We start from the raw sequence: 113,835 nt of genomic DNA, 5'->3' as shown, positions 1-113,835 counted from the left end.
ACTCCGGATGGGAGAACGTCGTCGTAACAAACGTCCAGTCTGAGGCCAACGCGGACTGCGAGGGGGAGAACATCGCCGCGATCGCCCGCGAGCGCGACACCGAACCTATCCTCGCGGTCTGCGACCTACTGGCTGAGGAAGAACTTGGCGTGAGCATCCTCAACCATTTCATCGACGAGGATGATGTCCAGAAAATCCTCGCAGACCCGCGTGTGAACGTCATCACCGACGGGCTGTTCGGCGGCAAGCCTCACCCGCGCGTCTATGGGGCGTTCCCGAAGGTTCTCGGCACCTATGCCCGTGACGAAAATGTGCTCAATCTGGTGGAAGCGATCCGCAAGATGACATCCCAGCCGGCGCGAGCGATGGGGCTCCAGCGGAAGGGGATCGTTCGCCCTGGCATGGACGCCGACCTCGTCGTCTTCGACCCGGAGGCCGTCGAGTCGCCGGCGACCTACGAGCGTCCGAAGCAACACCCGAAGGGGATCTACCACGTCCTTGTCAACGGCGAGTTCGCGGTGAGAGACGGGGAGACAACCGGTGCGATGCCCGGTGAAGTGCTACGTGCTTAAATCCGGTTTGATTGAACGATTCTGAGGCCCTATATAATACCTCGAAAGAGCCGCGTTTAGACGCGAGAGTTCGTGCGAACGAGCGCCGATAGTGGTGAAGTAGCTGATCGGTATCGGAAAATGAATTCGTGTTTGAAAACACCGTTCGGACGATTCCGATGATCCAGCCGTTCTACCCCGGCATATACACCTTCAGCGTCTCGAGTCTCGACCAGGATTCTCACCGAGTTTCCGAATGTGGCACTCTAAACCCTGCTGAGACATGCTCTCGCTAGCGTCTAAACAAGCCCCCTCGAAAGGTAACGGAGATAGACTGCGGTGTTCCTACAAGCCATCGTTTTTCAGGTCCTGGACAGTCTGAAACGACTGCTACATATCGATGCATATCCCTCGATATATGGAACAATCTCGACATTTACGAAAACAGTCGATGTCAATGGTAACTCGGGGGCGATAGTGACTGTATTTCGTCAATCTTGCCGTCTCGCACTCGGCTCTTGATCGTAGTCAGGGAAGAGTAACGCGATATTGACGAGCCGATCGGTACCTACAGAAATACTTCCAACGAATCAGGGCTCGTCTTGTTTCCGTGCCACGGTGAACTTGGAACCGCTCAGTTGCGAACGAAAGACGGCATCGCGACATCAGCCATCGTCGCCAGTCCGGCGTCAGCCTCGTGGACCCGCGGCGCAACGTTGGTGACGACGGCCGAGGTCGAGACGTCGCCGTGGAACCCGCCGTCGACGGTGATCGTGACGTCCGGGTCACCTTCGAAGTCGACGACGTCTCTCGGTTCGTCAGCTCCGACGTACATCTGGAGGTCGAGCGTGACGACGTCCTCGTCGTCGACTTGTCCGTATGCGATCTGTCTGACTCCTGCGACATCCCCTTCCTCGGCGACCACGTGGTCGGTCTCGATGTGTTCGTCGGCGATCACCGGTTCGATCTCCTCGTCGATCGAGTCAAGTTCCCACCCCAGCGCATCGGCCAGCATAGCGACGGACTCGGTGCTTCCGACGTGGCCCGCACCGGTGGCGATTTCAGTTTTGAACGTCTCGACGTCGATGCCCGCACCAACTTTCTCCTGGAGGGGCCCACGCCGCACGCTCGCGTCTTGGATCCGCTTGACGTGGACCGACTCGACCTCGGCCATCGGCGTTGAGCAGACCACTGGGAACGCGTCCATCACAAAGCCGGGGTTGATGCCGGCCCCGAGGCAGGTAACTCCGTTCTCTCTTGCCGCTGCGTCGAGTTCCTTCGCGACGCCCGGGTTGCTCCAGTGTGGATATGTGAGTTCCTCGGTTGTCGAGACTACGTTTGCGCCGGACGCCATTGCGGTCTCGAGCTGGGGCGCTGCGCGTTCAACCGACGAGACCGTCGAGTGGAAGACGACGTCAGGCTCAGACGCGAGTGCCTCCTCAGGATCCTCGACGACCTCGACGCCGATTGGCCCGCCAAGACCGGCGACGTCTCCGAGGTCTTCGCCGACCTTCTCCGGATCCACATCGATCGCGCCGGTGAACTCAACGCCGCGCTCGCGCGCCGCACGGACAATTCTACTGCCTATCGGTCCGACTCCGTACTGTACCGCCGTGAGTGCGTTCGTGCTCATGGTTGGACTGTGGTCTGGGAGTGAGTGCGAACCGCCGTCGTCACCGGTATCTCGCTGACCGGATCGATATGGCGCTCCGCCGTTACGTGCGACCTGTTCGCACGACTCTCTCAACGACAACGTTGGCTGTTAGCGAGGGTATCGATACCGGCTCCACGTGCAGGGTGGTTTAAGTACCGTCTTGACCCTCCAACGTGGCAAAAGTATTTGGGAACCTGCGTCCGTCTATTTCTCATGTTTGTTGTCACTACGATCGGTCCGGAGAACACGACCAAGACGGTCGAACCGTTCATGGTCGGTATCGGCGTGAAGGAACGGGGCAACGAGACGGACCTATTCCTGATGCAGGAAGCCGCCTACCTCGGAAGCGACCAGCACGTCGACCTCTCGACGCTATCGGCTCCCGGAATGCCGACGGTTGAAGAAGCACTCGAAGAACTACTCGACGCCGGTAGCCTCGGTGAATGTATCGTCTGCGAGCCCTGTGCGATCGCTCGAAATATCGGCGAAGACGACCTCCGTGAGTGGGCGACGTTTGGTGGGCCTGAGGACCTCGCGCGGTTGGCCGAGGAGAACGAAACGACGATGACATTCTGAGTCCGGGAGCGGTCGTCAGACCCCTTCGATAGGACTCAGATTGCCGGCACCACGTACGATTCAGATCGGACGGTCGATGTGTGTACCGAACCCTGGTTCGGCGACGACCTCTCCGTTCTCGTAGGCGACCTCGCCACGCACGATCGTGTGAGTAGGCCAGCCTGTCACGTCCCTGTCGGTATACATCGAGTAGTCCGCGGCACTCTGGAGCAGTTCGGGCGTGACGGTTCTAGTCTCGTTGAGGTCAACGATGACGAGGTCGGCATCGGTCCCCGGACGCAGCGACCCCTTCTTCGGGTAGAGGTCCCAGGCCTTTGCCACGTTAGTGCTCGTCACTGCAGCGGCCCGCTCAATCGAGATGCGGTCCTCGTTGACGCCTTCCGAGAGGATAAGCGGCAGGAGCGTCGCGCTGGAGGGGGATCCCCACATGGAGTCCCATATGTCTTCCCCGACCTTCTCTGTGAAGCGATTGGCGATATGGTCGGTTCCGACGCAGTCGATGGTTCCATCGGCGAGACGTTCCCAGAGGACTTCGCGGTCCTTGGCGGAGCGAACTGGTGGGTTGATCTTCATTCGCTCGTCGCACTCCTCGGCAGTCAGCGTAAGGTAGTGCGTGCACGTCTCGCCGGTCACCTCGTAGCCCATCTCGTGGAGTTCGGCCAACTCGTCGGCGGTCTCTCGCGCACTGATGTGGACGACATAGAACTGGTCGTCGTAGCCGTGATGACGGGCGAGGTTCGCTCCCGAGACCATGCTCTGTGCCTCGGCGTAGCCCGGGAACTTCTCGACTAACGCACCGTAGTCGTCTCGCTCGGACCGCTTCACTTCCTCGGTCAGGCGGGCGGTGATCTCTGAGTTCTCTGAGTGGTACGCTAGCGTCGTCGGGGCGTTCAGATCGGCGAGTTCGCGGATGAATGCGTCGGCGACGTCGTCTAACAGGTTGCGCTCTAATCCGAACATCTCTGCGACGTCGAGCTTGTAGTTCATGTACCATTTGAACGATGTGATTCCAAGTTCCTCGACAATCGCAGGTACCTCTGCGGTGTGGTCGTGCGAGAGTAGTCCGAGCGTGAAGAAGTAGTCGTGACGGTAGTTGGCCTCGCTTGCCGAGAATTGCTCGTCCATTCCCTCGATATATGAGCCGCCGTGGCGGTAGATGTTCCCAATGGTGGTCACGCCTCCGACGAGCCCCGATCGGGACTCCGTGCGTGCGTCGTCGGCGAGGTCCCGGAACAGACCGTGGTGTGTGTGGGGATCAATAACCCCTGGTAGGACGTACCGGTCACTTGCATCGATAACGCGCTCGCTCTTGAGTGTGCCTGAAGACGCGACGGCGGCGATCCGATCGCCTGTGACGCCGATGTCTCCTTTGAAGACGCCATGCTCTGGGTCGACGACCGTCCCGTTCGCGACGACGAGATCGTAGTCAGTCATGTTGATCACTCCGTCTCGTAGTCCAGCGGTCCGGTCTCGCGCATCGGGACATGGACATCCGACTCGCGGGCCTCCTCGATCGCCTCCTCGTAGCCCGCGTCGGCGTGGCGTAACACGGCTGTCGAGGGATCGGCGTCAAGCACGGTTCGGGCCTTCTCGGCGGCAAGATCGGAACCGTCGAGCACGACGTGATTGTTTGAACTCGTCGCCAACCCGAACGACCCTGCGCTACCGTGGACACTGACGATGTCAGCGCCAGCTGCGCAGTTAGTTAGTGCGTTGAGGATCGGCCAGTCTGCCACCGCATCCGAGCCATCCTTCATGTCCTCGGTGGCCCGCGTCGGGCTCGCGACGCTGCCGCCGTCGAGTTGGTCGCGGGTGACGACGACTGGTGCGGAGAGTTCGCCCTTCCCGACGAGTTCGTTGACTCGCAGGGCAAAGCGGGCGCGCTCGCTGAGCGGTTCGTCAGATTTGTCGTCCTCTGCGCGCTGGCCTAACCAGCAGATCCGCGCGGGAAGGCCCTGGAACTCGACCTGTTCCTGGGCGAGGTCGATCCAGCGGTGGAGCGACTCGTCGTCAGGGAACATTTCTCGGACAAGCTCATCTGTGCGGTAGATGTCTTCTTCCTTGCCAGAAAGTGCCACCCACCTGAAGGGCCCCTTCCCGCGGCAGAAAAGCGGACGAACGTATGCGGGGACGAAGCCGGGGAAGTCGAAGGGATCGCGCTCGTCGGCAGGGGTGCCCGAGAGTGGCCACGGCTCGTCGCCGTCGCGGTGGTCCGCGACCTGCCCTCGAATATTGTTTCCGTATGCGAATGCGACGGTGCCTCGGTCCTGCAGTTCGATGATGGCGTCGACGTGACGCTCCATCGTGTCGAGGGCCTCCTCGACGTAGCGGTCGGGGTCCTCCTCGCGGAACTGGTCGGCCTCTTCGGTCGTATACCCGAGCGGGTAGTAGCCATTGAGCTCATCATGGGCGGTCGTCATATCAGTAAGCACGTCCGGGAAGATCCCGCGGTCAAGCATCGATTCGAGCATCTTGACCGCATTGACGGGCACGGCGACAGAGTAGGGCTTACCGCGCTCGGCGTGCTCGCGGGCACGCTCGATAGCCTCGTCGAGGTTATCGGCCTTCTCCTGGCAGTAGCCCGTTTCAATGCGGCGGTCGATGCGCTCCTCGCTGACCTCCGCGACGATACAGACGCCCTGGTTCATCGTTACCGCCAGCGGCTGGTTCCCGCCCATCCCACCGAGGCCGGCCGTGGCGACTATCTTGCCGCGCAACCCCTCAATCTCAGGGAAGTGCTGCCGACCGACCTCCGCAAGCGTCTCGTAGGTGCCCTGCAGGACACCCTGCGTGCCAATGTATCCCCACGAACCCGCGGTGTAGTTAGCCATCATCATCAGTCCCTTCTCGTCTAGATCGCGGAAATGCTCCCAGGTGTCGTACTTGCTGACCAGGTTCGTGTTCGCGATCAGTACTCGTGGCGCGCGTTCGTGCGTCTGAAGTCTGCCCACCGGTTTGCCGGACTGTACGAGCAGGGTCTGGTCGTCGGCGAGCGACCGGAGTTCCTCGACGATGGTCTCGTAGGCGTCCCACGAGCGGGCCGCCTGTCCGATCCCACCGTAGACGACGAGATTTTCGGGATCTTCGGCGACGTCGGGATCAAGGTTGTTGTTGAGCATGCGGAGGGCAGCCTCCTGGCGCCAGCCCTCGCACTCGATGTCGGTCCCCGTCCGCGCGCCCTGATACTCCTCCCAGACTGGACTCGGCCCCGTGGACGATCCGTCCGTCATTGTTCGGTCACTCGTTGCTGTTGGCGGTCGTTCTGGCGGTTCGGCGATCGCGGTTCGAACGGCGTCGGCCCTACTCGGTTCTCGACTCCCGTCGAACGTATTCTCTCTTTCTGAGTGATAGACATTCGCATAGTGATTATCGATTCCGCCCTGACACCCGAGAACGCTGCTCCCCCACACGGAGGGGATTTTATTTATCAGCGGTCGATACACCAACAGTATGTACGAGGTTACGTTCCGTGTTGAGGGGGACGACGCTTATTCTGCCCCAACGCGAGAGACGGGGGCAACGATCGAACTCTGGTGCAACGACCATTGCGACCTCCTGCACGTCTCGGACGGCGACGGCGGTGCGGCCGACGCCGTTCGCTCGCACGTCGCCGACCTCGTCGGCATCAGAGACGAGGTTCGGAACGACAGTGAACTGATACTCGTCACGGCCGATTGCCTCCGAAAGCACGAGTACGACAATATCAAGCAGGACGTCGTGGCGCATGACTGTCTGCTTCTGCAACCGATCCGGTACAAGCGCGGTGAGAAGTTCTGTCGCGTCCTCTCGCTAACTGCGGAGAACCTCGCTGACCTCTACGAGACGCTTCGCGAGCAGTCCACTGTGAGCGTCGAGTCGAAACGTGAGATCGAGACGGTCTCCCAGGATCGACCGCTGATGACGCTTGAGACGGTGCTAACACCGCTGTCGACTCGTCAGCGAGAGGCAGTCGTGATTGCTTGCGAACGGGGATACTACTCAATTCCCCGCGAAACCACGACACAGGCACTCGCGGAGGAACTCGGTGTCGACCGGCGGACCTACGAGGAGTTCCTCCGCCGAGCGGAGCAGAAACTCGTAGAGTCGATGGTTGAGTACATGTATCACTGACTAGTTCATTCTTCGTAGGGGAGGTACGATGGCGGTTGTTCCCCCTTGTCGCCGAGACGAACGTCGAGTGCGTGAGTGAGTGTTACCGCGGTGTCGGCCGCGTTGATCAACATGAGGAACTCGACAATCGCCTCGTCGTCGAATCCAATCTCGCGCAGGTGCTCGTAATGTTCTGACGTGAGATCGGTAGGATCCTCAATAATACGCCGGGTAAATTTGACGAGGAATCGGTCTCGGTCGTTAAGTTCGTCGTACTCGCTTCGTATAATTGCCGCAACAGTTTCAGGGTCTGTGCCGTAGTCCTCGACGAGATAGCGACCGTGGGTCGAAGCGGGGTAGACACAGTCAGTTAGGGTCGCGACAGTGAAGTACGCCAGCTCCTTGTCACGCTGATCAACGATACCTTCAGTCATGAGCGCACGGAAGTACGCGACGCGCTCCTCGAAAATCGACGGCGCATTTGCGAGCACCTCATAGAACAGATGGCGGTCCTCCTCGTCGGCGTAAGCCGAGTGGTCGATAGACGATCGAACCTCCTCGGGTGCGTCTCCGAGTCTAACATAGTCGACGTGGGGCATCGTATAGGCGGTCCCGCGCCTGGTACATACGCTTTCCGCCGCCGTTGATCTGGGGTATCCGTCCGTACTCAAACCCAGATGATCCCGTGATCAGGCCTCGATACTTAAACCCGACAGCATACGGTTGGGCGAGTGCTTTGGGTCTTTCCGTACCATGTTTGGCTGAAGTATGATTCCAGGACCGACCGCGACTATGGCGTCTGCCGGGCGAGCGGCTGTCGCGAAGGGAGCAGACATGTGGTCCGACCTCGACCGCGGGTGGCGAGCAACGTTGCTCGGCCTGCTACTCGTCATCGGCCACGCTGCGTCCATACTCCTGTAGATGGCCAAACGCCAGTCCGTCCTTCCGGGTCTCGCGCTGCTCGCAGCGGTCGCCATCGCTGCTTCAGCTATTGCTGCGGCAGTTCCGCGTATCGACTCCCTCATCCTCGCGATCGCAATCGGAGCGATCCTCGGAAACGCCGTCGGCGTACCAGCGTGGGCAGGTAGCGGGATCCAGACCTACAGCGTCGTTCTTGAGACGGCGATCGTGCTTCTCGGTGCCAGGATCGCGCTCGATCAGATCGCGACAGCTGGACCGGTCGTCGTCGCTCTAGTGGTTGGCGTCATCGCCTTCGGCGTCCTGTTCGTCGAACTCCTCTCGCGACGGGTCTTTGATCTGTCGCCAACGAGCGGATCGCTACTCGCGGCAGGATCGAGTGTCTGCGGCGTCTCTGCGGTCGTCGCGGTCGGAAGTAGCATCCGTGCCAACGAGGATCAACTGGCTTACGCCGCGGCAACTGTACTACTGTTCGATGCCGTCACGCTGTTCGCGTTTCCACTGGCCGGGAGCCTATTGGACCTCGGACCGCGCACGTTTGGCGTCTGGGCTGGACTGAGCATGTTTAGTACCGGTCCAGTGGCCGCGGCCGGCTTCGCCCACTCGGGAGTGGCCGGCGAGTGGGCAACGATTACGAAACTCGTTCGCAACTCGTTTATCGGCGTGCTTGCGGTGGGCTACGCTGCTATTTATCTCCGATCCTCGGCGGACGACTCCGTCGTCAATCTCCGGCAACTCTGGACGTCATTCCCGAAGTTTCTCGTCGGTTTCCTGCTGGTCGCCACCGTCGCGAACTCGGGTGTGCTGCCGGCGGGATCGATCGAATCTATCTCCACCACCGCCGACTGGCTGTTCCTCGTCGCCTTCGCCGGACTGGGGTTCGACGTTCGGCTCTCGAAGATGCGTGACGCAGGTGCCCGCCCTGCGCTCGTCGTCTTGGTGTATCTGGTGACGGTGAGTGTGCTTGCCCTCGTCGCGGTCACGATGCTCCTCTAACCCTTCCGCACATGTACAGAACGGAGAACCAACCAAACGACTACACGACCCCAATCGAAACAGATACGTATCATGATCGAAATCGACGGAACGCTCACGATCGAGGAGGTGACCGCCGTCGCTCGCGACGGCGAACGAGTCGAACTCGCAGATGACGCCCGTGATAGGCTTGCGGCGAGTCGCAAGACGGTCGAGGATATTGTTGCCAGCAAGAAACGGGTGTACGGCGTCAACACAGGCTATGGAAACCTGAAAGACATCGCGGTTGACGCCGATGCACTTGAACAACAACAGCGGAATCTCCTGCGCAGTCACGCAGTCGCCGTTGGCGATCCCTACTCGACCGACACTGTCCGCGCGATGCTGGTCGTCCGCGCGAACGCACTCGCGCTTGGACGCTCTGGGGTTCGACCACTTCTCGTTGACCGACTTATTGATATGCTCAACGAAGGCGTCCACCCGGTTATCCGTTCGCGGGGAAACACCGACAACGCCTGTGCACTGGCCCCAGTCGGCCTCGTATTGATCGGAGAGGGCGAGGCGACAGTTGACGGCGAACGAGTCTCCGGTGATGAGGCGCTGGCCGCTGCGGGCCTCGATCCGATCGAGATCGCCCCCCGCGAGGGGCTCGCGATCATCAGTGGTACGACCGAGATGACCGCACTATCGGCGCTTTCAATCGACGATCTCCGGTCGCTCGTCATCGCCGCAGACATCGCGGGTGCGTGGACGATGTCCCTCGTCGGAAAAGAGCCAGGGGCGTTCGACGAGCGCGTCACCGACGCCCGCCCGTTCGGCGGCCACGCTGAGAGCGCTGCGACGGTCCGGTCGCTTCTTCCCGAGAGCGTAGGATCTGGTGAAGACATGTCCCAGGACCCGCTCTCGATCCGGTGTCTCCCGCAGGTCCACGGAACGCTTCGCGAGTACCTTGACACGGCCCGCGACATCGTCGAAACCGAACTCACGAGCGCAACAGGGAACCCACTGATCTTCCCTGACGGAACGACGCTCTCCTGTGGCAACTTCAACGGGCAACACGTCGCTGGGATCGCTGATCTGCTGTCGCTGACTGCGGCCAAGGTCGCTCACGCCTGCGAGCGCCGTGCAGGAGTGTTGCTCGACGCATGGGAGAAACTCCCCGCACACCTTGCGACCGACCCTGGACTCGAATCAGGGATGTCCCGCGTCCACTACGCGGCGGCGTCGCTTGCGACTGACGCAGCGTCGGTCGGTACTGCCAGCGAACGTTCATTCGTCGCCTCCTCGGGGCAAGAAGATCTCCACGCGTCAGGCGTGATCGCCGCAAACAAGCTTACGGAGGTAGTAATACTCGTCTCCCGGGTCGTCGCCGCCGAGTTGCTTTGTGCCGCCCGGGCAAGCCAACTGGGTTCGTCTAATCTCTCTGAGCCGCTGCTTGCGGTACTCAACCTTCTAGAAACTCGCGTTGGCCTCCCCCTAGAGGACGCCGTCTGGGATCACCGGCTGGAGTCGGTGGGTGACCTTCTTCTTGATGGAGAGATCGAGGCAACAGTCGCCGACGCTGGTGCTGATCTGTAGGCTGTCTGGCGAATGGCTAACAGCCTGTCGGTTAGCCGTATACACTGATCTAGTCGTATTGATCTGCCAATTGATCAATAGGGTTCCAGTCTGATTGATTCCTCGCTCGAGTCGACCGTTTGCTCTCGATAGAAACGCGTTCCGTGACTACCGATCAGGCGGTGATATCGTCCGTCTGTTGCTGGACGGCGACGCCCTCTGGTGTCACGTATGATTCGAGGTATTTGAAGAACTGATCGAAGAACAGCACTAGAAGTGCGCCTGGAATCGCCCCCGCCAGCATCAGGCTCGTGTCGACGGTCGAGAGCCCGCGAGTCACGAGGTCACCGAGCCCGCCGGCACCGATGAACGCGCCGAGGTAGGCGACGCCAACACAGAGCACCGTCGACGTCCGGATACCCGCGAAGATAACCGGGAGAGCGAGGGGGAGCTCAATGCGGCGAAGACGTTCCCACATCGTCATTCCCATCCCTCGCCCGGCGCGGACCTTGGATTCGTCGATGTTCTCAATGCCCGCAACCGTGTTCTTGAGCATCGGCAACAGCGCGTAAATCGTCATCGCAAGGATCGCCGGGCGCATCCCAATCCCTAGGTACGCGAACGAGAGAGCGATCACACCGAGCGCGGGCAGTGTCTGGGCAATCGCACCCGTGTTCATTACGATCGTGCTGATTGTCGGATTCCGCGTTGCGGCGATCCCTGCCGGCACGGCAACCGCGATGGCGATGAACTCGGCGATGAACACCATCGTGACGTGGCTGCGGAGCATCGTCGCGAAGTCACCAGGGTTGGCGAGGATGTAGTCGAGCCAGCCGGTCAGTGCCGATAGCGGAATGAGCGCAAGATCAGGCATGGTCACCCTCGATCACTGTCGTCGGATCCGCGTCGATTGCCGCCCTAATGTCGTTCTGATTCACCACCCCGATCGTCTCGCTGTCGCTGACGACCCGGAGTCCGCCGTCGACGGTGAGCAATCGCTGTAACGCCAATTTCAGCGAGGCGTCGGGTGCGACACTCGAACTGTTGCCGACTTCGGACGCCTCGTCGGGCGATCGCATCACGTCACGCACCGTGATAGCTTGAAGCTGTTTGAGCAGTCGGTCCTCGCCGATGAAGTCCTCAACGAACTGGTTTACGGGATTTCTAAGCAGTTCCTTGGGCGTGTCGTACTGGACCAGCTCGCCATTGCGTAGTACCGCGACACGATCACCCATCTTGATCGCCTCGTCGATGTCGTGGGTGACGAACACGATGGTAACGTCCAAGCCCTTCTGGATCTCGAGAAACTCGTCTTGGAGTTCCTCGCGAGTAATCGGGTCGAGCGCCCCGAACGGTTCGTCCATCAGGATCACCTCGGGATTGGCCGCAAGCGCGCGAGCGACGCCGACGCGCTGGCGTTGGCCGCCCGAGAGTTCGCCGGGATAGTTATTGCGTACCTCGGGAGGCAGTCGAATGAGTTCGAGCAACTCGGACACTCGCTCGTCGATCCGCTCTTCGTCCCAGCCGATCAGGTCAGGGACGATTCCGATGTTGTCCTCGACGGTCATATGATCGAACAGACCGATCTCCTGGATGACGTACCCGACGTTCCTGCGGAGTTCAATCGGGTCGACCTCGAGGATTGAGTCGCCATCAACGTAGATGTCGCCCTCGGACACTGATGTCAGACGATTAATCATCGTCATCGTCGTCGTCTTCCCGCAGCCAGAGGGACCCACGAGCGAGGCCGTCTCGCCGTGGGGAACCTCGAAGCTGATGCCGTCGACAGCCACTGTTCCATCCGGATACTCCTTTGTCACGTCGCTCAGTTCGATCATATTTAGTGTCCTCCCTGTTTCCCGCCGGGTAGTTGTCGTTGAATTCCGTATAGTCCGTAGTCGATACAAATGGCGATCAGTGCGACCACGATTGTCGCGCCAATGACCTGGTCGGTGTTGTATAATTCGATGCCGCGGAAGATCGACCGTCCTAGCCCGCCGGCCCCGAAGAATGCCGCGACAGTCGTGATACCGACGACGAGGATCGCCGCGTGACGGACCCCGGCGAAGATGACTGGAAGCGCCTTGGGAAGTTTCACCCGAAGCATGAGCTGGCGGTCGGTCATTCCAAGCCCCTTTCCGGCGCGGAGCATCGCGCTGTCGATGTCCCGGAGACCGATATACGTGTTGCGCGTCATCGGAAGCGCTGAGTAAAGCACGAGAGCCGTGATGGCCGGTAGCTCGCCGATACCGAGGACCGGGATCAGCAAGGGGAACATCGCCAGGCTGGGGATCGTCAGAACCATCCCCGCGCCGCCAAGCACCGCCCGAGCCACCTGATCATTATAATGCAGGAAGATTCCGAGCGGGATCCAGACGACGGTCGCGAACATGATTGCCGTAAGCGAGACGTTCAGGTGTTGGATCGTCTGCCGAATTAGGAGATCCGTGTTTTCTGTCATCCAGCCGATAAAGCTGATGCCGAGCATATGTGTTACTTAGGATTTACAGCAGTCCTTCCGACTTAAGCCAGTCTTCGGCAACCGCACGCGGGTCCTGCTCGTCGACGGCGACTTCGGCGTTGAGCTGTTGCATCGTCTCGGTGTCCAGATGTTCGGTGGGCGCATTGAGCGCTTCGCGAACATCGTCGTCGAGCGCTTCCTCCCTGACCAGTGGTGCCGGGTAATAAATGACAAACCAGGTCTCGTCGTCCTCGACGGTGCCAACGTCGAATTGCTGGAGTTGTGGGTCGGTCTGGAAGCCAACACCGAGGTCGACCTCGCCCTCCTCGACCGCTCGGTAGTTGATGGTGCCGATCGCCATCTCCTCGTAGGTGACGTTGTCCATACTGTCTTCGTACCCGTAGAACTCCGGCATGTCGCCCAGCGCCGTCGGATTTTCGAGGTATTGGTTCGACACGCCCCATGTGACCTCGTTGCCGTCGTTGATGTGCTCGGCCAGTCCGGTGATCGTCTCAACGCCGGTTTCCGCTTGCCATTCTTGATTGGCCGTCACGACGTAGGTATTGTTAAACGGAGCCATATCCAACCAGACGATTCCGTGTTCGTCTTCGTACTCTCCAGCGACCCGCTGGTACTGCTCATCCGGGTCCGTGATTTTCTCGTCTTCGAGCCCGAGGTGGTAATTTAGTCCCGTCCCGGTGTATTCCCAGTAGTGGTCGGTTTCGCCCTGGACGAGCGCCTCATGATTGGCCGTGTTGCCACCGAGCCCCGAGGAGTCGTCAACGCCGTACCCGGCGTCTTCCAGCATATGGATACTGATGTAGCTCAGGATGAGCTGTTCGGTAAACTCCTTGCCGCCCACGGTGATGTCGTCGCCGCCGCCGCCGTCTAAAAGAGCTAGACATCCCGCTGTCGATCCGAGCGCGCCAGCACCGGTCGCTTTGAGCAGTCGCCTTCGATTGACACTTGTTGTCATGTGCTGTGCTACACTCTCTACTCCAGATAAGAGTATCACTATTGACCGATAGGAGGGTGTTTTAAATACGACACACGCATTCTAAGCGTACGTGTACTCTGTGGCGTTTCCTCAGAAAGTGAGTAGCTAGTGACGACTCACAAGAGTCCTTCCGATTCGAGCCAGTCTTCGGCGACCGCACGCGGGTCACGCTCATCGACGGCAACTTCCGCATTGAGCTGTTGCATCGTTTCGGTATCCAGATGTTCGGTGGGTACATTGAGCGCTTTGCGGACATCGTCGTCGAGGGCTTCCTCCCTGACTAGTGGTGCTGGGTAGTAGACCACGAACCAGGTCTCGTCGTCCTCAACGATACCAACGTCGAACTGCTGAAGTTGTGGGTCGGTTTCGAAGCCGACACCGAGATCGACCTCGCCCTCTTCGACCGCTCGATAATTGATGGTGCCGATCGACATCTCCTCGTAGGAGACGTTGTCCATACTGTCTTCGTACCCGTAGAACTCCGGCATATCCCCCAGTGCCGTCGGGTTGTCGAGGTACTGAGTCGACACGCCCCACGTAACCTCGTTGCCGTCGTTGATATGCTCGGCCAGCCCAGTGAGTGTCTCAACGCCAGTTTCCGCTTGCCATTCTTGGTTGGCCGTCACGACGTAGGTGTTGTTAAACGGAGCCATGTCCAGCCAGACAATTCCGTGTTCGTCCTCGTACTCTTCGGCGACCCGCTGGTACTGCTCGTCCGGATCCGTGATCTTTTCGTCCTCGTATCCGAGGTGATGGTTCAGTGCAGTTCCAGTGTATTCCCAGTAGTGGTCAATCTCTCCCTGGACGATCCCCTCGTGGTTGGGGGTACTCCCCCCAAGGCCCGAGGAATCTTCGACGCCGTTTCCAGCGTTTTCCAGCATGTGGATGCTGATGTAGCTTAGGATGAGCTGCTCAGTGAACTCTTTTCCACCGACTGTTACGTCCCCGCCACTGTCCATAAGGCTGAGACAGCCGGCTGTTGATGCGATAGCTCCCGTCCCAGTAACTTTCAGCAGCTTCCTCCGTCCGGATTGTGTTAACATGTAACTCGATCCACGGGTATCGAAGTAATACTGCCATCCACCAAGCGGAGGGTATTTTAAGACTGTTCCGCGAATCGAAGGGCATGTACGAAGCGACGTTTCGTATCACGGGGGGCGTCGCCTACGAAGAAGCGACGCGGGGGACAGGCGCAACCGTCGAACTCTGGTGTAATGATCACTGCGACCTCTTATACGTGAGCAAGAGTGCTAGCGATCTGGTCAGACGCCATATCGAGGACCAAGTCGGAATCACTCACGTTGTTGAGGACGGCGAGGAAACAATCATCGTCACGAGTGAGTGTCTTAAATCGCGCTCACCGGACCACATCGAGTCGTTCCTCGCACGCCACAACTGCCTCCTCATGCCACCGATCCGGTATGAGAACGGGGGGAAGGTCTGCCGCGTGATCGCAGTCGACTCGAAACACCTGACGCGGTTCTACCGCGATGTTCAGTCGGAATTTACGGTCACGGTCGAGTCCAAACGCGAGATCAACAACCATGCTCAGACGCAACCCCTCGTGGCTCTAGGATCGTCGATTCCCGAACTCTCATCTCAGCAACACACCGCGCTTCTCACTGCCCACGAACGGGGGTACTACCGGATCCCGAGAGACGCCACGACCGCCGAACTGGCCGACGAGATGGACATCGACCGCCGAACCTTCGAGGAACACCTCCGTAGAGCGGAGAATAAGTTGATTGAGGCACTGATCGAATATCTCTTTAAGTGAGTACCTGCGATGCGTCGCTCGCGATTCGATCGCGTGATTGGTCTTAAAACATCCAGCATTAGCTGATGTGTAAACCTTCCCCAGTCGATCCGTATCGCCATGCATGGCAATGCAAGACAACGACCAAGAGACTTCGGAGACTGGTGAACCCAGTCCAGTCTGGGAGGAGTATCGAGGCGCGCAGACGGGGACTGACATCGAGTGCGAGGGCTGGCGCCAGGAGGCTGCCCTCCGCATGCTCAACAACAACCTCGATCCCGACGTCGCCGAAGATCCCGAAAATCTCGTCGTCTACGGTGGGACCGGACAGGCTGCCCGCTCGTGGGACGCCTACGAGACCATCGTCGAGGAACTCCGGTCGCTCGCCGACGATCAGACCCTGCTCGTACAGTCCGGCAAACCGGTCGGCGTCTTCGAGACTGGTGAGGACGCGCCTCGCGTGCTGATCGCCAACTCCAACCTCGTCGGCAATTGGGATTCCTGGGAGCACTTCCACGAGTTGGAGGCGAAGGGACTGATCATGTATGGACAGATGACTGCGGGCTCGTGGGCGTACATCGGCACGCAAGGGATCATCCAAGGTACCTACGAGACGCTCGCGGAGGCAGGTCGACAGCACTACGACGGCGATCTCGAGGGGAAGATCGTTGCGACTGCCGGCCTTGGCGGGATGGGAGGCGCACAGCCGCTGGCGGTGACGATGAATCAGGGCGTCTGTATCGCCGCGGAGGTTAGCGAGGAGCGCATCGATCGCCGCATTGAAACGGGCTACTGCCAGGAGAAGGCCGATAACCTCGATGAGGCTATCGAGCGCGCCCGCCAGCACGCCGAGCGCGGCGAGCCCTATTCCGTGGGCGTCCACATGAACGCTGTCGACCTGTTCGAAGGTTTACTTGAACGCGATGTCGTCCCGGACGTCGTCACGGACCAAACCAGCGCGCACGACGCCCTAGAGGGCTACTATCCGTCGGGATACACCGTCAAGGATGCCGACCAACTCCGCGAGGAGGACCCCGACCGCTACGTCGAGGAGGCCCTCGACACGATGGAGCGTCACGTCGATGCCATCATCGAACTGCAGGACCGAGGATCGATCGCCGTCGAGTACGGGAATAATATCCGGGGCCAGGTCGCGGACCACCGCGACGGCGACGAGCCGTGGCCACTCTCGGGCACCCCTGCCGATGAGCGCGATCCCTTCGACTTCCCCGGCTTCGTCCCCGCGTACATCCGTCCACAGTTCTGTCGCGGCCGTGGACCGTTCCGCTGGGTCGCGCTCTCGGGTGAGGAAGAGGACATCTACCGTACCGACAAGGCGGTTAAGAATCTGTTTCCCGAAAAGGAATCGCTTCACCGCTGGATCGACCTCGCCCAGGAGCAGGTCGAGTTCCAAGGGCTCCCGAGCAGGGTCTGCTGGCTCGGCTACCAGACTGGAGGCGATGACCTGACCGAGCGCGCCCGCTTTGCCCTCCGGATCAACGAACTCGTCTCGACAGGTGAGATTTCTGCACCGGTCGTCGTGACTCGCGACCACCTTGACGCCGGCTCTGTCGCGAGCCCGAACCGGGAAACTGAGTCGATGCAAGACGGATCGGACGCAGTCGCGGACTGGCCAATCCTCAACGCGCTGGTCAACTGTGCAGCTGGCGCTGACATCGTCAGCGTCCACGACGGCGGTGGCGTCGGAATCGGAAACTCCCTCCACGCGAACAACCACGTCATACTCGACGGCACCGACCGCGCCGCCGAAACAGCCCGGCGGGTATTCACAACTGATCCCGGGATGGGAGTGATCCGCCACGCCGACGCAGGGTACGAGGAGGCGATCGAGGAGGCATCGGCGTCGAACGTCGCCGTCCCGATGCGAGAGAACAAATGAGCTTCGTCGACGTCCGGACGTGGACGGCACCCTCTTCGGATCCGCACGATGAGCAGTTCGGCGACGTCATCGAGGCAACCCGCCCAGAGAATGCGGACAGCTATGATGCGGTGCTTGTCGGAGAACCCTACGACGGAGCAGTCATCGGCCGGCCAGGAGCACGAGAAGGGCCGACAGCACTCCGAACTGCACTGGCGGCAACGAAAACTTACTACCTCAATGGAAGGCCGGTTGGGGCTATCGGTGACCTCGGTGACATCGACATCCCATCAAACGAGAGCGTTCGCACCGCGCAGTCGGCGGTCCAAGAGGCAACAACTACGGCTCATGAACTCGACACTGTCCCTGTGTTTCTCGGGGGCGACAACTCGCTAACCTACCCGAACGTTGTGCCGTTGCTCAACGACGGCTCGGTCGGTGCGATCAGCTTCGACGCCCACTTCGACTGTCGTGCGGTCCGTGGTCAGCCCTCCAGCGGGACGCCGTACCGACAGCTGTACGAAGACGGCCTCGACGCCTTCGCGGTCGTCGGTGCGCGCCACTTCGAGAATTCGACGGAGTACGCCGAGTATGTCGACGAGTGCGGCGGCGCTATCGTCTCCGCGGACGATGTTGCCGACGATCCGATCGCCGCGGTCGACCGCGCGCTGGCGGCGATGACTAATGTCGACGCCGTCTACGTCAGCGTCGACCTGGACGTGCTCAACGCGCCGGAAGTTCCCGGTGTTAGCGCCCCCACACCCGGTGGAATCTCCACTCGCGAGTTGTTTCGGATGGTTCGCCGGGCGACGAGTATCGACAGGCTCGCCGGATTCGAGGTCGTCGAGTGCGCCCCGCCGCTCGAAGACGGCGATCGGACGGCCCGGGCGGGCGCTCGTGCGGTGGCCTACGCTCTGAGCGGAATCGCAGAGTCAGCGACGGACGACTCTCCCGCAGGCCGAGTACCGGGAGACGGAGGTGACTGCCATTGACAGACCTCGACGCCGTCGTCTACGGCGCAAATGAACTTGTCGTCGGTCCGGGCGACCCACTCGAGACGATCGAAGACGGGGCGATCGCGGTCATCGACGGTAACGTCGCCGCGGTCGGCCCGACTATGGACATACTCCGGGAGTATCCGACAGAGAACGCCGCCGAGTCGATCGATGCGACCGGTCGCGCGGTGCTTCCGGGCTTTGTCGATCCGCACACGCATGCGGTGTTCGCGGGCGACCGCTCCGGTGAGTTTGCAGCTAAACTCCGCGGGAAGACCTATCAAGAGATCATGGCCGAGGGTGGCGGTATTCTCTCGACAGTGCACTCGGTTCGCGAGGCCGATACCGAGCACTTGGTCGCGAACCTGCTCGATCATCTTGACGTGATGCTCGCTCACGGGACGACTACTGCTGAGGTAAAATCGGGCTACGGACTCGACACCGAGACTGAACTCCGGATGCTTGAGGCAATCGACCGGGCCAACGAGGTCCACCCGATTGACGTCGTCCCGACGTTTATGGGCGCGCACGCGGTACCCGACAACGCCGAGAGTACCGATGAGTATGTCAACTGCGTCGTCGACGAACAAATTCCCGCGGTCGCTGAGCAGGGTATCGCGGAATTCTGCGACGTGTTTTGCGAGGAGGATGTCTTTTCCGTTGATCAGTCTCGGGTTGTGCTTGAGGCCGGCGCGGCGGCAGGACTGACACCGAAGGTCCACGCCGAGGAGTTTACCCGACTCGGGGGCGCGCAGTTGGCCGCCGATCTCGGAGCAGCGAGTGCGGACCACCTCCTGCATGCGTCCGGCAACGATGCCGAAATGCTCGCTGAAGCCGGCGTCACGCCGGTGTGTCTCCCGGGTACCGCGTTTTCGCTTGGCGAGGACTACGCCGACGTCGATGCGTTCCGATCCGCCAATGCGCCGGTCGCGCTGGCAACGGACTTCAATCCGAACTGCTTCTCCCAGAGCATGCAGTTCGCGGTCGCGCTAGGCTGCATCGGGATGCGCATGACGCCAGCGGAGGCGACGGTCGCCGCGACGGTCAACGCAGCGAGCGCTATCGACCGCAACGACGGCACCGGGTCGCTCGAAGCGGGCGCGCCGGGCGATCTCGTTATCGCTGACGTTCCTTCGCACGTCCACGTCCCCTACAACTTCGCCGTGAACAACGCCGAGACGGTGATCAAAGGAGGGCGCCGCGTCTACGATCGCGACGACGGGATCAGGGACGACGACGGACACCGCCCGCAAGCGGGGTCAGAGTGATCACCGCCGTCGAACCGACCGAACCGTGACCGTCTCGCCGATCGGATCGACGGGGGGCGGTGACTTCCTCGGAGTCACGCTCGCTGCCTTCGCTGCCGCCCTAGTCGCGACCCAGGCAATCTGCATTCGCCAAGGTTCCCGAGAGGGGCGAACAACGAACGCGCTCGTAGTCGTTCTGGCGGTGAACGTCGCGGTACTGACGCCTGCGGCCGCCGTTACGTACTTCCCGGCGTATTCGCTCACTCCGCTGTCAGTCGCCGCGTTCGCCGCGACTGGTGTCGTGGGCACGATCCTTGGGCGGGCGTGTTACTATGCCAGCATCAACCGAATCGGCGCGAGTCGGACGGAGCCGATTAAGGCGTCACAGCCCCTCCACGCGACGCTGATTGCTGTCCTGCTCCTTGGCGAATCCGTATCCCTCGGACACCTGGCTGGGATCGTCTGTATCGTCCTCGGGGTCGCCTGGATCACCCGCGAAACTACGCGAGACCGGCCAGCTGGTGGGAGTGAGCGAAAATGGTTGTGGCTGATGTTCCCACTCGGGGCGGCTTTCCTTTACGGCGTCGAACCAACGCTTGCGAAGGTCGGATTTAGAGAGGGAACGCCTCTACTCGTCGGTCTCTCACTGAAGACGATCACGGCGATTGCGGGAGCCATCGCGTATCTCCAGTGGCGGGGGGTCGATATCAACCGGCCTTCGCTCAACAGTCCGTCGACGTTGTGGTTCACTGCCGCGGGTATCGCGAACACGCTATTCCTGCTCACCTACTATGCCGCCCTGGAGTTGACAGACGTGGTCGTCGTCGTTCCAATCATCCAAACCAGCCCACTCGTCATCGCAGTGTTGTCGTGGCTATTTCTCCCACGACTTGAGCGGGTCACCTGGCAGGTCGTAGCCGCCGCAAGCGTCGTGGTTCTTGGGGCTGGCACAGTAACGATCTACGGTTGAACCGGCACGATCTCAACGCCAAGCGCCGATCGTTCAGTCGTTGACGACCCCGCTGCCACAGAGCGGGCACCATATCACCGCGATCAGAACCGTTTCATCGCCGCGATCGAGCACGTCGTTGACGATTTTGTGATAATCGAGGATGCAAACCGGGTGCGACTTCGTTGGCGTTGTCTTGACGTCGATAACGTCGTCGTTGCCGTCGCCGAAATACGCCGTTCCGAACGCGGGGTCGTCGACGCTTGGAATCGCATCTTTCGGCACCACCTGACGGATGTTCACAGGCCCACCGACAAAGTGAGGTTTAATCGTCGTTCGACACAGTGGGCCGATACATTCCATAGACCGACCAGACTCTGATGGATCACTCGAACTCTCACCCGGCCTGATTCTATATCGGTTCAAAGATCGACGCGAAAATTATCAACGCAATAAGCCGCTCGTCTTTGACTAACTCAACCGCGTCGATATCAACAAAGCGTTCGAGCAACTCTTTACCGTCCTCTCAGGGCAAACTACTGTATACGCGTAACGGGATCGAAATCGAACTCGTTCCAACTACTGCCACAAACGGGATTCCCGGATCACACGAGTACATGATCCCCGAATGAACCTACAATAAGACCTCGCACTACGAGACAAGCTACGTGTTAGTTCGACGATATGCATTTATTTGTGTGCCCGCTCCATCGTGGTTACGAGGCCCTCAAAGAGATCATGACGGAATATGCCCGTGTCTGGGATCCCTCCCCTGACACCAACTTGTTACGTGCTGTCGGACAGGTCTGGCGAGCAACGAACAATGCTGTGGACGACCATATAATCGGCCCCGCAGTTGTGAAGGACATTTTCACGCATGTTGAGGTGTACATCGTCGAAAACCGTCAAACACGACTATCCGGGTGTATTCACGCAAGAATAGATACTGTCAAGCGGGAGTCTGTTGCCACAATTTCGTCGTAACAAACGAGTCAAGTACAAGGAGTGGGTGTTTATCAGCGTCGTCTTCCTGGAATCATCAACTATCTCGATAGAGTTGTTCAGCAAACTCCGTCAATACTGGCGCTTAGACGGTATAACTCCCCTCACACCGCCAGTTGGATCCTCGATATCCCCTTCGTATCTCGGAATGACGTGCCAGTGTAGGTGTTGGATTGTTTGACCGGCCTCAGGACCATTGTTCAGACCTATGTTGGTCGCGTCAGGATCGAATCGTCCCAGAATATATTCGTGTGCTTCCTCCAGGAATTCATACATTGTTTCATCATCAATTTCCTCTAAGCGCTCAATGTGGTCACGTGGAATCACGAGACTATGTCCCTCATTGACGGGAAATTGATCCAATATACAAAGGTACCGCTCATTCTCCAGCACGACCTCAGCGGGCTCTTTGCCTCGAATGATGTCACAGAATGTGCAAGAAGCCATTAAGACATCTATCTCAGTAACCCACCTTAGAATTAGTGGATAGTAACCGATGATCTGCGAGGGCAGTAGGGAAAGTTTTGTGTTCTAATCTTCATCTGTGAAGATAATGAATGATACTTCCCCGATGAATCGCGTGTGGGCTCATACTCGATGGGCATTCAAACGCAGCGTCTCGATTAGTCGCATCCCACTCTTTGGGGTCGCAGTCATGCAGACACTCAGAACCGTACTCACACGGCCGGGTGGGCCGATAGTAGTAGCCCCGTAGCGTGATCCGGTGTGCTTGACCTTAGCGTGAAGCGAGTGGCGGCTTTCATCCGTGATCGTCGGTCGTGTCAGGGCGCTTGTTGGCGATCCAGTCATCAAGGAGTTCACAGAGTTGGTCAGACAATGTCACAAGCCGCTCCCCGTCTTTCTTGTTTTTGATCGGCGTTCCTCAATCCGATCGGTGGTACACTTCGAAATGTGGTTCGTCTGAATGGTAGTCATCGAAATCCAGCGCATGTGCGGCCCCGGCGCGCATCATCGTGGGCCATAGCAGTCGAAACCGCTCTGTTGAAACCCTAAGTAGGTGACAAATTCTGACTCAGCTGCGGACTATACAGGTGATTCACTGACCGCGAGTGTAGAAGAATTGTGAGATGGATGGGACCTACACCGGCGTTGTGGACCGGATCGAGGACGGCGAGATCGGCGTGATCTTGCTCGAGGAGGACGAGGAGGTGATCGAGCAAGTCGACGTCCCCGCCGATCGACTGCCAGAGCCCGCTCAAACGGATGGAGGCGTGCTCTCGGTGACGCTCGAGAACGACGAGGTGGTGGCGATGGAGTACCGACCGGACGCAACGCGAGACCGTCGTGAGTCTGCTCGTGAGAAACTGAATCGGTTGTCGGAAAAGTTGTCCGATCGCGAGGAGTGAATTGAATCTGGAGGTGACGACAGGTAACTCTCAAGGAATGGATCGTCAGTACCATAGAGATCCAATAAGCTACCGAGTGGTTGTCAGAAGGCCCTATTGAATTCCACATCACGAGCAGTGAACGGTCAACAGCCTCTCCTTAGATATTGATCAGGCTGAGAGCTTCACCTGTTACTGACCTTCAATTCTAGTCGGCAAAGAAGCCAAATACCGTATCGTTGAAGATTCACGTAGAATGTACGACCTCACGGGATTTCAACGCGACCTGCTGTACGTGATCACAGGTGCCGACCAGCCGTCAGGCCAGGACGTCAAGGACGAAGTAGAGACTTACTACAACGCCGGGATTAATCACGGCCGGCTCTATCCGAATCTCGATACGCTCGTCAACAAAGAACTTGTCGAGAAGGGGCAACTCGACCGCCGGACGAACTACTATGCGATCACCGACGCAGGAGAGGAAACAATCCAGGACCGTCAAGAGTGGGAGCGGCAGTTCGTCGATTTCTAAGTCATGAATGTCTCTCACCGATCGGCAGTTCGTCGACGGCCTCTTTCGGCGTGACGTTCCACGAAACGAGCCGATCGGCAGCCAACTGTCACGCGTAGTGGGCAAGTTCGGGGTCCACGTCCTCGGTTTCGTAACTGAATTCGGCGAGTGCGATCGCGATCAGGAGGTCTTCCTGTCTATCGGAAAGCATCGCTGACCTTGGCCGCGGCTTCCGATAAAAAGTCTCGGTGGCTTATAGAAAACGCCGGCAGAAAGCTGGAAAATCACCCCCTATGGTGTGCCAACTGGAAAGACAACCCAGCTCCCAAAGCCAACGTTGGAACGTTTCCTGTTGATAGCGAGAGAGTCACGTGGTAGGTCGGACGTCTGCCGTCGGAGGGACAGAGATCCTATCTCCCGCCACTTGACTGATATCACTGCCCGGAATTAGCTCTATTGGCCAGCCCTGATCTATTTGACACTCTATATGGTTTGAAGGAGTAACCGCAGTGAATCTATAAGCCAATTACTCACGTGCGCATAGAGCACTACTCATGCTTGGGGGATGAGAAAGAGGTCTTTGTGCATTGCAGGTTGTAAACAGTCACCAACAAGTCGGAATATCGATGCTACCGCACAGTGCCGAGACTCTGGGCGGCGACGGTACTGATCGTGATATGCTTCTCGCTCGACGTTACGCGATCGCCTGCTCAAAGTCCCTCGAATAGCCGCGACTGATCACCTGTGTCAGGCCTTTACTCGCGCCCTGTACTGACCCTATGTGGTGATCCTCGACAAGGCTGATCAGATCGGAGACCAGGTCGCTTGTACAAACTTTCAAACCAACCTCTATGACTCACTTGCAAATCGCCAACGACGATGAGGAGTTCCTCGACCAACTCGAAGAGTCAGTACATACGCCTTCTCTACAGTGAACTGATCGCTAGTTCGTGACAAAATTGTAATTAATCTGGACCATAAGGATGAAACCAGTTCGACAAGAACCCTATTCTATGTGTCCCGACTCAAATCAAGAGTTGACGCCTGAGGAGTTGTTTTACGGCCACCTACCAGACCAAACGATGTACAAAGTCCAGACAAATCGGGCAGAAGACGTAGACGCCGAGGGTGTTCAAAGTACTCCGATAGTAATCAGAACAAACGAATTCCGGTTGCTCTATTTCGAAATGGAACCAGACGCAAAGATTGACTGGCACACGCATACTCCTGGTCTCGACGAAGTAAATATGTGTCTTGAGGGGCGGGCAAAGTACAGTCTCGAACGTGAAGACGGAAGTTATCAGACCATTGAGGTCGGTCCCATGGAATTTGTCTACGTACCGGGGGGTGCCAGACACAAAATTGAAACGGTAGGTGACCAAGTTCACGTGTCACTCTCTGCTGCGAAATTCGATACGATCGCACGGCTTGAATCACTTGAAGACGAGGATGCAGACGGTGCGGAAACGGACGAAACTGGATGGAACGATGTCCTCTTTGTTGACCGCAAGCGAGACGAGGTCGTCGCTATGGACAAAGAGTTCGTGTCGAAGTGAACTGCTCCTGTATGGAGTGGCTCGAGACACTCTGTGTCTCGGTATCTCGGAAACCACAGATATCCGTACGACACTGAGATACCTGGTGAGTCTACAGACGGTCAAGGCGAATGGTCTGGGGCTTGATCTTGAGACAGTTCACGAAACTTATTCTCCCAGGTCCCCTCGATCGTACGCTGCTACGAATCGGACAGCAACTCGTCCACGTACTGATTCTCCCATTCCCGCCGAGCTTCGATTTCGCGACGGCCGCGGCGGGTGAGCGTATAATAGTTCGTTCGGCGATCTTCCCGGCCCTTTTCGACGAGACCTTTGTCTACGAGTGTATCGAGATTCGGGTACAACCGGCCGTGATGGATTTCTCCCTCGTAGTACTTCTCGAGTTCTTCTTTGATCGCGAGCCCGTGCGGCTCGTGCTGGCCCGCAATCGTGTATAGTAGGTCTCGTTGGAAACCGGTCAGATCGTACATATACGTACTCTGTTCTATCAGTCTTTAATTGTAGCGAAATAGAAAATTATGGCCGAACAATAATGACTATCTATTCTAACATTACGCTGATCTTCAGGAGAGTCTCCAGCTGTTGGCTGTGATATCGGAAAAGCCGCCAATTCGATTTTAGAGATAGTATTATTATAAGTAATATACTTCGATATCTAATTAGACGAGTTTAATAAACTGCGTCTCTGAATAACAAGTTTCCCGGGACAGGAACCACCACTCCACCACCTATCGGTATCCCGGGCGTTTAAGACATGTCGGTGGGAGATATAATAGTTGGTCATCGAGGATAGCAGTGTGTCCGTTCCCACGATAATAGGAAGTTCTCTGGAATCGGATGGAGTTAGTTCTGGGAACGACAATCTACTGTGGTGGGGTTCGAAGTTTTACCAACGATTCAGCATTCGAAATCATGCTGACCTTCATATGGACTCGGAATGAACAACCGTTGTCCGGGTTCATCCCCCATATTCGTACTGGGTTGCCAGAGTTCTTCCCCCACACTCCACCCGGACATCCGTTGCTGTGAACTACCCTACCCTACTCGCTCACGGGTGACGCCGTTCGGTCCTTGAGGGTAGGGCTTCCTGTTTCCACGACGCGCTTTGCAGATACAGACGCATCCACAGGGAGCGCAGACTCCACAGGCGTTGATTCGGAGTATCCCACTCCTACGTCTTCGAGGCCGCGAGAAAGAATGTCCCACGCCGCGTTCGCGTCCCTGTCTGCCTCAAACCCGCAGGCGGGACAGGAGTGTTCACGGACCCACAACGGCTTCTCCGTCGAAACGCCGCAGGACGCGCACTCCTTGGTCGTCCCTCTCGGGTTGACCGCCACGAAGTGTGTCCCCTCGCGCTCGCACTTGTATTCGAGCAACGAGAGGAACGTTCGCCACGCGGCAGACGCTGTATTGCGGCTGTTCGACGGCGATTCCATCATCCCCTTCACGTTCAGGTCTTCGACTGCCACGAGGTCGTACTCCCGAGCGTAGTACGCCGAGAGCTTGTGCAAAAAGTCGCGGCGCTTCCGTCGGAGGTTGGCGTGACACTCCGCGACGCGCCGCCGTTGTTTCTCCCAGTTGTTCGAGCCGTGTTGCTTCCGCGAGAGCTTCCGTTGCTCGCGCTCCAAGCGTTCATGTTCGTTCGAAAGGTCGAGCGACCCGACCGCCGTGCCGTCCGTATCGTGTGCGTACTTGAGAATCCCTACGTCGATTCCGACGCACTTCTCAGGATTCTCGGGCGGTTCGGGCGGTTCGCGGTCCATTTGGACCCCGAACGTAGCGAACCACTCGCCCGTCGGTTCCTTCTTGACCGTGACCTGCTTGAGTTTGGCGTCGTCGGGGATGGCGCGGTGGAGCCGAATCGGTATCTCCGCGAGTTTCGAGAGTGACAGCACAGTTTGACCGCCCTTCTTGTCGAGCTTGAAGCCAGACTGACTGTACGTAAAACTTCGAAACTCCCGTGGCGGCTTCCACTTGAGGTGACCGACGCCGTAGCCGTTCTCCTTGAGTTTGGAGAGAGCTTTGAGGTTGTCGAACAGACGTTCTACGACGGTTTGGAGAACCTTCGAGTACACGTCCGAGAGGTCGTCCCACCACTTTTTGAGATCGGGTAGCTCCGACCGTAGCGTGGTCATGGACGGCAGTTCGCCGTATTCGTCTTGGTACTCGTTGAGGCGGTAGAGCGTGTGGTTGTACAACTGCCTACAAATGTCTCGGTGGCGGTCCAACTCCTCTCGGTGGGCGTCGGACAGCTTGAGACGGTACTTGTAGGCGTAGTACATGGCGCTACTCGCGTTGGTTCTCGACGTACTGCATCAGCACATCCAACGACACCTGCCCCGTCGAGATGAGGCAGTACGAGTCGTTCCAAAACGAGTCACCCCACAGATCAGTCTTGAGTTCGTCCGCGTACTCGTTGCGGATACGGCGGGCGGTTGCGCCCTTGACCGTATTGATGAACTTCGCGAGGTCGGTGGTTGGTTTCGCTCTGAATAGGATGTGTACGTGGTCGTCCTCGCCGTCGAGGTTCGTCAGTTCGACACCGTAGTTGTCCGTGAACCCGCTGATGACCTCGTGGATGAATTGGGTTCGCTCCTCGGTTAGCACTCCGCGCCGATACTTCGTCGTGAGTATTAGGTGATAGTGCAGGGAATACGTCGAGTGCGCTCCCGACTCGAGGTCATACTCCATTGGGTTCAGCAAATACTATGCTACCCCACTGCAAAAATGCTGCGGTTGCGTGGGTCTGTGGGCCTGCCACCGAATCATATATGAGAATCGTGCGGCGCTGTATCCCCTCCCTGCTCGCGCCTTCCCTTCGGTCGGCGCTCGCTGAGAAAGGGGGCTTAGCGCCTCAATTCAGCTAAACGGGCTGAGATAAGTTTTCTGTGATTCATTGATAAGTAAAACCCCGTATAAGAAACCCCACATCACATAATAATCCCGAATACGAGTGGAGACTGGTCTATTCGCATGCGTAGTGAATGGATAGTTCATCCCAAATAGTGTAAAAGAAACGCTATGCGAATTGTTCTATGACATTTGCTGTCTCGTGTAACGCCATGGTGTGTTGCGGCAACTGTTGACATTCACCTAGGAGTTTATAAAATTCGCAATTGAATACACACCTGCACTGGAATGATGGCGTATCCTGCCAGAGATACTCGCTAATTCCAGTGTTCGCACCGCTCACCTTCATCATAGGGGCCCAGAACAGTTACCCACCGACCAAGATTTGGAGTTCGGCACCCTGCCAGGGGATTCATCCCCGGCTTTCGAGCATCAGTTCATTGGCCTGCTTCAGTGCCAGGCTCGTCTCTTGACCGCCGCCTATGTCGGGGTGTACTTCCTCGCACGTCGCCCGATAAGCGGCCTCAACGACGTCACCGGAACCATCCGGTGCGACGTCCAACATTTCATGGGGTTCATTGTCGAGGCCGTCGTCACTCTGCACCGCGGGTGGCGCAATCGCCTCTCCTCGGACCTGGCCCTGATCATTGAGGCTCGCGAAAAGTACGCCCGCGGGGAGATCGACAAGACGGAGTTTGAGCGCCGCGTTGCGTTCCACGTCGACGATCGGAACGCACAGATCCGCGCCGACGTTGAGTCCGTCCCCGGGATCGGCTCGGAGCGATCGCCCATGAGTACGAGTTGTTGGACGAGCTGCGGGACGGCGATCGAGCGCGCCTGGAGTCGGTACCGTGCGTGGGTGAAAAGTGGACGAAGGCCGTACTCGAGTGGGCTCGAGAGTAGGTGAGGAAAACGTCACGAGGGTAAGATGGTACGGTGGCGGTGGGGCTGAACCCTCGGCGTCACGGTGCCGCGGTGGGAAGGGTGCTGAATTGGTGTTGTGAGCTACGATGCGTTTCTCCTCATCGCGTGCTGGGGTGCACACGACATCCGAGTGTGTGACCGTGTTGCACATCAATCGTCGAACACGCTCCCAGCAAGTGAGAATTAGGCTGCCGATACAAATGTGCTATAGTGACGCACGACCGGAGGCGCCTGGAGTCGGTTTCCAGCGTGAGGGAACAGCATGCGTCGGCCGTGCTCGATCGGGTAGAATATGCCTCGGGAGTTCGCTACCGATCGTTCTGGATTCGAATAGTGGCAGTGATGTACTTGCGCAGGACGTTCGACGGCCACAGAATCGCTTCTGATTGCGACACGGTTGGGATGAACCGCCACGCGATCGTCCCTTCGCCCGCGATCGCGGCCGGCGTCACGGTGACACGGCAGAGCTTCTGATCGCGCTTTATAGCGATTGTGGTGGCGATCCGGCCGCCAAGAGACTGGCAGCCGCGATCTGACGGGGATTATGAAGAAGCGGGACGAGTGTACCGACCCTATCCGATCGCCACTACCCACAAGTCCAACTGCATCTGTGGACTTACAGCGGGCGAGAATAGCAGTCACCCCTACACACGTTAGTGGGGACACCTCGTTTCGAGTGAAAACAGCCACGATCGGCAGTGTTCGCCCGCACAGCGGCAGGTACCGAAGTACTCCATGTCACGCTAACCGTGGCCGGCGAAGCCGCCACAGTACTGGCACCGAAGTTCGCGCGGTTCCGGGTGATCGTCCTCGATCGGCTCGATATGCTCGCTCAGACAGAACTAGCATTTTGTCTGGTCCGATGGAATCGATGCACCACACGAGCGACAGCGCGACTCCGATTCGAGTTCTTCGATTTCTCTGCTTCCATACCTCACCCGCCTGGTACGGAAATTACGGTCTCGTTTTTCCTCGAGGGCGGGATCCACACCGGGAAATGCCTCTCCGAGCGGCCGAAGTTCGTGGCGATCGTGCTCTCTTTGATCCATCGTCGTACTCTTCGTTGGCCGCGTTTTCCTATTTAAATCCGAGACCGGTCAACGAATTCTGAGGCGGTTGTCTTGCTTTGTGTATGGGTTACCCCACACCGCCTTCTCTTTCGACCTCGTGGGGTAACTATTCCTGGTCCTCGAGGACCTCGCGCAAACGGTCACGATGGGCTCGAATCGTCGCCGTCGACGTGTCTGCACAGTCTGCAACCTCTTGCTGTGAGAGCCCGTAGCCGAACTCGTGGCTGGCTCGGTACAGACAGGTTGCAACGAAGCCTCGGGGACGACGTCCACTTGTAATCCCAGCATCTTCTGCGAGCGTTGCCAACTCGAGTGCTCGGTGTCGAACCTCATCTGGAACCCCGAGTGTGGCAGCGAGTTGCGGGAGGGAATTCTGTGGCCGTGGAATCGTCGTTGGAAGCTCAAGTTCGGTGTCCATCGCCGAGTACGCACACTCGAGGTCTAACCGTGAGCACGTCGCCAGCTGACTGATCTCCTCGAGGGTCCGTCCGAGTCCATTGCATCGACACACTGCGTATACGCTCGCTGCTGCAACCCCCTCGAGTGACCGTCCCTGACAGAGGTCTTCTCCTTGGGCACGCCGAAAGAGCATACACGCCTGTTCGCACAGTGAGTCCGGTAACTCGAGCGCACTTACGATCCGACGGACTTCGCCGAGACTGTATCCAAGATTTCGTTCACGCTTCGTTCGCCACTGGCTGCGGCGATGCTCCCGCCGAAGGCGGTTGAGTTGACTCCGTTTTCGACCGGGGATTGTGTTCCCTTGCCCATCTTTCTGCCATCCGATCACAGTCGACAGTCCGCGGTCGTGTCGGCCTGCTGTGAGCGGAGTACCAGTTCGGCGCCGGCTCGAGTTCTCAGGTGAGTCGAACCACTCGGGTCCGTAATCGAGGTGGTCTTCATCAACGATCAAGCCACACTCTCGACAGCATGTTTCGTGGTTTGCTGGGAGTAGGTCTCCACCGCACTCAGGGCACGACGTCGTCGATCGCGTTGTTTGCTCTGTCTCCTGACTGAAACGACTGCTGAATATCTCGTTTGTAGCCATCTTGCTCCGACGAGGCAACTGTCTGTTTGCCCCGTTACCCCTTTCGGGGTCATAAACCGTCTCGAGCGAGTATTCCAGGAGTCTTAGTTATCGAATGAAGGTCCCGTCTGGAGCCGAGATGAGTCCTGTGCGGATCTCGAGGTCGACACGTCGGAGATGCTTGCAGCCACCATCTGGTTGGCGCTGTTCGAAATCAGGACAGGTGCACGTCTCTTTTTCGACGTCGACTACGTACGTACTCCCGCTTTCACTGAAAACGTCGTAGACAGGTCCTCGTTGGCCGAATCGAACGTCCATATTTTCGGTGAGTGCACGACGGGTCCGTGGCTCGTCGATCGAGTATTTACCTGCCTCGAGTGCAGTGGGTGGCTGTGGTTCTTCACAGAGGGTAGAGAATTCGTTGCGGCGGTTGCGCTCTTGTCCGCACTTTCTGCAACGCCAGTAGCGTGTACGGTATTCGTAGCCATCGGTGAGATCGATATCGTACGGTGTTGGGGCTTTCCCTGGCAGCCACTCGTCAATGGCCACGAGTTCATGCCCGTGTAGGCGGGCAACATCACCTGGATAGCTGCGGTCCCGGTCGCTCGTGTCCTTCTGCTTGAGTTGGTATTCTCGATGCGTCTCGTTCTGGAGTGGGTGATCTGTACTCATCAGTGATCTCAAGGCACGTTGAGTTGCGCCTCACGCCTGCTGGCGCACAAAAAAGGACTTGTAGCGTCTGCTGTTGAGGTCCAGTTTCGAAAGGAGCGGAGTTTTTCTGAGCGAGTTAAGAGTTACCCCACGAAACCTATTCTACCAAATACGTGGGGTAACGACATTGAAAGTCACTGCTAGCCTGCGCAAGAAACGTTTGAACAGGTGGTGTGTGGGCCGACCTCTGATCAACCCAGTAGGTTACAGAAAGTCCTGGTCTTCAGCGTTCTGGCGAAGCGATTCCAGATCCAGCTCACCACTCATATGTAAATTCTCAAGCGTCGAAAGAGCCGCATCGATCGGTACGTCAATTTCGTATTCGTAATAGATCCCACCACCTCTGCCTTCGTTTCGCTTCGTTCGATCGAGGATACCGAGCATTGAGAGTTCAGCGAGATGATTATGGAAGGCTCTTCCACCGAGAGGGTCGCGGTTGGTTGCAACTGCGAGGTCATGATACTGCTCATAGAGCTGTTGTTTCTGGAACGGGGCTTGCGAGGAATCGGCAATCGTAGAGGTAACCACAGCTAGGAGTGTGAGGTGTCCGTGGGAGGTCAGCTCCTTCATGCTCTCTTCAATTCGTTGCTTCTCGAGCAGTTGCTTTGCTTCGCGAACGTGATCTTCGGTAACGACTGGATCGTTTCGCCGGCGGGCTAGGTCCCCTGCCTCGAGAAGCAGATCAAGCCCTTGGCGGGCACTGCCCTTATCCTGTGCAGCAAACGCTGCACACAGTGGGACGACATCACCCTCGAGAATCTCGTCTTTGAACGCTAGCGCTGCTCGCTTTTCAAGGATATTCTGGAGCTCGTTTGCGTCGTATGGTGGAAAGTGGAGTTCGCGTTCGCAGAGGGTATCCTCGACGCGTGGATCGAGCTTCTCACGATATTTGAAGTCGTTGCTGATACCGATGATCCCGATACGAGCGTGTTCGATTTTTTCGTTACTACGTGCACGTGGAAGCTGATAGAGAATCGAGTCGTCATCGCCGATGTAGTCGACTTCGTCCAGGACGATCAGGACTGTTCCACCGATCTGATCGAGTTCTGCCCACAGCTTTTCATAGACGGCATTCAGCGGATAGCCAGTGCGACTGATTTGCTCGGATGGGTCACGAAGTGTATTGACGAGTTCAACAGCAACCCGGTAACTACTGGTCAGATCTTCACAGTTGAGATAGACCGTCGTCACTGTGAGGTCATCGTACTGTTTAGCATCTTCCTCGAGATGGTGAAGGAGATACTTCGTGACGGCTGTTTTCCCGACACCCGTCTTCCCATAGAGGAAGATGTTTCGAGGCTGTGAACCGTTGATGACGGGTTGGAGATATGCAGTATATTGTTCGAGTTCCTCGTCTCGTTCCTCGAGCGATTCGGGCTGATAGTCGTCGTGGAGGATGTTTTCATCCTCAAAGATCGCCTCAGATCGCTCGAATAGTGTCATGAGTTGTTAACTCTCTACCTCTTCAATAAAACCACCGGTGCGAACGTTACGAACGATTCGTTCGTTTCGATCGATAGTAGAGGAGAGAGACACCACTGATTCAATCGTTTTATGGCGAGAGAGAACCTCACTACTGGCATTTCGTCGAATGAGGGTCTAGTGACTGGGCTAGATTTATTATAGATCGGTGATAACCAAATCCGCACTGCTAGTACCCTAGTAACGATTGAATGGGTGGTGTGTTCTATCTAATATCCTTTTTTGAGGATGGATTTAAATGAGAACCGTTACGAAAGCGCGCCTATCTACTCCAAACGTTTGAATAGGTGGTGGGTGTCGGACTGACATCCAGAGTGTTTTTCCGGTGAAAACGTTTGAATGGGTGGTGTCTCTCTGTGTCTCTTGCTATGCTTCTGTGTAGTCTCGTGTGGCGGAGGAATCACTAATTTCGTTACGATTGAATCGGTGGTGTCTGATCGCAAATTGCGAAAAACAAGTCGATAGGGGTGCGTTTTCTAGGGGATGTTCCAGGAACAAATTGGTAGAGATCTGCTTATAGTCTCCCTCCAGTGGTTCAAATTGCGCATGAGGTCTATTCAATCGATGTGATTAACCAACATACGCTGGGCGAACTGTCTTTCGTTGGTTAACTATAGCTAATTCGTCGATAGTTAGCGGCAAAACCAGTACAGACAAGCGATAGGATTCCAATGGAGACAATCTTGGTGTGGGTTGCCCCACAAATGAAATTTCAATCTCATGTGGGGTAACTCGAGTACCACCAAGAGGCACCACTGTTTCCAGTATTTCCGCTATTAGCACCCCGAGGCAGTGAGACTACCTTCTCGTTCTGAGTTGGTAGTTGCGACCGTTCATCCGTTGATGCTCCCGGAGCACACTTTTGAGGTGACGACGAGCATCTTTCGCTCGACGAACAAGTTCATACTCTCGAGTTCTTTGCAGGGATTGAGCGTACCATTCACAGGCGTCAGCAGCAAGAGCCAGCCATGCAGCTCGAGTGTGGACACGCCCATGCCGACGTCCGACCATCCAGATCGTTGCGATTGCATCGAGTCGATTGCCGATCTCGTTGTCACCGTGTGTTTCAAACCACTCTCCTCGAAGCTCACAGGCCGAGACAACTGTCTCGCAGAACTCTTCGTCGACGCCGAGTACAACGTGGTGTCCTCGAGTCTGCTGGACCTCGAGAATCATGATTGGACCTTCTTGATCTCGAGTCGAACCTGATCCTGGTGGGAAATCGCACAGGCTGGCGAGCAGTACACTGTCGATGTTAGGTTTTCGCATGCTGGATTCAAACACGCTGTCTTTCGATGTTTTGGAGTAGGTGTCGTTCGCTGTTTCATTGAGTTTTCACGCAGGCAGCTTCTCTGACGTGCCTGCACCCTGTTCAGGTGCACAAAACACAACGCGAACACCTTCGTACATCTGCTGATAGAGCTTATAGGCAGATCATTCAGCTATTCCGAGATTGCTAGCGATCTGTTCTACAACGCCATGCTTGCTATTACTATGTATGGCGCAACAACGTCACGTCCTACCCGCTTTTAAATATAAAGACAGTTCATTATCAGGTATGGGAAACCTTGCCGTCCTCCAGCAGTTCTTTATAATACAGGGCCTTGTTTAGATGCCCCTGAATGGACGAGTCAGGAGTCCCTTCGTCTAACCAGAATACGGTGATAACCACCTCACGGTCCAGTTTCGTATGTAGAGAACAACGCGTGAGAGCCGATTGTTTCTGCGTCTAAACACGGCCTAATACAGTGAAGAGTGATTTATTACAATTCACTCGAGAATACATATTATATCGGAATCAACGACCTGAATATCATATTCGACAATTGAGACTGTGACCTCGACCTCGTTTGACTCCATCACGTTATCGAGTGCGTCTGGATTGAGATAGTCGTAGAGTCTGAGATCGAGTTCTGTCGAATCGACGCCTTCCTGTTCAGCGATCGTCTTTATAATCGTAATGCTGGGTGGATTCTCTGGATCGTAGACTGTGGTCTGGTTCTTGGCCATTGCTCCCGTGCCCCTTTGGGTAGTCTGTGTCATGATTAGCCATACGAAACTAACCCTCATATTTACTATACTTTGGGTAACCGCAGTCGTTTGTGCTATTATCAGGTTGCGATACCCACTTTCTGTTTTTGATCTCTCACTAACAAGCAGACAGATGTGGGTCAGAACGGAAGCGACTCTATCTCACTTGACGAGCCTACCAAGTTCCATAACTACTTGACTATTGGTTAGAAATGCAGAAGTTATGGTTGGTGAATTTGAGAATGAAGACCACATGACAACGAAGGTGTTCGGGGGTACGCTTCGGCACTTACCGACCGAACACGTTAATCACATCTTCAAGGACATCGGGATTGTTCTCACTGGCGAGTTAGAATACACACTTCACGAAACGTTTCCAACCGGATCGAAGGAGCCAGATGTCCTCATTGACGATGCTGATGGCCAGACTGTGCTTATAGAAGCAAAACGCAGACAGCAAGAGCCAACAGAGCAACTCAAAAACGAGTACAACGAACTCGAACAACATCGAGAGGGAGAAAACTACATCGTTCTTCTGACGGCACATCCGTCTCGTCCATCATACTTGGATGATCTCAATATCGATGTTTACTGGATATCGTGGAAACACATCCAACGATCACTGTCGCAACAACTCAGTGAAGATCAATTCAGTTCAATCGGTGAAAGTCTAGTCTCCGAGACGGTTGAGATGCTTCGTCAAGAAGGAAACGCTCATTTTCGGGGGTTCGAGACAACATCAGAAGAGTGTATCGAGGGATATCAAGAGACAGATCGACTCTATGAAAATTTCTCACGGCTTGTCAAAGACGTTTGTTCTCATATATCTAACTCATTAGAATTTGATGACCTACACCATTACGGTGGTCAATCTGACAACCTCCTCAGCAAGACGTGGAAGTACAACAAGCCCTCACTGTGGTATGCCTTCAATCTAGAGGGACAACCGACTGGACGAGAGAAACCCCACCTGTTTGTTCTACTTCGTCGTCCGAAAGGTCTGATCCGAGTCGGATACCAGATCCGCCCATCCAAAAACCCAGATCACAGGGACTCCTTCGAGCGTCACAGCGATGAGATCGCCGAATTGTGGTCTGAAGAGGAGTTTGAGATACTGGAGGGCACAGGAACACTTCGGGAACGATATCGGTTGAAAAGCGCTGAAGAAGTTCGTGAATACCTAGGAGACATTGATGAGTTCGAGAGAATGTTGACTCGGGAAACAGACGCGAGGGGACTCTCACGGATAATATTGACGAGAGAGTTCAAACTGGACACACTCAACCAGCAAGACGCAGTCGAGACAATAGCTGATGAATTAAACTACTTCCACCGAATCACGTTTCTATCCGATGACAAGCAAGGCCTGGGGCAAAGTCGCCAGCACATTTTCTATCCGAACTACCAACCCAACTTCGATTAGTATCTATTCAGATATGGATTCTGTGGGTCTCAAGAATCGATACGTCCCGTATAACCTCAAGACACTTCTTGTAGTCGGTATTGACTGTACGATTTTCATTACCTTACCACTAACAGACTTATTAGAATAGGGTACATATTGTCTGTATGGCTGCCCCCTCACTCTTCGATGGAATCTCACGAGCGATCGAAGAATTCGCCATCCCGTCCGTTGCGCTCTTGGTACTCGTTGGGGTGATGAGAGTGGTCTATGGTGGACAAGAAGCAGGGATGATCTATGTTGGCCTAACTGGGGTCATTCTTCTTGGAATCTATACGAAAGCAAAGTACTGGAACGTCAAGTACACCTTCGGAGTTGTTGTCGTCGGGTTTGTGCTCTGGTTCGGCGTCCCCGGGATTATTTCCCATCTTATCCCGGCTCCGTTCGCCGAACTCGGCTCATTTCTGACGTTGATGTTTCTGATCGGGCTAGCGATGATGTTTACCGATAAATTGTGAGGACTGCCTAACTAGATCGGTTGAGTTTGACGGACCACAGGACAAGGAAGCTTCCTTATCAGATGATCAGCTAAATTTGCCCGCTCGGCATTGATATCGCTCAATTGATCCCGTGGAATAAACGTCACCGCTTAAGATGACCCAGCATCGTCGAACGGTACATAGAACACCCTACCTGGTTCAGGTGCATATCCAACAAATACTCTAATTCCTCAAAGCGCCTCCATACTAGGGAATACGGGCGCCAAGGATTTGCCACTAGTTGCAGGGGCTCAGGGTTGGTAATTGCTCGCGAAGTTGTCGATCGAATCCTCCAGTGCCACAAAGGCACCTAGACCGTTCTTCAGTCCTTCTACTGTATGATTTGGCCTATCGAAGTCGATTTTGACAATCTTGGAGAACATATGGAACCTGTTGTAGGACGCCTCTGACCCCAGCTCTTCCAACCACTCGCCGATATGTCTAAACCCGGCATTTTCCAACGCGTCCCTCTCTTCTTCGCCGAGATAATCGAGATACTGTGTTCGGCGTGTTTGGTCTTCTGAGTCGTCATTTAGTGCGACCGTCATCTCAAAGTGGGGGGCGGTTGGACGGTATTCTCCCTCAGGACCATAGCCATCGTACCAACTCAATCGGTTCTCAGTCCCCTGGATTTCCAGAGTGATTTCCGGTCGACCACTGTTCTCTTCGCTCAGATGCCAACTGTCCTTGTAGAGCCGGACGTATCGTGTGTTCTTGCTGAACTTACGAGATCGGTTGAATTGCCCATTCCATGTCTCGTAGTTCTCAGTGTACCAGTTCCAAAGGTGGTTGTAGATTTCCTTACGATCGTTTCTGAAACTGTCCGGGCCGACATCGATCTCGAAGTCCTTCAGATAGTCCTTATACTTCAGATAGAACTCTGTCTTCTTGGAAAAGGATACGTTCTTCTTGATTACGTGGTCTTCGATGTTCGTCCTGAAGTCGTCAAATAACGCGATCTCATGAGGCGTTTTCAACTCACCTCGGTGGTCATTGAGGGCGGCAAGAACCGCACCCCAGGTGGCAACACGATCAGCAAATTCGGCTTTCCGCTTCTCTGACTCGAGATGAGGGAGATAGAGCATCTCTACTATCCCCTTCTCGTTTTCATGTCCATATTCTTCGAGTGTTGCGGCCTCCTCCTCGAACTTTCTCCGGTGTTCGGTGTGAGTAGTCTTGATCTCGACTCCAATCACTTGGATCTCAGTCTCGATAACTATATCAACTTCCTTCTGGCCGTAATCAGCAGTATCGAACGTCTCCAAATACCGAATATCGACGTTTTGGCCATTCAGCTCGAGTTCAAAACAGGCCAAGAATGATTCCAGAAAGATGGTGTCTGCATCGTGGCTCGCGTCAGGATTCAAGAGCCACGCCAGATATCGGGTTAATCGCTTCTCGTGATCCTCAAGGTCCAATATCTCGAAAATATTCGTACTGTTGTCTCGCACTTCCCGAAGCAGTCCCAGCATCTCCGGCGAGCTCCGGTCATCTTCCGACATAATATATCGATGGTATGATTGCGACTTAGTAACATCGGCGAAGATGAAATATTGTATCCTTATCCATAGTTCGACTATACATCTTCGGGAGACCAGACCTATTCACTGGACAGATCGTCTCCGTGGATCAGTTTCAAGTAGGACAGACACTCGAGGACGCGGCCTTGCGCGAACCCTCTCTTCTGTAGGATCGATAGCGGGTCGTCTGCCTCATAGACCTTGATCGCGTAGTAGACCACGTCTGATGAGTATTTCTTGCAGATAAACAGATGGATTTCGTTGGGGTAGCCGTGGTACCAAATTTGGTTCAGCGAAACCGCCCCCGAGAGTCTGTCAAGACTTTTCGTCGGGAGAGACCCGTCTTGCCCACCAGACCCATCTGCCCCGAGATTGGCCGTGTGATGGGGGCGATCGAGTGGAGAGCGGGCTCTCAGTCTGTCTGACTTGATACCGATAGGTCAGCTATTTATTGAACAGATCTGAATAGGTCTACTATGGATGAGTTCACTAGACGGATGCTGAGGATGGAGGACGTCATGGAGCGGACAATGGAGATCGACAAACGAGTAGCAGAAGAAGTAGGTGCCGATAGGGCGCAAATTGTCGAAGGCCGGTGTACGTCATGCGAGAGGCTCTATCCACCAACGTATCTCCAAAAGGGCGACTGCATTCCGTGTTGGCGGAAGAAGAACGATCTTCCGAAGATCGACGCTGAGATCGACTTCTGAACAGATCGAGATGGATACGAGAGAGTATGAGCTTCTCGGATATCTTCTTCTTATTATTTATTTGGCTATTGTGGTGAATCAGGCGGTAACACTATATCATATAGCGACTCCCAGTTGGCATGTCCTTGATTGGATTACTGTCTTGGTTGCACTGTCACTCATGCCGGGGCTTCCTGGTCTGCTGCTAATCATCCCGGCAAAGTCATTGGAGTCATGGATAGCCATGATATGCCAATTACTCGGCTTGGTGGGTATACTAGCCTCTTTTGCATGGGGATTTGCTTTTGGTCCAGAATGGTGGATCGTTGCGTCATTAGCAATCGCTCTCAATCTAGTTAGCCACAAGGCGTACAACCAGAAGACGATATAGAAGGCCTCTCAAGCAAAGTCCTCGAGAGAAGAACGATCTCTTACAGATAGCTCGTGAAGTCAATCTCGGGAGGTAGAAGTCAATAGAGAGGGTTCACTTGGTCGAGATAATGATGGCGTAGTGGACCTACTCTTCGAGATCACGTTGCCTCCAGACAATTCCAATCTGGTGCACCTGCCCACTTCGATCGATCTCGTAGGTTGCCGGTGTATCTGTCTCGTGAGGAAAGACCTCTCATCCTTGTCGACGGAAGCCGACTACAGATGACCTACAGCTGTGTTTGTGTGCTAATCGCTGGGGGATACGGTCGATATCCTCGAGGTAGTCGTGGAGGACAGCTTGGGGTTCCTCTGGCGACATACGAGATCCGTCGGACGAAAGCGATATAGACTTCGTTGGGTCGTTTCCGAAATTCCGATCTAATCCATATGATCGTGAATGAGTCCGTGACACGTTGAGCAAAGCGTTGAGAGGTTACTAAGAGCGTTGGTTCCGCCACACGAAAGAGGAACAATATGGTGCGCATGTAACTCAACATTGCCATGGGGCCCTCCACCGGCCCCGCAGTTTCGACACCGGTATTCGTCGCGTTTGTATGCTTGTCGGCGTAAAATATCCCAGTTTTCCGGGTACCTGTTTTCTGTCTGGGATTGACAATTCGACTGGACAGCAGTGGAGACATCTATCTCGGATTCTCTACCCGTCTCGGCAGGCCAAGCCTGTGGTTGATGAGAATCCCAAGTTTCCGAACTCTGATCAGACAGATACTCTTCACTACCTTCGATGAAATTTGAAAGTCCTGCGGCGGCCGGCATTTGTACATCTGGAAATTGCGACTACAGACATTAAAAATATCTCCCCAACTTCCCAAGAATGTAGGGATAAATTATATTATCCGAAATTAAGAGAAGTCCCCAAGGGTATCCTGTGCATGATCCCAGGGCAAAAAACGTCGTCGGGACTCGCCATGGTCTTTGATACCGACAAATTTCTGGTAATCTCCTGCTGATCGACTCCCCGACCACGCTCGATGGTTCCTGGTCCGACATTCGCGATACCCTATACATTCTGGCCATCCCGTTCGGCGTTCCGGAACTCCCGAAGGTAACGCTGTACGGCGTCTGGCGAGGAAAAGGCGGACAGGATTGGCACGACAAGCGGCTGAAGTGCGACTGTTGGAGCCCCACGATTGAGCCGCTCTTGGAGCGGGGTCTTGCGATCCTCGATAAATACGAAGAGATAGCAGAGTAATCAGCTGGAATCGCGTACGGGTGTGCGAACAGATCGGTTCTCTGGCGATTCTACGACAACCGCTGGATCGCCCACGAAGCGCGATCTTTGACCGTCTCATCGAGATCGTCCTCCCGTAGTTCACGCAACTTTTCGATAGGCACCGGCGCTTCGGAGCTCGCAACGAGCGCACAGACGTTCGCCCGGACTTCGGGGCTGGCATCGTCCAGTGCCTGCTGGAGCCGATCGGACTGCGCACGGATAGCGTCTGGATCTGCCTCCCCAGCACGGAGGAGCGCGATCGACGCGGCTCTCCAGCCGCAGATCGACCTCGAGCAACTCGTTGCTCAGGAGCCATAACGAGAGGTCGATGCCGCGTTTGCGTTTGCCTTCGCCGCGGAGCAGCCGGTAGAAGAAGTCGTTCGGATCGTAGTTCACGTCCTGGCGGAGGTGATCGATCTCGTCCAAGAGCAGGACGGTCCAGGCGGGGTAGTCGGCCAGGGCGGCCCAGATCGCGGCGAAGACGCCGTCGAGCCCGGCGTAGGCTTTCTTGCGCTCGCCCGTGAGTTCGAAGAGGATCTCGTTGGCCGCCGAAAAGAGCGTCCGGCACTCCTTCATGTTGACGTACTCGACGGCCACGGCGTCGTGGCGCGCCGCGAACTCCCGGCAGACCCGCCGCGTCGTGAGCGTCTTCCCGGTACCGGGCGGGCCGTAGATCGACACCGTCGGCGGCAGATACCCCTCGTGGACGCCGTTCAGGATGGTCGCCAATTCGCGTTCCTGGCTCTCGCGGGCGTAGATTTCGGCGGGCTCGGCCAGTGGGTCGAGGACGGCTTTGTCGGCGAAGACGCTCTCGTCCGGTGCCGTCGCGGCGAACAGATCGTCGTACTTGCTCATGCGATCGCGGTTGCCAGCGGTAGTGGCGTGTCAGCAAAGAACGTATCGGATCGCTGCTCCCAGGAGCCTGTGACGCGATGCGGGACACACCAGGACCCACCCCCGCGCTCACTCGACAGCGGGAGCGGCCACAATCCAGACCACAGCCGCGGTACCGGGACCGCGACACCGCTCGTCTCCCGACCACACTGGGAGCCGCCGATCCCTGTAGCCGGATGACGCACTCCCCACAGTGCGTGTAACTGGAATCGTTGGCGGTCCCACAGTTAGGGTACTGGCCAGGGTCGCACGGCACCCTCGTTGCGTCCCCGTCGTCTCGCTCGGCTCCGTCGGGTATGGCCGGTGGCGGCACTTTCCCGGCGTCGGGCGGCGGTTCCTCCCTCCTCATCCGCATCGCGATCGTTTGTGTCACCGGTCGCTCTCAAGAGAGCACCCAGAACCAGGAGAAGGCCCAGAACGGAAGCCTGTGCCTCGCGTCGGTCCCGCCGAACTGCCGCTCGTCGTGCTCGCCTCAAATGCGGTGATCTATGGTCAGCCCGGGCAGGTGCCGACCGCCGAAAGCAACCCGAAGACGCCGACTCACCCTACGCGCTGGACGAACTATCGATCGATCACGACGCCCGCCAGTACCACGACGACTGCGACGTACCGACCCCAACACACAATAGTGTCAGCCACATAAATTGATTCTATATCAGAAAGGTTTGCTATCAAGCGACTCAAGCCCACGGATGCGTCCGGACAAACGGTTCGGTACAGACGACATCGAAGTCGAAGCGATTTCCGTTCGAGAACCAGTACTGAACGGAACGTTGCTATTACACTTTGAACTACAGATTCTCATCACAACGCGTCTCTTCGGGGTGATACTGCCGAAATACGCTGATTTTTGTTTGGGTCGCACTCCAAATCACGGCACCAGAATCGCCCTCTTTCTCGTTTCCGATGCGCCCGATCACCACTGTCGCTCCAGTGGCACGGGTTTCAACTTCGGCAGGTCTCTGCTGCCATCGCTTTCAGCAAGTGTGCCGGAGCGACCTTCGAATACGGCCCGACTAATATCAATTTGAGCATATATGGGACAAGATACTATATTTCATAGATGAAATATATTTGGTAGAATAGTAGAGGAGGGAGTTACATGTGTACAGTTGTAAAAGATGGGGCCCTCTCTCTGAACTACCCAACCTTTCGGGAAAACATCGCAGGTTCTCCAGTCCAGCCTTTTTGAATGGGTATTTCCCCTCCGTATGATTTGACAGCGTCAAAGAGGAGGGAACCGATGATCGTGCTCTCACGACACATCCAATATCAGATGATAATATATTAAATACCCGTGCACCGAAAGCTAGTCCTGACCTCGAAATCTTTGACACCATCAAATAAACGTTCTGTGCACTGCAAACGGTTTCCTGAGGCCGTGATATTTTATTGGGTCTGAAATTCAACCTCGATAATATTAGCAGTCTTCGCCACGACCTCCGGGATCGTCTGGGCGAAGCGCTCTCCCTCGAACCGTCTCGTTGGTGCGGAGAGGCTGATCGCTCCGAGAACCTCGTCGCTGTGACGAATCGGACATCCCACTGCCCGAACTCCTTCGATTTGTTCTTCGTCGTTTCGAGCGATGTTCTCTTCACGGATCTGTTGCAATTCGTCACGGAGGGCGTCTTCGTCAGTGATCGTATTCGGCGTTTGTGGCGTGAAGTCGTACCCGTCGAGAATCGTCTCCCGCTTTTTTTCGTCCATATGGGCCAGTATCGCCTTCCCAGCTGCCGAGCAGTGAAGATTCCGTCCCGGAGATCCCTTGTTTCGGAGGTATAAGCCCTCTCCCACGGCGTTCTGGCCGAATTCCTCGTAGAGGAGGACTTCACGGCCGAGGGTTTCGACGACGAGGTGTACTGATTCGCCAGTTTCCGCCGCGAGGTCGTCGACTTCGGTTTTTCCAGCCCTGAACAGTCGAGAATTACTCCGAACGTTTTCCCCAAACGGAATCATGTACGTCCCGAGCTGGTACTTCCCGTCAGTCTTCTGAACGACGCCGTGAGCCTGCATCGTCGTGAGATGCGTGTGGACCGTGCCGGGTGTGAGGCCGACCGCGTTCGCTATCTCCGAGACCGTCATACCGTCGTGATCGCGCAGTAACCCCAAAATCTCGAAGGCGTGATCGACGGCTTGAATCCGGCGCGGATTCCGGTTCTTTCCCATAGCGGAAGGTCCGGGTCCGATACCAAAAGGTTTGGCATCGTCAAACCAGTGGTAACCACCGACGTGGCATGGCTGGTGACGGCCACGTCGTCACGAACCTTTATAATGTATCGATAGTACTGTGTGTGTACGCAACAATGAGCAAGGTGCGACTGTCAGATGTGACAAAAAAATATGACGACGTGGTAGCCGTCGAAGGCGTCGATTTAGAGGTCGACGACGGTGAGTTTCTCGTCATGGTCGGGCCATCCGGCTGTGGAAAGTCCACGACGCTCCGGATGATCGCCGGTCTCGAACAGATTTCAGAGGGGGTGATCGAGATCGAGGACACGGTTGTCAACGGCGTTCGGCCGCAAGACCGTAATATCGCGATGGTGTTCCAGAATTATGCGCTGTATCCGCACATGACCGTCCGCGAGAACATGTCGTTCAGTCTTGATCTCGCCGACGAATGGAGTCAGGATGACATCGACGACCGAGTCGAAGAGGTCGCCGAACTCCTCGAAATCGCCGAACTCCTCGACCAGTATCCCAAACAGCTGTCGGGAGGGCAGCAGCAGCGCGTTGCGCTCGGACGTTCGATCGTGCGCGATCCGGACGTCTTTCTGATGGACGAACCGCTCTCGAACCTGGACGCGAAGCTTCGGACCCAGATGCGGACAGAACTCCAACGCATCCAGGAGGAGTTGGACGTCACGACGATCTACGTCACGCACGACCAGACGGAAGCGATGACCATGGGCGATCGGATCGTCATCCTCAACGATGGTGAACTCCAGCAGGTGTCACCACCCGAGGAGTGTTACCACCGCCCGAACAACAAGTTCGTCGCCGGGTTCATCGGTTCGCCGAGCATGAACTTTTTCGACGTCACCGTCGGAACCACCGACGGCGGCTGTACGATCGACGCGGAGGGGTTTTCTACGACACTTTCCCTCGACGTTGCCGACGGAGAGTACACGCTCGGCGTGCGACCGGAAGACCTCACGCTCACGCAAGACGAGGGCCATATCGAGGCCGTCGTCGACGTCGTCGAGCCAATGGGGTCCGACAATTACCTCTATCTGCAACTCGAGGAACGGGATACCGAGATTATCGCCCGCGTCGACGACGAGATACGACCAGATCGAGGTGATCGTGTCACGCTCGATTTCGATGCGGCCGATGTCCATTTCTTCGATACGACTGGACAGCGCGTACCTATTGAAAGCGAATCGACCACTCTACCGGACGCTGCGTGAGGATCACCAATGCTATACGAAACACTCGGGGCCACGACCTGTGAATGGGCTGGAAAACCATACGCGGAAATTCAAGCCATCGGAGACAGCGACGGATCGATACTCGTCGTTCCTGTCGGGAGTATCGAACAGCACGGCCACCACTTGCCCGTCTCGACCGATACCCTCCTCGTCGACGCGATCACACACGGCGGCGCCGAACAGGTCGTCGACGAGATTCCGATTCTGGTGACGCCGCCCGTCTGGAGCGGCTACTCGCCACACCATCTCTCGCTCGGCGGGACGCTCTCGCTCGATTTCGACCAGTTACGGACTGTCCTGGAGGATATCGCGCACACGGGGATCGAAAACGGGTTCGACGCCGTCATGTTCGTGAACGGTCACGGCGGGAATATGCCGTTGATCGACGCGGTCGTAAGTACTGTCGGGTGTAGAACCGATATCGAAGTGCTCGGCGGGACATACTTTCAGTTATCGACCGACGAAATCGAGAGCCTACGCGAGAGCGAAACCGGTGGGATGGCCCACGGTGGAGAGTTCGAAACGTCACTCATGCTGTACCTGCGGTCGGACCTCGTCGCCGCGCCCAGCGAGTACGACGCTGAACTCTGGGACGAACCGTACGAATGGGGCGGGAGCGACCTCCTCGAAGGCGGCCCGTTGTCCGTCTACCGTCCCTTCGAAGCGTACTCCGACTCCGGGGCGATCGGTGCGCCAAAATACGCGAGCACGGAGAAAGGCGAGCAGATCTATCACATCATCACCAACGAGCTCGCGGCGCTGTTCACGGCAATCCACGAAGAGAATGCGTAGTCCGTCTGCGCCGGGGGACACCAGTCCCGACACGAGAGGTAGGGGCGATCACCGGCGCAGCTTGAGGTGCCGATCTCCCGTCAACAGACGAGTATGACCCGGGCGAAATCCCGGGTATGGACACACTCACGGTGATCTTCCAAGAGCGGTCGCCGTTTCGTGGCTCGCTGACCTCCTGTCGTTCCGTCCTATCGCAGTACCGTATCTATCGGTGATATTATCCGCTGGAAGGGGAAATCAAATTAATAGTTAAAATTATATGGGTGGACTGGTTCGTTAGGTGTGATGACGCATAACAACCCAGGCGATGGGGACGGTAGAATCAATCGTCGGCAGATGATGTCGCTATTTGGTGCTGGTGGGGCTGTCGCTATTGCTGGTTGTATCGGCGGCGACGATCCGCGGAGTAGTGACGGGGATATTCAATTTCTCACGATGGGTGTCGGCGATAATATCGAAGAGTTCTTCGAAGAGAACAACGCCGCCTTTGAGGAGGAATACGACGTCGAACTGGACTTTACCAGTGTCACGTGGGACAACGCTCAGTCGACGCTCAATACCCGAGTCGACGGCGGTGAAGCGCCTGACGTGAGTCGACTCCCCGCTCGCTGGATTCCGGAGTTTGCTGGGAAAGAGGCTCTCGTTCCGCTCGACGAGATGATGGAAGGCGAGTTCGGGGACCGATTCTACGAGGGCCTCGTCGAATCGAATTACTACGATGGCCACTACTACGGAGCCCCGTGGGCGCAATCGAACAAATGTCTCTACTACAATAAAGACGTCTTCGAAGAAGCGGGTCTTGACCCCGAAGATCCCGGCCTCGATACGTGGGACGACATGCTCGAAGCGGCGATCGAGATCCGGGACAACGCGAGTACATCCGCCTACGGCCTTCCGGCAAATGCGGCGCTGGAAACGGGCTCGCAGTACTACCACTATCACTGGTCGTTCGGGGCCGATCTGGTCGACGACGGCAGCCCCGTGGTGAACTCCGACGAAGGCGTCGAGGCGCTTTCGTTCTACAGCGATCTCGTCCAGGACCACGAGATCACGCAGCCATCACCGCTCTCCTCGTCCCGGCAAGACGTTCGACGCCTGTTCGAGAACGGCGACCTTGGAATGGTCATTGCTCACGTCTATGCCGGCCTCAACATCGAAGACAGCGACCAGGACTTCGATTACGGGATCGTCCAAGTACCAGAGGGGCCCGCAGGGCGGTACAATCTCAGCACGGTCGACAGTCTGGTTATCTACACCCAGACGGAGAACGAGGATCTCGCGAGAGACCTGTTCAGGTTCTACTACGACGAAGAACGGCGCTTCGAGTACTCGCAAAGCAAGGGGTTCCTGCCGGTCCTCGAATCGGTCGCCGATCGCGACTTCTTCACTGAAGACGAGAACTGGGCGCCGTTCGTGGAGGCCTCGGAGTACGCGCGAAGCCGCCCGAAGATCCCGAGTTTCAACGAGTTTAATAACAGAGTCGTTACGGCGATTCAAGAGGCTGTGGGCGGGGAGAAATCCGCTCAAGACGCCCTCGATGACGCCCAGGCTGATCTCGAAGAGATCCTCGAGTGACGATCGCATTCTATGAGTTCTGTCAAACAGGAATATAACGACCGGCCGACCGACTCACGAATCGAGTGGCTTCGGACGGAAGTGTGGGAAAGCTACGCGCCGTACCTGCTGATCGCCCCAGCGATAGTGTTCCTGCTCTCGGTGGTCGCCTACCCCATCTTGGAGACGTTCAGGCTGTCGTTGTACCAGTCTCCGACCAACTCGCCCGTCGAAACGTACGTCGGGGTAGAACACTACGTGACGATCCTCCAGAGCGAAATATTCTATCAGCTGCTCTGGCAGACGGGCCGGTGGGTGGCTGTCTCAGTGATGTTGAAGACCGTCCTCGGCTTGCTCATCGCGGTGCACCTGAATCAGGAGATAGCTGGGCGAAAATTCTTCCGGACGGCGTTTCTCATCCCGTGGGGGATCCCCTATGCGATTTCAGCCGTCGTCTTCCGGTGGATCCACCATCCCCAGTACGGCTCTCTCAACGCGATTCTTCTAGAACTCGGACTCATCTCGAGTCCGATCGGTGTTCTGGGTAATCCGTCGACCGCGTGGTTCGGTGCCGTCTTGGCGGACGTCTGGATCGGGACGCCCTTTATGGCGATCATTTTCCTCGCCGGATTGCAATCCATCCCCGACGATCTCTATGAAGCAGCCGCGATCGACGGCGCAGAGTGGTGGCACCAGTTCCGCTACATCACCCTCCCACAGTTGAAGAGCGTCATCTTGATCGCAACGCTGCTAGCCACGATCTGGACGTTCGTTAGCTTCGACGTGATCTGGACGATGACCCGGGGTGGCCCGATGAACTCGAGTGCGACGCTCGTCATCTGGATCTACCGGGTCGCGTTCGACCAAGGGAGCCTCGGCGAAGCTGCTGCGTACAGCGTGATCGGATTCGCCTTCTTGCTCGTGTTCGCAGTTCTCTACTTGCGCCTGTACACGCGCGGAGGTGAGAGCCTATGACGATGGCCGGTCACGACCGAACGGGGCTTCGAAAAGTCCGGATCTACGGGGGACTACTGGCGCTGCTCGGGCTAATGATGTTTCCGTTCTACACGATGATCGCGAGCACGTTCAAGCCGGAACCGGAAATCTTCTCCACGCCGGCGACGCTGGTGCCGGAGGAGTTTACCGTCGAGGCGTATCTCGCTGTGTGGGGACAGACCGACGTCCTGCTGTGGATCGGGAACAGCTTCCTGATCTCCATCGCAACGGTCGCACTGGCGCTCGTACTGGCGATTCCGGCTGCGTACTCGTGCGCTCGAAACGATTTCGTTGGCAAGAAGACGTTCTTGCTGTCCGTCCTTGTCGTCCAGATGTTCGCCCCGGTCGTCCTCATCGTCGGCCTCTTCGATGTGATGGTGAGTTTCGGCCTGTACAACACCTACTTGGCCGTCATTATTCCCGCAGCCGCGTTTACACTGCCGTTCAATATCTGGATGTTGTACGGCTACTTCAAAACCATCCCGATTGAGTTGGAAGAGTCGGCACGGATCGACGGTGCGAGCCAGTTCGAGATTCTCTGGAAGATCATCCTCCCGCTGGCGAAGCCCGCGCTCGTGGCCAGCATCACGTACACGTTTCTCTATGCGTGGAACAGACTCCTCTTCGTCCTTACCTTCCTCACGGACGACAGCAAGTTCAACATTCCCCGGGGTGTCTTCTCAATGGTCGGTGCGCTGCAGGCCGACTGGCGAATGATGCTCACGGTCTCGGTGATCGGGATCATCCCGATCCTGATCCTGTTCGCGTTCCTCGAGGAGTACATCGTTGCGGGAATGACGAGCGGTGCGGTGAAAGAGTAGGCTCCCCTTCCGCTTTCCGTACTCTTTTACTATCCAGTGAACCTGTACCACCATGGACTTCGCGACGTGGATGTACCCGTGGGATTTCCTCGAGGAAGGATCCGACCGTATCACCGAGAATCTCGCTTCCGCCGGAATCGACGAAATAAATCTCGCGACGAACTACCACACCGTACAGGCGTTTACACCGCATAACCCGGACCGGCGGACGTTCTTCGCGCGAGCCAGTTCATACTTCTATCCGGACGACCAGTACGGGCAACTCGAACCAGTACCATACGATGGCATGGATCGCGACTGGATCGACACAATCGCCGACGCAGTGCCCGACCCGATCTCACTCACCTCGTGGACCGTTGGGTGCCATAACTCCCGTCTCGGGATGGATCACCGAGAGTTAACGATCGAAAACGCTCACGGTGATGACCTGGTCTTCGGTCTTTGTCCGTCGAAGCCGCCAGTCCAGTCGTACCTCACAAATATCGTTCGGGACCTCGCCGACCGGGATCACTTCGACCGAATCGAACTCGAGACGTTCGATTATTTCTATGGGACGGGGTTCGGGTGGCATCATCAGAAGATCCACGTTCGATTAGGGGCACTCGGAGAGTTCCTATTCGGCCTGTGCTTCTGTGAGGAGTGTTGCGCAAACGCTCGAATGGCTGATGCTGATCTCGATGTCGAGCGCGCCCGTCAGACAGTAGCGGAGACACTCGACGACATTGTCGCTAACCGACTCTCCCACGAGACGGATCCTGGAGCGTGGCTGGACGAGCATCGTGATGTGGCCGCGTACGCTGACGTCCGCACGCGAACGCTCGAAGGACTCTTTTCGGCTCTGGCAGATGTTGCTGGCGACGCCAAGCTCGGATACTATGCCGGAATGCCGTCACCCGGGCGGGAGTGGATGGTCGGGGCCGACCTCTCGAAGCTCGCGACTCACGTCGACTACTACTGCGTGCCGGCGTACGAATCGTCACGGGAGGCCGTCTTGGACGCGTATCACACGGTTGAAGCGGGAGTCGACATCCCAGTTCACGTCGGTATTCTGCCAGGCCATCCGGCCCTTCATGATCGAGAAACCGTCGGCGAGATCATTGACGGGCTCCGTACGAGCGGCGTTCCTCGAGTCTCGATCTATAACTACGGGTTGCTTCCGGAGCGGTCACTCGAGTGGATCGGTTCGACGATACGCTCGTAACACAGCGCGCCCCAGCCGATGGATTTTTTATACCTCCCCCTGACTTCAAACCATGAAAATCACTGGTGTGTCGGCGTTCACTGTAGATGTCCCGTTAACGCCACTCGAAGAGGAGTTGGGAATCGGTCCGTACGTGACCAATCACGGTCAGGTCGATTCCATGGAGCGCGTACTCGTCCGGGTTGACACCGATGAAGGGCTCTCCGGTTGGGGAGAGATGCGCGTCTTCCTCTCGCCTGCAGCGACCGAATCCGTCATCGAGGACGGGATCGCGCCGCTCGTCGAGGGACAGTCACCGTTCGAGATCGAACGACTGCGCCGCCAGCTTTTCATCGAGTACACAAACGTCGAACTGTTCTTTTCTGCGGTCGAAACGGCGTGTTGGGATATCGTCGGCAAGTCCACTGGAAAACCCATCTACGAGCTTTTGGGTGGCTGGACTGCCCCCGAACCGACGAATGCGAGGTACCGCGACGCCGACGACACCGCCCTTGTCGGGGATCGGACCGTCGAAGTCGCGTTCTGTCTCGGGATTCTCCCGCCGGAAGAGTCTCGCGTCAAGGCTCGTGAAGCGCTCGAAGCGGGGTTCTCCGTGCTCAAAACCAAAGCCGGGCGAAACTGGAAGGAGGATATCGCTCGCATCGAGGCCATGCATGACGAAGTAGATGGCCAACTCGAATTCCGGCTCGATCCGAATCAGGGGTGGACGCTCGATCAGGCGGTACGGGTTGGGGCGACCCTCGAAGATACGGGGATCTATCTCCAATACATGGAACAACCCATTCGGACGAACGCTCACCGATCGCTGGCGACGCTTCGACGACGACTGCGCCAACCGATCGCCCCGAACGAGGACACATACATTCCAAACAACCTCCGTTCCCTGATCGAAGCGGGTGCAATGGACGTCGGCGTGCTGGATCTCACCCCCGCCGGCGGGATTGCCGGGCTTCGGCAGCAGGCGGCAATCGCCGAGGACGCTGGCGTTCCGTTCACACACCACTGTGCGTTCGACCTGGGTATTCGGACCGCAGCAATTTTGCATGCAGTCACTGGAATCCCCGGGTTCACCCTCCCACCGGATTCGACCTACTACGCATGGGAAGACGACGTCATCGAGTCACCGTTCGAAGTTGATGAGGGAACACTGAGCGTACCGACTGGACCTGGCCTCGGCGTCAATATCGACATGGCAACTGTCGAAGAGTACCGAATATAGGGCGAGTCGATCTTTGTCGTATGCGAAACCTTGATAATAGTAAGGAGTAACGGATAACATCATGGTCGAACTCTCGTTAGCAGCCAGACCAGCAATCGTCACCGGCGCATCGAAAGGGATCGGACGAGAAATCGCCGCGACGTTTGCGGAGGCAGGCGGAAAAGTAGTTATCTGTTCGCGATCGTACGACCGAGTCGACCCGGTTGCCGAAGAGCTAACTGCCGCTCACGAGGGACGGGTCGTTCCCGTCGAGTGTGACGTAACTGATAGCGATGCGGTGCGAAAGCTCGTCGACACGGCAATAGATGAGTTCGGTGCGATCCGTGTTCTCGTGAATAACGCGGGTGGAGCTGACGAGTCGGCGAATCTACTTCACCGGTGTGACGAGGAGACGTTCGAGCACATGCTCAACTTGAATCTGAAAAGTCAGTTCTTGCTCTCAAAAGAGACGCTCCCGGCGATGGTCGCAGCGGGTGGTGGCTCGATGGTCCACCTCGGCTCGGTGAATGGACTGTCCGGCATCGGACTCACGGGATACTCCGAGGCGAAAAGTGGGTTGCTTGCACTCTCGCGGAATATCGCGACTCACTACGGCAAACATGGAATCCGGTCGAACGTCATTTCAGCAGGAACGATCGAAACGGAGGCTCGAAAAGCCGAAATGGAGAACACTGAAGAACGCGCCGAGGAAGCCAGCGCCAGGGAGCGCTGGCTGGATCAATACCCGATCGGCCGGTTCGGAACGCCGGAAGAGATCGCTGATATCGCACTGTTCCTCGCCTCGGATCGTGCGAGTTTCATCACGGGATCCAATATTGTTGCTGATGGAGGGCTTACCAGTGGTCTTCCGACATCGTTCCTGAACGAAATCTATCATGCAGATGAATCTCCGGCCGACGAATAAGGCCGCGACAACGGTTCGCCACTACTGAACGTCAGTCGGAATGATTTTACCGACGAACGCGGTATAATCACATGCCGGAATAGATGGGAACGGAAGCCATCACCGGCCATTACGACCCATGAAAGAGATCGAAACTGACGATGCACCCGCCAGTATTGGCCCCTACTCGCAAGCAATCCTCGACGGAGACCGCATTTACGTTTCCGGACAGGGTCCAGTTGATCCGGAATCGGGTGACGTCGTTTCTGAGGATATTGCGGAACAGACCGCACAGACGATAGCGAATATCGAAGCGATTCTCGAAGCGGAAGGGACGGCGCTTGATGACGTGGTGAAATCGACGGTTTTCGTTCGAGATATGGACAACTATGACGAGATCAATGAGGTCTACGAGGAACACTTCAGCCCGCCGTATCCCGCTCGAAGCGCCGTCGAGGTTGTCCGGTTACCAATAGACATCGGTGTCGAAATCGAGGTCGTTGCTACCGTCTGAAGCCCCCGCAGTAGCACTTTTGCGAACTGAACGGGCTGTGTTGGATAGCTCCACGGCTACCGTTGCCCGGTAACGGACGCGGTGTGTCCGAGAGTCGATGCCGAGCCAACACGCTCGCTCGTTCTCACTATCCAGTGTACTGCGCGTACTTTTCGACTACCGGCAGCTGAACCCACTGTTCTGCCATTACCCCGGGCATCCGATCTCGTACCGGATCAACCAGAACGTTCTGGATCCATGACCCTAAGAAAATTTTAAATATGCATGTGGTATAAGTTGGCACGCACTATGCAACGACGAAAGTACCTAGAAGGACTCGCTGGTGCGACTGGAATAGTCACCGTGACACCGACAGGCAAAACCCAGGGGCCCGATGATCGAGAAGAGGGGAGTTCAGCGAAGAGTGCTACTCAGGGTTCAGACGGCCCGCCTGGGCTGGAGAGGAAAGGAGACACCACGCCCGAGTGGGTGCAGTTCCTCGTCGAGAAGGCGATGCCCCAAGAGGGTCTCAATACGTGGGTACCAACTGGCTCCTTCGGCACGTCCTCGTCTGCGCGGGTTGACCGGTTCCCGCAAGACTTCGGTGTCACCGACCAGCGTAACCTTTCGCTGATTGCGGCGCGAAACGAACAAGTGTCGGGACAAGTAGCAGTCCTGAGTAACGACCCGATCGACGAACTCTCGTGTTCGGTCAGCGACCTTGAGTCCGGAACGAGCGGCCGGATCCCGGCGGACGATATCCAGGTCCGGTACGTCGGGTACGTCCCGATCGAAAACGCACACAGTGAGCACGTCTGGTCGGCGACATTCGAGGAGGTAGCTGACGACCCGGTAGGAACACGGAGCCCAGACTTCGTCGGCGATCCCCTGCTCGAAGTCAACAGCATCCCCGTACCGGCGTACGCGGCCCAACCAATCTGGTTCACAATCAACGTCCCGAAAACGGCACCACCTGGCACGTACAAAGGGGCGATCACGGTCGACGCGGGCGATCAGGGCACAGTCCACTACGCGCTCGATCTCGACGTCTACGACGTCGCACTCCCCGACCCGGCAGACTACGAGTTTTATCTGGACATTTGGATGAACGCGAATGCTATCGCAGCCGAGCACTCGGTCAATCGACGATCCGCCGACGTCCAGCCGTGGTCCACCCGTCACTGGGAGCTGATCGAGGCGTATATGCGCGACATGGCGAAGCGGGGACAGAAGTCGATCACGGCGACTATCATCCACGAGCCTTGGCAACGCGAATGGCTAGAGGGGGCGTGGCGGTCGCAGACGGAGATCGGGTACGAGAGCATGGTCGAGTGGCGGTATGACGGCCAGAACTGGTCGTTCGACTTTTCGATTTTCGACCAGTTTGTCGAGACCGGCCTCGAACAGGGAATGGGGCCGGACATCGCCGCGTACTCGATGCTGGTGTTCCGGGGTTCCCAACGGATCACGTACGTAGACGAGCGCGAGGGCGAGCGCGCCATCTGGAACGGCGAAGCCGGCGACCCGTTCTGGCAGGAAGCCTGGACGGCCTTCCTTGAGGCGTTCCAGCCACACCTCGAAGAGAAAGGATGGCTCGAGCGGACGTACATCGCCTTCGATGAGCGGCCCGAGGAACTGATGCAGGAAGTGATCGAATTGCTCGAGGCCGTTGCACCGGTGTTCGTTGACAGGCTCCACATCGCCGGATCGATGGACGTCGAAGATATCGCCCACAACGTAGCCGCACATTACGGCCACCTCCCGATCGATCAGGATATCGTGGACCGGCGCCGTGAGGACGAGAAGATCACGACGTTCTACACCGCCGGCGGGCAATCGCACCCGAACACCTTTTCGTTCTCCCCACCCGTGGAAGCGAGGATGCTCCCCTGGATATCGGCACTGAACGACTTGGACGGCTACCTTCGGTGGGCGTACAACAGCTGGCCCACTGACGTCTACGAGAACCCGGTATTCCGGTACGTACAGGGTGACGAGTACTTCGTCTACCCGGGCGAGGACGGACCGATCTCCAGCTTGTCTTGGGAGCAGTTAACCGAAGGGATTGAGGAGTACGAACTCGTCCGGATGCTGCGGGAGCGGGAGGGCGGGGACACTGCGGTCCTCAAGAACGCCCTCGAACTCGCCACCCGAGACAGGGACGCCCGGGAGAAGGACCTGCGGGATGTCGTGGAGGCCAAAGAGATCGTCCTCAAGGAACTCGCAGGTAACTGACCGTACAGCACGACGGCTGGCCCATCGCGACGAACAACCGGACGTCGGTGATGGGGAGCGGGCTCACGCGTCGTCTCCCACTTGCTATCGTCGACGTCGAACGTGTTGAGCGACGCTCCTGACTCCTCAATCTCGTAGTACTCGTTGACGACAGGGCGAAGCGCCTGAATGACGATCTCCGCGGTCAGCGACGAGACCTCGACCATCAAGCCAGTAGGTCATCTTGCCCCCGTTCACGGGCGACCGTGTGGCTGAGTGCCGTCGGGAGGCCGGCGACACTGTGGCGATCGATATGGGTGCCGATGTCGTCGTTCGTCTCGCGGTGGCCGACCGTGTCGATCATCGCCGACGGGAATAGCTCTCTTGATCAATCTCTAATGTTTCCCGACGCTTGTAGAGAGTGTTCGATATTGGGCCTGCGGAAAAATCTTATTCTTAGCTGAGTAGTTCTGATCTCTGTCTTGATGACCTCGTATTTAGGTGAACTACCTCGCCCTACTCGTCGCCTTCGGCGACTCCTCGAGGGCGGGGCTTCCTGCTTCAACGACGCGACTTGCAGATATCACAACGGAATCCACAGCGGTCACAGTCCCACAGGCGTAGATTCAGAGTGATCCACTCATAGCTGCTCCAGGCCGCGAGAAAGAACGCTCAACGCCGCATTCCAATCCCTGTCCAACTCGAAACCACACGACTGACACGAGTGGTCACGAACCAACAACGGCTTCTCAGTCTCCACGCCACACGACGCGCACTTCTACGTTGTCCCACGCGGTTAAACCTCGATGATCTGGCGGCTGTTTTTCCGACTGTGGTGGTTGAGGATGGTGATGAAGTCACGCCAGCCGATTTCGGCCTTGGTTCGAGCGTGCCAGCGGCTTCGAGCATCGACGTCACGTTTAAATCCTCGACAAACACGGCGTCATACGCTGTCGTGTGGAAATGGGCAAGCCTGTGCTTGTAGTCACGCTTCTTGTTCAACATACGAGCGTGAACCGCAGCGACTCGACAGCGTTGGGACTCCCAGTTGTTCGACTCGTGTTGTTTGCGAGAGAGTGAACGTTGCTCACGTTCGAGCGGTCTCGCTCGTCGGACAACTCGAGGCGGCCGATGGACCGTCCATCCGAGTCGTGGATGAAGTTGCGAACACCGAGGTCAAGGCCAACCGCGTCTGCTGGGTCGATGGCCACTGGTTCTGGATACAGTTTTAGCAAACTATCCAGACCAGTTTGCGTAGTCTTGTGGAAAGGAAATAGGCCGCACTTGGCACAAGGAATAATATTACAATTCAATAGTATAGGAATTTATTAGATACTCATATACGTGATGGTGTTGGGCGTTAACATGCACTATGCGACGAAGAGAGTACATGACAGGGCTAGCGGGCGTTACAGGAATGGTAACAGTCACTCCAACAGGAAAAGCAATACAGGACAACACTGGACAAGGACCACCGGAAAACACGCCTGGACAAGGTCCACCGGAAAACACACCACCGAGGCAAGGTGACTCCGTATTCGAACTCGCGGATCAGATCGATAACGTTCGTTGTGGCGTCGTTGGGCTCGGTAATCGCGGTTCGGGTATGGTGTCGCACTATGATTCAATGTATCCGGAGAAGGGTGAGATCAAGGCCATCTGTGACCTCCGGAAAGAAGCTGTCGATGACACGATGGACTGGTTCGATGAAAACTCGGAACAGGATCCTGATACCTACTATGGTTCGGAGAACGCCTATCAGGACTTGTGCGAGCGTGATGATATCGATGTAGTCTTCATCCATACTCATCCCCAAAAACATGCTGAGATTGCTGTTTACGCCATGGAACAGGGATCACATGCAGGGGTTGAGGTTCCTGCAGCGATAACTATCGAGGAGTGCTGGGACCTCGTTGACACTGCTGAAAAAACCCAACAGCAGTGCATCATGCTTGAGAATGTCAACTACTTCCATGAGGAGATGTGGCTCCTTAATATGGCACAGCAAGGGGTGTTCGGCGATGAACTGACCTATGCAAAGGGTGGATATATCCACCATCTCATCGGTCATTACTTCTTCCATGCCTACTGGAACAACTGGCGTGCCCGATATCACTACAACCGGAAGGGTGACCTCTACCCAACGCACGGTCTCGGGCCCATTGCCCACTACATGGATATTCTGAGGGGAGATCGGATGGAGTACATCGTGGCTCACGACAGCCCCGAAACTCGTATGACTCAAGCCGCAGCAGAGTTATCAGATGATCACGAGTTCGCTGGCGCAACAGACTGGGCAAACGGTGACATGGCTACGTCAATCATCGCTACGAACGAAGGGAAACAAATCACCCTTCAGCATGACGTGAAAACAACTCGCCCGTATAACCGTCATAACGAACTCGCAGGAAATAAAGCGTTCCATACGGGATATCCGAGCGAACTTACCATCGATGGTGAATTCACTGGGCAGAAGAGTGGAGATGACGGCTACGACCAATACGCCGATGAATACGAACATCCTCTCTGGGAAGTCGCAGGCGACCTCGCCGAAGAACACGGTGGCCATGGGGGTGGCGACTGGCTTATGGTCTATCGACTGTTCGACGCCTTCAACGACGGTCGACCGCAGGACATGAACGTCTACGAAGCGGCCACTTGGAGTTCAGTCATCCCCCTCTCGGAAATCTCTGTAGAACACGGTAGTGCCCCTGTCAAGTTCCCCAACTTCACACGAGGAGAGTGGAAGAAAGAGCGAGACTTGCAGACGATGCAGTTCGAAACAATAGAAGAACCTGGAGTATAGTCGCACTTATGTAGAACTGCGGAAAGCCCCGATAACGAGACAATCAATGATTGACTCGGTCGGCGAGAAAGCGATCGACCGCGTCTCTCGACCGCGGTCGATCGAAGCCACAGTTGAGCCAGACAACTATAGTAGTCGTTAGAACTTTCCGCTCGGAAGGTGTTGCCATATGTAATGGACCATCTCGACGAGTTCTCCATCGAAGAACTTCAAGACGCCCTCGACAATGTTGAGGGAAACAAGCCGACACAACGGTTGTTAGCCGCGATTGCGTACAAGAACGGCGTAACGCAGACCGAACTTGCCGAGTGGCACGATACCGGGCGAAGAACAATCTATAGTTGGCTGATGCGACTTGATACGGACGAACCACTTGAGCAAGCCGTCTCTGATGCTCATCGATCGGGGAGAAAACGAAAGCTCTCAGAATCACAGCAAGAAGAATTCGAGCAAACCGTTCACGAACCGCCCGAGGAAGCCGGGATCGACGCGCCGGCGTGGACGCCGGCGCTCGTCCAGGAGTTTCTCGAAGAAACCTACGGCGTCGAGTACTCTTATCCGAGTTGTCGGCGGTTGTTGAAAGAAGCTGGACTCAGCTATCAAAAACCACGCCGTACAGCCGCCGAAGCTGACGAAGACGATCAAGAAGCGTTCCACGACGAGATCAAAAAAAGCGAGCGGAGATGGACGCCACAATAGTCTGCATCGACCAAACCAAGAAATCCGTGCAGGTCGAGCCGCGTGCCGCGTGGTTCCCGCGCGGCACGCGGCCCTCCGTCGAACTCTCCGGGCAACGCGATTGGACGTGTTTGCTCGGCGCGATCACCGAAGATGGTGATCGCTTTTTCTCCCGATTCACCGAGTACGTCACGGCCGAGCACGCAAAACATTTCATTTTAGCATTATGCAAAGAATTTGAGGAAGACTTGATCGTCGTCCTCGATGGAGCGCCGTATTTTCAGGCGTCGGCCGTCACGGACCTGGCGGCCCGTGACGACCTCGCCTTCGTGACATTGCCGGCGTATTCACCTGAACTAAACCCGGTCGAAGAGTGCTGGAGACAACTTCAATCAGCACTTAGCAACCGGTTCTTCGACTCACTATCTGAACTTACAACAGCGATCGATACCGCTCTTAATCAACTCTCGCTTCCAAAGGTGAGCAATTATTTCTAACGACTACTATATGTTCTGAAGCTCTCGTTCAACGGGGCGGATCTCATAGATGTCTTTGTAGTAACAATGGAGGAAGCCACGCACCAGCTGTGGTGACTTATGGTCTCGTGTTCGCCCTGTCTCTGCCGGGGCGAACACGTCGAATTCTTCGAGAAATTCGAAGGAGAGGTGCTCAAACAATGCTATAGTAGTCGTTAGAAGTAATTACTCACTTTTGGAACCGAGAGCTGATCAAGAGCGGTATCGATCGCTGTTGTAAGTTCAGGAAGTGAGTCGAAGAACCAGTTGCTAAGTGCTGGATGGTGTTGTCTCCAGCAGTCTTCGACCGGATTTAGTCCAGGTGAATACGCCGGTAACTTCACAAAGGCGAGGTCGTACGGGCCGCCAAGTCCGTGACGGCCGACGCCTGAAAATACGGCACACCATCCAGTACAGTGATCAGATTACATTCGAAATCTGATATAAATTGAGAATGAAATGTTTCGCGTGTTCGGCAGTCACGTACTCTTCGAATCGAGAGAAAAAGCGATCATCGTCCTCGTGATTGCGCTCAAGAGACACGTCCAGTCGCGTTGCCCAGACAATTCGACGGACGGCCGCGTGCAGCGCGGAAACCACGCGGCACGCGGCTCAACTTGGACGGATTTCTTGGTTTGATCGATACAGACTAGTGTGGCGTCCATCTCCCGCCGCTTTTTTTGAGTTCTTTGCGGAACGTTTCTTGGTCCTCAGCATCTGATTCGGCGGCTGTAGGGCGTGGCTTTTGATAGCTCAATCCCGCTTCGTTGAGCAACCGCCGGCAACTCGGGATTGAGTACTCGACATCGTACGTTTCGTCAAGATACTGCTGGACGAGCGCCGGCGTCCACGCCGGTGCGTCGAGCCCAACTTCCTCAGGAGATTCATGGACAGTTGCTTCAAACTGCTCTTGCTCTTTTTCCGATAGCTTCCGATTTCTCCCAGATCGGTGAGCATCAGACACAGCCTGCTCAAGCGACTCATCAGTATCGAGTCGGTTGAGCCAACTATAGATCGTCCGTCGCTCCACGCCGTACCACTCGGCTAGTTCAGTCTGATTGACGCCATTTTTGTACGCTATTGCGGCTAAGAGGCGTTGTGTCGGCTTCTTTCCGTCCACGTTGTCGAGAGCATCTTGCAACTCTTCGACTGAGATATCGTCGAGGTGATTCACTGTCTGTTGCGACACTCTACGAGCAAATAATTCTAACGACTACTATAGAGGAAGGAAGAAAAATCCTGCGACTGCCGGCGTAAGAATACCGATAAGTGATTGACGCATGCCAATCCGATCATACGCTGCTCCTGCAACTGGCTTCACAACGACACCAACAGCAAAAAAGAAGCCAAACAAGATTCCTGCTACTGACGCAGACACTCCTTTTATACTCGTGAGGTAGGTCGGATAGAACGTCGTAAACGATTGCCAGATGAACATATAGAGAAACAAAATGCCAGTCATAAAGCCAATTGTCGGGTTCCGAAGTTCCGTAACTACATCTAATGTATCCCGTATTGATTGGGCACTGGTTGATCGCTCCCTCGAACGCTGAGTACGGGACGTAGCAAAGATAGCAACTCCAGCTAATACAAGAATCGGTACTATGAACCCAAGACCGATCTGCCACGCGATCACTGCTGCGAGGACAGTTGCAACCGGCGGAAGTACTGTCTGGCCGATATCGCCTGTTGCCATTGTCACACCAAGAGCGCTTCCAAGCCGATCAGAGTATATATTTGAGAGGAACGTGATTCTCGCGATTGGATACAGCGAATGACCTAATCCCCAAACCGCCGTTGCAGCAAACAAGATAATTGGGGATGAAGAGGAAATAACAAGGCCGAGTGCTACTGCTACAATAGCCGTACTCACGATCATAAGTGAGCGTTCATTGTATCGGTCAGCGAGCATACCGCCTGGGAACTGACCAATCGCTGCAAAGAACCACAGAACAGACACTAATGAGCCAGCAACCGTTAGACTCAGGTCAAAATCGGTCTGCAGATAGGGAATAATAACTGGATAGACCATCCGTGCTCCATTGAGCAACCCCCAAGCAATAGCGACCGCAGCAAGTGATGTACCTTTTCCATCACCCCAGAGGCCTTGTATCTCCTGTCGAAGAATCGTTCGAACATCCATTATGTGCTGTGAGAGTAGAACATCTATCTAAGCATCATAGTAACTGGTTTTCACCACCTATATCTCCGGGTTTTGTCTCTTCTAAGGGGTAATATGATGCCGGCAAGTGAACCGCCTCGGGGTCAAGCCCCGAGGCTTCCCGTGGATTAGTCGGACACTCCCATTCGACCATCGGCCTGATAGCCTCAAATGGCGTTGTGGGTCACGGTCGGGGCGTCCACGGCCCCCGATGCCTGCCGTCGCACCTTCCGAACAACGGGAAGGCTGTTGAGAGCAGACACATTCCAATCTTGATGCTTCTTGATGCCTTTCACGGCAATGTTGACGCTTGCACCACGGTCGCTGTGGTCTTGATGCGAACAGTCCTTGCACTTGAACCGCTTCTTGTTTCGGTTCGCACGCTCTGTGTGTCCGCACATCGGACACCGCTGGCTGGTGTACTCGGGGTCAATCCATCCAGTCGGAATCCCCTCGAACGACGCCTTGTACGACGTATAGAACTGAAGAGCGCGGAACGGGAGGTGGTGCAAGCGTCGGTTCATCCGCGTGCCGTAGTCGATACTGTCGCGCATCTCTTTGAGGTCTTCAAAGACAATGCACGGCTTCTCGAACCGCTGACTCCACTCCACGATGTGCCGAGACACCTTGTGGAGTCGGTCGCGGACAAACCGTTCCTCACGTCCTTCCAGCGTGTCGTGGATGCTGTCTTTCCCCGCGTTCTGCACGCGCTTTCGCATCGTGAAGTAGCGGTGACGCTCGAACTTGATTTCGGGAAAGTCGATAACGAGCGTGTCCTCGACGCCATCCTTGGAGAGTGCGGTGAGAGCCACGTTATCCTCGTTCACGTCCACACCAACGACCGTCCGTGAATCCTGCTTGTCTCGAACAGTCTGCTCGGTGTTAGTGACGTTGACGTGTAACTCGGCGGTGTCGTCTTGGAACAGGACCTCTGCCGTCCCAATCTTCCACTCGTCGCTCGTGAGCGCAGTCTTAAGAATGTCGAGGTGAGCGTCACTCCCTTTGAGAACACCCTTGACGTGTTTGTACGGCTTCGCGCTGATGCGGAACGCAACGTCGCCGTCGTCGGTGAGTGACAGGTTGTACCCTTCCTCGTAGTTCGCACGAAGCGGGTACGCGCCGTCCTTGGTGTGACTGGGTTGGCCGAAGTCGTCGTACTCGTAGTAGTTCTCCATCGCGCCGAGAGCCTTGGCGACGACGCGCTGAGTTGTATTCTTCACGAGGTTGGCGTCGTCAGCCACGCGGTCGGGAATCGTGTCCCAGTCCACGCCTTGCTTGGCGAGGCGGATGGTTTCGTTGTACACCGAGCGAGCTTCGAGGGTGGCGTCGTACAGCAGGCTCTCGTTGTCGCTCTGGATGTTGAGTTGGAAGTCCAGCGTCTTGACGAGAGCCTGTGCGTCGGTCATTCTTCGTCTTGTTCGGTGGGTTCTGAGATGCGGACGACTTTCACGTCTGCGCCACGCCAGCGTTTGGGGACGGTGACGTGGGCGCTGTTCCCGAACGGTTTGACCTCGCCGTCGAGAACTTCTTCGCCCTCGATTTCAAAGCGGTTCGCCATACTGGTGTATATCCTTTGGATATACTTAGCTGTGTCGGTCACGTGCCTCCAATATGGGTGAGAAGCGGTCGAACCACACGGTGTACAACGTCAACTACCACTTCGTGTGGTGTCCGAAATACCGCCACGCGATTCTCGAACCAATCGAGGCCTCGCTGGAAGTGAGTTTCCGCGACGTGTGCGACGAGTACGGCTACGAGATACTGTTGTCGTCCGAAAATCAGAGATTTTCGTGATCACGAGAGACTTCGTCTCTCGAACGACTCCACATTTCGCCCGACCACGTACACCTGTTCCTGTCAGCCCATCCGAAGAACGCGCCGAGCGAGATTGTACGAACGGTCAAGAGTATCACGGCACGGGAGATGTGGGAACAACACGAACCGTTCTTGGCGGAGTATCTGTGGGGTGGTGGGTTTTGGGAGGAATCGTACTATGGGGGGACGGCAGGCGACGTTTCGACCGACACGATTGAGCAATATATCGAGCGAACGAAACACGTTTAGCGGGGCTTACGGCCTTCACCCTCGGGGTCAAGCACCGAGGCACTCGGCCTGCTCTGCCTGTAGATTTCGCTAAAGCGTTAGACTTCCCACCACAACTTCAGTCTTTAAGTGCTCAATCGTGATATCTAGGTTATCGGATGCCCCGCACCCATCTCGGGGGTCGAAAACCATTCCCAGCTGTTACCTCCGGCGTTACTGGTCGGTTCCATTCTCGAGAACGGCGACAATATCGGATAGATCGAAGAGACGAAGATCATCACGCTCGTCTGCAGCTTCCTCGACCGAGCGTTTGAACCCAGAACGGCTGAACAAGGCGAATTCATACGTCGGCTCACCACCTCCGGTGGGTGTCCAGTCGATGTGCTCCACGTCGTCTTCGAGATCTGAAAGCACATCATAGCCGAGGGGGGCACTGGTAAATTTCGCTTCGCCAGCGATCAGCGTTGACTCGTCAGTTGGTGCGACGACATCTACTTCCCGGCCCTTGTACCACCACTGGCTTGGTACCTGTGTAAGCTGGTAGTCTGCATAAAGCGCCGGCACCGCCTGGTGACAGAGCGATTCGAACGTTTCGCTGACGAAGTCGGGCAATTCCGGTTCGATGAGATCCGCGTAGGCGTTCTCGCCGTAGAGTTCGTACTGTCCCCCGCGGCCGTAGAGATAGCGGAAGTAAAACCGGAACACGGAATCCTGGATCTGGTATCGCGTCCGCTTGCTGCGTGCCGGGTCGGCGAGTGCTGGATGGTGTTTCTCGATGATCTGGAGCGTTTCCAGCCGGTCGAAGTAGTACGACGTGTTGGTGCTCTCGATGCCGGCTCCCTGGGCGATCTCGTTTCGACTGCGGTTCCCGCTAGCCATCGATTCCAGTACGGAGAAATACGTATTCACCTCATTGAGCTCCATCTGGAGGACGGTTTCGGGCTCGTCGTGGAGTGGGCCATCCGGGTCGCACAACAGCCGCGTGATGTTCTCTCCGAGGCTCTGTGATGGATCGAGAGGGCTGAGATATCGGGGTGTGCCGCCGAAGACGCCATAGACGAACACCCGTTCTTCGGGATCGTACGTCGGCACGAACTCTTGGATGGAAGGAAACGACAGCTGGGTGAGTTCGAGGCGGCCATTCGGTGTCTGGGAGACCCGGCCGTAGAGTGGCGCACCGCCATCGAGGACGTGGGTATGAATCATGCCGATTGCAGAGCCTGTGAGTACGAGCGTCGCCTGACTCTCGTCGACAGCTGTATCCCACAGGTGCTGAATGACCGACGGAAGCCCCTCGTTCGATTCAATGAGGTACGGGAATTCGTCGATGACGATGATGGCGTCTCTGTCGGTGAGGTACGTTAAGAGCGGTTCCCATTCTTCTTTGACCGTCGTGATGTCTGGATAGGTCGTCGCTGCTGCCTCGACGAATCGCCTGAGCTGTGTCGTCGCTGTTCCTTGGACTGCCTGATAGTACACGGCATCGTCGCGGTCGGCAATCGATTGGCGGACGAGTTCGCTCTTGCCGATCTGGCGGCGCCCATAGATAATTGCGAGTTCTGCAGCGTCACTCTCATAGAGGGCCTGCAACCGATCGAGTTCATCGATACGATTGACGAACTGGTCCATACTCCTAGTCGTGGTGGGAGATACATACGTGTTCCGAAGTTAGGGGAAGAACTATAATAGTCTGAACTATAATAGCCTGGGCTCTAATTCGGTGGGCCAATTATACGCGGAACAGGCGCAATACCACGTCGTTTACGACGTGGATACGCGCCGTCACTTGGGAGTTAGTCCACGTGATGCAGCCGACTGAGATTACAACATGGACTTTTAACTAGGTAGACAGCATACCGAAAGGATGGGAATCAGGCTGAGAACGGAGCGATTCCCACCAGTCCTACGATGGCGGTCTACCCGCCCCAAGCAATGAGATAGTAATCGGAACCAGTCAGGTGAACGGTCGGTTCCTATAATAGCGTTTACATTGATGCAGTGTGAGAGAATACAAGTAGCGAGCCTTGAGAGGTAACTCAATACAGCGATTCACTCCAAGAGATCACGTCCGGATCGATATCCACAACAAAGGCGATCTTTAAAAGAGATTGAAAGAATGTCGCATAGGGATTTGGCTAGTAGTAGTGGTGACAAGTTATATTATAGATAAGCAGCAAACAACGAGGAAATGGCCGCTCGCCCAATGCAGGACGACCTGCAGAACGAGTTTGAAGGAAATCAAGAAGATATTCTCGACTATTACGAAAACTGGTTCTCCCGACCCGGCGTTGAAAAGCTAGCCAACCTCAACTCTGTCGACTTAGATGAAAACACGATTCGAGACGACGTAGAAACCCTGTACGAAGAAGACGTTTTAGAAGACTTCCACCGCTACGTAGCCGCACTCGATGGCATCGGACCTAACACGATCATAGAAGGCATCAAAACCGTCAATCGAGACAAAATAGGGGTTCTCTCCACAGACGAAATGGAGAGCAAATCCGCTCTACTCCTCTACCTCTATGAATGGGAATGGGAAGACCACCTGGACGGCTCTGTTGAAATCCTTAATCAGTGATAGGATTTAGCGACCGTGCTGAATAGAGAGCGCGTATCTCACATGGACGAGTTCTGGAATGTGTTGTGCGAGAGCGCATGTGATGTCGTCAGAGGCTTAATAGTGATTCACCTAGTTAGGCAGAGCCAGAAGTAATACATTCGATTCGGTTATTTCAAAAACTTGTATGTTGAAGATACTGCCATGATTACCGAATCACCGACCGCAACGGGTGCGTTATTCGTGTTTGGATTGGCGGCACTTGTGGTCGTGACCTACCGATACCGTCGCCATTCCCGGGAGTACGACGATCAGGACGTACCCTCTGACGCTACTGACGTAACGGGCGTATTTGCTCTAACCGCGCTGGCGTTGCTGTGGTTTCTCGATGCACTTGATATGACGACTTCACCAATAGCCACAATACTACTGATGGCGGCCGGTGTTGGAGTGCTTACCACTATCGCTCTTAGCGTTGCCAGGATTCGGACTCAGCACGACTGAGCAGTATGGAAACGAACGCTGAGCGATTGCTGAATCGATGCTCTATATTCAGCAGCCGACTTTTGACATGTTTCGGACAAATCAATAGCTGCCTCGGTAACTGCTTTCCCTGAACTGGTCGTTAGATTGCTTGGTCAAGATTGTGGACGAGACACGCAAGAGCGAGTTCACGGAACTGCTTCCACCAGCGTCGTGAACGGACGAACGCGCCGTACTTCCGCTTGAGCGTTGAGTTGACTGTCTCTGATTGACTCCGTTGGCCGTAGAGGTCGGCGTCTAAACGTGCGTTCCATGCCTTGTGAAGCGGTGTGAACTCACGGTGTTTGATTAGTGGACGAATCTCGTGTTGACGGGCAAGCCGTCTGATTTTCTGGTCGTCGTAGCCTTTGTCCCCGAGCAAGATGTCGATAGTCTCGGGGTTGCGTTTGATCAGCGACGGAGCGATCTGGCTATCGTGTTTGCGTGTCGTCGTCACGTGTAAATCAAGGACTGCGTTCACTTTGGAATCGACCAGCAGTGTTACTTTGAGTTGCTGAATCGTGAGTTTGGCTCGTTTCGTGTAGTGTTTTGAGGCGTGACTGCGGTCGAATCCCGAAGCATCGATTCCCGCAACGCCGTTGGTCGGGAGCAGTGAAACAGAGAGATTGAGCAGCACTCGCCAGACAGCCATATCGAGTCTATCGAACGCTTTGCACAGTGTTGATGGGGAAGGCAGTTCAGTGAGATTGATCGCGTTCCGAATACAGGGCATTTCGATGAGTTCGTCGAGGAGTGTTCGATAGGTCGTGTTCTTCCGAACCTTGAGACAGAGGAGAACGATGTGCTGATGGAGCGTATAGCGTTGTTTCGAGAACTTCGAGGAGTATCGAGCTACAGCACGTTGCGCTAACTGAAATGCTTCCTCGACAAATCGAAGCAACCGAGATTTTGGGAGGGTCTGCATCTACTCAAACTACCGACTGAACCTGTAACTCACTAAGGATTTCAACAGAGCCACCTGGACCTAATTCAGGCGCTGAAAACCTTCAAGAACAAACGTACATACCGGCGAGAAGAAATCTCGGGCGAAAAGAAATTCGATGAATTAGGTGAGGATGAGGTAGAGCAGTTGCGGCGAACCCTACAAGAGAATATCGAAGAGGCGAATAACCGGCGAAAGTACAAAGCTGAATTGAAAAGCGTTCACCTGATCGGTGAGAACGAAGTGATGGCGGAGAATTACGTTGAGTACAAATCCGGGCACTTCCGCCAATTCAAATTCCGGGAAGAAGACGACAAGGACTACGACTCTGAAGATGGGTGCGAAGTCGAACCTCGAAAGTATTGGCCGATCACCACCCGATACATCCACGTCGACTATGACAATGACGAGTACGACCACGATATCCAACGGTCAGAAGAGGACTTCCTGAACCCGGTGATGACCACGCTCTACGATGATGTTGAGTACGGGGATGACGTGAGATTTGTTGACCCAGTCGACTACCCTGAAAAGTCTCCTGCTGAGTTCGTCGAGGACAGGGTTGAAGAACAGAAGGAGAAGATCAAGGATGACGATTCGTTAGATGACAACGAAAAAGAAGATTATATTGACGTTTTAGATGATCTCACTGCTGCTGAACAGACTGCACTGACCTTGGAGAACGTGAACGTTGCAGGTGATCCGATCCGAATAGAGATTGAGACTGGAGAGCCGATCGAGTCCTTTGCTGAGGGTAACAACTTGGAAAGCCAGTTATCCAAGTTCAACGAGGAGAGCCAACGCCGTGAGTATACGCTGACGATTGGTGATCAGGAGATTCAGGTGAAGGGTGTGAAGATCGAAATTTTGGGTGACGTCACTAAGGAAGAGGAAGAGATGATCACCGAGGTTCTCCGCGAAGAAACCGAGGAAGAGGAAGAACTGGAGGAGTCTGCATGAGTTCTGAGTCTTTCAAAGCGCTCAGGTACGATTTTGAGGATAGACTACGACCTGATGAAGTACCAGACGAACTTCGTGAGAACCCGTTCTGTGTCCGGTCTGAACGCCGGAAGATAAACTGTCCAGAACCGGGATGTAACAAGCCTTGTAACGTAGTGGAGATTGGTGGTGAGAAAAAGTTTCTGTGCCGGGATAAGCATCAGAAACCGTACGATGAGTCGCATCACGTCTACTGGAAGGTTGAGACAGTAGATGCTGTTGAGGAACTGTTAACCGATCTGGGTTTTGAGGCGTCGGTGGAGCAAAACGGATCAATGCTCTCGTTTGAATCAGGGGAGAAGTCGTTTCTCGTAGTTCCTGGCGGGTACAGCGACGACTTGTTACAGCCGATCGCCTCTCAGTTGAAGGACCACCGTAATTTCTGCGTCCTAGCTTTCCAAGACGACACGAAGCGGGGGATCAAACCGCTGATTGACCGGGCTGGCGGTGTTTCCATGGTTGCGACTCCGCCCGGTCTTGAACGCAAGATCGAGAGTTTTGAGTCAATGATTGAGGTTCGGAACGAGTTTGAAGCAGAGTATGAACCTCAGAGAGAAGCTGTTCCAGAAGACCTGGTGGAAAAGATCAATGATAACCCGCAGTTCCTAGTAGGCGAATTAACCGATTTTGAGAAGATTGAGGCCAGCAGTGAGAAGCGAGACAAGATGGAGAAACTGTGTACCCTATCCTTCTCTCAAGTGTTGGACTGCCCCTTGCATCCGATGGGGATGGAAGATACAGGTAATCGGGTTCCCGACGGATTCGGGTTCATTTTCGATGAAGAGAACGGAAACCATCCAACGCTGCTACTGGACTCTAAGAGCGTGAGCAGTGAATACCGTGATTATCCAAAGATCACTGAGAAGCACGGACCACAGTATCGAAAATACCTGGAAATTGTAGACGATGTCTGCTATAGACGACAATGGGAAGAGAAAGTAATCGTCTTCATTTCTCCTGAGTTTAACATCAGTAAGATAGAGGACTTCTTGGACGAGTTAAACCGTACCAAGTTCGATGATTTTCAGGCCGTGTTCATGGATTTGAAGGCTTTGGCTACGTTGATTCTGCATCGTACCAGTCATACTTCGGAGCGTTCGGTGCGGTTGACCCGTGGTGGTTGGACATCGATATTGTACGATTTGTTTTTAGATCCTGATTTTGACCGGAGTGAGCAAGATTATGAACTGGGACGGAACAACGGTCTCTGTCTTACTGAGTCGGCGGTGCAGCAGCACTTTGCTAATAATATTCCAGATCAGAAAAGCCGTGAGAGAACGTTAGAGTATGTAGAGGAGGAGATTCGAGAGTTCTCTCCTGAGTAAGAATATAGATTTAGCTGACTGAGTTCTTGTTGACCCAATGACCATATGTGGTCAGGTCCATAGTTAAAGGCAAAAATCATGAATATTGGCAATCATCTACAATAATAGCTTCTCCTTAGTGGAGTCAGCTATGGGATTGAGAGTTGGAAAAGAAAGAAAAGAGAAAAAGTGGTGGTTAGACGCGCTTATTCTGCTGCAACTTCGAATGCGAGTTCAAGCAGTCCGTCTTCGCCTGTTGGGAACAGTAGTTCGGCTCTGGTGAATCGCTATACTGCGTCGGGATAGGTCGTCAGTTCATAGGTGTTGAAGCGGGAGACTGCCGATGCCTATGTCGAAAATCTCCTGCTTCACGAGTAAAGCGGTACGGTTAGCTAAAAATGCTGTTGGTGGCAGAGGCGAAGCCGCCGCCCCGAAGGGGGTGGGAACTTCGCCGACTATGCTGTCGTTTCGCTCCACTGTCTTCGGATTTACCTTGAGAAATCCTACCGCGAGTCACTCTATCTGTTGAGCGAGATGCCGCATATATTGGCCAAGATCGGGTTTGAAGCGGATGATCTCCCGCATCACTCGACGCTCGTAAAGGCGTTTGACAGGTTCGAGATGAAGATCTGGCGAGTGCTGCTGCGGCTGTCGGCGCAGCTGCACGACACCGCCGATCACGCCGCCATGGACACGACGTTTTTCGACCGCGAAACCGCCAGCAAGCACTACTGCCGCCGGACGAACTACCGCGTTCAAACGCTGAAAACGACCGCGCTCGTCGATACAAAAACACAAGCTATCCTCGACGTTCACTGTGCGACCGAGAAGCGCCACGACACGCAGATCGGCTGGCAACTCGCCCTCCGCAACGCGGGCGAGATTGCCAGCCTCGCCGCTGACAAAGGCTACGATTGGATGCGGTTACGCGAGAAATTGCGCGAAGAAGGCGTCAGACCGCTGATCAAGCACCGGGAGTTCCGACCCATCGATTGCGCGCATAACGCGCGCATTGATGGGCCTCTGAACGGCCAAAGAGCACTGTCTGAGACCGTCTTCTCGACGATTAAGCGCACGCTCGGCCACGCGGTTCGTGCCCGAGCGAGGTACCGCGAATTTCGAGAGATCGCTCTGATGTGTGCGGTCTACAACATCAAGCAAGCCGTGAACCAGTGAAATCAAACGCCGTCTGGTGATTCACCAGAGCCAAAAAGAGAACACTCGTTCGGCTACTCCCACCACCGACCGCGCTCTGGGAAGATGATTTCCGACCAGTGAGTCAGCGCGATCGAGCACCTCCTATTGTACCAGTTCTTCGCCGCCGCCCTGAACCGCACTCGCTCACCCTCCTGTACCATCGTCTGATCGCTCTTCGCCCAGATCGTGAACTTCGTTCGGCCAGTTTCGTCTTCGAGCAACCCAACCTGCTGGATACTCGTACTCGAGGGGTCCCACAGTTCGAGCACACGCCCTTCCACAGTGACCTCGCCTCGTCTGATCTCCTCAAGGGCCCCGATCGGCACGATCGTCCCTGCCTCGTGTTGCATCTCTTCTTTCGTATCCATCACCGCCTCGAACATATCCGCGCCTTCGAGAACCCGACTGGCAATCCGCTTCGCAATGACTGCTCGTGTGTATCCACCGTTGATATCACCAGCCAACCGCTGTGCCTGCCGATTGACCTGGGCCAACTTCGCTCGTCCGAGTTTCTCTCGAGGATCGACTTCCTTGACCGGTCGCTGCTCCCGGCGTGCCTGTTCAACCACTGCCCTCGTTCGCTCCGCTCGTCCCTCCTGTCGACCGAACGCTGCCTGTGCACTGATTCGCTCGAGTTCTTCCTCTCTGGCTCGAATGCGCTCTTCTTGAGCCAGGGTCGCGCCATAGATCCGGTCCTCGCTCGTGTCGACGATTCCGTCTGGATGGTTTGCATCGACCTTTGCCTGGATCTCCATCTCAACCGTCGCCCGGAACTCTGGAGTCTCATCGACGACGTCCTCGTGCTCTTTCTGAACCGTCTCCTGTTCGTATGCTTGTTCATCGACCGAAACGACCTTACTAACCGACTGCTTACTAGACATTAGAATCTCAGTTCCAAAGGCGCTCACTCGGCGTCTTTCCGACACCACAACTCTCCAGCCCTGGCTCTCTCGCTGTCCAACTCATCTATCACACGCGTCTCGCTCGCGCCTTCGCAAGTGCCCGTCAGGGCGCGAGCGAGACGCGCCGATGACAGATCCAACCAGTAACGCGCGGCGCTTCAACCGGAGCGAGCGTCCAGTTTTAAGCCGTTTTCGCGTCTGAGCGCGAGCGAAGACCGAAAGCGCGCTTAATACTGGCATCCGAAGAGCGAGAGTGAGTGGAGGACAGAAGCGGTGAGCGGGACGTGCCGTCTTTGAGGGGGGAACAACCTCCCTCGATAGCCAGCGGAATAGTCCACGTGGGTGGGGTTGAAAGGGGCTGACACGTTGAGCGAACGTTTGCGTTCGCGATGCTCGGAAGGCGCGAAGCGTCTTCCGTTGCTCGGGGAACCCCGACGACGCTAGCACCGCAACGGAGTGAGGCGCGCAGCGAGTCGCGGGACTCGAGCGTGTCAGGGGCTTTTAATCGCAGGTTCAGCGGTCTTGATCTGCGGTTAGCTCCTCGAGAAACCAGCCAGCTGTCGTTCCGATTCGAATGCCATCGATGTTGCTCATTTCGAGGTCAACCGTGGCAGTACGGAACGGGTAGCGTTCGACGAGAACGCGGTAGATCACAGTTCGGACTGGCACCTCCCCATATCTGTCGATGACTGCCGCCATCGCTTGGTCCATGTGAGCGTCTTGGTGATCTTCCCGTGGATTCTGTGCTCGGTTGAGTACGAGTTCGATCACATCATCCACCGATGGGTGCCCGGGGTTTCCTGTGCGTTCGCGAACAGTGTAGAGGGCGTCGGTATCGCACATCGTTAATCACTCCGTTGTACCGTCTTCCGTGCTATCTGTGGATGGTTCCAACCGTTGCTGACGGCGGACCTCAGCGAGCGTGTCCTCGAGTGTAGCGAGACGCTCAATCGCCGCGAGCTCGTCGGTAATCTCCTCGATAAGAGATGCCCGCTTCACAGCGACCTCGTCCCCGTCGGTTGTATCGATTGATTCGACGCGAATCTGTCGTATCTCCTGCCAGCCACAATTCCAACAGTTCCGTGAGACGTCGATGCACTCGTCTTCGTCAGCCGCAAGGAGCACGTCGGTGAGTGACGCTGAAAGTGGTTGGTCTGGCCCGACTTCGAGCGTAACCGGACCACTACACGCAGGACAGTCCATACCTGTCTCAAGAGTCGCGCTGATATTGAAAGTAGATGAACGACGGGAGAGTCTCACAGACGGTTCCACAGGGTTGAGTCAGGGTTCCTCAAGTAACGAGCGAGCGCGCTGAACGTAGCTGTTCGCGTCCCAGCTCCGAGCGTCGCTGATTTCATCGAGGAGCACCCAGGCGTCGGCAGCTGACAGCTGCTCGGTTCGAACGAGGACTGAGAGCAAGGTCGGGGTCGTCACGAGCCGGGTATCAGCGAGCGACGCGTGAATCAAGCCGAGTTGGTTGAACTCATCACAGAGAAATAGTGCGGCATCGAGTTCGTTCGCGAGGGAGACAGCAGCGTTCTCGCCGTCATCGAGTGGAAACTCAGCGTCGAGGTCGACCGACCGTGTCTCGAGTGTATCAGTTTGATCGAGCACGACGGTTGCGGCACGACCGTGTGCGTCATCATACGAGGCGATCTCCCGGAGTTCTTCGATGACCGCTGCTGGGACGACCACCTCGTATTGGGACAGACAGATCGAGAATGGATCGGGATTGTCGTCAGCAACGATCCCGAGACTGACGAGAGCAGAGGTGTCTGCGATAAGTTGCGACATCTATGCGTCGGCGGCCTCGTCGATGAAGTCCTCGTCTAGCTGCTGTTTCAACACGCGGAGATTCGCCGCCTCTTCGGCGCCGACAAGCGCTTTGAGCTGCTCAAAGGAAATCTCGTCGTCGTAGTAGGCGGCCGCGATTTCTTGTGTGAGCGCGTCGTCGTGTGTGGCCTCCTGGAGATACTCTCGGAGCGCAGTCACGAGGATATCCGTCCGATCCTCCCCGAGAACGTCAGCGAGGGCATCAGCCCGGTCAATGAGTCGGTTGGGGGCCCGAAACTGCACGCGCTTTTTGTCGGTGCTCATTATGTGTACGTTGTGAGCCAACATACTTAGCGGTTTTCGTGTGTACGATGTGAGCCTCGATAGGATCGTGTCGACGGACTCCCAACCAGACGGCCGGTCAGACATACGATGCGCTTCGAGGTCACGAATCCAGTGATACTCTCCCCAGCATGACTGAGACCTACATCACAGCTCTCGACCGAATCGACGACGGACAGATAGTGGTGCTCTTACTCGAGGAGACGGCGAGACTGTCGACCAACTCGACGTCGGCGTAACGACGCTGCCACCAGAAGGCCAACACGAAGGGGCCGTTTTCGAGATCGCTGTTAGGCAACACCCATGCGATATTCTGCTTGCGTATCTACCTCCTCGTACATCTGGTCAAGCATCTCGAGGGCAGATTCAAAGGTTGCATAGTGTTGAGTGGCGAACTCGACGGTCTCCTCGAGTGGAATAACCGGCCGGCCATCAACAACGTCTGCTGTGATCTGCTCGCGTGACTCGAGGACGACCTGCAGTCGACCATCAATATCATCTACCGGCTGGCGTTCCTCTGTAGCCGGAATCCCAAACCGCTCGAAAAACCGTGTCCAAGCACCGAGGTCCCGCTCACAGACAGCGATGAATAAGTTGGACTGTATACCAGTTAACCCCTACTCTTCGATGAGTCAAAAAAATCTCAACCGTCACTATCACCCGCTCGTATCAGGCTCTAGCGGGAGACGTTCAGGATCCACCTCTTCGTACGCTTTGTCCGATGAGAAAATTGCAAGCCCATGGGTCTCGGCAGTCGCTGCGTGGAAGGAATCGAACGGAGTCATCCCTTCCTCGTAGTAGTGAACTGCCTTCAGAACGATCTGGCGTTCTTCATCAGTCCTTACGGGGACGAGATCGAGCATATTAGCGAACAATCGAACGTAGTCGTACTCGTGCCGTTCTCGAATGATGAGCAACTCTAGATACGAGAACGGAGAAGTAACGACCTCATGCTCCTCGAGGACTTCTTCAGCCCGTTGTTTGAGCCAGTCAGAATCCTTTACCAGTGCAATGAGGAAGTCAGTCTCCACGAAGACCGTCATTCACTGACGTCCTCCGCCTCACGCTTTGCCTGTTCGAGGTCCTCTTCCGCTTCTTGCTGAGCCTGTTCGAGTGCTTCCTCCTTGAGTTCTTCAATCGACTTCCCGTCGAACGCATCACCAGCTGCTTCCCGAACGGCCTGAAGAGGATTCTCATCAATCGGAATGAGTTCGAGTCGGTCTTCGTATTCGACGACGTGAAACTTTTCACCGTACTTCTGCCTCACTTCTGAGGACAGGTAGATACGTCCGTGCGAATCCGTTTCGACTGACATAGTCATCACTTGGTGTGGCACAAACAAATATATTATCCCAAAAAGTCGTTACCTTTGCCACGGGGTGAAGATGGACGACGGTAACCGACGTAGATGATGCCGGGATCAGCCGAGGTCCGTGACTGTACGTGTGAGCGTGCGTCGCTGATTCCACTCATAGGTTGGTTCGCGGGAGGCTCGTTCGATCATCCCCGCACCCCTCTCGGGGGTTCAAAAACGGACGGGACTCCGTTCGGCAACGTATTTGACAGTTGCAACGTACTGTCCAGGTATATTAGAATGGCTGTCCTGGACGATCTCTCCGGATTCGAGTTTGAGGACGTGATGGAGGACGTGTTCCGCAACCTCGGCTACGAGAACGTCCGCCAGGCCGACCGAACCGCCGACGAGGGCCGCGACATCATCATGGAGGAGGTTGTCGACGGTACCCGCCGCGCGATCATTGTCGAGTGTAAGCACATGGGGACGGTCGGGCGCCCGGTCGTCCAGAAGCTCCACTCGGCGATCGCGACGTTCGACTTCGACGGTCCGAAACGCGGGATGGTCGTGACGACCGGTCGGTTTACGAATCCCGCCCAGGAGTACGCCCAGCGTCTCCAGCAGAACGATGATCCCCATCCCATCGAGCTGCTCGACGGCGAGGACCTCCGGGAGATCGCCGACGAGATCGGTCTCGATCTCTACAACGGCCGCATCGAGATCCTCTGTGACGAGACACTACGGCCGTACGACCCGACGGCGGATGTCGACGCACCTGTCCAGGAGGCGTTCCGCGACATCGAGCACATCGAGGCCGCGGATCTGCCGGTGCCGCGCTCGCAGGTAACGTTTCGGCCGGTGGTCGCGATCACCGCCGACACGAACGCTGTCTTCGAGACCTCCGTCGGTGTCATCCACCGGATCAACGACCGTACACAGTTCGTTGTCCACGCTGAACGCGGCCATCCGAAGGTGGCCGACGACGATGTCGCGACGCTGGTCACCGAGAATTTCCACGCGACGGTCCCCCTCGATACCGGGCAGTTTACCGAGGTATTCGATGACGTCGAGGAGCGCCGGTTTGGCCAGACCCAAACGGAGTACAAGGAGTGGGCTGTTGACCGCCTTCAGGACTACTACACGACGACGGTGACCTACACCGGCGACAACAACGTCACCTACAACAAGACGTGTGAGCCGAATCTCTCGGACATCTCAGTGCAATCGATTGAGCCGGTGTATCTACCTGAGGTTCGGCAGACGACAGAGATACTGGAATACTCGTATCCGTACGAATACTATGCTGCTGGCCCCTCACGGGTTACTCTGGAGGACGGGATTCATCGGTGCGTCCACTGCGAAACGAGCGGCGTCGACGAGACGTACACCTACTGTCCGAACTGCGGGGCGATCGCCTGCAACACCCACATCAAGACCGAACGGCTCGAAGGGGAGCCGGTCTGTACCGGCTGTGCAGTGACTGAACGGTTCGCGCTGAAGACGAAGTACTTCTACGACGAGGAGAACCTCGAGGCGTTCCGAGAGGAGTACGCCGAGATGCCACTCCACGAGAAGGCAATGGAGAACAAGCTGCTGGCTGGCGGGAGTGTGGTTGCGACCCTGTTAATCGTCCTCGGCGTTCTCGTGATCGGCGGCATCATCTAATCCGTCGCAATTTTCCGCGGGGCTGCGGGCGTTGTTGTTACGAGACTCCGTACTGCTCTTTGAGTGCCATATATTCGTCCTTCTTTGGAAGGATGACTGGCAGATCATCTGTCCTGTCGTAGTCACCCTGAAGTGGCCGATACAACGCGTCCACAGTAGGTTCCCGGTCGTACCACCGTGCGGTCTCGATGAGTGCTTCTTGATCGATATCTTGCGTCTCGATCAACAGCATCGAATAACTGACGCGCCGGGATCCGCTATCGAGAAGGAGCGTATGGCACACGGCTTCAGCAGGCGTTAGCTCCTCGTATGGAGCATACCAGAACGGAGGCTCGCCGGCGAGGAAAAACTGTAGACCATACGCTGCAAACCGGCCCAGTCCGGTCATCTCCCAGTCTGGAGCTGCTTGGAGCGCGTCCGTATCCTCAGCGGTCTGTACGCGGACGAGGGATCGCTTCGGATCGCACCACGCGATCGTGGCGCTGGGGGCGATTTCCCGGACCCGTGCTCGATGTTCATGCTCTACGGTGGCCCGAGCGAACGCCAGCAGCGGCGAGACTTCGTCCCGGAGGGCATACTTCGGATCGGATCTGGAGAGTAATGCTCGGTGCTTGAGCGGTGATAACGCGCTATGGGCACCTTGTCGGGTGATTCCGAGCCGGTCTGCGATATCAGCGATGTGTCGTGGCCTATCGAGGTACCAACACACGCGGAGGGTGGCTGGCGAGAGCAGTTCCGTCCAGTCTACGTGGCTGAACTCCGACTGGAGCGTTCGATACGCTTCGGCGACGGGATGTTCCGCGATGCGGACTCGACGCTGATTGCTGGGGCCACGGGTTTCTGAGAGCAATCCCGCTGCGAGCAACTCATCGAGTACGTCGTAGAGATGCTCTCGTGAATACCCGGTATCAGCCGCGAGTTCCTTCGGTGTTGCTTCACGGCCGGTACTCAGCGCGTCAAGCACGGCGAGTCCGGCCTTCGTAATCATCTGGGTCTTTCTAAATCCTAACTATATAAATACGATTTGGGATTTTACTTGACGACAGCTTCGTCCCGAACCGGTTCTGTGAGTGCGTCCTCGAGCGACCCGTGGAATTGCCAGCTGGCCCGCTCGAAGGCCTCGTCGGTCGGACCGTCCCAGCGGGGGAATGTGGAGTGACCGCTCACTCTGACTGTCCACTCGGTCAGCTCGTCGAACGGTTTCTCCGTCGGGAGTTCCACGACGTAGAGGTATTCCTCGTCGCCGTGGATGCCGTCAGCTGGATCCTCGACGCCGTGTCCAAGCAGGAACAGCGGCTGGTCGAGGTGCTCCATATTGGACGGCTCAAGGAGATACGCTGGCTGAGCCGCGTCGATCGTTCACTCTGGGTCGCCATCCAGATACAGCCTGACCGTCGAAAGCTTGTCGAGGAACACGAACGCAGCCGCCGTGTAGCCCGGCCCGCGATCGGCGAGGGTCGCATCGAGAAGCTCTTTCAGCTGTGTGAGATCCCGGAGGACGCTACCCGGGTAGCCATCCGAATGCCGGTACACCTGCGCGACGCGGTCGGCGCTGCCATCTGTCTCACCGGTCTGGTCGACTCGTTGTATGAACCGGAGTTGACTCTGTGTCGACATCGGTACTCTCCGGCACGAGTGCGCCGGCGCCCATCACCGGCGCACCAAAAACACTGATGCCAGCTACTTATTCGATTTCCAGATTCCCCGTTCCTCCTTCAGCACCCTCACTGTTCTCATCCCATTCGAGTTCGAACTCGATGCTCAGCTCTCCAGGGCCATCGGCCGGCCCTTCCCGTTCGGCTTTGACTTCGAATGTCGGACGTTCCGGGGGATCCATTGTGACGGACTCTGCCCCCGTCTTCAGGGTGATCGAACCTCCCTGTTCGAGCTTTTCGGCGACGTTCCGGAGGTACGACGCGATTTCGTCTCGGCTCTGGGCACTCTCGGATTTGAACAGGACTTCTTCAGGCATATACTCTCACTTACACCCCCTACTCGGATAAGTGGTCCTCTCAATCTCACAACGGAAATTTTCTCGTTACGCTAAGTGGGGGACCTCCTCTGGCTCCTCGACGTCATCGAACTCGCCGCGCTTGACAGGCTCCCAGTCCTCACCCGGCTCCGGACTCCACCAATTGACCTCGTAGGCGCCCGGTGCGCCGAGGATCTTCACGCGCGCCGACCCATCAGGCAGGTCGCGGCGCAGTTTCTCGTCGATGTGGAGGTTCCAGGTCGTGGCAGTATCGAAGCAAGCGAGCACGGCCTCCTCGTAGCCGCGTGTCTCTCGGGATTCTTGGAGTTCGACCTGGGTGTTGCAGTTCTTGCAGAACACCCCCTCGAAGGGGATGTGAGTGAAGACCTCCTGCCCGCAGACGGGGCACCAGAGGAACTCGAACAGCGCCTTACTGTGTCGGTCAAGTACTTCGAGACTCATTGTTTGCCTAACCCAGCCGTACCGGGTCACCACCTCGTGCCCGGCCGAAAAACAGCGTCCAGCGCTCACTCACCGTTCGGCGCCGTAGACGATGCGGGAGGGGGCTTCGTACCCACAGTCGGGGCAGTCGTACCACCGCTGGACTTTCGCCCCGTCTGCTGCCTTCTCGCTGATGAGGACGTCGTCGTTCGGACACTCCGAACAGCTGAGGTCCGGAGCGGACCGCTCCCGGAGCTCGTCACGGAATGACTTCGCATCCTTCGTCTCGTATCCCCGCGACCAGACCGGGTAGCCGTCGGCGAGGATTGCCCCACGCCATTTGTACCGGTAGGAGTCTGGCGCTCGATGCAGGACAGCTCGAGCGCCAGTCTCGGTGTTCCGATACGCCAACGTTGGCGAGCGGCTCTCGCGTCGCCAGTTGGTGATGCGGGGCATTGTTTAGAAATGGACGTCCGCCGGAACGACCCAGAGGTCGTCACTCTCGTCGACGATGCGATCCAGCTGGCCTTGGTGGCGAATCCCGCAACCGTGTTCGTCGTACAGGAAAATCGAGGGACCGTCGTAGGCACCGACTTGATGGAAGGCATGCCGGGCGAGGTTCTCATCACGCATTATCTCATCATCGCTAAGCTCGTCGAGCGCCTCCTGTACTCGATTGAGGTTCCGCTGGAACTCGCTCTTCGTCGCCTCCCAACCGCGCTCCAGGAGTTCCTGGCCTTCATCAGAGTTTACGCGCGCTGCAACTGGGAGGTCGCCCCAACGAGCTTTCCCTGCCACCGTCGTGCCTTCTTGATCGAACGTGACGAAGTAGTCGAATACGGCGCCACCGTGCGGGTCGGCTCCAACTAGCCGATCGAACACTGCTTTACCGGTGGCCACTGCGTCGTCTCGCGTCGATGCCTCTACCAGGGTGTAAATGATCATATGCATCGGTTTTCACCGTCGTCTACCGACGCACGCGACTGCACACTGCCTCGCTACATGATGCGCCGGCACCCATCGCCGGCGCTCAAAAAATAGTACTGGCGATGCTGGCTAGACGTTCTCGAACTCCGACTGGCGGTCCTCCTCGTCGACGCTGATCGTCAGGTCCCCGGTTTCGTAATCGGCCTCGAACTCAACTGAGAACGTATCCGAGTTGTAGGCGGCGTGGTACGCACGATGTCGCTTGAGCGACCCGGTCGCCTTGAAGTGGAAGAAGGCAGCAGCTGTGTACGGCTTGCTTGCTGTTTCGACCTGTGCTTCGACTGATGCCGGGAGTGCGATGTGCGGCGTGTCACTGTCGATTCCTGCGGCGAAGGATCGAGCTTCGTCGACGTTTGCTTGCGAGTGTGCTGGTGTCTCACCGGTCAACACATCCACGGGTGTTTTCGTCTCATCTGTGAATAGTACGTCTTCGAAGGTACGAGTGCCAAGAATCGCGTCGGGGCTCAGCTCACAATCCTCAAACGGATCTTTCGATGGTTGTTCAGACATTGAATCACGAAGCCCTGAGGGCTCAGTCATTTACCCCTCGACAAACAGGACCTCCACATCTCGTGGGGAGGCTGCACTAGTCTTAACCAACATACTTCGTGTCGCCGTTCTCTGTTGGTTAAGGTTTTGTTCAACTGATTATCCTATTGGGGATTCGGTCCGTAACGAGGCGACTGACACACCTGGCACTCCCACATCGGCTGGCCCGACCACTCGTCATTTGGGACAGCCTCGAGCTCTTGGAACTGATGATCAGTCTTTCGACCACACTTGCGACATTCAAGACGTGTTTTCGAAGGAGCACTGGGTTGACGATCCTCTAAGTGCTCGTCGTCGACGGATCGCTGAAGTGCAATTGCTGGCACCAACCAGACGTCGTTCTCCGCGCTCTCCAGTAGGGCTGTAAGCCGACCTTCGACGCAAATGTCGTACCCACCCTCGTCGTAGAGGAACGTCGTGTGCGCCCCTTCATTCCGCAAATGCGTCGAATCTGTCTGTCCCGTCCGCTCACGAGCGGCGGTGAGTAGCTGTTCACCGCTTTCGGAGGTAGCTCGAACTGCTTCGGGGAGCGAGGGCCACTTGTCGACCAGCTGTGCGGCGGGCTCTGCATCGAGGTCGTAGATCAGTTGGCAGTTGTCGACCGCTGGGTCCCTGTCAGCCTTCGTGAGTAGCGTGGCCGCAACAGTACCCTTCGCGACGGCGTTGTAGAACGTCGACGCCTCGACGAGTAGATGGACGACATGGAGTAGTATCCACTCAGTATCTGAGGTGGGACTCTCGTCGCTGGTTCCATCGAGATGGTTCGTGAGGCAGAACCGGCACTTCGTCTGAGAGGTCGGAATCGATGCCCCACAGGATCTACACTTGTTCTCAGACTCGGTCTGCTGGTCCGGATATCCTGTACTGGTTGATGCAACACGCTGCCGGCGGGCCTCCCAATCCCCACATCCGCTCAGCTTATCGTCTGGCATGTGGGTCGCCTCGCCGGTCGGCCGCAGCTCCTCAAAGTCAGAATCTCGGTTGTACATCGATTAGCTCGTAGGTTCTGCCGGGATGGTATTTCAACGTCGGGGTGACCGTGCTCGCGACTTCTTCTTGAATTACGCGAAGACACCTCGTAACGCTCTCCAATACATCACTAGGTGTATGATGCGCTACGATCATTGATGTCGCCGCCCTCACTGACGTGGTGTCTCTCAATATCGGCGAGTACAAGTATCGCTCGTCGCGGACCAGTCATGACGCGCTCCGAACGTCGTCGACGCCGCGTGAGCTACTCGCAGGACTGTTCGCCTACCTCTTCTCGGAGCTCGGCCGCTGCCCGCTCGAAGTGTTCCGCGAGGAATGGCGTTCCCGACGTCGCTCGCTCATCGAGGAATGCGACGGCGTCTGTGACCGTGTCGGCGTCGCGTTCCGTGGCCACGACACAGTCGACGTACCCGTCGAGTGCCCGTCTGAACGCACTCGAGAAGTGGTCGTATGCGCCGTCGACGCGCTCCATGTTGTCGTCAAGCGACTCGATAAGTCCCCGGTAGACGATCATCGCTGATCTGTACTGCCCCTGCTTGCGGTACTCGTTCGCGAGATCGAACCACTGCGTGAAGTCGATCGGCTCGAAAACGACGTCGTATTCAGGGTTCGTCTCCTCAAACCGCCGATCGATCGAGGTGCGAAGTTCGTTGACCGACCGCCTCGTCGACCCACCGGCATGGGCGAGAAACCGATCGCGGAGGTCCGCATCGGTCACGAGTTCTTCACGCAGGAACGCGCGGAGCTCGTCGGCGTCGGCACCGTTGAGTGCAGCGTCGAGTCGATCGCCTTCGTCTGGTGGACGGTCGTCAACACACCGAAGCAATACGGCGACGACGTGCTTGCACGTTCCCGGCCCGTCGTACGGACAGTCGCACCACGGGGCAAACCCGTCGGCGGCGAGGTCAACACGGACATCGTACTGACGGCTGCCGCTCACGACGGCGGTTACGGTGGTGTCGACGCGGTGAATCTCATGGACACGGCCCTCAGCAAGGTATCGATCGCCGCGCTCGAAGACCGCGTCCGTGCAGACATCCCGAACCATGTCCTCGGTTACGTCCATGTGCGTAGACGGTGTTCCAGCGCGAGCGGGAAAAACTGATCCGTCGATCTCGCTTTCGCTCCAGATCGGAACGTTCTCGCTCTGAGAGAAGCCGCGATACTGTTGCAGTGCCGCATCAACACCACTCCGGGCGCGACGGGATACCGATACGGCCGTGTCTCAATGGTGAGATCCCTTCTAGACTTTCGCGGTAGTCATCCTTACGGTGGATTTGACGCACTATTCAGCCGATCTAGGTCCTCGTCCTCGTACGCTGCTCGCCACATCGTATGGACTGCACGAGTGACGAGTGACACCTCGGTCACGTCGATACAGGACGGTTCAGCTGCCGTCGTGGTGGCCTCGGGAGGAGGATGGAAATGGATTTCGGGTGAGTGTGTATTCGGGTGCCGATCGAATCGCCAGTTGACGTCTTCGCTATCGACGTAATGAAACGAATACATCCCCAGTTCGCTCCACTGGATATCGAGTCTCGCAGCGTCGGCGTCTCCAAGACCGTCGCTGAGACTGATCTGCAGTTCCGTGGGTGCGACGACGTCATCGTACGAGGTTGCGTCGACTAACGGCTCAAGCTCGAGCCATAGGTCACGAATCCGCTGGAGCGCTGGGAGATAAATCGGTCCGAACTCGCCGGCTCGGTCGTCCTCGCTCATACAGCGAGCTGGTGGCTGGCCTCGTCGTAGGCAAGTGCTGCTTGGGCGACGGCGAGATTCTGCCGCGCCGTTCGCCACGCGGTGAGGTCGTCCCAGCCCTCCGTCTCGTCGGCGTCGAGTTGCTGGCTGAGCTCTTCGGGTGACACCACGTCGTAGCGGTCCTCATAGCGCCGGATCTCGGCCTTCATTTTCTTGATGCTGTCGAGCAACTCCGGCCGATTGACTTCCTCTCGAAGTTCGCGGATCCGGGACATCAACACCCGGTCGCTGTTTCGCTTGTACAGCGTTGTTTGGCCGTCCTGCTCCGTCTCGGCGAAGCCCGTGTTCACGAGCGCCTTGCAGTGTCGACGTGCCGTCGGTTCGCTCACGAGGGCGCGGTCGGCGATCTCGGCTGCCGACTGCCCGCCGTGGGTTTGCTCAACGATTTCGTACACCCGCTCGAATGGCGTGGTATCCTCTTTCCAATCCGCTTTGACCTGCTCGTTGATGTCATCCCACGTCTCGGTCATACTGGGTGCTACGCACTCTATGAACAAATAATTTCCTGAGAAAACTATTCCTTTCAACGGTGCTTGTACAGGAGCATTGTCAGGCTACCTGATCCTCTAACGTGTCTCGATGTGACCGGATGGTCGTTGCAGTGACGCTCGCCGCCGCAGCGACTTCCGCCTGCGTCAGCCATTGTCCTTCTTCGCGACCCGCCTTATACAGACAGGCGGCTGCGAATCCTGATGGTTTGACACCGGACGCTACTCCTGTCGATTCAGACTGTTCAGCCAACCTTCGAGCTCGCTGTCGGATGTACGCTGGAACATCGAGTTCTGACGCGAGACGGGGGATGAATTCGCTCGGGCGAACAGGCTGGGCTGGCAGTCCAAGTTCTGTATTCAGCGTCTTGTACGCGTTCGTAACTCTCGATTGTTCAACGCGTGCCGCGTCGACGACGTCGTCGAGTAACCGCGAGTGGCCGTTACAGCGACAGACTCCATAGACGCTTGCTGCAGCTATCGCCTCGATTGATCGGCCTCGAAGCAGATCTTCGGTTTGAGCGCTCCGGAACAGTTGACACGCCTGATCCCGAACCGAACTTGAGAGCTCGAGGACGCTCGCGATTCTTCGAACTTCACCCAAGCCGTGTGCGAGGTTTCGCTCGGCTTTCGACTGGAACCGACCACGAGTCTGTTCACGCCGCATTCGGGATAGCTGCTGGCGCTTTCGCCCGGAGAGTTCGTTCCCGTTCGCATCTTTCCAGCGACCGATTTCCGTCGACAGCCCTCGGTCGTGACGTGCCGCAGTCAGTGGAGCGCCCGTCCGCTTTCGCTGGTCTTGATCGTGAGTTCTCCATTCAGGACCGTGGTCGATTCGTTGTTCCTCAATAACGAGTCCACAGTCCTCACAGATGGTTTCGACCGAGTTGGTAGTGACCCGGCCATCGCACTCCGGACATGGGTTCGTGCTGGAGTTCGTCTGGACGTCCTCGTCGAAGCTTGTTTCGTAGATATCTCTCGTCGCCATGTTTTCTCACCAATTTTTGGAGATTCGCCGGTACGGCGAACCCCTCACCCCTTGAGGGGACAATAGACTCTGTCGAGGGACTGACGTACCTACTAAGGGATTTTGCGTTCTTGAATTACGATGTTATAATAACTCACAATATTATGGATATGGTGACATAAAAAGGACACAATTCCTGAGCACAAACTCAACTATCCAGCGCCCAAACGAAATCTATTCAGTGTGATCGAGTTATCACTTCGAAAATTATATTGTCGACAGAAGGAACTGATGTAGATAAGAATGGATGGTGACAGCTCCGACAGCTTGCGATCAAAAGTCTGGAGCTTCATCAAAACCCGCTGGGTCGAACTCCTTGGCATCATCTTCCTCGCCGCAGTAACGATCGACCTCAGTATCTATGCCGGAGAGCAATTCGTGAACAGCGTCACATCATGGGCCAGCACCAACGACGGCCTCGCCTCAATCATCCTCTCTGCAGGCCTACTCTTCGCCTACCTCCTACAATTCCGCACCCAAGACCGGCAACGAGTCCTGATGAACCAACAAAAACAGATTATGGATGCCAGATATACACCACTTGTCGGCGTCACACAGCAAACCCTCGAAGACCACAGCTCTAATCCCGAAATTTCCGAAACCGAATCCCTTCAACTCACCATAGTCAACCGCGGCAACTCATTAGCAACTGATCTCCAACTCCACTTCCTGATCTCTTACGACACCGATAACCAACGCTACACGAATCACAGCCGCCCACTCAGAAGAACAGAAGACGGCGTATGGTGGAGCTCCGGGTCCGGCGGCAGTATATCCCCCGAAGAAGACGAAGTAGAGTTTTCCGTCCCAGCGGAAGTCACTGACATAGAACACAGCCAAGACGAACCCATCGACATCGCTGACGCCATCAATGACATCTTTGTATCAGAGGGCGACATTGACGAAATAGAAATCGCAACACAACTCCGCTACAAAGACGCCAAAGGAAACCAGAAAGAAATCGACCTCTCAATCTACACCATTAAATCATCCAACGGAGATGCCAACCTGAAACTGTCCTCAGCCGCCAACGAAAGAGCCGTAAGAAAATCCAAAGAATCAGACAAAGTCGGCGCTATCAAAGCCTGAACGCCTCCATACCCTCTCCGATAAAGTCATCATGCATCTTTTTGTTCCCAGCGGAAAGAGTCTCGCTAATGGCAGTCCGCACACCCTACCCAAACACAACAAGAACCACAGGTTAAACCCCCATCACTATGAAACCAAACTTGGAAAACCTGACCGGGGAAGATATCGACACGATCGTCGGCGAACTTGTTGATTTTGTAACTCGAACCGACGAAGAGATATCTGAAGAAAAAAAGAAGAAAACGACGAAAACTCCGGAGCTGAAGTTCTTCATCGCACGCGGCAACGAATACGAACTTGGAAACTTGGCAGCGATCGTGGAAACCCAACTCCGAGATAAATCCCTGAAAGACTACGAATATACCTTCTTCGAGGAACATCTGTTCGAAGAACAAAAACTGAATGAGGACACTTCCTACGTTCGAATCAGCACGCCGGAATACGACCGTCACGACCACTTCATCTTCTACCTCAAAGATAACTATCTCCGGGTCTTCACAGTCGAACGACGTCACTGGACCAAACGAACCGTAGAGAAACTGATTCGCTACCTCCCCTCATTAGATAGAGTATTCCTCTCCTCAGAAGACCTCGTCGACATCGTTAACAAAGTCGAAGGCAACATAGACGGCTTCACCGCGAAATACGATACTGTCTTTGACGACCGAGATATGAGCATCCAGCTCCACGGTGGGGAACAACGGTATCTAACAGATCTGGAAGACGATTACGGAGTCCAACCTACCCGACTGGAATTCAGCAAGACGAACAGCCCGAGAATTGAGGGAACAGCAAACCGGGACGGATACGGCTCGATTCCACGTGTCCAGCAATCGGAACCCGGCTTTGGGAACGATACCACAATAGAACTCACCAACCAATACGTCGAAAAGGATCAGGAGAACTTCGAAGTCGAATACGCGCCAAGAAAGCTGTCCTATAGGGACGAACAGGCCATACAAGAGCTCTCCGACTTCGATGTAGAGGACTCGAAAGACGTACCCGCCCCCTCCGACAATGATACACCAGATTCTGTAGCGGTCGACGGTGGATTCGCCATTGAAGGCTACACCACAGTCGAACTGGTTGAGCACATACCTAACAAGAAAACGGACCCGGATCAGGAATCTCCGTCGTTCGAGCAATTGGTTAAAGGGCTTCGGGAAAACATCCTCGATAGAAAACACCGATACGACTTTTCAGAGTGGGAAGAAGGCAACTTCTTTGTCTTCGACGGAGAACGGAACGAACCCTTCGAAATCACGATCAACGAGACGAACATTCTGCTCCACGCCAAGGCAACCACGACAGCTGCCAGCCTCAGCGACTTTTACTCCATTATCCACAGAGAACTCAGCACTAATTATCGGGTGAAGAAGCACTCGGAGAAGATTACTGTCTAACCATGGGATGGCTGGAACAAAAAGAGAAAATAAACGCTCTGAATCTCTTCCACTCAGTTATAAAAAGCGACACCAGTAATCGTGGGATCGCGTCTCAGGGCTTCAAACTCGTCGGTCCATTTCTCCCAGTCCCCGATAACCGGAACGACGTGTTCACACGGCCAGAATTCACGTTCTACAGCGGCGACACCGTCGTCTTCGTCAACGTGGAACCAGATGACCGAGTCACCGAAGAACACCGTCGCCGAGCAGAAGACTACCAACGGTTGAACCTAGAGGCCGTCGAAGACTTCATCCGGAAAAAAGGCAGAGCAGGAGAAGTCCATCTTTCCACCCGTAATCTCAACCACTTCGAACATCATCTCGTTTTTGACAAAGACGCCGTAGAGTCAGCTAAGGCAGGAGGACCCGGTGCAGATATCTACGACGACATCAAGGACAAATGCGGCATCCTCTCACAGAGCAGAGGCGGTAAACTCCTTTTCGAAGACGGATTAGCACAAGACGACTCCTTCCACAGCATTGTTTCCACCGGAATCAACTTGCCTCCAACCCCGAGCAAAGAGTTCCTTCTGACTGGAGAAATCAAACCTGAGAGCTTGGCAGTATCGCTTGCCCAAGTTATCCTGCCGGAACAGTTCAAACACAACGAGACTGTGAAGATGACACCCCGTAGGGTTCCCCACTACTATGATCGTGATATGATCTTGATATGGTGAGGAAGACTCTAGAATACCTTCGGCATAGAAATGCGTGCGACGATATCGGGAAATATGAGTACTCGTTCAGCCGGGGAGACATCTCAGAGCTCTATGACGTGGAAGAACATCTCCGTGAGACCACGGTCCAGGAGTATTTGGAGAAACAGGGCGGGAAGCAGTTCTCCATAGCGGAGTACACTGACTAAGAATTCGCCTCCAAGAAATCGCGAACATCCACGAACGTTTCAACATGATTGCAGGTACGCCCGCACCAGTCGTGGGTCTGACAGATTCGCTCGCATCGCGTACTCCTTCCCCAGTTTCTTGCTCAAATGTTGGACTTGTTCTCGAGGTCGTGGCTGCGCGCGCAGCGAAGCGAGCACGGAGCGGAGGGTGGGGAGGAGGGGTCTGGGTCGGTCCGGTACGTAGCAAAAAAGAGTCACCTCGACCGGCTATTCCCACCACCGACCGCGCTCAGGGAACATCACGGTGCTCCACCCAGTGAGGGCTACTGAGACGCGCCCGTTGTACCAGTTCTTCGCAGCCCCGTGAATGCGAACTCGTTCGCCTTCTTCGATCCAGGGTTGGTCACTTGCGACCCACGACGTCAGCTTCGTTCGCCCACTTTCGTCTTCGATGAGCCCCACTTGGGAAATAGCTGAACTCGACGACTCCCACAGCTGTGTCACAGTACCTTCGATGCTCACCTCTTTCCGATTGACGCCTTCGAGCATCCCGATGGGAACCACCTGTCCCGGCGCCGTCTGCAACTCCTCGAACACCCCGACGACTGCACTCATCAGGTCTTTCCCATCGACGACGGCTTCACCCATTCGCCGACCAATCGCTGCTCGCGACCAGCCATCCAGCTTCTCGGCCAGCCGCATTGACTGCTTGTTCACCACAGCCAACTGCTCCTGCGTCAGTTCTGCACGAGGATCGTCTCGCTCTGGATCCGCCCACGGGTTCACGCTTGCCGCCCGTTTCTGGAACTCAACACGTCGCTCAGCGCTCCGCTTCGCCGCGATATCTCGCGTCCGCTTCTCCCGACCTTCTTGCATCCCCATCTCCGCCCTGGCACTGATGCGCTCCAGCTCCGCCTCTCGCGCCCGAATGCGCTCTTCCTGTTCAAGAGTCGCACCGTAGATTCGCTCGTCACTGGTGTCGACCATCCCGTCCGGGTGGTTGGCATCTACCTTCGCCTGCACCTCCATCTGCACCGTTGCCTGGAACTCCGGTGTCTCATCGACGACCTCGAAGCCGTCCTCGTCGACCACCTCTTCGTCCGCTTTTTCGAATGCCTGTTCATCGACCGAAACTACTTCACTGGTAACGTTCTTACTTGACATTGGAATTCTCCAAAATTCCGAAGGCGCTCAGCGCCCGACACCGCGATGCTCCTACATCGCGGTTTTCCGACGACAACGACCGACAGAACCATCTGTGCGCTCTCGCTCGCGCCTTCGTGAGCGCCCCTTGGGGCGCGAGCGAGAGCGCCTCGGGGAGGTCATCCAACCAGAACCGCGCGCCGACCCGCCCGGAGCGAGCGGCCAGCTTTAAGCCGTTTCTCGCGTCCGGCCCGGACTGCGGGTCCGTGTCCAGCGCGACGGTCGTGAGCACGGCGAGTCGTGGTATGACTCGCCGCGTGGAGCGGCCCAAAGTGCTGGAACGCGAAAGCCCGCGAGGGGCGCAACCGAAAACGCGCTTAATGCTGGCGTCGAGACCAGATTCATTTCAGCCCGGAACGGCGAGCTTGCTCGCCGCATGCCCGGAATGGTCGGTCGCGAGCGATGCGGAGGGCGGAAGCGGCGAGCGGGGCGTGCCGTAACAAAGAACCTGTTCAACCGGGTTCGACGCTCAGTGAGACAGCCGACATCCTGGTGGACTCAGAAAGGGCGAGGCTGTCTCGGTCGTCCCCCGACTCCGCAAGCACCGCAGGTACGAGGAGCGCAGCGTGGGTCGCGGGATGCCGAGCGGCCGAGGGCTTTCGAGACAGCAACGGCCATCGCTGGCGGGCTGATATCGAATTTTGCTCCGTAGTGATCGGTGTGCGGACCCAACGAGGAGCGGCCTACTCGAGAAGATCTTCGACGAAGCGGAAGCCGTTCACGTATGTGACTGAATCGCCGTAGCCCTCACTGGCGAAGACATTTTCAGCCCCTTCTCCAGCGAGGGTATCCGTCGTGTAGATGTAAGCGTGGTCAGTGGTCTCGTCGACGAACGCTTGAGCGGCGACCCCTGCCAGCGCTGGATCCGCACGTTCGATCTCGTCGGCAGGGCGGTCATCAGCGTTCGCGATGTATCGCTGCACGCCGTCCATCGTCCGGGAGACTAGTGCGTTCGTGTATCCCAACGGGGCTGCGACTCGGGCCCACCCTTCGTCGATTGCCGTGTCGACCGGCGGTGTCTCGACGTCGGGCGCGTTGACGGTCAGTTCGTCGTAGACACGTTCCGGGAGGACGAACGTCATGTCGTTCCGGCGTGCAAACGTTCGGACGACCTGATACCGACGGTTCGACGGTTTCCCCATCGCGACGAACAGACCGGTATCAGCGATATGGATGGCGCTCACGCGTTGTCGCCAGCGATGTCCCGGTCGACACCCTCGATATCCACGACCGACGCGCCCGCCTCCTCGATATCGAAGTGCTCGTGGACGACGGAGCGCAGCGCCTGCAGGATGATCTCGGCGGCGAGCGGCGAGATGTCGAGATCACGGGCCATCAGCCGGTGGGTGACCTCGCCACGTTCCCGGTCGACGGTGTAGGTGAGTGCCGTTGCGAGTCCGGCGATGCCGTGGCGGTCGATGTAGGTATCGATGTCATCGTCGGTCGTGCGACGGGCGATGGCGTCGATGAGCGCGGGCGTGATCGTGTACTCGCGAGCGTCATCAGCTGCTGTGACGGTCAGATTGATGTCGCGAGCGACGTACACCCGGGGTTGCTCGTCGGTGGTCGCCTCGATGACGCTGGCGTCGACCAGCCGGTTCACATAGGTGTAGGCCGTGCCCTGCGCGAGGTCAAGTTCGTTCATGAGTTCCTGAACGGTTGCTTCCTCCTCTCGGGCGAGATACGCGTACAGTTGGGCCAGCTGTGGCTCCTCAAGGAGGTCCGCGACCGAGAGGAAGTCGCGAATGACGTCGCCGTTGGCTCGGTTTGACGTGCGTGACATGGGCAATTGGTTGTTTACAGTTTACAGCGAATCAGTAAAGAGTGTTGCGGTCAATCTATCCGGACTAGGTGCGAGCGACGCGGCGGGCGGCAGCGGTGAGCGGGACGGGCCGCAGAGAAACACGGTTCAACCGGACTTGACACGCAGCGACTCAGCCGCTATACTCTTCGTACGGTGCCACCAGAGAAATTCTGATCAGGGTCAACAAGGGGGATCAACGGGTGCGACGCTGTAGGAGGTCACGCGTCAGCCACTTCGTTAACGAAGTCCTCGTCCAACTGCTGTTTCAACACCCACAGGTTCGCCGCCGTTTCGGCGCCGACGAGCTCTGTGAGCTGGTCGATGGTTATTTCGTCATCGTAGTGAGCGGCCGCGATCTCTTGGGTAACCGCGTCCTCGACGGTCATCGGCCACGCACCCGATTGCGAGCGGCCGCGAACCGAACCGGATCGGTTTCGCCAGCAGCGGCCATCTCGTTTGCCGGCTGGAACTGGGATTCGATGAGTCGATTTTGGTGGCGTGGCCACTCACTATCGTCGTGCGTCCGAACGCATTCGGCCCACTGTTTGATCATTGTACGCCGTTGCTCGGTATTCTGGTGCTGATCGTCTTCAAATCCATGTGAGTTCAGCATAATAGTTCTCCTCTCCAAGCTCATTGACGTATACTGGTTGGTCCGTCGATAGCCACGGAAGCACTGAGTAAGTGTAACGAATTACTCGTCTTCGAGTGCTGCATAGATCACCGCGTGGCGGTGTCCGTCAAGCTCACCCATCTCGAGGGCGATCTCGCGACGTTCGGCATCGCTCTCGGCCGCCTGATACCGCTCGTAGAGCTGGCGGACCTCGTCGTCGACCGCCGTCGAGGGATCGGTGCTGGACGCCATTGTTCTGTTGAGCAGACTCTGTGTGTCCCTTTATCAGTTGCGACAAGTACGGGCTCGGAAGTGAACCGCCTCGGGGTCAATCCCCGAGGCTTCCCGTGGTTTAGTCGGACACTCCCACTTGACCATCGGCCTGATAGCCTCGGGCGGTCGGATGGGTCACGGTCGGGGCGTCCACGGCCCCCGATGCCTGCCGTCGCACCGTCCGAACAACGGGAAGGCTGTTGAGAGCAGGCACATTCCAATCGAGTTTCTTCACGCCTTTCACGGCGATATTGACGCTTGCACCACGGTCGCTGTGGTCTTGGTGCCCACACGACCGACACTTGAACCGCTTCTTGTGACGGTTCGCACGCTCCGTATGACCGCACATCGGACACCTCTGACTCGTGTATGCTGGGTCAATCCACGCGGTCGGAACCCCCTCGAACGCGGCCTTGTATGACGTATAGAACTCTCCGAGAGCGGGTCGGTCGCCCACACGATGTCACCGCGTTCCAGTTCTTCGAACGCAGTCACTGTACTTCTTCCATCTCGTCGGTTTCGAGGTCCTCAAGACACTCCTCACCGTACTGTTCGTCTGCAGTCTCGTGGTGTCGGTGGAGCCGATAGGCTGACTGGAGTCGTTCCTCGTCGTCCGTGATCGCCCAGTACGGGCGCTTGTGCCGCACGAGACCTCGTTCCTTCAATCGCGAGAGAATCGCACTGACGGCGTCTGTATCCAGCCCGAGGTGCTCGGCGATCGTTGTCGCCTTCCACGCTCGGTCGTCATTCTTGTCGAGGAACAGCACGATCCGCTCGGTATCATTCCGGTCCTCGAATTCGTCGGCGTCAGCGTTCTCGAACTCGTCGATATCGATGGTGCCGCTCGACATAGGCTAGTGTTGGGACTGTTGGAATTAAGTTGTTTGGTATGTTTGCTATCGTGGACGGGCGTTTCCGTGCCCAGAAATGCGGGAGGGAGTCACTCCGCTGGCGTCGCGACGAGATGTTCCTCGAGGTCACGCGTCCAGTGCGTGGCGGGCCCACCGGGGCTACAGCGAGCACAAAGCTGCAGCGGCCCCTCGAGATGTCCAAGTTCTACGCGAAATCGAGTGAGCGCTGCGAGCGTGTCAACGACGAGCCCACACCCGTCGCAGGCGTGGTGATCGCGCTCATCGAGATCGAGTCGCGACTAGATCGCACAGTCGACGCAGATCGGGTGGGTGACTCGCTCGTCCTGCCCCCAAGTGTGGGCCTCGCTAGTCTCGGTACCGGGTGGGGCGTCACAGAAGGCACAGCCAACGAGCGTCTGCTGCATCACTCGGCCTCCACGTCGGCGTTGCAAGCGGCCGTCCAGCCCTGGTGGAAGACAGCCAACTGCGTGGCTGAATCGAACACAGTACTACTCGGCTCGTGAACGAGAACGCGGTCCTCGGGAACCGGGGTGACGACGTCCGCGTCGACGAGATCGTCGACCACGCTGCGGGCCATCGTGTCGTCGATGTCCGCCGTGTCGACCCTGGCGGCGTCGCGGTCCTGGGCGAGCAACTCTTTCTCGAACTGTTCGTAGTCGGCACTCGTGTCGTCGTGGAGATCGGGAGTAGCCATTATGAATCACGCCGCGCACGCTGTCGCGCGCTGCACGCCTTCTGGCGTTAACGAGACGCCTCGCGTCTCGTTCGCACACCAGAACGCGTCGCGTTCTGGGGACGCCGACAAACACTCCACGCGAGACCGTAGCCCTTACTCGCTCCAGAGAGCCGTAATTCGGTCTTCGATCTCGTCGAGGACGAGTGCAACGACGTCACGATGGTCGTCCGGCCACGATGCGTCCTCGCCAGGCGTCGGGGCAGTGGGCGGGGGATGGAAGTGGTCTCGTGTATTGTGCGGATTCGGGTGGCGGTCCCACCGGCACTCCCAGGCGTGGTCCGGGCGCTTTTCTCGATAGTGGAGTGTCAACTACCCCGCCCTAAGCGCTTTCAGCGCTTGGAGGGTGGGGATTGTCCGTGTCCTCGGCCTCGAACCCGTCAGGGTGGGCAGTGAATCCGCCACTCGGCGTCACAGTCCCGGACTTCAGGGCAAGTTGACTGTTGCCCGTCCGTCGAGACGACTGTTGGCCCCGACGGACGTACCGCATCCCGATGTTCTTCGCTGCGTTGTAGTCCGCGTTCGCTTCCGACTTGCACTTCACACACCGGAAGTCGTTGCGAGTCAGGCGATTCTCGTCCGCAGTAAAGCCACACTCGGCGCACCGCTTCGATGTGTACGCCGACCCCACTTGCTTCACCGAGATACCTTCTGCCTCGGCCTTGTACTCCACTTGCTCGTACAGCGTTCGGAACGCCCACTTATGCCCCCACGACGCGCCCGTGCGCTCTCGGATGTGGGTTAAGTCCTCGAACGCTATCACGTCACAGCCGTAGCGGAGTGCTTCGTTCACGATCGCGTTCGACGCCTGGTGGAGCACGTCTCTGACGTAGCGAAGCTCACGGCTACTGGATTGTTCGAGTGTCCGGTGGGCGCTTCGCGTCCCGGTCTGTTGGAGGCCAGCCCGTACCGTTTCAAACTTTTGGAGGTCGTGGGTTAGCTCTCGGCCGCTGACAAAGTGGGCGGTACTGGTGACGGCGAGGTTTTCGATGCCGAGGTCAACCCCGAGAACCGTCCCGTCCTCGGCGGTATTCTGCTCGGTATCGTTCTTGGGTCGGCGAAAGCCGATGTGCAAGAGGTAGTCGCCATCACGGGCGGTGAGCGTGCTTTCCGTGACGCTCCATTCGTCGGAGTCGAGGTACTGTCGTTGGTAGCCATCATCGGCGTCGGGCAGAGCAAGGTCACACCGGACACGACTCTTTGTGGTGGAGAGGGACACCGTGTCGTCATCGAAGAGCGTCATGGTCCGGGTGTCGTACTTCACTGTGGGCGCGGTGAAGGTGGGCTTGCTGACCGTCTTGCCTTTCGAGCGACGTTCGATGCAGCCGGTGATGGCTTGTGCGGCTTGGTGGGTGGCGAGAATCGCGTGCTGACTCCCGAGGTCGGTGTGTTCACGCACATCGTCGTAGGCGAGGGGCTGTATATCGCTTTTCGTGTTGCACTTGCCCCACGCCATGTCCGTGGCGATTTGGCAACCACGCTTCCACTCGGAGATAGTGTCCTCAAGCAACTCGCGCTGCTCACCGTCTACCGAGATACGGGTGATTGCCGTCCGACGCACGTAGTCGTCTGCCACAGTTTCAATGGGTATCTTTGGCTACTTAAATAACAGTGTTTGTAGCCCATCGAGCGCATTTCTCCCTCCCTCCCTACTTACTCGCTTCGCTCATTCCTTGAGGGAGAGGACTCCGCGCTCCCGTTTCAGTTGAAGTCGTCGTTCGTGTACCAACGAACCGTCAACTGCGCCTCGTCGACGGCTGCCGGGTAGTACGACGGGGCAAAGACGACCTGAAGCTCGAGATGGCCGCTTGTATCCGTGACGGTTGCTCGGGAGACCTGCCTCGTCGCTTGGAGCCGCGTCTGGAGGAACTCGAGGATGGGACGATCGATGGGGGCAGGGCTCCCGCCATCGCCTGTCGGTGGCACCATCGAGCGGGCTACCCGGACGCCTGTTCGCGCTCGCCACCCGTGCGTTGCTGGCGCGCGCGTTCGTAGCGGTCACGCTCCTCACGGGCGGTCGCCCAGTCGCCGAGGTCGCTGTACACGTCGTCGATGGTCCGCTCGTCGCTGGCCTCCGCGGCGTCGACGGCGTCGACTGCGGCCGGTGACGCGGCGTCGTACGTCGCCTCGTACTCGGTGATGCGCGTCGTCAGCTCACGAACGCGATCCTGTAGGTCCTCGACGGAATGGTCGGCTGCGAGCTGATTGATGCGTCGCCACTCAAAATACGCGTCATTCCGTTCGTAGGTGGCCGGATGGCCATCGTGTCGAGTGACGATTCCCAAATCGTCGAACCAGCCAAGGTACTTCCGGGCGGTCTTGGGGTCACAGTCGGCGCTGTCGGCGATCGAGCTCGCCGTCGTCGGCTCGCGGGTCTGCAGGATGGTGCCGTAGATGCGTTGTTCGACGTCGTCGCTGGCGAACGCATCCTCGAAGGGGGGTGGCCCATCGGCGGCGTCTGTTTCGGACATATTCAGGATTGTAGGGCGAAGAATATAATTCTTACTTCGGGGAATAGTTTCCTGAGCTGTGTAGCGTACCAGGTACCGGCTGTTGGCTTCGAGAGGAGCACGATATTAACCAACAACAGCCCCGGACTCAGAGAGTTGTTGGTTAACTCACGCAGGTCAGTGCAACCGGAGCTTTCGAGTGAGTTTGACGCTGAACGTATCTGGGTCGTCGACCGGCACGTCGTGACTGCGATCAGTTGTTCGCGACGACGACCGGGTGAGTCGGGTAATGAGATTCTTGCGAACAGCCCGCCGACTGACCGTCGATTCGTGCCACCCAAGTCGCTCGTCGTAGTGCCGTTTCCGGAATATCTCGCCGTTGTCGTCGATGGCGATGAACTGGGTTCGCTTTGCTCCCCACACGTTGGTCGAGACGTACTCCGCACCAACCTCTTCGTGGGTGAGTTCCACGAGGACACACTCGACAAATGAGACGATGGAGAGCTGACTTCTGTCGTTGGGAATCGTCAATTCGAGATCTGACCACGGCGCTTCGCTTGATTGCTCTCTTTGTTCGTCACGTAGTCGCGATTGCTGTCGCTCGTGTTCCGAAGACATGGTAGTTCAGTGAGCGCTCACTGCGCCCCACCCCTCCTGGGGATGAGAAACTCCACCGCGAATCGCATCACCATCCAATGAGTGAGTTCTGATACATTTGCTGTAGACGCTCGTCGTTTGATGGCCCCTCGGCCGGAGAGAGCCAGTGGCGTTTGCACCGGTGTACCCTAGCCTTCCTTTGGATGATTCTGGAGGTGCAGAGAGTGATAAGGAAGGTTTAGATTAGAGAAGAGGGCCGTCGGGCAGTTCTCAGGCGGTAATGATGGTCTCGACAAACAACAAAATCCGGTTGTTGGTGAAAATTGTGCTTGACGAGGTGGTGAGAGGCCCGAATTCGAAAGATAAGGGGTCACATAGAGATCGGACTTGAGAAATATCGAACCACGTAAATAATGGCTCGTTTGGTGTTTCTGCCGATGATCTACCCAGTACTGCCGAAATAATGCGATACAAGCCCTGAAAAGTGCGTGACGGGATTTCGGACGCGTCGTGTACCCTTCTTTCAGAGAAACATTGGTCATCCGGCAATTTCTTTTCTAAGGTCAGAATCTGAAGAGGGACAGGTTTTATCGAAACTGTCAAAATCAGATGAGAATTTTCGTAGCTATCGACGTGAGATATTATATAGTCCGCGGGCGAGGACCCTTCAGGAATCTGCGTACACAGTTCTGTTGAAATAATATTTTTCAGTCATAAACTGTGTGAAACAGCCGGTCACTGAAGAGTGCGTACTGTTCGATGTTCTCCAGTACATGACACTCAGATTACGCCGTCACCATAACTGCTTATGGAGCGAGGAGATGTCTCTTCTCTATGACCGATTCGAGTAGCGACGAGTTCGACCCAACAGCACCAGACCACCGGGAGATCGGCCGCCAGATGGTTGACGACAGTACGGGACTCGGTTCGGTGATGGCTCACGCCTATCGCGGAGAGATAGACCGAGTGGGGACGTGGCGGCAGCGCCTCGACGAGACGACGAAGTGGGGGGTGACGCTGATGGCAGCAATCTTGACGTGGGCGTTTTCGAGTACCGATAACCCACACTATATCTTGCTGATCGGGATCGTTGTCGTCACCATCTTTCTGGGCATCGAAGCACGGCGGTACCGGGACTACGATGTCTTTCGCTCTCGTGCTCGAGTCATCCAAGAGAACCTGTTCGCAAACGCCCTCGATCCGTCCCAAGGCACTGAAAGTCACGACTGGCGAGCGGAACTGAGCAGGGACTATCGCAGGCCGACGCTGAAAGTCTCGTTCCACGAAGCACTCGCAAACCGGCTCCGGCGTGTGTACCTTGCTCTGCTCAGTGTTTTATTGGTCGCGTGGGTCTTCAGGATTACAGCGTTCGCGCCGCGCCAAGACTGGCTGACAACCGCTGGAATCGCCCGTATCCCCGGGATTGCTGTGGTTGCCGTTGTGGGTGTGTTCTACGTCGTACTGCTGGGCGTCACCTTCTGGCCCCACGAGCGCCATGCCAAGGGAGAATTCCGTGAAGGGGATCCGGACGACTGGAAAGAGAACCGATAAATACGTTCTCTGTATTGAACGACCACTCCCCTTTGTCAATCGGCTTTCGGAAAGTGCTACATTCGCGCTATCTATTTAGTAGCAGTTGAACGGACTACCGAGAGCGTGTTAGAAAACACCTGTTGACTGCAGAGAACGTTTCGTCGCCTGCAACCAGAACGGGAACAACCTTATCTTCGTTAGTCAACTGAAACCGGATATGAATGGCCGGGAGCCAGAGGCTCTTATTCCAGTGGCCGTGGACACACTTCCGATCAACTTTGCAATCCTCGATGACGAAGGGACGATCCTGTATACAAATCGCGCATGGCAGGAATTCGGTGAGGCCAACGATATCGAGCTTCGGCCAGATACAATCGGATCCAACTATCTTTCGATCACCAGACAGGCAGAGACAGAGACAGCACAAACTGCCGCTGCCGGGTTATCCGAAATTCTAACCGGCGAACGAGAACTCTTCGAGTTCGAATATCCGTGCCACTCCCCCGACAAACAACGGTGGTTTCTCATGCGGGCAGCATCGTTCACCGACGGTGACCGGAGATACGTCGCCATTGCTCATTTCGACATCACCGATCGGTACACGTATCGGCGGCAATTGGAGGAATCCAACGAGCGCCTCCAGCAGTTCGCCTACGTCGCCTCCCACGATCTCCAGGAGCCGTTGCGGATGGTCACGAGCTACTTGGACCTGCTCGAGAGTCGATATAGCGACGACCTCGACGACGACGCCGAACAGTTCATTGAGTTCGCTGTTGACGGTGCCGAGCGGATGAAGGCAATGATCGAGGGGCTGCTTACGTACTCCCGAGTCGAAACACAGGGGAAGTCCTTCGAACCAGTCGATCTTGACGCAGTGGTGGACGATGCGTTGACGGATCTCGGCATCCGGATCGACGAAACCGGTGCTGAAATCACTGCTGGCCCGCTGCCGACTGTGAAGGGTGACGCCAGCCAACTCCGCCAACTCTTTCAGAATCTGTTGGACAACGCTCTCCAGTACAGCGGGGACCGGGAACCTCGAGTGTCGATCTCCGCGATGCGTGAGGGGGACGAGTGGATTATTTCGGTCAGTGACGAAGGGATCGGCATCGATCCCGATGAGGCTGACCGAGTTTTCGAGGTATTCCAGCGACTCCACAGCCACGAGGAGTACGAAGGGACAGGGATCGGCCTCGCAGTCTGCGAGCGAATCGTCGAACGACACGGCGGCGAGATTTGGATTGACTCAAACCGAGATGACGGATCGACGTTCTCGTTTACGCTTCCGCCAACCGAACCGTGAACACTTTTTCGAGGATTCTGCATACTGAATTCGCGCTGTGTATCTTGCACGCCTCGCTGAATATATTCAATAGCTGACGGAATGCGCGTGCAAGATACAGAGCATGATTTCAGCACGACATCGTTTGTGTCACGTCGAGACGGGTGAATCAACCGCTCAGTAGAGTGTGCGAACTGAACGGGGCACACTTAATCACTCAGTTAATCAAAACAACAGTGAACCGTAAAAATGATGCGTATTTAAGATCATGAGAGACCATAGTTGAGGCCGAGGGATATAGAATGGTCAATTATGATAATGTCTTTGACGCATTGGCGGACAGCCACCGACGACAGTTACTAGTCAAATTACTCTCCAATCCCCAACGCGTCTCAAAACCGTCCGGCATTTCCCGAGAGGTTGCAGAAGCAGACGAGAACCTACTTCACAGACATCTATCCAGTTCTCGAACGATTGCAGAAGCCGATGAGCACTCGGTTAGTATGCACCACATCCACCTGCCTAAATTAGCGGAGTACGGGTTCATCGAGTGGGATCGAGATGACGAGCTTGTAATGCAAGGCCCCCATTTTGACGAGATACGACCTCATCTCAAACTATTGGCTGAAAAGCAGGAGAGACACCGTACAAAGGGTCCCGTTGCAACCCTTCGTAGATGAGGGGCGAGACAGAAGACAGTGTTCAACATTTCTCCTTCACTGAGCGATCACCACCTTCGTAAGTCGAGTTAGCCTTCGTGCGACATTCGCGCTATGGATTCAGCAGACTCCGTTCGAACTACCGAGGAGATGTCAAAAGTGACGTGCAATATGTAGAGGATGGATGCAGCACAGCGGCACCGTTTGTTTCGTTCCCAATTCACTACATCATCCGGTCAGTACATCTGCGAACTTACCGTGTGAGTTGTCTATTAGAGATCGAAGCTATTCTGCTGTTCCTCTTCAAGTCGTTGACAGCCAATCACTAATGAATCGGGAACGGATTAATCACGTTCATCGTCCGCCTCCTTCCAATGGCCGGGCTCAACTTCGTGGATTTCTCCTTTTGCCTCGCGTTTTCCCGGCCAGAACGCAATCAAAAAGAGGGCGATATAGAACAACGCCAGCGCTGTTACGACGACCGGGCCAGGGATCCCCGGGAGCTCCGCGGCCTCAGTCCACTGTGATTCGGGGCTAAAGAGGGTGATCTTAGAGACCCAGGCGAGCCCAACGACAACAAACAGCAACGCGTACACCCGACGGGTCCGACGAGACAAGGCTTCGAAGTATGAGACCTTGAATGTCGGCTGACGGAGATCGTCGCCGATCTCTTCTCTCCAGTTCGGATGATGTTCGGCGCCTGCGGGATCGAAGGCGTTCGCGAAGACGTTCTCCTCAACGAACCGGACTTGAGACCGCCATACGTCGTAGAACCGATAGCGTCGGACTTCGAAAAAGAGGAACATACCCAGCAGTATCAGCCCGATCAGTAAGAGGTACGCTGGCATATCCTCGCTTGCAAACACTACCGAGAGCAAGGCGGCGATCAGGGTGATTGCCCAGTCAGTTGTTCGGTCGAGCCGATCCTGTGCGCTTACCGTCTGACTCACACTCCCTCGATAAAAGTGCGGGAGGAGCGAAAGGAATTCCTCTGAATCAGTGCCGGCATCGGCCGTAACCTCGTCATCTTGAGTATCGGGTCGGTCGGATGTCTCGCCCATGTCAATTGTACTCATCCGACCGGGATAACGTTCTCTACGTACTCAATACAGTCAGACAAGAATCATCTTCTCTACCATAGGTTTCAGTTCCCAGCCTATAAATTATGTCTTGAATTGAGAACAAATCTTCATCGAAATAACAGCGACGATGTACTGGATGTATCCTCTGGGCCTTGTTTAGACGCCTACTTTCATCAGTATAGAGGTCCTGCTCATTCTTGACTTATGTGTACAGAATCGGGCCAGCTGTGAGTGGTTGTCACTGGCTTCGAGCACTGCCATGATCGGCGTCACCACGCCCACCGATCGCCAACGTTGGGCGAATGTTGATTCACCTGGCCGTCGTGCTAGAAGTATGGCCGAGTTTCCAGACGAACGACAGCTCGTACTACGGGCGCGTTCCCAGTTGGACCAGTGGACGAAGAGTGCCCGAAAAGAGGCGTACGCTGAACTGTTCGAAGGCGACGAACCTGTACTCTCCCCTGAAGAGGTGCAACTCCTCGACGCGCTCGACTCGGAACTGGAGCGACAGGGCGGCGATGGTGTCTGGGGGACCGATCAGTACGGAATCCACACAGCGGGGACCTCGAGTTCGGATTCCTCGCTTGGCGTCGTCTGCGTGTACCACCCACAGATCACCAAGGATTCCGTCCTCCGTGGGGGAGACAACCTCGACGACGAGACCGAAGAGCGACTCAACGCAGCACTCTGGCAATACAGCGAGCGCGTCGCGACACTCATCGAAGCAGAACTGGACGAGTTCGTTCGTCAAACACAGAGTTAAGTCCCGGCCAGATCCACGTTCGGGTGATCGTACGCATCTATCTTACTTCAGCGAGAGAACCCCGCCGTCGACAGCGCGGAGGATCTCACACGCTGTCGACCGACTCGTTCACGAACGTGAATTCCATCTGCTTCGTTGTTTGTACCACCTTGGCAGCTGCGACACTGGGAACTCAGCCGATCAGGAGGATCATAAACGCTCCTACCAGACGGGAGCGAAACGCTACAATCTCCGCAACCGTCTCCTCAAGGAATGCCGGAGCATCTTTCGAGCCATGAAGAGGCGACATTTTCACGTCCCACGGACATTTCATTATAAGAGTTACACGTCAGCCTTAGCACTTCCTACCGCCTATTTCGCTCGTATTCTGGCTCGAGATTGAGAAACACGTCGTCCTCCGCACCACACCATGGGCAAGTATGCACGAAGTGGAGGCCGTCTTCATCGCGCTTTTCTATTCGCCACTCCAGGCGGGCGCGAGCGACGTTCCCACATGCCGGGCAACGTTTTGGATGGTCCTGAAGATACGTCTGCATGAAGTCGATGAATGACTGCGTCCCCATGACGGTGCGTCCGCATTGGTCAACCGTACGGGAAGCTCACGTATCAGCGTATTCCACCCGTTAGTTCTTCACCGGTGCATAGCAAAAGATCCAGGCTCGCTTTGACAGTTAGTGAGCATACCGGCTAGAAACGAGTACTCGTCTGTTTGTAGACATTGATCTGATCACCCGCCAAGCCACCAGCCATAGAGCTGTTCCTGCTCGTCAGTGTCGGGATGCTTCTTCGAGTGGCCGTAGGTCTTCCCCTTGAGGAGTTGGCGTTCGACAGCGTTCGCTGCGAGACGGAGGGCGTGGGAGGCACCGTATCCCTCCCCATCGGCAGTGAAGTAGCCACGGTCGGTTACCAGTCGAATCCGTGCGAGTACCAGCGGCACACCCCGGCTCTGTTCCTTGTGCTCCTGCAGTTCGATGCTGGCCTTGATCACGCTCATCTCGCCGTACTTCGAGGTCATGCGCTCGATCAGCGCGGAGACATCGTCGTAGTCCATCCCCTCCAGCAGGTCGAGCCCGAACACCTGCACGGCGTTCTGGTCGTCGCGCTCCCAGGTGAGCGCCTGGATGACGTCCGTTTTCGTGATGATACCGATCGGCTCGTCGGTATCGTCGGCCGTGACGACGAGCGAGGAGATCTCCCGCTCGAACATCGTCTCGACGACCCCGTCGAGCGGTGCGCTCCGCTCGACCGTCGTAACTGTATCGGACATCAGGTTCCGTACCGGGAGATCGAGCATCCGGTCGGCATCGCCCTCGCGCGCGCCGAACCCACCACGGTTCTGCCCACTACCGCCGCGGCCACCGAAGCCGCTCGACGAACCGCCCTGGCTCTTGCTGCCGCCTCGCGTCGTGAACTCGATGACGTCGTACAGGCTCACCATCCCCACGAGGTCGTCCCCGTCAACGACTGGGAGATGGGCGATCCCGGCTTCTCGAAGCATATTGAGTGCTTTCCCGATCGTGGTTTCAGGGGTCGCACTGATCAACTCCGTTGTGTAGGCATCGTCGACGGTCACTGCGTCGAGAAACGGACGGACGGCCTCGAGGACCGAATCGCCGGTCACTACGCCGACGACACGGTCGTCGTCGAGTACGGGGAGCGTTTTGGCGTCGCTGCCGATCATGAGCCGCGCGACCTCGCGGACATCCTCGGTGCGCTCGACAGTCGGGACGTGCTGTGCCTGTGAGCCGACCTTCGCCGAGGGCTGGTTGGACGAGGACGCCAGCTGTCGACGGCTAACGACACCGCGATACTCGTCGCCGTCTGTTACGACGACGGCATCGAGTTCCTGGTTCTCGAACGCTCCGGCGACCTTCGAGAGCGGGGTTCCGATGTCGAACTCGGTGAACTCCGTCGAGAGAATCTCAAAGATATCCATGGGGTAGCTCTCTACCTAGAGGGGTGCTGGACGGTTATACCTGTCCCACCCCTGTTCTTGCAGCCGGAGAGATATCGAGAGCTGATTATTCAGGGGTGAAATGGATGACGGAGACGGTTGCAATTAGTCGGCGACCGGTTGCGCGTTCTCCCGGGCGAATAGGTCGAGTATGATTTTCGCTCCCCCAAGGACTACGGGGCCGATGAACAGGCCAATCGCACCAAACACGACGAGTCCCCCAAAAATGCCCACCACGATGGTCGCCGCATTGATCGCCCCGCTCCGACCGATGATTACTGGCCGAAGGTAGATGTCGGAGACGCTAATTATCGAACCATACACCAGTATCGCGCTCGCTGCCACGGGCCGTCCGACCAGAAGAAGATAGACCGAAACTGGCACCCAGACACCGAACGCGCCGATGAGCGGGAGCAGCGTGAGGACGAAGGTCGCGACGGTCAGGAAGACGACCCCGGACATACCAACGAGTGCTAGTCCGATTCCCAACAGCACGGCTTGGATGCCCGCGACAGCGACGTTACCCACGACGGAGGCCCACATGAGGTGGTCGAGCTCTACGAACAGTTCTCGCTGTACACGATCGTCGACGGGGACGACCGATTCCAGCCACGCGACGAACCGGTCGCCGTCGCGTAACAGTGCGAAGAGGACAAAACCTGTCACGGTGAGCCCAATCAGCACACCCGGGAGGCCGCCGATGACGGAGAGTGTGCCAGTGGCGAGTCGCTGCGCGGTCTGCGTGATAGGATCCTGATAGGTCGCGTACAACAGGTCGAGGTCGACGACGAATCCGATGGTTTCGAATCGGTCCTCGATACGGCCCGGTCTGAACGCTCCCTCCTGGATTGCGGTGAAGAGTGCCAGGCCCTGCTGAAAAGCGATAGCGAGGACGTATACGACCGGAATGAAAAATACGACTATCGACATCGCGATGGTGGCGACCGCTGCCGTCGCCGAGCTCAGCCATTGCTCGAGTCTCCGTTGTACGGGTGTGAGAACGTATGCGAGCACGATCGCGAGCAAGACGTATTGCAAGTATGTGAAGACGAGCAGTACGGCGAGCGCCGTGCTTACCACTGCGAAGATCGTTAGTGCATTACTGTGCGAAGACTGCTGTGGCGGCTCGCTCTTCTTAGTCATATACTTCTTTAGACGGAAATCCTTATCATTTCGGTGCCCGTGTCCTCGCGATTCTTCACGTAAGGGGGGCAGGCCGATTTCTCGATGACGGGTCTGAGATTTCCGGATGGACATGCCCAGATTTGAAATACTGGGCTGTGTTGGAATCCTCAAGCGATGATAGGTTTCAGCGACCGTGCTGCATACAGTAGACTGATTGAACGCTGACACCGAATTCAGTTATCGCTCAGTCAGCCAAAACAGCCATCACATTGGAAGTGTCAGTTGACGCTACCAGAGGTGAACTCTAGACGACTTTGTGACGGGACCAACTTCTGGCCGACGATGACGACGTCGTTCGGACACTCGGGACAAGAGTGTTCGGGGGCTGGACGGTTCCGGAGTGCATCCCGAAAGCTGGTCGCTTCTTTTGTCTCGAAGCCCTGCGACCACACTGGATAGCCGTCGACGAGGATCGCTGCCCGCCACTTGTATGCGTAGGAATCTGGCGCGCGATGCAGAACAGCTCGCGCTCCAGTCTCCGTGTTTCGATATGCCAGTGTGGGTGTTCGAGTCTCTCGTGTCCAGTTGGTGATTTGGGGCATGACTACTTAGAAATGAACGTCTGCCGGCACGATCCAGCACGTCTCGCTCTCGTCAGTGTCCTCGAGGAGGCGATCGAGCTGTCCGCGATGGCGGATGCCGGTCGCATGTTGATCGTATAGGCAGATCGACGGGCCACGGGAGGCACCGACGCGCTGGAAGGCGTGCCGAGCGAGCCCCTCGTCACGCATGATCTCGTCGTCGCTGCGTTCCTCGAGTGCTTTCTTCACCCGGTCCAGATTTCGCTGGAACGTTTCTGTTGTGGTTTCCCAGGCCTGCTCGAGGAGTTCTTCGCCTTCGTCGGACGTAACGGATGCAGCTGTCGGCAGGTCACCCCACCGTGCTTTTCCAGCCACTGTCGTGTCCTCTTCGTCGAAGGTGACGTAGTAGTCGAACGCTGCACAGGAATGCGGCTCCGCGCCAACCAGTCGGTCGAACACAGTCTTTCCGGTTGACAGTGCCTCTTCTGCTGTCGATGCCTCTACCAGTGCGTAAATTAATATATGCATCTCGGATACCTCACTGCGCCGCTGCTCTGGTCAGTGTTCGCTTGATCCTGCTCAGAGCGCCGGCACCCATCACCGGCGCAGAAACGCACCTGTCTCAAAGAGTAGAGTGATCCGGATCGGTAGTAGCATCAACAGCGATCGTCAGGTCGCTCGATTCGTCGATAGCTTCGAAAGGACCGCGAGTGCCTTGTTTCAACTCTCTTTGATTGAATCAGCTGGTAAGTAGATGGATTCTACCGCAGATCTGGTTCCACCGCTGGAATCCAGGATGCCTCAATTGTTGATTCGATTGATGAACGACTACCAATCAGACCGGTAGAGAACGAACAACACTAGATAACGGCGAGAAGCCGAACAGACCAAACGATCAAGTCCATCCTCCCACTCAGTCCACCGCTGGATCATCGAGATCTTTTTCATGGACCCATACCGTCGAAATTCGGGTCCCCTCAACGCTCGTTACCTCAACAACGTGACCGTCGACCTCGACGCGGTCGCCAGGTTCTGGCGCGCGGTCGAGTTGCCCGAGTACCAGTCCACCGATCGTTTCGACCTCCTCGCTTTCGAAGTCCCCAGCCAGAGCATCGTTAACGTTCGACAATTGGACTCCTCCGTCAATGTCGTACCCCTCATCGTCACGCTGGCGTATCGAGGGTTCGCGCTCATCGAGATCAAACCCGTCCCGAAGGTCTCCGACGAGGGCCTCGACGATGTCTTCAACCGTCGCAATCCCCTCGAACGCTCCCCACTCGTCGATGACTGCGGCCATCTGCTGGCGATCCTCCCTGAACTGTATCAGGAGATCGCTAATTGCCATCGTCTCCGGGACGATGAGAATCTCACGGGCGATGTCACCGACTATCTCGGCATCCCCATTGTCCACCTCTGCTCGCAGCACGTCCTTGACATCTACGAATCCGACCACTTGGTCACCGTCGTTGTCATCCAGAACCGGATAGCGCGTGTGTCCGGCCTCTAAGACGATCGAATGAAGTTCAGATAGTGTGGCATCCGCCGGAACGCTCACCACGTCCGGTCGTGGGACCATGACCTCCCGTACCACGGTGTCGTCAAGATCGAAGACGCGCTCGATCATCGTCACTTCTGCCACGTCAATGTCCCCACCCTCGCCGGATCGTGTTAGTACCCGAAGGAGCTCCCGCTCACCGAGTGTCTCATCCGTTTCGGAAGCGGGTGGCACACCGAGCGACTTCGTGAACGCGTTGGCCGCCCCGTTGAAGACGACAATTCCCGGATAGAGTATGAAATAAAAGGCCTTCATGGGCGGGGCGAGGAACAACGAGAGTCGTTCGGTCTTGGCAATTGCGATCGTCTTCGGCGCGAGTTCACCGAAGACGACGTGGAGAAACGTGATGATACTAAAGCCGATTGCGAACGCGACGAGATGGATGAGATCTGCCGGGAGAACCGATTCCAGTACGGGTTCAATGAGCGCCGCCACTGCGGGTTCGCCGACCCATCCCAACCCGAGAGATGCGATGGTGATACCGAGTTGCGTCGTAGCGAGGTAGTTGTCGAGATTCGTCATCACTTCTTGGAGCGTTCCCGAGCCGGGCCGTCCCTCCTCAACGAGCTGGTCAACCGATGTCCCCCGGATCCGGACGAAGGCGAACTCTGCAGCGACAAAAAAGCCGTTGAGAACCACGAGAAACAGCGCTAAGACGATTTGTGCCGCCGAGAGAGCGACGTTTACCATCGGTGCTCCCGGAAAGTACTGCCGTTCGATTGGAGTGTGTCCATATCTATGCATCCCGTCCCATTCACTAAAACCCTATAAATGATTCACGGGTAATCGACTGCTATCAGTAGGCAAAACAGCATCGAGTCCTGCTGAAGAGAAACTCTCTATCTCGCACTTGTGGCGCGTCATTCCCATCGCCGACGATATTCGGAGCGTGCTTCGTGCGTTCGAACCCTTGGGAAAGCTCCTTTGCGGACTACGTGGGCGACCTGCGTAGTACGCGTTTGAATCTGGTGGTCGGTTAGCTAAGCATGAGCGGTCCCATCGAGAGGGTCTGTTTCGCGAGCGTCGCGAGCCGCAGGATATAGGAGATGAACAGGAGAAATGGCAGCGCTGAGATGGCAAACGCGGTGCTAACAACCCAGAGAACGCTCTCGATACCGAGGAACGTGCCAAGAAACGTCGTCGCATCGACGAAGACGACCATACCCCCAGCGACGGTGAGTGCAATCACTGCGGCGTACAGGATGGCTCGTGAGAGTTTTACCAGCGCCCACTGGATGTAGAGGTCCTTGATGTACTCGCGGACTGGCCCGTACATCGTAAGTGCCTCGAGCAAATTTCTGAACGCGCTTCGTTCCTCGTCGGTGAGGGAGTCTTCGTACTCCATCCCGAGCCGGCGAACGTCGTGCATCTTCCGATCGTAGTTGTAATCGAGCGCGGGCGATAAGACGTCGAAGGTGCCGAAATCTGTGTCTTCGAGGTGGTTGCGTGCGTGGTCGGCGTTCTCCAACAGGTCGGTGACGTACTCGTCTATCTTCTTGTAGAGCTCCTGGTTTTCAGTCTCGGAGAGTGTGTCTCGCAGTGTCTTTGCTCGCTGTTCGCTCGTTTCGATAAGCGCATCGAGGTATGCCGAAGGGTCGGCGGGCGTCGTCATCCCGAGGAGGCTGTCGGTGTTCTGGCGGAAATCCATCGTCGTGTCCATCCGACTACGCTGGCTCCCGAGCGAGCCGATTTCCTGGGAGAGGACGAGCTGATTGATCGTGACGACGAGTGTCGTTCCCGTGATGATTGCGCTGACGAGACTGGCGAATACTGTCTCGACCATATCGCTCGACTGCATGGTCGAGTACAACGACACCGGCTTCATCACACCCCAGATCATGAACACGAGGAAGATCAGGAAAGCGAGCCCGCCGGCGACGACCCACCGGTTAGCCCCGAGCAGCAACCAGAACCAGAATTTGTTGACGTCTGTCCGCTCACGGAGCGTGTTGTCCGTCGAGAGGTCACTCATGAGAAACTGGGCGTTTGAACAGCAGTAGTTTCGTGCCGCCACCGTCGTAGCTGATCGTCTCTGCGAGTTCCCAACCCTCTGCACCGAGTCGGTTGAGTTCGTCTGTTGGATCGACCGCCTCTCGCTTGGTCAATCCCTTTGGCGGTTCGAGTGTCTTGTATTCCCATTGTTGGTGCATTTCGGTACCCATGAGTTGTTATCGGCTCTCACGGTGATGACTCTGCTGACAGGCTGTTTCCCATCGTGTACTGATCGAGAACGGAGCGGTGTGCTCGTGCATCATCGGCTATCACGATCATGATTGAGATTATACGCGGAACAGACGCAATACCACGGCTTTCAGACCGTGGATACGCGCCGTCACTCAGTGACACATTCCACCGATACCGACAAGGCCGGATATTCCACGTCAAACATACGCTTTAATATATTCTCTTTCATAACTGATTATGGACACAGTACGATGCTGGAGACGACCCGCACCTACGTCGCCCGAATCACGAACCACTCACAGGTTCGTGACGACCTTGACCAGTGCGGGTTCGCAGCATCCAAACTGTGGAACGTCGGACGCTACTACATTCAAGAACGGTGGGATGACGACGGTGAGATACCCGACGAAGCCGAGCTGAAGTCGGAGTTGAAAGACCACGAACGCTACAGTGACCTGCATTCGCAGTCAAGTCAGCGAGTTCTCGAAGAGCTTGCTGAGGCGTTCAATGGCTGGTACAACTCCGACGATGGCACCAACCCACCGAGCTACCGGAAACGTGGCGACCGACACCCGCGCTCCACCGTGACGTGGAAAAAGCGAGCTATCAAGCATGACGACAAGCACGGCCAACTCCGCCTCTCGAAAGGATTCAATCTGAAAGAGAGCCGGTCTGACTTCATCCTCGCCGAGTACGAAACCCGACCCGACGTAGAAGTCGAGAACATCCAGCAGGTACGTGCCGTCTGGAACGGCGACGAGTGGGAACTGCACCTCGTCTGCAAGAAAGAGATTCCAGTTGAGGACGCCCCCGGAGCCAACACGGCGGGGATCGACCTCGGTATCAGCAACTACCTCGCCATCAACTACGAGGATGGCCCTTCAGAGTTATATCCGGGGAATGTGGTGAAAGAGGACAAGCACTATTTCACCCGTGAGGAGTACCAGACTGAAGGCGAGAACGGGCCGTCGAACCGTGCGCAGAAGGCTCGACAGAAACTCTCCCGACGCAAAGACCACTTCCTCTACACACTCTCGAAACACATCGTTGATCGGTGTGTCGAAGAAGGCATGGAGAAGATAGCGGTCGGCGACCTCAGCGACCTTCGCGAGGATGGCGACGGTGACTCACGGAACTGGGGCCAGTTGGGGAACAAGAAACTCCACGGTTGGGAGTTCGACCGATTCGCCCGTCTACTTGAATATAAGGCCGAGGAACACGGCATCCTCGTTGACCGCGTCGACGAGGAAAACACCAGCAGGACGTGTTCGTGTTGCGGACAGATTCGTGATAGTAACCGTGCGGAGCGTGGGTTGTATGTCTGTTCGTCGTGCGAAACGACGATGAACGCAGGTGTGAACGGTGCGGTGAATATCCGGCGAAAGATAACTCAGAGTCCCCCGACGGGGGATATGAGTAACGGCTGGTTGGCACAGCCCGGAGTCTTCCTGTTCGACCGCGAGAGCGGCCGGTTCACACCGAGAGAACAGGGAGTCTGCAAACCCTAATATCCCAACGCTTGGGTTTCCTCCGCCTTCAGGCAGAGGAGGATGTCAATCCTGGGTCGCCAGTGTCGGATTCACCATCTCAAACCGACCAAGTCTCCGTTTTACGTCGTGCATCCGGCGGTTCGCGATGCTCGCGAAACAGACTCTCCGATGGGGCCGCTCATTTTCAACTGAGTCGACTCTGGTATTCGAGACTCGGGACGTGAACAATAGATCAAAATCCCAGACGAACACCAAGCGGAGCTGTAACGCCTCAGCGTTGGGATCCGCGGAGGAGCAGCGGCTCGATGGCGAGTGTCCGTTTCGCTATGGTGAGGATGCGAAGGACGTACGAGACGAACAGCATGAATGGAACAAGCGTCACTGCAAACGCACCGCCCACGACGAGGATGATGTGATCGAGACCGAGTGTGCTTCCCGGGAACGTCCCCGCATCGACGATTGCGACCATGATACCCGCAACGGCCAGTGCCGGGACTGCAGCATAGAGAATCATCTGGGACAAGTCGATGAGTGCCCACTGGAAGTACAGCGTCTTGATGTGTTCGCGCGCCGGACCAAACAGAGACAGCGCTGTTTTGAGGTCGTCAAGCAAGCCGTGTTCTTCCTCAGTGAGGCTCTCTTCGTATTCGTTCGCGAGACGTTCAACTTGGAAGATTTTCCAGCTATAATTGAAATTCAGTGCGGCAAATAACACATCGAACGAGCCGAACTGCGCACCCTCAAGTTGGTCACGTACCGTGTCAGCGTTCCCAGTGACGCTTTCAGCGAATTCATCGACCTCTTCTCGGAGATCCTCGTCATCATTCTTGCCAATTGACTCTCGAAGAGTTATCGTCCGTTGTGCCGTGATTCCGATGATCTGCCGGAGGAATTCGGATGGATCGACAGGACTCGGAGCCCCGATTAATTCTTCAGTAAAGTCCCGGAAATCCATTGAACTGGCCATCCGCTCGCGTTGATCGCCGAGCGGGCCGTTCTCTTGGGTGAGGACGAGCTGACCGATCGTGACGACGAGTGTCGTCCCAGTCACGATGACCGTGATCATCGTCGAGAACATCGTGTCGATCATGTCGCCGGACTCGAGTTGCCGTGAAAACGGTGGGTGAAGGACAGCGACGGCGATAACGAATGCGACGAACACGGCACTGGTCAGGACACTGGAGACGAGAAGGCGGTTCGCGCGAAGCAACACCCAGAGTTTTATCCGACTCTCCCCCGCGCGCTCACGCATCGTGTTGGCCGTGCTGATGTCAGTCTCGTCAGTCATACTGGCTCACTCGATCGGGCAGGTCGCTTGAAAACGAGATACTTGGTGCCGCCTCCCTCGTAGTCGATCGTCTCCACAAACTCCCAGCCCTCTGCACCGAGTTGATTCAACTCTGCTTTCGGATCCTCTGCTTCTTTTTGGGTCTCATCGCGCGGCGGGCGAAGCGTCTCGTACTCCCAGCTGGTCGCTTCTGATTCGGACATCACTACTAGTAGGTACTGCAGCCCTCTATACCCCGCTCCACCACCGAGATGGAGGGAATATTTCGGCCTTGTCGAAACCCTCAATTGGTGATCAGTTTAAGCGGTCGTGGTGAATACAGAGCCTGTAGTCATCACGCTGTTCGTGCAGTCTGGCCCGGGAACCGCTGATGGGCTACCTCGCCGGGGTCGCCACGGGGAGCAGACCCGAGGAGATGATCCGGCGGAGGAGGACGACGATACCGTTCTCCAGGCCGTTGGCGAAGATTGCCTGCTCGTGTGAATCGTCGTGGTCGGCGTGCGGGTAGAAGGAACTGACCAGCAACGTCGTGCGATCGACCAATAGCAGGCGGCTGATGGCGATTTCGTCGTCGCTCGCGGGCCCCAGGAGCCAGTCCAGTTCGGTTTCGAACATCTTCACGGATGGCATCTCGGTACCGAGCTTGGCGATGATTGCATCCGTTTCGCCACCGATGATCACGTCGACGCTGCGGTCAACCGCGTCGTGGAGCCGCTCGTACAACGCCTCCGTCAGAAGTTCCTCCTCGACGATCAGCAGCACGATCTCCGATTCGGCGTCCTCCAGCAGCGTGTGTGTCCGGGCCTCGATGCCGTCGTGGCCGGACAGCGTCCATACCTCCTGCATTCGGTCGCTGTCGTCGACCTCCGGCTGGAGATCGAGCGCTTCGAGGTGTGACTGGAGGGTGTCGATCCGCGTGTCGTACTGCTGCCGCAAGGTCGCGGTTGCCTCCTCAATGCTGACCGCGCGAAACTGCTGGGGATTCGAGTGCTGGACTTCGACTAGCCCCTTTGACTCCAGCACTCGGATAGCATCGTACACCCGGGTTCGCGGAACCTCTGAGATTTCACTGATTTCCTTG

Annotated in this window: 108 protein-coding genes and 17 pseudogenes (2 of these 125 running past the window's edge); 47 read left to right on the top strand and 78 right to left on the bottom strand. The window is 56.5% G+C overall.

The genetic code is table 11. The features are described 5' to 3' along the window. A protein-coding gene (locus MUN73_RS21495; protein ID WP_250142560.1) for an N-acyl-D-amino-acid deacylase family protein crosses the window boundary here: on the top strand, nt 1–572 show its final stretch. It extends 1,027 nt beyond the left edge of the window; the window shows 572 of its 1,599 coding nt (coding positions 1,028–1,599); its start codon lies beyond the left edge, outside the window; it ends in the stop codon at nt 570–572. A gap of 613 nt (nt 573–1,185) precedes the next feature. Here the strand turns inward: MUN73_RS21495 and MUN73_RS21490 are convergent. After that, nucleotides 1,186–1,905, bottom strand: a complete 720-nt coding sequence (locus MUN73_RS21490) for an NAD(P)H-dependent amine dehydrogenase family protein (RefSeq protein WP_250142559.1) — start codon at nt 1,903–1,905, stop codon at nt 1,186–1,188. Between the two features lie 48 nt (nt 1,906–1,953). Between MUN73_RS21490 and MUN73_RS21485 the strand changes: the two genes are divergently transcribed. Further along, on the top strand, nt 1,954–2,208 hold the full coding sequence (locus MUN73_RS21485) for a hypothetical protein (protein ID WP_250142558.1): 255 nt from the start codon (nt 1,954–1,956) through the stop codon (nt 2,206–2,208). A gap of 210 nt (nt 2,209–2,418) precedes the next feature. Then, nucleotides 2,419–2,781 carry a DsrE family protein gene (locus tag MUN73_RS21480; protein ID WP_250142557.1) on the top strand — a complete coding sequence of 121 codons (363 nt, stop codon included), beginning with the start codon at nt 2,419–2,421 and terminating at the stop codon, nt 2,779–2,781. Nucleotides 2,782–2,841: 60 nt separating this feature from the next. Here MUN73_RS21480 and MUN73_RS21475 read toward each other — a convergent pair whose 3' ends face one another. After that, nucleotides 2,842–4,215, bottom strand: a complete 1,374-nt coding sequence (locus MUN73_RS21475) for a dihydroorotase (protein WP_250142556.1) — start codon at nt 4,213–4,215, stop codon at nt 2,842–2,844. 5 nt (nt 4,216–4,220) lie between these two features. Next, on the bottom strand, nt 4,221–6,011 hold the full coding sequence (gene hutU / locus MUN73_RS21470; protein WP_250142555.1) for a urocanate hydratase: 1,791 nt from the start codon (nt 6,009–6,011) through the stop codon (nt 4,221–4,223). A 220-nt stretch (nt 6,012–6,231) separates the two neighbouring features. Here hutU (MUN73_RS21470) and MUN73_RS21465 point away from each other — a divergent pair, with 220 nt between their 5' ends. After that, a complete protein-coding gene (locus MUN73_RS21465) occupies nt 6,232–6,891 on the top strand; it encodes a helix-turn-helix domain-containing protein (protein WP_250142554.1) in 660 nt (219 codons plus the stop codon). Between the two features lie 5 nt (nt 6,892–6,896). Here the strand turns inward: MUN73_RS21465 and MUN73_RS21460 are convergent, their stop codons facing one another. Then, nucleotides 6,897–7,469 carry a carboxymuconolactone decarboxylase family protein gene (locus MUN73_RS21460; RefSeq protein WP_250142553.1) on the bottom strand — a complete coding sequence of 191 codons (573 nt, stop codon included), beginning with the start codon at nt 7,467–7,469 and terminating at the stop codon, nt 6,897–6,899. A gap of 322 nt (nt 7,470–7,791) precedes the next feature. Between MUN73_RS21460 and MUN73_RS21455 the strand changes: the two genes are divergently transcribed. Continuing rightward, the gene (locus MUN73_RS21455) at nt 7,792–8,784 is read left to right on the top strand and encodes a YeiH family protein (RefSeq protein WP_250142552.1); all 993 of its coding nucleotides are present in this window, start codon (nt 7,792–7,794) and stop codon (nt 8,782–8,784) included. 72 nt (nt 8,785–8,856) lie between these two features. Further along, nucleotides 8,857–10,341: an HAL/PAL/TAL family ammonia-lyase gene (locus tag MUN73_RS21450; RefSeq protein WP_250142551.1), complete on the top strand. Its 1,485-nt coding sequence runs from the start codon at nt 8,857–8,859 to the stop codon at nt 10,339–10,341. A gap of 154 nt (nt 10,342–10,495) precedes the next feature. Here MUN73_RS21450 and MUN73_RS21445 read toward each other — a convergent pair whose 3' ends face one another. From MUN73_RS21445 to MUN73_RS21425, 5 genes are all read right to left on the bottom strand, one after another. Further along, nucleotides 10,496–11,194, bottom strand: coding sequence for an ABC transporter permease (locus MUN73_RS21445; protein ID WP_250142550.1), 699 nt, complete (start codon nt 11,192–11,194; stop codon nt 10,496–10,498). Continuing rightward, entirely contained in the window at nt 11,187–12,158 is a 972-nt protein-coding gene (locus MUN73_RS21440; RefSeq protein ID WP_250142549.1) for an ABC transporter ATP-binding protein, read from the bottom strand. The genes MUN73_RS21445 and MUN73_RS21440 overlap by 8 nt, the downstream gene beginning before the upstream one ends. A gap of 2 nt (nt 12,159–12,160) precedes the next feature. Beyond that, on the bottom strand, nt 12,161–12,781 hold the full coding sequence (locus MUN73_RS21435) for an ABC transporter permease (protein ID WP_250142548.1): 621 nt from the start codon (nt 12,779–12,781) through the stop codon (nt 12,161–12,163). 43 nt (nt 12,782–12,824) lie between these two features. Continuing rightward, a complete protein-coding gene (locus tag MUN73_RS21430) occupies nt 12,825–13,757 on the bottom strand; it encodes an ABC transporter substrate-binding protein (RefSeq protein WP_250142547.1) in 933 nt (310 codons plus the stop codon). Nucleotides 13,758–13,894: 137 nt separating this feature from the next. Next, nucleotides 13,895–14,821, bottom strand: a complete 927-nt coding sequence (locus MUN73_RS21425; RefSeq protein WP_250142546.1) for an ABC transporter substrate-binding protein — start codon at nt 14,819–14,821, stop codon at nt 13,895–13,897. Nucleotides 14,822–14,904: 83 nt separating this feature from the next. Between MUN73_RS21425 and MUN73_RS21420 the strand changes: the two genes are divergently transcribed. From MUN73_RS21420 to MUN73_RS22725, 5 genes are all read left to right on the top strand, one after another. Beyond that, nucleotides 14,905–15,555 (top strand): helix-turn-helix domain-containing protein, encoded by a 651-nt coding sequence (locus tag MUN73_RS21420; RefSeq protein WP_250142545.1) that lies wholly within the window; start codon nt 14,905–14,907, stop codon nt 15,553–15,555. Between the two features lie 109 nt (nt 15,556–15,664). Beyond that, the gene (hutU, locus tag MUN73_RS21415; RefSeq protein ID WP_250142565.1) at nt 15,665–17,434 is read left to right on the top strand and encodes a urocanate hydratase; all 1,770 of its coding nucleotides are present in this window, start codon (nt 15,665–15,667) and stop codon (nt 17,432–17,434) included. Beyond that, nucleotides 17,431–18,405 carry a formimidoylglutamase gene (gene hutG / locus MUN73_RS21410; protein ID WP_250142544.1) on the top strand — a complete coding sequence of 325 codons (975 nt, stop codon included), beginning with the start codon at nt 17,431–17,433 and terminating at the stop codon, nt 18,403–18,405. The genes hutU (MUN73_RS21415) and hutG overlap by 4 nt, the downstream gene beginning before the upstream one ends. Then, nucleotides 18,402–19,676, top strand: coding sequence for an imidazolonepropionase (gene hutI / locus MUN73_RS21405; RefSeq protein WP_250142543.1), 1,275 nt, complete (start codon nt 18,402–18,404; stop codon nt 19,674–19,676). The genes hutG and hutI overlap by 4 nt, the downstream gene beginning before the upstream one ends. Before the next feature lie 25 nt (nt 19,677–19,701). After that, nucleotides 19,702–20,625, top strand: coding sequence for a DMT family transporter (locus MUN73_RS22725; RefSeq protein WP_250142542.1), 924 nt, complete (start codon nt 19,702–19,704; stop codon nt 20,623–20,625). 33 nt (nt 20,626–20,658) lie between these two features. Here MUN73_RS22725 and MUN73_RS21395 read toward each other — a convergent pair whose 3' ends face one another. Together MUN73_RS21395 and MUN73_RS21390 are read right to left on the bottom strand one after the other, a co-directional pair. After that, nucleotides 20,659–20,907 carry a DUF3179 domain-containing (seleno)protein gene (locus MUN73_RS21395; protein WP_250142541.1) on the bottom strand — a complete coding sequence of 83 codons (249 nt, stop codon included), beginning with the start codon at nt 20,905–20,907 and terminating at the stop codon, nt 20,659–20,661. Nucleotides 20,908–21,678: 771 nt separating this feature from the next. Continuing rightward, nucleotides 21,679–22,053, bottom strand: a complete 375-nt coding sequence (locus MUN73_RS21390; RefSeq protein ID WP_250142540.1) for an HIT family protein — start codon at nt 22,051–22,053, stop codon at nt 21,679–21,681. 641 nt (nt 22,054–22,694) lie between these two features. On the opposite strand from MUN73_RS21390, the gene MUN73_RS21385 reads away from it, so the two are divergent. The 3 genes from MUN73_RS21385 (at nt 22,695) to MUN73_RS21375 (ending at nt 25,019) form a co-directional block, all read left to right on the top strand. Next, nucleotides 22,695–22,973 (top strand): DUF3006 domain-containing protein, encoded by a 279-nt coding sequence (locus MUN73_RS21385; protein WP_250142539.1) that lies wholly within the window; start codon nt 22,695–22,697, stop codon nt 22,971–22,973. A gap of 235 nt (nt 22,974–23,208) precedes the next feature. After that, on the top strand, nt 23,209–23,484 hold the full coding sequence (locus tag MUN73_RS21380) for a PadR family transcriptional regulator (RefSeq protein ID WP_250142538.1): 276 nt from the start codon (nt 23,209–23,211) through the stop codon (nt 23,482–23,484). 1,061 nt (nt 23,485–24,545) lie between these two features. Beyond that, entirely contained in the window at nt 24,546–25,019 is a 474-nt protein-coding gene (locus tag MUN73_RS21375; RefSeq protein WP_250142537.1) for a cupin domain-containing protein, read from the top strand. Nucleotides 25,020–25,198: 179 nt separating this feature from the next. Here MUN73_RS21375 and MUN73_RS21370 read toward each other — a convergent pair whose 3' ends face one another. From MUN73_RS21370 to tnpA (MUN73_RS21360), 3 genes are all read right to left on the bottom strand, one after another. Beyond that, nucleotides 25,199–25,489: a PadR family transcriptional regulator gene (locus MUN73_RS21370; RefSeq protein WP_250142536.1), complete on the bottom strand. Its 291-nt coding sequence runs from the start codon at nt 25,487–25,489 to the stop codon at nt 25,199–25,201. Between the two features lie 570 nt (nt 25,490–26,059). Further along, entirely contained in the window at nt 26,060–27,301 is a 1,242-nt protein-coding gene (locus tag MUN73_RS21365) for an RNA-guided endonuclease InsQ/TnpB family protein (protein ID WP_250142535.1), read from the bottom strand. A gap of 4 nt (nt 27,302–27,305) precedes the next feature. Further along, nucleotides 27,306–27,710, bottom strand: a complete 405-nt coding sequence (gene tnpA / locus MUN73_RS21360; protein WP_250142534.1) for an IS200/IS605 family transposase — start codon at nt 27,708–27,710, stop codon at nt 27,306–27,308. 628 nt (nt 27,711–28,338) lie between these two features. Here tnpA (MUN73_RS21360) and MUN73_RS21355 point away from each other — a divergent pair. Further along, nucleotides 28,339–28,776: an SHOCT domain-containing protein gene (locus MUN73_RS21355; RefSeq protein ID WP_250142533.1), complete on the top strand. Its 438-nt coding sequence runs from the start codon at nt 28,339–28,341 to the stop codon at nt 28,774–28,776. Nucleotides 28,777–29,969: 1,193 nt separating this feature from the next. Here MUN73_RS21355 and MUN73_RS21350 read toward each other — a convergent pair. The 4 genes from MUN73_RS21350 to MUN73_RS21335 form a co-directional block, all read right to left on the bottom strand. Continuing rightward, nucleotides 29,970–30,911, bottom strand: a complete 942-nt coding sequence (locus MUN73_RS21350) for a transcription initiation factor IIB (RefSeq protein WP_250142532.1) — start codon at nt 30,909–30,911, stop codon at nt 29,970–29,972. A gap of 87 nt (nt 30,912–30,998) precedes the next feature. Continuing rightward, complete coding sequence (locus tag MUN73_RS21345) at nt 30,999–31,562, bottom strand: hypothetical protein (protein WP_250142531.1); 564 nt, start codon at nt 31,560–31,562, stop codon at nt 30,999–31,001. Nucleotides 31,563–31,805: 243 nt separating this feature from the next. After that, entirely contained in the window at nt 31,806–33,044 is a 1,239-nt protein-coding gene (locus MUN73_RS21340) for an orc1/cdc6 family replication initiation protein (protein ID WP_250142530.1), read from the bottom strand. Nucleotides 33,045–34,853: 1,809 nt separating this feature from the next. Further along, nucleotides 34,854–35,126, bottom strand: a complete 273-nt coding sequence (locus MUN73_RS21335) for a HalOD1 output domain-containing protein (protein ID WP_250142529.1) — start codon at nt 35,124–35,126, stop codon at nt 34,854–34,856. 211 nt (nt 35,127–35,337) lie between these two features. Between MUN73_RS21335 and MUN73_RS21330 the strand changes: the two genes are divergently transcribed. Together MUN73_RS21330 and MUN73_RS21325 are read left to right on the top strand one after the other, a co-directional pair. Then, nucleotides 35,338–36,537, top strand: a complete 1,200-nt coding sequence (locus MUN73_RS21330) for a hypothetical protein (protein ID WP_250142528.1) — start codon at nt 35,338–35,340, stop codon at nt 36,535–36,537. A 146-nt stretch (nt 36,538–36,683) separates the two neighbouring features. Next, a complete protein-coding gene (locus MUN73_RS21325; protein WP_250142527.1) occupies nt 36,684–37,034 on the top strand; it encodes a DUF8216 family protein in 351 nt (116 codons plus the stop codon). 272 nt (nt 37,035–37,306) lie between these two features. On the opposite strand, the gene MUN73_RS21320 is transcribed toward MUN73_RS21325, so the two are convergent. After that, complete coding sequence (locus MUN73_RS21320; RefSeq protein ID WP_250142526.1) at nt 37,307–38,557, bottom strand: PD-(D/E)XK nuclease family protein; 1,251 nt, start codon at nt 38,555–38,557, stop codon at nt 37,307–37,309. 494 nt (nt 38,558–39,051) lie between these two features. On the opposite strand from MUN73_RS21320, the gene MUN73_RS21315 reads away from it, so the two are divergent. Continuing rightward, nucleotides 39,052–39,285 carry a hypothetical protein gene (locus MUN73_RS21315; protein ID WP_250142525.1) on the top strand — a complete coding sequence of 78 codons (234 nt, stop codon included), beginning with the start codon at nt 39,052–39,054 and terminating at the stop codon, nt 39,283–39,285. Nucleotides 39,286–40,074: 789 nt separating this feature from the next. Here MUN73_RS21315 and MUN73_RS22870 read toward each other — a convergent pair. The 3 genes and pseudogenes from MUN73_RS22870 to MUN73_RS21305 form a co-directional block, all read right to left on the bottom strand. Further along, nucleotides 40,075–40,470 (bottom strand): HNH endonuclease, encoded by a 396-nt coding sequence (locus tag MUN73_RS22870; RefSeq protein ID WP_382181157.1) that lies wholly within the window; start codon nt 40,468–40,470, stop codon nt 40,075–40,077. 709 nt (nt 40,471–41,179) lie between these two features. Next, nucleotides 41,180–41,782: pseudogene (locus MUN73_RS21310) on the bottom strand (AAA family ATPase); the annotation flags it as partial. Nucleotides 41,783–43,210: 1,428 nt separating this feature from the next. Beyond that, the gene (locus MUN73_RS21305) at nt 43,211–43,987 is read right to left on the bottom strand and encodes an IclR family transcriptional regulator (RefSeq protein ID WP_250142524.1); all 777 of its coding nucleotides are present in this window, start codon (nt 43,985–43,987) and stop codon (nt 43,211–43,213) included. A gap of 137 nt (nt 43,988–44,124) precedes the next feature. On the opposite strand from MUN73_RS21305, the gene MUN73_RS21300 reads away from it, so the two are divergent. From MUN73_RS21300 to MUN73_RS21255, 10 genes are all read left to right on the top strand, one after another. Then, the gene (locus MUN73_RS21300) at nt 44,125–45,228 is read left to right on the top strand and encodes an ABC transporter ATP-binding protein (protein WP_250142523.1); all 1,104 of its coding nucleotides are present in this window, start codon (nt 44,125–44,127) and stop codon (nt 45,226–45,228) included. Nucleotides 45,229–45,237: 9 nt separating this feature from the next. After that, nucleotides 45,238–46,041 (top strand): creatininase family protein, encoded by an 804-nt coding sequence (locus MUN73_RS21295; RefSeq protein ID WP_250142522.1) that lies wholly within the window; start codon nt 45,238–45,240, stop codon nt 46,039–46,041. A 285-nt stretch (nt 46,042–46,326) separates the two neighbouring features. Continuing rightward, nucleotides 46,327–47,616: an ABC transporter substrate-binding protein gene (locus MUN73_RS21290; RefSeq protein WP_382181153.1), complete on the top strand. Its 1,290-nt coding sequence runs from the start codon at nt 46,327–46,329 to the stop codon at nt 47,614–47,616. A 12-nt stretch (nt 47,617–47,628) separates the two neighbouring features. Next, the gene (locus MUN73_RS21285) at nt 47,629–48,570 is read left to right on the top strand and encodes a carbohydrate ABC transporter permease (RefSeq protein ID WP_250142520.1); all 942 of its coding nucleotides are present in this window, start codon (nt 47,629–47,631) and stop codon (nt 48,568–48,570) included. Beyond that, nucleotides 48,567–49,412: a carbohydrate ABC transporter permease gene (locus MUN73_RS21280; RefSeq protein WP_250142519.1), complete on the top strand. Its 846-nt coding sequence runs from the start codon at nt 48,567–48,569 to the stop codon at nt 49,410–49,412. The genes MUN73_RS21285 and MUN73_RS21280 overlap by 4 nt, the downstream gene beginning before the upstream one ends. 52 nt (nt 49,413–49,464) lie before the next feature. Beyond that, complete coding sequence (locus MUN73_RS21275) at nt 49,465–50,613, top strand: hypothetical protein (RefSeq protein ID WP_250142518.1); 1,149 nt, start codon at nt 49,465–49,467, stop codon at nt 50,611–50,613. A gap of 52 nt (nt 50,614–50,665) precedes the next feature. Beyond that, nucleotides 50,666–51,832, top strand: coding sequence for a mandelate racemase/muconate lactonizing enzyme family protein (locus tag MUN73_RS21270; protein ID WP_250142517.1), 1,167 nt, complete (start codon nt 50,666–50,668; stop codon nt 51,830–51,832). Nucleotides 51,833–51,893: 61 nt separating this feature from the next. Next, on the top strand, nt 51,894–52,736 hold the full coding sequence (locus MUN73_RS21265) for an SDR family NAD(P)-dependent oxidoreductase (protein ID WP_250142516.1): 843 nt from the start codon (nt 51,894–51,896) through the stop codon (nt 52,734–52,736). A gap of 118 nt (nt 52,737–52,854) precedes the next feature. After that, nucleotides 52,855–53,229 (top strand): Rid family detoxifying hydrolase, encoded by a 375-nt coding sequence (locus MUN73_RS21260; protein ID WP_250142515.1) that lies wholly within the window; start codon nt 52,855–52,857, stop codon nt 53,227–53,229. A 288-nt stretch (nt 53,230–53,517) separates the two neighbouring features. After that, complete coding sequence (locus MUN73_RS21255; RefSeq protein WP_250142514.1) at nt 53,518–55,443, top strand: DUF4091 domain-containing protein; 1,926 nt, start codon at nt 53,518–53,520, stop codon at nt 55,441–55,443. An 86-nt stretch (nt 55,444–55,529) separates the two neighbouring features. On the opposite strand, the pseudogene MUN73_RS22865 reads toward MUN73_RS21255, so the two are convergent. Both MUN73_RS22865 and MUN73_RS22860 read right to left on the bottom strand, forming a co-directional pair. After that, nucleotides 55,530–55,789 (bottom strand): annotated as a pseudogene (locus tag MUN73_RS22865) (DUF7437 domain-containing protein); the annotation flags it as partial. Nucleotides 55,790–55,928: 139 nt separating this feature from the next. After that, nucleotides 55,929–56,642 (bottom strand): annotated as a pseudogene (locus MUN73_RS22860) (RNA-guided endonuclease InsQ/TnpB family protein); the annotation flags it as partial. Nucleotides 56,643–56,812: 170 nt separating this feature from the next. On the opposite strand from MUN73_RS22860, the gene MUN73_RS21235 reads away from it, so the two are divergent. Next, on the top strand, nt 56,813–58,228 hold the full coding sequence (locus tag MUN73_RS21235) for a Gfo/Idh/MocA family protein (protein ID WP_250142511.1): 1,416 nt from the start codon (nt 56,813–56,815) through the stop codon (nt 58,226–58,228). Between the two features lie 174 nt (nt 58,229–58,402). Beyond that, a protein-coding gene (locus MUN73_RS21230; protein ID WP_250142510.1) for an IS630 family transposase occupies nt 58,403–59,403 on the top strand; the annotation gives its coding sequence in 2 pieces (ribosomal slippage) (nt 58,403–58,895 and nt 58,895–59,403; 1,002 coding nt in all). A 12-nt stretch (nt 59,404–59,415) separates the two neighbouring features. Here MUN73_RS21230 and MUN73_RS21225 read toward each other — a convergent pair. The 5 genes and pseudogenes from MUN73_RS21225 to MUN73_RS21205 all read right to left on the bottom strand — a co-directional run. Continuing rightward, nucleotides 59,416–59,589 (bottom strand): annotated as a pseudogene (locus tag MUN73_RS21225) (IS5/IS1182 family transposase); the annotation flags it as partial. Nucleotides 59,590–59,597: 8 nt separating this feature from the next. Further along, nucleotides 59,598–60,595: pseudogene (locus MUN73_RS21220) on the bottom strand (IS630 family transposase). Between the two features lie 45 nt (nt 60,596–60,640). Further along, nucleotides 60,641–61,564 (bottom strand): annotated as a pseudogene (locus MUN73_RS21215) (MFS transporter); the annotation flags it as partial. Between the two features lie 185 nt (nt 61,565–61,749). Then, a complete protein-coding gene (locus MUN73_RS21210) occupies nt 61,750–62,988 on the bottom strand; it encodes an RNA-guided endonuclease InsQ/TnpB family protein (protein WP_250142509.1) in 1,239 nt (412 codons plus the stop codon). Next, a complete protein-coding gene (locus MUN73_RS21205) occupies nt 62,985–63,140 on the bottom strand; it encodes a DUF2080 family transposase-associated protein (protein WP_250142508.1) in 156 nt (51 codons plus the stop codon). Before MUN73_RS21205 ends, MUN73_RS21210 begins: the two co-directional genes overlap by 4 nt. A 53-nt stretch (nt 63,141–63,193) precedes the next feature. Between MUN73_RS21205 and tnpA (MUN73_RS21200) the strand changes: the two are divergent. After that, nucleotides 63,194–63,646 (top strand): annotated as a pseudogene (tnpA, locus tag MUN73_RS21200) (IS200/IS605 family transposase). 192 nt (nt 63,647–63,838) lie between these two features. Here tnpA (MUN73_RS21200) and MUN73_RS21195 read toward each other — a convergent pair. Further along, complete coding sequence (locus MUN73_RS21195) at nt 63,839–65,254, bottom strand: ATP-binding protein (protein ID WP_250142507.1); 1,416 nt, start codon at nt 65,252–65,254, stop codon at nt 63,839–63,841. 574 nt (nt 65,255–65,828) lie between these two features. On the opposite strand from MUN73_RS21195, the gene MUN73_RS21190 reads away from it, so the two are divergent. Next, nucleotides 65,829–66,203 carry a hypothetical protein gene (locus MUN73_RS21190; RefSeq protein WP_250142506.1) on the top strand — a complete coding sequence of 125 codons (375 nt, stop codon included), beginning with the start codon at nt 65,829–65,831 and terminating at the stop codon, nt 66,201–66,203. A 183-nt stretch (nt 66,204–66,386) separates the two neighbouring features. Beyond that, complete coding sequence (locus MUN73_RS21185; RefSeq protein ID WP_250142505.1) at nt 66,387–66,686, top strand: hypothetical protein; 300 nt, start codon at nt 66,387–66,389, stop codon at nt 66,684–66,686. A 121-nt stretch (nt 66,687–66,807) separates the two neighbouring features. On the opposite strand, the gene MUN73_RS21180 is transcribed toward MUN73_RS21185, so the two are convergent. Further along, nucleotides 66,808–67,629, bottom strand: a complete 822-nt coding sequence (locus tag MUN73_RS21180) for an IS5 family transposase (RefSeq protein ID WP_250142504.1) — start codon at nt 67,627–67,629, stop codon at nt 66,808–66,810. 264 nt (nt 67,630–67,893) lie between these two features. Between MUN73_RS21180 and MUN73_RS21175 the strand changes: the two genes are divergently transcribed. From MUN73_RS21175 to MUN73_RS21165, 3 genes and pseudogenes are all read left to right on the top strand, one after another. Beyond that, the gene (locus tag MUN73_RS21175; RefSeq protein WP_250142503.1) at nt 67,894–68,607 is read left to right on the top strand and encodes a hypothetical protein; all 714 of its coding nucleotides are present in this window, start codon (nt 67,894–67,896) and stop codon (nt 68,605–68,607) included. Beyond that, the gene (locus tag MUN73_RS21170) at nt 68,604–69,971 is read left to right on the top strand and encodes a hypothetical protein (protein ID WP_250142502.1); all 1,368 of its coding nucleotides are present in this window, start codon (nt 68,604–68,606) and stop codon (nt 69,969–69,971) included. The genes MUN73_RS21175 and MUN73_RS21170 overlap by 4 nt, the downstream gene beginning before the upstream one ends. A 328-nt stretch (nt 69,972–70,299) precedes the next feature. After that, nucleotides 70,300–71,126, top strand: a pseudogene (locus tag MUN73_RS21165) (IS5 family transposase). A gap of 53 nt (nt 71,127–71,179) precedes the next feature. Here the strand turns inward: MUN73_RS21165 and MUN73_RS21160 are convergent. From MUN73_RS21160 to MUN73_RS21140, 5 genes are all read right to left on the bottom strand, one after another. Further along, on the bottom strand, nt 71,180–72,028 hold the full coding sequence (locus MUN73_RS21160) for a DNA-binding protein (RefSeq protein WP_250142564.1): 849 nt from the start codon (nt 72,026–72,028) through the stop codon (nt 71,180–71,182). Nucleotides 72,029–72,562: 534 nt separating this feature from the next. Next, entirely contained in the window at nt 72,563–72,892 is a 330-nt protein-coding gene (locus MUN73_RS21155; protein ID WP_250142501.1) for a DUF8158 family protein, read from the bottom strand. 6 nt (nt 72,893–72,898) lie between these two features. After that, nucleotides 72,899–73,252 carry a DUF8105 family protein gene (locus tag MUN73_RS21150; protein ID WP_250142500.1) on the bottom strand — a complete coding sequence of 118 codons (354 nt, stop codon included), beginning with the start codon at nt 73,250–73,252 and terminating at the stop codon, nt 72,899–72,901. A gap of 78 nt (nt 73,253–73,330) precedes the next feature. Then, nucleotides 73,331–73,843, bottom strand: coding sequence for a PIN domain-containing protein (locus tag MUN73_RS21145; RefSeq protein ID WP_250142499.1), 513 nt, complete (start codon nt 73,841–73,843; stop codon nt 73,331–73,333). After that, nucleotides 73,844–74,146 (bottom strand): hypothetical protein, encoded by a 303-nt coding sequence (locus MUN73_RS21140; RefSeq protein ID WP_250142498.1) that lies wholly within the window; start codon nt 74,144–74,146, stop codon nt 73,844–73,846. A 149-nt stretch (nt 74,147–74,295) separates the two neighbouring features. Between MUN73_RS21140 and MUN73_RS21135 the strand changes: the two are divergent. Beyond that, nucleotides 74,296–74,459 (top strand): annotated as a pseudogene (locus MUN73_RS21135) (DUF3006 domain-containing protein); the annotation flags it as partial. Here MUN73_RS21135 and MUN73_RS22855 read toward each other — a convergent pair. The 4 genes and pseudogenes from MUN73_RS22855 to MUN73_RS22850 form a co-directional block, all read right to left on the bottom strand. Next, nucleotides 74,455–74,757, bottom strand: a pseudogene (locus MUN73_RS22855) (RNA polymerase subunit sigma-70); the annotation flags it as partial. The pseudogenes MUN73_RS21135 and MUN73_RS22855 sit on opposite strands and share 5 nt — an antisense overlap. 63 nt (nt 74,758–74,820) lie before the next feature. Further along, complete coding sequence (locus MUN73_RS21130; protein ID WP_250142497.1) at nt 74,821–75,207, bottom strand: PIN domain-containing protein; 387 nt, start codon at nt 75,205–75,207, stop codon at nt 74,821–74,823. Continuing rightward, a complete protein-coding gene (locus tag MUN73_RS21125; protein WP_250142496.1) occupies nt 75,204–75,479 on the bottom strand; it encodes an AbrB/MazE/SpoVT family DNA-binding domain-containing protein in 276 nt (91 codons plus the stop codon). Before MUN73_RS21125 ends, MUN73_RS21130 begins: the two co-directional genes overlap by 4 nt. 77 nt (nt 75,480–75,556) lie before the next feature. Continuing rightward, a pseudogene (locus tag MUN73_RS22850) lies at nt 75,557–75,637 on the bottom strand (DUF6166 domain-containing protein); the annotation flags it as partial. A gap of 121 nt (nt 75,638–75,758) precedes the next feature. Here MUN73_RS22850 and MUN73_RS21120 point away from each other — a divergent pair. Then, nucleotides 75,759–77,123, top strand: a complete 1,365-nt coding sequence (locus MUN73_RS21120; RefSeq protein WP_250142563.1) for a restriction endonuclease — start codon at nt 75,759–75,761, stop codon at nt 77,121–77,123. 37 nt (nt 77,124–77,160) lie between these two features. On the opposite strand, the gene MUN73_RS21115 is transcribed toward MUN73_RS21120, so the two are convergent. From MUN73_RS21115 to MUN73_RS21055, 12 genes and pseudogenes are all read right to left on the bottom strand, one after another. Further along, nucleotides 77,161–78,111, bottom strand: coding sequence for a MarR family winged helix-turn-helix transcriptional regulator (locus MUN73_RS21115; RefSeq protein ID WP_250142495.1), 951 nt, complete (start codon nt 78,109–78,111; stop codon nt 77,161–77,163). A gap of 44 nt (nt 78,112–78,155) precedes the next feature. Further along, nucleotides 78,156–78,740 (bottom strand): annotated as a pseudogene (locus MUN73_RS21110) (hypothetical protein). A 67-nt stretch (nt 78,741–78,807) separates the two neighbouring features. Then, on the bottom strand, nt 78,808–79,095 hold the full coding sequence (locus MUN73_RS21105; protein WP_250142494.1) for an amphi-Trp domain-containing protein: 288 nt from the start codon (nt 79,093–79,095) through the stop codon (nt 78,808–78,810). 66 nt (nt 79,096–79,161) lie between these two features. Next, nucleotides 79,162–79,557, bottom strand: coding sequence for a DUF7567 family protein (locus MUN73_RS21100; RefSeq protein WP_250142493.1), 396 nt, complete (start codon nt 79,555–79,557; stop codon nt 79,162–79,164). A gap of 69 nt (nt 79,558–79,626) precedes the next feature. Continuing rightward, on the bottom strand, nt 79,627–79,992 hold the full coding sequence (locus tag MUN73_RS21095) for a DUF7568 family protein (RefSeq protein ID WP_250142492.1): 366 nt from the start codon (nt 79,990–79,992) through the stop codon (nt 79,627–79,629). A gap of 3 nt (nt 79,993–79,995) precedes the next feature. Further along, nucleotides 79,996–80,487, bottom strand: coding sequence for a DUF7995 family protein (locus MUN73_RS21090; protein ID WP_250142491.1), 492 nt, complete (start codon nt 80,485–80,487; stop codon nt 79,996–79,998). Nucleotides 80,488–80,592: 105 nt separating this feature from the next. Further along, nucleotides 80,593–81,033 carry a DUF8025 family protein gene (locus MUN73_RS21085; protein WP_250142490.1) on the bottom strand — a complete coding sequence of 147 codons (441 nt, stop codon included), beginning with the start codon at nt 81,031–81,033 and terminating at the stop codon, nt 80,593–80,595. A 143-nt stretch (nt 81,034–81,176) separates the two neighbouring features. Beyond that, nucleotides 81,177–82,061: a biosurfactant protein 1 gene (locus MUN73_RS21080; protein ID WP_250142489.1), complete on the bottom strand. Its 885-nt coding sequence runs from the start codon at nt 82,059–82,061 to the stop codon at nt 81,177–81,179. A 245-nt stretch (nt 82,062–82,306) separates the two neighbouring features. Continuing rightward, a complete protein-coding gene (locus MUN73_RS22845; RefSeq protein ID WP_382181132.1) occupies nt 82,307–83,128 on the bottom strand; it encodes an SWIM zinc finger family protein in 822 nt (273 codons plus the stop codon). 200 nt (nt 83,129–83,328) lie between these two features. Continuing rightward, a complete protein-coding gene (locus tag MUN73_RS21065) occupies nt 83,329–83,781 on the bottom strand; it encodes a toxin-antitoxin system TumE family protein (protein WP_006065509.1) in 453 nt (150 codons plus the stop codon). Next, nucleotides 83,778–84,290, bottom strand: a complete 513-nt coding sequence (locus MUN73_RS21060) for a winged helix-turn-helix domain-containing protein (protein ID WP_250142486.1) — start codon at nt 84,288–84,290, stop codon at nt 83,778–83,780. The genes MUN73_RS21065 and MUN73_RS21060 overlap by 4 nt, the downstream gene beginning before the upstream one ends. Before the next feature lie 79 nt (nt 84,291–84,369). Next, the gene (locus MUN73_RS21055) at nt 84,370–85,296 is read right to left on the bottom strand and encodes a transcription initiation factor IIB (RefSeq protein WP_250142485.1); all 927 of its coding nucleotides are present in this window, start codon (nt 85,294–85,296) and stop codon (nt 84,370–84,372) included. Between the two features lie 282 nt (nt 85,297–85,578). On the opposite strand from MUN73_RS21055, the gene MUN73_RS21050 reads away from it, so the two are divergent. From MUN73_RS21050 to MUN73_RS21035, 4 genes are all read left to right on the top strand, one after another. Then, the gene (locus MUN73_RS21050; RefSeq protein WP_250142484.1) at nt 85,579–86,424 is read left to right on the top strand and encodes a hypothetical protein; all 846 of its coding nucleotides are present in this window, start codon (nt 85,579–85,581) and stop codon (nt 86,422–86,424) included. Nucleotides 86,425–86,552: 128 nt separating this feature from the next. Beyond that, nucleotides 86,553–87,827, top strand: a complete 1,275-nt coding sequence (locus MUN73_RS21045) for a hypothetical protein (protein WP_250142483.1) — start codon at nt 86,553–86,555, stop codon at nt 87,825–87,827. A gap of 2 nt (nt 87,828–87,829) precedes the next feature. Beyond that, nucleotides 87,830–88,546, top strand: a complete 717-nt coding sequence (locus MUN73_RS21040; protein ID WP_250142482.1) for a hypothetical protein — start codon at nt 87,830–87,832, stop codon at nt 88,544–88,546. Next, complete coding sequence (locus tag MUN73_RS21035; RefSeq protein ID WP_250142481.1) at nt 88,540–88,734, top strand: hypothetical protein; 195 nt, start codon at nt 88,540–88,542, stop codon at nt 88,732–88,734. Before MUN73_RS21040 ends, MUN73_RS21035 begins: the two co-directional genes overlap by 7 nt. Nucleotides 88,735–88,980: 246 nt before the next feature. Here the strand turns inward: MUN73_RS21035 and MUN73_RS21030 are convergent, their stop codons facing one another. The 15 genes and pseudogenes from MUN73_RS21030 to MUN73_RS20965 form a co-directional block, all read right to left on the bottom strand. Then, nucleotides 88,981–89,877, bottom strand: coding sequence for a DNA-binding protein (locus tag MUN73_RS21030; RefSeq protein WP_250142480.1), 897 nt, complete (start codon nt 89,875–89,877; stop codon nt 88,981–88,983). Between the two features lie 722 nt (nt 89,878–90,599). Beyond that, nucleotides 90,600–91,100, bottom strand: coding sequence for a PIN domain-containing protein (locus MUN73_RS21025; protein ID WP_250142479.1), 501 nt, complete (start codon nt 91,098–91,100; stop codon nt 90,600–90,602). Then, nucleotides 91,097–91,699 carry a DUF7437 domain-containing protein gene (locus MUN73_RS21020; RefSeq protein WP_250142478.1) on the bottom strand — a complete coding sequence of 201 codons (603 nt, stop codon included), beginning with the start codon at nt 91,697–91,699 and terminating at the stop codon, nt 91,097–91,099. The genes MUN73_RS21025 and MUN73_RS21020 overlap by 4 nt, the downstream gene beginning before the upstream one ends. 239 nt (nt 91,700–91,938) lie before the next feature. After that, the gene (locus MUN73_RS21015; protein WP_250142566.1) at nt 91,939–92,106 is read right to left on the bottom strand and encodes a hypothetical protein; all 168 of its coding nucleotides are present in this window, start codon (nt 92,104–92,106) and stop codon (nt 91,939–91,941) included. After that, on the bottom strand, nt 92,103–92,333 hold the full coding sequence (locus MUN73_RS22890) for a DUF8150 family protein (RefSeq protein WP_465260998.1): 231 nt from the start codon (nt 92,331–92,333) through the stop codon (nt 92,103–92,105). Before MUN73_RS22890 ends, MUN73_RS21015 begins: the two co-directional genes overlap by 4 nt. Nucleotides 92,334–92,414: 81 nt before the next feature. Continuing rightward, nucleotides 92,415–92,585, bottom strand: a complete 171-nt coding sequence (locus MUN73_RS21010; protein ID WP_250142477.1) for a hypothetical protein — start codon at nt 92,583–92,585, stop codon at nt 92,415–92,417. Between the two features lie 100 nt (nt 92,586–92,685). Next, a pseudogene (locus MUN73_RS21005) lies at nt 92,686–93,039 on the bottom strand (transposase); the annotation flags it as partial. A gap of 58 nt (nt 93,040–93,097) precedes the next feature. Then, nucleotides 93,098–93,457, bottom strand: coding sequence for a MarR family transcriptional regulator (locus tag MUN73_RS21000; RefSeq protein ID WP_250142476.1), 360 nt, complete (start codon nt 93,455–93,457; stop codon nt 93,098–93,100). Nucleotides 93,458–93,546: 89 nt separating this feature from the next. After that, nucleotides 93,547–93,882: pseudogene (locus tag MUN73_RS20995) on the bottom strand (DUF7558 family protein). After that, entirely contained in the window at nt 93,882–94,172 is a 291-nt protein-coding gene (locus MUN73_RS20990; RefSeq protein WP_250142475.1) for a DUF8069 family protein, read from the bottom strand. Before MUN73_RS20990 ends, MUN73_RS20995 begins: the two are co-directional and overlap by 1 nt. A 135-nt stretch (nt 94,173–94,307) precedes the next feature. Beyond that, a pseudogene (locus MUN73_RS20985) lies at nt 94,308–94,517 on the bottom strand (toxin-antitoxin system TumE family protein); the annotation flags it as partial. Nucleotides 94,518–94,533: 16 nt separating this feature from the next. Beyond that, complete coding sequence (locus MUN73_RS20980; RefSeq protein WP_250142474.1) at nt 94,534–95,787, bottom strand: RNA-guided endonuclease InsQ/TnpB family protein; 1,254 nt, start codon at nt 95,785–95,787, stop codon at nt 94,534–94,536. Between the two features lie 131 nt (nt 95,788–95,918). After that, a pseudogene (locus MUN73_RS20975) lies at nt 95,919–96,140 on the bottom strand (hypothetical protein); the annotation flags it as partial. An 8-nt stretch (nt 96,141–96,148) separates the two neighbouring features. Beyond that, nucleotides 96,149–96,682 (bottom strand): DUF7342 family protein, encoded by a 534-nt coding sequence (locus MUN73_RS20970; RefSeq protein WP_250142472.1) that lies wholly within the window; start codon nt 96,680–96,682, stop codon nt 96,149–96,151. Nucleotides 96,683–96,838: 156 nt separating this feature from the next. Further along, the gene (locus MUN73_RS20965) at nt 96,839–97,192 is read right to left on the bottom strand and encodes a DUF8030 family protein (protein ID WP_321575782.1); all 354 of its coding nucleotides are present in this window, start codon (nt 97,190–97,192) and stop codon (nt 96,839–96,841) included. Nucleotides 97,193–98,092: 900 nt separating this feature from the next. Here MUN73_RS20965 and MUN73_RS20960 point away from each other — a divergent pair. The 3 genes from MUN73_RS20960 (at nt 98,093) to MUN73_RS22840 (ending at nt 100,753) form a co-directional block, all read left to right on the top strand. Continuing rightward, nucleotides 98,093–98,809, top strand: a complete 717-nt coding sequence (locus MUN73_RS20960) for a DUF2270 domain-containing protein (protein ID WP_250142470.1) — start codon at nt 98,093–98,095, stop codon at nt 98,807–98,809. A gap of 199 nt (nt 98,810–99,008) precedes the next feature. Next, the gene (locus tag MUN73_RS20955) at nt 99,009–100,094 is read left to right on the top strand and encodes a PAS domain-containing sensor histidine kinase (protein ID WP_250142469.1); all 1,086 of its coding nucleotides are present in this window, start codon (nt 99,009–99,011) and stop codon (nt 100,092–100,094) included. 281 nt (nt 100,095–100,375) lie between these two features. Beyond that, complete coding sequence (locus tag MUN73_RS22840) at nt 100,376–100,753, top strand: DUF7344 domain-containing protein (RefSeq protein WP_425492743.1); 378 nt, start codon at nt 100,376–100,378, stop codon at nt 100,751–100,753. 323 nt (nt 100,754–101,076) lie between these two features. Here the strand turns inward: MUN73_RS22840 and MUN73_RS20950 are convergent, their stop codons facing one another. Beyond that, entirely contained in the window at nt 101,077–101,793 is a 717-nt protein-coding gene (locus MUN73_RS20950; protein ID WP_250142468.1) for a DUF2270 domain-containing protein, read from the bottom strand. Nucleotides 101,794–102,148: 355 nt separating this feature from the next. Here MUN73_RS20950 and MUN73_RS20945 point away from each other — a divergent pair, with 355 nt between their 5' ends. Continuing rightward, nucleotides 102,149–102,577, top strand: a complete 429-nt coding sequence (locus tag MUN73_RS20945; protein ID WP_250142467.1) for a DUF7539 family protein — start codon at nt 102,149–102,151, stop codon at nt 102,575–102,577. A gap of 727 nt (nt 102,578–103,304) precedes the next feature. On the opposite strand, the gene MUN73_RS20940 is transcribed toward MUN73_RS20945, so the two are convergent. The 7 genes and pseudogenes from MUN73_RS20940 to sp36 (MUN73_RS20910) all read right to left on the bottom strand — a co-directional run bounded on the left by MUN73_RS20940 (nt 103,305) and on the right by sp36 (MUN73_RS20910) (nt 109,954). Next, nucleotides 103,305–104,513, bottom strand: a complete 1,209-nt coding sequence (locus MUN73_RS20940) for a CBS domain-containing protein (RefSeq protein ID WP_250142466.1) — start codon at nt 104,511–104,513, stop codon at nt 103,305–103,307. Nucleotides 104,514–104,636: 123 nt separating this feature from the next. Beyond that, nucleotides 104,637–105,674, bottom strand: coding sequence for an AI-2E family transporter (locus MUN73_RS20935; RefSeq protein WP_250142465.1), 1,038 nt, complete (start codon nt 105,672–105,674; stop codon nt 104,637–104,639). Nucleotides 105,675–105,985: 311 nt separating this feature from the next. Further along, nucleotides 105,986–106,258: pseudogene (locus MUN73_RS20930) on the bottom strand (DUF7568 family protein); the annotation flags it as partial. 6 nt (nt 106,259–106,264) lie between these two features. Beyond that, nucleotides 106,265–106,765: a DUF7995 family protein gene (locus MUN73_RS20925; RefSeq protein WP_250142464.1), complete on the bottom strand. Its 501-nt coding sequence runs from the start codon at nt 106,763–106,765 to the stop codon at nt 106,265–106,267. Nucleotides 106,766–107,150: 385 nt separating this feature from the next. Continuing rightward, nucleotides 107,151–108,482 carry a hemolysin family protein gene (locus tag MUN73_RS20920; RefSeq protein ID WP_250142463.1) on the bottom strand — a complete coding sequence of 444 codons (1,332 nt, stop codon included), beginning with the start codon at nt 108,480–108,482 and terminating at the stop codon, nt 107,151–107,153. Nucleotides 108,483–108,768: 286 nt separating this feature from the next. Beyond that, on the bottom strand, nt 108,769–109,764 hold the full coding sequence (locus tag MUN73_RS20915; RefSeq protein WP_250142462.1) for a DUF7972 family membrane protein: 996 nt from the start codon (nt 109,762–109,764) through the stop codon (nt 108,769–108,771). Then, nucleotides 109,757–109,954 (bottom strand): Sp36 family protein, encoded by a 198-nt coding sequence (gene sp36 / locus MUN73_RS20910; protein ID WP_250142461.1) that lies wholly within the window; start codon nt 109,952–109,954, stop codon nt 109,757–109,759. The genes MUN73_RS20915 and sp36 (MUN73_RS20910) overlap by 8 nt, the downstream gene beginning before the upstream one ends. Nucleotides 109,955–110,227: 273 nt before the next feature. Between sp36 (MUN73_RS20910) and MUN73_RS20905 the strand changes: the two genes are divergently transcribed. Continuing rightward, on the top strand, nt 110,228–111,484 hold the full coding sequence (locus tag MUN73_RS20905; protein WP_250142460.1) for an RNA-guided endonuclease InsQ/TnpB family protein: 1,257 nt from the start codon (nt 110,228–110,230) through the stop codon (nt 111,482–111,484). Nucleotides 111,485–111,737: 253 nt separating this feature from the next. On the opposite strand, the gene MUN73_RS20900 is transcribed toward MUN73_RS20905, so the two are convergent. The 3 genes from MUN73_RS20900 to MUN73_RS20890 form a co-directional block, all read right to left on the bottom strand. Further along, nucleotides 111,738–112,754, bottom strand: a complete 1,017-nt coding sequence (locus tag MUN73_RS20900; RefSeq protein ID WP_250142459.1) for a DUF7972 family membrane protein — start codon at nt 112,752–112,754, stop codon at nt 111,738–111,740. Next, nucleotides 112,751–112,957 carry a Sp36 family protein gene (gene sp36, locus MUN73_RS20895; RefSeq protein WP_250142458.1) on the bottom strand — a complete coding sequence of 69 codons (207 nt, stop codon included), beginning with the start codon at nt 112,955–112,957 and terminating at the stop codon, nt 112,751–112,753. Before sp36 (MUN73_RS20895) ends, MUN73_RS20900 begins: the two co-directional genes overlap by 4 nt. Before the next feature lie 172 nt (nt 112,958–113,129). Next, nucleotides 113,130–113,835, bottom strand: partial view of a TrmB family transcriptional regulator gene (locus tag MUN73_RS20890; RefSeq protein ID WP_250142457.1) — the 3' portion only. Its footprint extends 113 nt past the window's final position; the window shows 706 of its 819 coding nt (coding positions 114–819); its start codon lies off the right edge, out of view; the stop codon is at nt 113,130–113,132.

This window comes from Halosolutus amylolyticus, assembly GCF_023566055.1.
Lineage (GTDB): Archaea > Halobacteriota > Halobacteria > Halobacteriales > Natrialbaceae > Halosolutus > Halosolutus amylolyticus.
The sequence above is the reverse complement of the archived record's forward strand: the minus strand, read 5'-3'. Positions and strand labels throughout refer to the sequence as shown.

Coding starts and splice junctions, on each gene's coding strand:
- MUN73_RS21490 (WP_250142559.1), bottom strand. CDS start 1,905: ATGGCGTCCGGCGCAAACGTAGTCTCGACAACCGAGGAACTCACATAT.
- MUN73_RS21480 (WP_250142557.1), top strand. CDS start 2,419: ATGTTTGTTGTCACTACGATCGGTCCGGAGAACACGACCAAGACGGTC.
- MUN73_RS21475 (WP_250142556.1), bottom strand. CDS start 4,215: ATGACTGACTACGATCTCGTCGTCGCGAACGGGACGGTCGTCGACCCA.
- hutU (WP_250142555.1), bottom strand. CDS start 6,011: ATGACGGACGGATCGTCCACGGGGCCGAGTCCAGTCTGGGAGGAGTAT.
- MUN73_RS21465 (WP_250142554.1), top strand. CDS start 6,232: ATGTACGAGGTTACGTTCCGTGTTGAGGGGGACGACGCTTATTCTGCC.
- MUN73_RS21460 (WP_250142553.1), bottom strand. CDS start 7,469: ATGCCCCACGTCGACTATGTTAGACTCGGAGACGCACCCGAGGAGGTT.
- MUN73_RS21455 (WP_250142552.1), top strand. CDS start 7,792: ATGGCCAAACGCCAGTCCGTCCTTCCGGGTCTCGCGCTGCTCGCAGCG.
- MUN73_RS21450 (WP_250142551.1), top strand. CDS start 8,857: ATGATCGAAATCGACGGAACGCTCACGATCGAGGAGGTGACCGCCGTC.
- MUN73_RS21445 (WP_250142550.1), bottom strand. CDS start 11,194: ATGCCTGATCTTGCGCTCATTCCGCTATCGGCACTGACCGGCTGGCTC.
- MUN73_RS21440 (WP_250142549.1), bottom strand. CDS start 12,158: ATGATCGAACTGAGCGACGTGACAAAGGAGTATCCGGATGGAACAGTG.
- MUN73_RS21435 (WP_250142548.1), bottom strand. CDS start 12,781: ATGACAGAAAACACGGATCTCCTAATTCGGCAGACGATCCAACACCTG.
- MUN73_RS21430 (WP_250142547.1), bottom strand. CDS start 13,757: ATGACAACAAGTGTCAATCGAAGGCGACTGCTCAAAGCGACCGGTGCT.
- MUN73_RS21425 (WP_250142546.1), bottom strand. CDS start 14,821: ATGTTAACACAATCCGGACGGAGGAAGCTGCTGAAAGTTACTGGGACG.
- MUN73_RS21420 (WP_250142545.1), top strand. CDS start 14,905: ATGTACGAAGCGACGTTTCGTATCACGGGGGGCGTCGCCTACGAAGAA.
- hutU (WP_250142565.1), top strand. CDS start 15,665: ATGCAAGACAACGACCAAGAGACTTCGGAGACTGGTGAACCCAGTCCA.
- hutG (WP_250142544.1), top strand. CDS start 17,431: ATGAGCTTCGTCGACGTCCGGACGTGGACGGCACCCTCTTCGGATCCG.
- MUN73_RS21390 (WP_250142540.1), bottom strand. CDS start 22,053: ATGGCTTCTTGCACATTCTGTGACATCATTCGAGGCAAAGAGCCCGCT.
- MUN73_RS21385 (WP_250142539.1), top strand. CDS start 22,695: ATGGATGGGACCTACACCGGCGTTGTGGACCGGATCGAGGACGGCGAG.
- MUN73_RS21380 (WP_250142538.1), top strand. CDS start 23,209: ATGTACGACCTCACGGGATTTCAACGCGACCTGCTGTACGTGATCACA.
- MUN73_RS21375 (WP_250142537.1), top strand. CDS start 24,546: ATGTACAAAGTCCAGACAAATCGGGCAGAAGACGTAGACGCCGAGGGT.
- MUN73_RS21370 (WP_250142536.1), bottom strand. CDS start 25,489: ATGTACGATCTGACCGGTTTCCAACGAGACCTACTATACACGATTGCG.
- MUN73_RS21365 (WP_250142535.1), bottom strand. CDS start 27,301: ATGTACTACGCCTACAAGTACCGTCTCAAGCTGTCCGACGCCCACCGA.
- tnpA (WP_250142534.1), bottom strand. CDS start 27,710: ATGGAGTATGACCTCGAGTCGGGAGCGCACTCGACGTATTCCCTGCAC.
- MUN73_RS21350 (WP_250142532.1), bottom strand. CDS start 30,911: ATGGCTACAAACGAGATATTCAGCAGTCGTTTCAGTCAGGAGACAGAG.
- MUN73_RS21345 (WP_250142531.1), bottom strand. CDS start 31,562: ATGAGTACAGATCACCCACTCCAGAACGAGACGCATCGAGAATACCAA.
- MUN73_RS21340 (WP_250142530.1), bottom strand. CDS start 33,044: ATGACACTATTCGAGCGATCTGAGGCGATCTTTGAGGATGAAAACATC.
- MUN73_RS21335 (WP_250142529.1), bottom strand. CDS start 35,126: ATGACACAGACTACCCAAAGGGGCACGGGAGCAATGGCCAAGAACCAG.
- MUN73_RS21330 (WP_250142528.1), top strand. CDS start 35,338: ATGGTTGGTGAATTTGAGAATGAAGACCACATGACAACGAAGGTGTTC.
- MUN73_RS21325 (WP_250142527.1), top strand. CDS start 36,684: ATGGCTGCCCCCTCACTCTTCGATGGAATCTCACGAGCGATCGAAGAA.
- MUN73_RS21320 (WP_250142526.1), bottom strand. CDS start 38,557: ATGTCGGAAGATGACCGGAGCTCGCCGGAGATGCTGGGACTGCTTCGG.
- MUN73_RS21315 (WP_250142525.1), top strand. CDS start 39,052: ATGGATGAGTTCACTAGACGGATGCTGAGGATGGAGGACGTCATGGAG.
- MUN73_RS22870 (WP_382181157.1), bottom strand. CDS start 40,470: ATGCCGGCCGCCGCAGGACTTTCAAATTTCATCGAAGGTAGTGAAGAG.
- MUN73_RS21305 (WP_250142524.1), bottom strand. CDS start 43,987: ATGGGAAAGAACCGGAATCCGCGCCGGATTCAAGCCGTCGATCACGCC.
- MUN73_RS21300 (WP_250142523.1), top strand. CDS start 44,125: ATGAGCAAGGTGCGACTGTCAGATGTGACAAAAAAATATGACGACGTG.
- MUN73_RS21295 (WP_250142522.1), top strand. CDS start 45,238: ATGCTATACGAAACACTCGGGGCCACGACCTGTGAATGGGCTGGAAAA.
- MUN73_RS21290 (WP_382181153.1), top strand. CDS start 46,327: ATGACGCATAACAACCCAGGCGATGGGGACGGTAGAATCAATCGTCGG.
- MUN73_RS21285 (WP_250142520.1), top strand. CDS start 47,629: ATGAGTTCTGTCAAACAGGAATATAACGACCGGCCGACCGACTCACGA.
- MUN73_RS21280 (WP_250142519.1), top strand. CDS start 48,567: ATGACGATGGCCGGTCACGACCGAACGGGGCTTCGAAAAGTCCGGATC.
- MUN73_RS21275 (WP_250142518.1), top strand. CDS start 49,465: ATGGACTTCGCGACGTGGATGTACCCGTGGGATTTCCTCGAGGAAGGA.
- MUN73_RS21270 (WP_250142517.1), top strand. CDS start 50,666: ATGAAAATCACTGGTGTGTCGGCGTTCACTGTAGATGTCCCGTTAACG.
- MUN73_RS21265 (WP_250142516.1), top strand. CDS start 51,894: ATGGTCGAACTCTCGTTAGCAGCCAGACCAGCAATCGTCACCGGCGCA.
- MUN73_RS21260 (WP_250142515.1), top strand. CDS start 52,855: ATGAAAGAGATCGAAACTGACGATGCACCCGCCAGTATTGGCCCCTAC.
- MUN73_RS21255 (WP_250142514.1), top strand. CDS start 53,518: ATGCAACGACGAAAGTACCTAGAAGGACTCGCTGGTGCGACTGGAATA.
- MUN73_RS21235 (WP_250142511.1), top strand. CDS start 56,813: ATGACAGGGCTAGCGGGCGTTACAGGAATGGTAACAGTCACTCCAACA.
- MUN73_RS21210 (WP_250142509.1), bottom strand. CDS start 62,988: ATGACCGACGCACAGGCTCTCGTCAAGACGCTGGACTTCCAACTCAAC.
- MUN73_RS21205 (WP_250142508.1), bottom strand. CDS start 63,140: ATGGCGAACCGCTTTGAAATCGAGGGCGAAGAAGTTCTCGACGGCGAG.
- MUN73_RS21195 (WP_250142507.1), bottom strand. CDS start 65,254: ATGGACCAGTTCGTCAATCGTATCGATGAACTCGATCGGTTGCAGGCC.
- MUN73_RS21190 (WP_250142506.1), top strand. CDS start 65,829: ATGCAGGACGACCTGCAGAACGAGTTTGAAGGAAATCAAGAAGATATT.
- MUN73_RS21185 (WP_250142505.1), top strand. CDS start 66,387: ATGATTACCGAATCACCGACCGCAACGGGTGCGTTATTCGTGTTTGGA.
- MUN73_RS21180 (WP_250142504.1), bottom strand. CDS start 67,629: ATGCAGACCCTCCCAAAATCTCGGTTGCTTCGATTTGTCGAGGAAGCA.
- MUN73_RS21175 (WP_250142503.1), top strand. CDS start 67,894: ATGGCGGAGAATTACGTTGAGTACAAATCCGGGCACTTCCGCCAATTC.
- MUN73_RS21170 (WP_250142502.1), top strand. CDS start 68,604: ATGAGTTCTGAGTCTTTCAAAGCGCTCAGGTACGATTTTGAGGATAGA.
- MUN73_RS21160 (WP_250142564.1), bottom strand. CDS start 72,028: ATGTCTAGTAAGCAGTCGGTTAGTAAGGTCGTTTCGGTCGATGAACAA.
- MUN73_RS21155 (WP_250142501.1), bottom strand. CDS start 72,892: ATGTGCGATACCGACGCCCTCTACACTGTTCGCGAACGCACAGGAAAC.
- MUN73_RS21150 (WP_250142500.1), bottom strand. CDS start 73,252: ATGGACTGTCCTGCGTGTAGTGGTCCGGTTACGCTCGAAGTCGGGCCA.
- MUN73_RS21145 (WP_250142499.1), bottom strand. CDS start 73,843: ATGTCGCAACTTATCGCAGACACCTCTGCTCTCGTCAGTCTCGGGATC.
- MUN73_RS21140 (WP_250142498.1), bottom strand. CDS start 74,146: ATGAGCACCGACAAAAAGCGCGTGCAGTTTCGGGCCCCCAACCGACTC.
- MUN73_RS21130 (WP_250142497.1), bottom strand. CDS start 75,207: ATGACGGTCTTCGTGGAGACTGACTTCCTCATTGCACTGGTAAAGGAT.
- MUN73_RS21125 (WP_250142496.1), bottom strand. CDS start 75,479: ATGTCAGTCGAAACGGATTCGCACGGACGTATCTACCTGTCCTCAGAA.
- MUN73_RS21120 (WP_250142563.1), top strand. CDS start 75,759: ATGGCTGTCCTGGACGATCTCTCCGGATTCGAGTTTGAGGACGTGATG.
- MUN73_RS21115 (WP_250142495.1), bottom strand. CDS start 78,111: ATGATTACGAAGGCCGGACTCGCCGTGCTTGACGCGCTGAGTACCGGC.
- MUN73_RS21105 (WP_250142494.1), bottom strand. CDS start 79,095: ATGCCTGAAGAAGTCCTGTTCAAATCCGAGAGTGCCCAGAGCCGAGAC.
- MUN73_RS21100 (WP_250142493.1), bottom strand. CDS start 79,557: ATGAGTCTCGAAGTACTTGACCGACACAGTAAGGCGCTGTTCGAGTTC.
- MUN73_RS21095 (WP_250142492.1), bottom strand. CDS start 79,992: ATGCCCCGCATCACCAACTGGCGACGCGAGAGCCGCTCGCCAACGTTG.
- MUN73_RS21090 (WP_250142491.1), bottom strand. CDS start 80,487: ATGCATATGATCATTTACACCCTGGTAGAGGCATCGACGCGAGACGAC.
- MUN73_RS21085 (WP_250142490.1), bottom strand. CDS start 81,033: ATGTCTGAACAACCATCGAAAGATCCGTTTGAGGATTGTGAGCTGAGC.
- MUN73_RS21080 (WP_250142489.1), bottom strand. CDS start 82,061: ATGTACAACCGAGATTCTGACTTTGAGGAGCTGCGGCCGACCGGCGAG.
- MUN73_RS22845 (WP_382181132.1), bottom strand. CDS start 83,128: ATGGACGTAACCGAGGACATGGTTCGGGATGTCTGCACGGACGCGGTC.
- MUN73_RS21065 (WP_006065509.1), bottom strand. CDS start 83,781: ATGAGCGAGGACGACCGAGCCGGCGAGTTCGGACCGATTTATCTCCCA.
- MUN73_RS21060 (WP_250142486.1), bottom strand. CDS start 84,290: ATGACCGAGACGTGGGATGACATCAACGAGCAGGTCAAAGCGGATTGG.
- MUN73_RS21055 (WP_250142485.1), bottom strand. CDS start 85,296: ATGGCGACGAGAGATATCTACGAAACAAGCTTCGACGAGGACGTCCAG.
- MUN73_RS21050 (WP_250142484.1), top strand. CDS start 85,579: ATGGATGGTGACAGCTCCGACAGCTTGCGATCAAAAGTCTGGAGCTTC.
- MUN73_RS21045 (WP_250142483.1), top strand. CDS start 86,553: ATGAAACCAAACTTGGAAAACCTGACCGGGGAAGATATCGACACGATC.
- MUN73_RS21040 (WP_250142482.1), top strand. CDS start 87,830: ATGGGATGGCTGGAACAAAAAGAGAAAATAAACGCTCTGAATCTCTTC.
- MUN73_RS21035 (WP_250142481.1), top strand. CDS start 88,540: ATGGTGAGGAAGACTCTAGAATACCTTCGGCATAGAAATGCGTGCGAC.
- MUN73_RS21030 (WP_250142480.1), bottom strand. CDS start 89,877: ATGTCAAGTAAGAACGTTACCAGTGAAGTAGTTTCGGTCGATGAACAG.
- MUN73_RS21020 (WP_250142478.1), bottom strand. CDS start 91,699: ATGTCACGCACGTCAAACCGAGCCAACGGCGACGTCATTCGCGACTTC.
- MUN73_RS21015 (WP_250142566.1), bottom strand. CDS start 92,106: ATGACCGTCGAGGACGCGGTTACCCAAGAGATCGCGGCCGCTCACTAC.
- MUN73_RS22890 (WP_465260998.1), bottom strand. CDS start 92,333: ATGCTGAACTCACATGGATTTGAAGACGATCAGCACCAGAATACCGAG.
- MUN73_RS21010 (WP_250142477.1), bottom strand. CDS start 92,585: ATGGCGTCCAGCACCGATCCCTCGACGGCGGTCGACGACGAGGTCCGC.
- MUN73_RS21000 (WP_250142476.1), bottom strand. CDS start 93,457: ATGTCGAGCGGCACCATCGATATCGACGAGTTCGAGAACGCTGACGCC.
- MUN73_RS20990 (WP_250142475.1), bottom strand. CDS start 94,172: ATGGCTACTCCCGATCTCCACGACGACACGAGTGCCGACTACGAACAG.
- MUN73_RS20970 (WP_250142472.1), bottom strand. CDS start 96,682: ATGTCCGAAACAGACGCCGCCGATGGGCCACCCCCCTTCGAGGATGCG.
- MUN73_RS20960 (WP_250142470.1), top strand. CDS start 98,093: ATGACCGATTCGAGTAGCGACGAGTTCGACCCAACAGCACCAGACCAC.
- MUN73_RS20955 (WP_250142469.1), top strand. CDS start 99,009: ATGAATGGCCGGGAGCCAGAGGCTCTTATTCCAGTGGCCGTGGACACA.
- MUN73_RS22840 (WP_425492743.1), top strand. CDS start 100,376: ATGGTCAATTATGATAATGTCTTTGACGCATTGGCGGACAGCCACCGA.
- MUN73_RS20950 (WP_250142468.1), bottom strand. CDS start 101,793: ATGGGCGAGACATCCGACCGACCCGATACTCAAGATGACGAGGTTACG.
- MUN73_RS20945 (WP_250142467.1), top strand. CDS start 102,149: ATGGCCGAGTTTCCAGACGAACGACAGCTCGTACTACGGGCGCGTTCC.
- MUN73_RS20940 (WP_250142466.1), bottom strand. CDS start 104,513: ATGGATATCTTTGAGATTCTCTCGACGGAGTTCACCGAGTTCGACATC.
- MUN73_RS20935 (WP_250142465.1), bottom strand. CDS start 105,674: ATGACTAAGAAGAGCGAGCCGCCACAGCAGTCTTCGCACAGTAATGCA.
- MUN73_RS20925 (WP_250142464.1), bottom strand. CDS start 106,765: ATGCATATATTAATTTACGCACTGGTAGAGGCATCGACAGCAGAAGAG.
- MUN73_RS20920 (WP_250142463.1), bottom strand. CDS start 108,482: ATGGTAAACGTCGCTCTCTCGGCGGCACAAATCGTCTTAGCGCTGTTT.
- MUN73_RS20915 (WP_250142462.1), bottom strand. CDS start 109,764: ATGAGTGACCTCTCGACGGACAACACGCTCCGTGAGCGGACAGACGTC.
- sp36 (WP_250142461.1), bottom strand. CDS start 109,954: ATGGGTACCGAAATGCACCAACAATGGGAATACAAGACACTCGAACCG.
- MUN73_RS20905 (WP_250142460.1), top strand. CDS start 110,228: ATGCTGGAGACGACCCGCACCTACGTCGCCCGAATCACGAACCACTCA.
- MUN73_RS20900 (WP_250142459.1), bottom strand. CDS start 112,754: ATGACTGACGAGACTGACATCAGCACGGCCAACACGATGCGTGAGCGC.
- sp36 (WP_250142458.1), bottom strand. CDS start 112,957: ATGTCCGAATCAGAAGCGACCAGCTGGGAGTACGAGACGCTTCGCCCG.